Source organism: Taibaiella helva, assembly GCF_003545695.1.
Classification (GTDB): Bacteria; Bacteroidota; Bacteroidia; order Chitinophagales; family Chitinophagaceae; genus Taibaiella; species Taibaiella helva.
This window is the reverse complement of sequence record NZ_QUZZ01000006.1, coordinates 230,687-344,146: the sequence shown is the minus strand read 5'-3', so window position 1 is coordinate 344,146 and position 113,460 is coordinate 230,687. Positions and strand designations below refer to the sequence as shown.

The window sequence follows — 113,460 nt, the reverse complement described above, 5'->3', positions numbered from 1 at the left end:
GCTAAAATTAAATCCTTCCGTTCTTCTTCCAGGGGTGTAAGAGACATCCCTTTCTTCCTCTTCAGGCTCGCAAATATCTATGCTTAATTATCTTCTCCCCCCAACTTTTACGATTGATCCATTGATCCTTCGCTGACGTACGTGCCCTCGATGTGCTACCGATATAAAACAGAAAAGCCCAGCATTGCTGCTGAGCTTTTCTTCGTTCGTCGGGACGACTAGATTCGAACTAGCGACCCCTTGCACCCCATGCAAGTGCGCTACCGGGCTGCGCTACGTCCCGAACTTTATTCCCTTGGGGTTTGTGTTGGGGTGGCAAAGGTAAGTAAATTTTTCTTTTCCCTGCAAAAAAAAAAGAAATAATCTTTGCAGCCCGATGCAACAGATGCCCGACACTCCTTTACCCACTCAAGAAGACCGCTTCCTAAGCCTGGCAGCCTGTGTATTGATCCCTACTTACAACAATGCCCAGACTCTTGAAGCGGTTATCCGCTCGGTGGTCGCCTATACGCACCAGGTTATTGTGGTCAACGATGGCTCCACCGATGAAACGGAGAAAATACTGGAACGCTTTCCTTTTATCCGTAAGCTGAGCTATATGCCCAATAGGGGTAAAGGCAATGCGCTGAAGCGGGGCTTCCGTTATGCACTGGAATTACATTACCGTTACGCCATTACCATCGACAGCGACGGGCAACATTATGCCCAGGACCTGCCTGCTTTTCTCGACGCCATTGAACAGCGTCCGGATTGTCTTATCATCGGTGCGCGCAATATGGACCAGGCGCACATACCCGGCAAGAGCAGCTTCGGCAATCGTTTCTCCAACTTCTGGTTCTGGGTGGAAACAGGTATAAAGCTGCCCGATACCCAATCGGGCTACCGGCTCTATCCCCTGCAGCCGATGCGTAAGATGAAGTTCTTTACCCGCAAATACGAGTTTGAGATCGAAACGCCTGTGCGCATTGCCTGGAAAGGCGTACCGGTGATTAGCGTGCCGGTATCGGTCTATTATCCGCCGGCCGAAGAACGCATCAGTCACTTTAGGCCTTTCAAGGATTTTACCCGCATCAGCATCCTCAATACTTTTCTCACCTTTACGGCATTGCTGTGGATCCATCCGCGCAACCTGGCGCTGAAGCTTACCAGCCGGAAAGGCTGGGCGGAGCTGTGGCAGCAGATCGTCGTGCGCCGGGAAGAAAGCAACCAGCGTAAGGCCTGGAGCATTGCCTTCGGCGTATTCATGGGCATATTCCCGGTATGGGGCTTTCAGCTGGCCATCGGCATCCCGCTGGCCATCTATTTCCGCCTGAATAAAGCTTTATTCCTGCTGGCGGCCAATATCAGCATCTTTCCTTTTACGCCGGTGTTCTGGGCATTAAGCGTGCTTACGGGCAAATGGCTGCTGGGTTACCATGATCTCAGCTTTTATTGGCGGGATATTTCTCTGCAGCAGTTCAAAGAGGCTGGCCTGGCCTTCTTCCTGGGCGGAGCTGTATTGGCCTGTGCTCTCGGTACGCTGACCTACCTGTTGTCCTGGCTCCTGCTATCCCTCTTCCGCAAAGAGCAGCCGGTAAGAGACCTGTAGCTTCAGGCCTGCTTCGCGATAATCCCGCTGATGATCCCGTCCAGGGCTTTGTTCAGGGCTTCAGGGTGCTTAAGCATCGGATAATGGGAAGTACCCTCTATCTCTACCAGCTTGTAACCGTTGACCGTATGTTGTTCCAGGGCAACCTTGCTGGTGGGCATATAGTTGACATTGACGAGGTGCAGCACCGGCGCTAAACGGGGTACTCTTTCCTTTTCGATCTTATCCATGGTGAAAAATTGCGGTAAGGTCTGCTGGCCCATAGGTTCATAAGCGTTGCGGTAAGCCGCCACAATCTTATCGGTGATCCATTGCGGGGTAGCGGGCGTGACCAGCACCATGCGTGCATATTGTTCGTTGGTGCCGGCAAAGTCGCGCTGCGATCGTTCTATAATGCTTTTAACCTGGCTTTCATATTCCTGTGGCAGGGGCGTGGCTACATTCTTGAAATTGTCGACCACGATAAAGCCAATAACCGGCGCGGGATAATCGGTAGCGGCAAGCAGGACGATATCTGCGCCCAGCGAATGACCGATCAGGATCACCTGCTGTAGCTGCAGCGCTTTCATCAGGTTAACCACATCATCAGCCATATCTTTAATGTGCCATTGTTCCCGGTTGCGCCCCGATGCGCCGTGACCGGCGAGGTCCATAGTCACTATGGTATACCGCGATTCGAAGTAAGCGACCTGCTTCGCCCAGTAGCTTTGATCGATAAAAGCGCCATGTACGAAGAGTAAGGTTACCGGGCCGTTACCATATCGGTTATAGCTGATCGGGAGGCCGTTGCTGATGATCTGTTCCATAAGAATCAGTGTTATTGTTCCTGCAAAATAAGGACGGACTGCTGACAACCCTATGGCAGCTTTGCATCAATGAAGATGTTGTACCTGTTAAAAAAGCCTCAAAGGGCAACCTCTGAGCAGTTGAAGCTGTTTTATGTATAAATAATCTACTGTTTATGAAACGCATATTCTTCTGGTTATTCGCCATTGTATGGTGTATGCCCTTTGCCCCTGTGGCGGCGCAAAGCGTGCTGAAGGAAAAAATGCCGCCTACCATTATGAAATACCTGGTTGATATGTCGCCCGAATATGCGACCATGGTAAAGACCATCAACGCGGCCCGGCTGACCGAAACTTTTGAAGGCCCCGGCCCCATGACGGTATTCGCACCCCGTAACCGGGCGTTCGATATCCTGCCTGCAGGCACAGTGGACAACTGGCTGAAGCCGGAAATGATGGATTCATTGCAAAAGGTGCTGACCTACCACACCGTAGCCGGCAACTGGCCGCTGTCCGATCTCCAGCAGAAAATCAAGGAAGCCGGAGGGGAGTTTTTCTTGCCCACGATAGGAGCGCCGGGCAAGCTGTCCTTCGTGATGGAGAACGGAAAAGTGATGGTCAAAGATCAGCGTGGTTTCAAAACTATACTGGAAACGCCTGTGGCCGAGCAAAACGGTTTGGTGTACAGCCTGGACAAGCTGTTGTTGCGCTAAAGCTAAGCTTTGCCGGGCTGCACGATTTCCCGATTTATGACGTAATTTTGAGGAGCGGTACAGCCGCTCTTTTTTTATTTCCTTAAGCCATTTTTGTGCAAAGCAACGAACGCATTTCCGTATTCGATATTTTTAAGATCGGTGTAGGCCCCAGTAGCTCCCATACCCTCGGCCCCTGGAAGGCCGCCCTGCAATTTCTCGACAGCCTGAAGCAGCAGCATAGCCTGGAAGAAGTAAGCCAGGTAAGGGTACTGCTGTATGGCTCGCTGGCCAAAACAGGCCATGGTCATGGAACCGATGTGGCGGTCATGCTCGGTCTTTGCGGGGAAGACCCGGTTACCTTTGACGTCAACAAGATCGACAGCACCATTGCTGCGCTTAACCGCGACCGGGTAATGTTGCTCGGTGGCAGCCGGCATATCCCATTCAACCCGCAGGAGGATATCGAATTCCTGATGAAGGAATCCCTGCCTTATCATCCCAATGCGCTGACTTTCCTGTGCTCGTTTAACGATGGTAATTCCATTGCCGAAACCTATTACTCGATCGGCGGCGGTTTTGTAGAAAAAGAAGGAGAGCTGCACGGCAGCGCTAATACGGCCGATTTGTATTTCCCCATAGATAATGCGCAGGACCTGCTGCACTGGTGCATCAAAACCGGCCTCAGCATTTCGGAAGTGGTGATGGAGAACGAGATCGCATGGCGCCCCGAACAGGAGACCCGCACAGGCCTGATGCGGATATGGCATACGATGAAAGATTGTATTTACAGGGGCTGCCACAGGGAAGGCAAGCTGCCGGGCGGCCTTGACGTTTCCCGCCGGGCGGCGCCGCTCAACAAGCGCCTGATGAAGGGAAAGACCTACAATGATTATGAAGAATGGCTTCAGGCCCTGCGGGAAGGCGGCAGCGACTTCAAATATATCCTGGATTGGGTCAGCTGCTTTGCGTTGGCGGTCAATGAAGAGAATGCTTCTTTCAGCAGGGTGGTGACAGCGCCCACCAATGGTGCGGCTGGCGTTATTCCTGCAGTGCTGCAATATTATGTTGCCTTCTGCGACGGTAATGATGAGAATAAGATCATCCAGTTCCTGCTGTGTGCCTCGGAGATTGGCAGCATCTTTAAAAAAGGCGCTACTATTTCCGCAGCCATGGGGGGCTGCCAGGCCGAGATCGGCGTCTCTTCTGCTATGGCCGCTGCTGCGCTTACCGAATGCATGGGCGGCAGCGTAAGGCAATGCCTGATGGCCTCGGAGATCGCCATGGAGCATCACCTGGGACTGACCTGCGATCCGGTAGCCGGTCTGGTACAGGTGCCCTGCATCGAACGCAATACCATGGGTGCGATCAAGGCTATTACCGCAGCGCAGCTGGCTATGCAAAGCAATCCTTACCAGGCCAGGGTTTCGCTCGATGCCGTGGTAAAGACCATGTGGGAGACGGCGCTGGACATGAATACCAAGTATAAGGAAACTGCCGACGGTGGCCTGGCGATCAATATTCCCCTGGGATTAAGCGAATGCTAGTCTCGTTTGCCGGGCGCAAATGATTGGCGGGAATGCTTTAACCGTTCCGTGGTCAGATGATATTTCACCGTTTCGTGCACAACGAAACGGTTTTTTATTTCCAGGCAAATACAGCGCTACCGGACATCCATACGAATGCGCCAGCTTTTGGGGAAATAATTGTTCATACGGTTGGGGAGCCATTTGCCCCAGCCCAGGCCCAGCCCTTCGAAAGTGGCTACCTGCCAGCCTTTTGCCGGGTTGTCTTTGCGTACTTCTTCTTTTTTGAGAAAGAGCAGGGCTTCTTCCCTGCTCAGCGGGAGGCGTGCCATAGCCTGTGATAAGTGTATGCTTAAGGCCAGCTCATGGTCGGGAAGGGTATCTTTCCCCGCGATCTTGCCGAGAGCGGTACCGGTCTTCTTTATCCGTAAAGCGGACTGAAGCAGAGCCAGGTCGGCGGTATGCGCCGCAGCGATGGCATAATACTCGCCGTTGCGTTCTATAGCGCTGAAATCATTATCCAGGAAGGGTTTCCAGCGGGAAGTCTCGTCTTTGCTTTTTCGGGGGGCTTGTCCTTTGTCTTTATGCTTTTCCCTGCGCGACGGCTGTTCTGCTGCTTCCGGTTTGCGGAAAGCGGCCAGGAAAAAGCCTTCACCTTTCAGCCGCCAGGGATAGAAGCGATAGCCATGGGCCTGGTTGTGGGCAGAACGGGTTGCCGTGATTTGCCAGGAGGGATTCGTCGGTATCGCAAGCGATTCCAGCGAAAGATGATCGCAGAGCCAGTCGCAGATAGCTTCATTTTCCTCGGCAGAATAAGAGCAGGTCGCGTACAGCAGCATGCCGCCTGCTTTCAATGCCGGCAAAGCGTCCGCTACAATGCGCTTCTGTCGCTCGCTGCACAGCTTCACATGATCGGCCGACCATTCGTCAACAGCAGCTTCATCTTTGCGCCACAGGCCAGAGCCGGTGCAGGGCGCGTCTATCAGCATCACATCGAAATAGCCCGGGAGCCGTTCGAAATCTTTGGGATCATTGTTGGATACCCAGGTGTTCATTTGGCCCCAGCGGGTCAGGTTTTCCGCCAGGATGGCTGCGCGCGGCTGTATCACCTCGTTGGCGATCAGCAAATCGTTCTCCTGCAGCAGGGACGCGAGCAATGTGCTTTTGCCCCCAGGCGCCGCACAAAGATCAAGCACCCGTATGGGTCCCTGCCGGTCGACCAGGCTGCGAAACGCGTGGCCCGCGAACATGGACGATGCCTCCTGCACGTAATAAGCGCCGGCGTGGAACAAAGGATCCAGCGTGAATACCGGCCGCTGATCGAGGTACCGGCCGCCCGGGGCAAACCAGGGCACGGCAGCGTTGTCTTCGAACGCGGGCGAAGGCTTGCCCGGATTGAGCCGTATCGAAGTGATGGCAGGTTGCTCATGCGCCTGCAGCAGGGCGTCGCTATCCAGGAGACCGCCGCCGGGCACCGGGCTCAGCTGCGGGACAATCGTTTTTAATTTATCGGTAAGGTTCACAGAAAGCAATACAGTTTGGAATGCAAAAAGTTCCGGCAGATATTAAAGGCCAATACCCAGCCCCATTTCAAATAATTCGGCATTAGCCATATGCGTTTTCAGGATGGCGGAAAGAAAAACCTCTTTCACCGGTCCTCTTTCTCCTTGTACCAGGTAAAGGTTGCCGCCCAGCTTCTGGTAGAACTTTTCGTTCTGCTCATCCATCCGGTGCAGGTAATAGCCGGCCTGGAACAGGATGCCGAGGCGCCCCAGCAGGAATTCATTGCCGATAAAAACAGCTGCCTGTGTCGAATGGCTGTATTCCGAACCCTGGAAATGCTCGATGCTTTTCAGCTTAGCATATTTGGCAGTATTGTAAGCGTAGTCGAAACCGGCATATACTTTATTCTTGCTCCAGTAGCGTTTGCTCAGGTAGAGCGCGCCGAGGTACACGGGGTTAAGCGGTCCGTCGGCCGGCGGCGCTTCAACGAAGGCCAGGCTGGCGCGCGCCTGTATCAGCCAGCGGTTCTTTAAAGGCTGCAGTGCGCGCCGGATTTGTTCCGGGCGGGCCGTTACAGGAAAATAGCGCAGTCCTATATGCGCACCGTACATATTGATCCCCAGGTTGGGTTGCTGGAAAGCCGCATTGGAAACATGCGAAAAATTGGCGCCGGCCTGCAGGTCCCAATGCTCGTCGATACGCCAGCGGAGATCGGTTGAGAAAGGGCTGATATTGTTCCAATGCCCGCCGATGGCCACATTCTCTGTATTGGGCGAGGGCAGGCGCTCGTAGGGCCTGGTATAGTAGCATACACCCATGCCTGCCCGGAAGGTCCATTCGAAATGGCCGCTGCGGATAAGCGGCAGCTGTATATTGGGAAAAACGCCGATGGCCTGTCCGTAGACATCCGGCATATTGTAGTTGTTGTAGTAAAGGCCTACGCCGACCTGCGGGTAGTTACGGCGCTGCTGCCAGTCCTTCTGACCGTAGGTCTGCTTGATGAAGTTCAGCTCTACTGAGTAGGAATGGCTGGGCAGGGGGCCGGTAAAGCGCGCGTTATGCCTTATCATTTTCCCGATCATCACATTGCCTTCGATGCCGAAACCGCTCCAGGGTTTTGCCTCCTGAGCGCTCAGGAGTATAGGTTGACTGCACAACAGCAAAAAAAAGGTGGAGTAGACAAAACGCATCAGGAGCAAACAGGCTTAAGGTCAGCTATTGATAGATCTTATACTTGGCCAGTTTCCACAGCTGCATCCGGTGCTGCAGCGATACCCGCAGTACGCCGCGACCGTATTTCATGCTCCGGCTGAAATTGATGCTCGAAGCTTCTTCAAAATACTTGGTCGGACAGGTGATCTCGGCAATATCATAGCCTTTCATAAAGATCTGGGAAAGCATTTCATTGTCGAAGACGAAATCGTCATTGTTGGCATTGAAATTGATGTTGCGCAGCACTTCGCCCGAAAAAGCGCGGTAGCCGGTATGGTACTCGCTCAGCTTCTGGCCGATCAGTATGTTCTCAAACAGGGTCAGGAAGCGATTGAAGATGTATTTGTACATAGGCATGCCACCTTTGAGGGCGCCCTTGCCCAGGATACGGGAACCCAGCACCACCGGGTAAAGATCGTTGGCGATAATATAGCACATAGAAGGGATCAGCTTGGGCGTGTACTGGTAGTCGGGGTGCAGCATGATCACGATATCGGCGCCCAGCTCCAGCGCTTTATTGTAGCAGGTCTTCTGGTTGCCGCCGTAGCCTTTGTTCTCTTCATGGCGGATGACATGATGGATACCCAGCTTACGGCCTACATCGGCCGTGTCGTCCTTGCTGTGGTCGTCCACAAGCACGACTTCATCTACGATGTCAAAAGGGATTTCATTATAGGTGCGCTCCAGGGTAAGCGCCGCATTGTAGGCAGGAAGCACAACAACAATTTTCTTTCCGTTCAGCATTAATTCTGTAAATCTTCTGGTTTTTAATATTTTCTTATGATTAATAGGTAGCTGCTCTGGTTAAGACTGCGTTTTGACCTTCATACCGGTCACCACGAGATTGCTGCTGGCTTTGCAGAGTAAGATACCATTTTCATTAGTAACCCTTACTGTTGCATGAATAATTTTTTTTCCCTGCCTGATGATCTCCGCCTCTGCCGTGATCCTTTCGCCCTCCGCAGCGGCATAAAGAAAATCAAGGTTCAGCGATACGCTGGTGTAATGCGACGCCGCTTCCAGCGATACAATGGCCCAGCCGATACATTCGTCCACGATCAGCGACATCATACCGCCGTGAATATTGCCGAAGGGATTGCACATCTCTCGACGGATCAGTACCGACAAAGCCACTTTGCCCCTTTCTGCCGACTCCAGCCTGGGGCGGAGCCAGTTACCGGCAGGTGATCGCGACTGGTCTATTTCCATACTGATCATGCTTTGGATCACCTCCAGCGCCTTTGTAATCATCGCAATTAAATAATTTTTAAAACGTGCAAAGCTACAATCTATTATCTTTGTTTCCTCGAAAAAATCACAGATTATATGACAATCACCCAATTAGAATATGTCGTGTCTGTTGCTACCTATAAGAGCTTCGTTGCCGCAGCGGAAAAGAGCTTCGTAACGCAGCCTACCTTAAGCATGCAGATACATAAGCTGGAAGAGGAGCTGAACGTAAAGCTTTTCGACCGTAACAAGCACCCGATCGCCACTACCGAGGTAGGAGAGGAGATCGTAAAGCAGGCCAAGGTGATCCTGGCCGAAGCGGCAAAGATCCAGGAGCTGATACAGCACCGGCAAGGTACCGTGGCCGGTAGCTTCAGGGTAGGCATTATTCCTACGCTGGCGCCTTTTATCCTGCCCCAGCTGCTGGAAAACCACGCTAAGGCGCATCCGGAGCTGCGCCTGGTAGTTACAGAGATGCAGACAAAAGATATCATCCGCAAGCTGAAAGACGATGAGATAGACTGTGGCCTGCTCAGCACACCGCTGGAAGACAATCATATTAAAGAATATCCCCTGTTCTACGAATCCCTGGTCGCCTATTTCGGTAAGGAAGAAAAAGCCTTGAAAAAAAGGACGGTTACCCCCGAGGATATTGATATGAAGCGTATCTGGATGCTCAACGAGGGCAATTGCCTGCGTAACCAGATCATCAACCTTTGCAGCGAGCATGTGGAAAAGCTGCAGGAAAGCCGCCCCTACCAATATGAGTCAGGTAATGTGGAAACTTTACGCAAAATGGTAGATAAAAATGGCGGTATGACGGTACTGCCGGAGCTGGCTACTTTTGAATTTACCGAAGATCAAAGCGAAAACGTACGCTACTTCGAAGGAGAGGAGCCGGTGCGGGAAATATCGCTCGTAACCAACGACCATTTTGTACGGCTTACCGTATTGCAGACGCTGATGGATGAAATACTGAAGCTGGTGCCCGAAAAAATGCGGGTGCAGAAGAAGAACCGCAAAATACTGCGCATACAGACAGCCAAATTATAAGGCGGCATAACTAAGTAACAGCAGCGGATACGGGAAATAACCGTATCCGCTGCTGTTTATTCCGGGTATATATGTCGAAGCCCTAAGGCGGGTAGCTGCTATCAGAAACTGACCCAATTGGGCGCTGCAGTAAATTCATTGTCTTTGAAAATAACAGAAAACAGGTTGGGATCATTGGGGTCGCGGTACATCCTGATACCGAACCGGTATTTACCGCCGAGCTTTAGTATCTGGTTCTTCCCGTTGACGATAATGCACTGCGTATCAGAAGTGAAAAAAGGACCTCCCTTCACTTCATGAGGGATCAGCAGGTGGGTCACTTCCTCAAATTGCGGGGCAATGTCCGGCTCTTCCACGCCTGCCGGCGCACAGGCATATTTGCTGGTCGAGAAATGGATCAGCGCCCGGGTCCTTACCAGGTTAGTATCCGTATTGCGTTCATATATATTGAACGATTCGCCGATGGTGGAATAGTACAGCGTACAATCCATGAGCTGGGTCATAAAAAAAGCAATTGGATCAGTGAACGATTAGGTTAGCGTGGACGGGCTGTATCATTGTACTGGCTCTTGTCCTTCTGGTGGGAAGAGTGGTCCATTTTATCGTGGTCCCTTTCCTTCTTTTCCTTTTTCATTTTCTTCATGCTGTCTTTTTTCTCTTTCTTCATATCATCGTTCTGCATCTCGGTCTTGTTCTGATCCTTCCGGGGTTGCTGCCTGTTTTCCTGGGCTTTCGATGCCGTATGGGCCAATAAGCCGATCGCGGTAATGAGCACTAGCTTTTTCATATGTCTTCGTTTTTTGGTTTTGGCAGAAAGCCTATGCTTCCTTTTCTATAAAACAGCGGCAAAAAACATACCAGGAAAAGCGGTAATTCATTATCAAGGCTTTGGTTCCGGCGCCGGGAAAGCGGCTGTGGAATTTGTTACTAACACTGTTGCTTATAATCCTCGCCGGCTCGGGAGCATCGCGGCCCGGCTTCGGAAAGGAAGAGCGCAGGGTCTTGTTTCGGAATACGGGCAGAATGCCTTATTTTGAATCGTTTAAGCCGCTTGCGGAAGCATCAGGCCGCCGCGAAGTAAAATAATTAGCCTAATTTCGGGACCTGAATGTAGAACATGCGACCTTTTTAGGTCGATTTAATTAAAAATTCAGCATATATTTTGACATTTGAAGATTTTCAGCTAGACGACGATGTACTGGATGGCATACATGCCATGGGTTACCGTACTCCTACTCCCATACAACAGGAAGCCATTCCCCTGATCCTGGATGGCAAAGACCTGATCGCCTGCGCCCAGACCGGTACCGGGAAAACGGCCGCTTTTATGCTGCCCCTGCTGCATAAGATCCTGCAGCTGCCCGCCGACGGGATCAATACCCTGATCCTCGTGCCCACCCGGGAGCTGGCCATACAGATCGACCACCAGGTAGAAGCCATGGGCTATTACCTGAACGTAAAATCCATTGCGGTATATGGCGGTGGCAGCGGCCAAAGCTGGGTACAGCAAAAGCAGGCCCTGACCAAAGGCGCCGATATCATTATCGCTACGCCCGGCCGCCTCATCGCCCAGATGCAGATGGGGGGCATGGACTTTTCCAGGATTGAGCACCTGGTGCTCGACGAGGCCGATCGGATGCTCGATATGGGCTTTTACGAAGACATTATCAAAATCGTAAACGCCTTGCCCAAAGAGCGGCAGACGCTTTGCTTCAGCGCTACCATGCCGCCCCGCATCCGTAAGCTCACCCAACAGATACAGAAAGATCCGCAACAGATCAATATTGCTATTTCCAAGCCGGCTGAAGGCATACGCCAGCTGGCCTATATGGCGCACGATGAGCAGAAGCATAAGCTATTGCTGCAGGTGCTGCTTGAAGGTCAGTATAAGTCGGTGATCATTTTCTCTTCCAGCAAAGAGAAGGTAAAAAGGCTCGAAAGAGAGTTTCGCCAGGCAAAGATCAATGCCAAGGCTTTTCACTCCGACCTGGTGCAGGAAGAACGCGAGAAGCTGATGCTGGCCTTCAAGAACCAGAAAATAGACGTGCTGGTCGGCACCGACGTATTGTCGAGAGGCATTCACGTAGAAGGGATCGACCTGGTGGTGAATTACGATGTGCCACCCGACCCGGAAGACTATGTGCACCGTATCGGGCGTACAGCGCGGGCGGCCAGCACCGGTACGGCCATCACCTTTGTCAATGAAAAAGATCTGCGCCGTTTTCATGCGATTGAGAAGCTGATCGGCAGAGAAGTGGAGCAGGTGCCCCTGCCCGAAAGCCTGGGTAAAGGACCTTCCTATCATGCGCCGCGCCAGCGTCCGCAGGGCGCCGCCGGCCCGAAGCCGGGTGGCGACAAGCCGGGTAATAAAAAGGGTAAAGGCGGAGGCAAGAAGTATTATAAGAAACCCAAGCCGAAAAGCCCGGGTGGTGCACCCGGCAATGCAGGCCCGCAGGCACAGGGCTGATTTTCGCGTTGCAAAATAGGCGTGTCTTATTCGTATAGGAAGAGGCTACCTCAATTAGTGAGGTAGCCCTTATCATTAATCCGGCCTTGATATGCCAGGGTGTGATTAGCTGGACGGAGCGATTGGAATCCTTTATTTCGCATGCTACGCAAGCTGCATCCAGGATGGCGGTGGGATGTTTACAGGTGAAGCGCCGCTGCGCGCCTCCGTGAGCAAATAAAGAAGATGAAATACGGCGCGAGCTATACGCTGCAGGAATTTTTCCCCACGCTCAGCATACAGGTGGAAAGCAAACAGTGCCGCCTATGCTGGGCGGCACTGTTGCCATTTTGTACTGAAGGTAAAAAGTATGCTTAGCGCACAACGATCTTTTGTGCTTTCCCTTGTTGGATGCCTGCCTTTCTTAAAGCGATAAAATAAATTCCTGCAGGGCAGCGGCTGAGGTCGATACGGTTCTCGGCTGCGTTCACCGCTTGTTCACTGAATGACCTTCCCAGCATATCGTTCAGCACGATCCTGTAACCGGCGTAGGAAGTATTGCCTTCGAGACGCAGTATCACCTCGTCTTCTGCAGGATTGGGATAGAGCGCAAAGGGCAGCGCGGCCGCTATATCAGGAATGCCCGTGGTGCAGTCTACCGTAAGCTGCTGGGTTTGTGTAGCGGTATTGCCATGGCCATCATCATAACGCCAGGTAATGGTATAGCTGCCGCCAACGGTGAACACCAGGGAATCGGTAGCGCCGGTAAGGTTACCGGCGCAGTTGTCCGATGCCACAGGTGGTGTAAGGGTATAGGGGCAATTGCCCTGCACGGCAGGCAGGGTAGCGAGGTTGGGTACAGGTGCGGTAGTATCATCGATAATCACCTGCTGGCTGTGTACAGCCGTATCGTAGCCGTTGATAAAGGTCCAGGTAACGGTAAAAGTGCCCTGCTGATTATAGCTCAGCGGATCGGTAGTGGTGCCGGTAATTGTATTGCCGCCGGCATGCGCTATGGGCGGCGTCAGTGTCGTGCCGCATTCGGCATAAACAGCAGGCAAGGGGAGGGTATCAGGCTGTGGCATGCTGTAAGTATGCAGGATCAGCTCATTGGCGATACGGCCGTTCACGCTGCCGCTGTCCAGCCGCTGGAAAGTAGTGCCGTCCACCACTTCATAGATCGAAGGGCTGGCAAAATTAGTGGCGCTGGCCAATGCGAAGTCGCCGGTGGCAGGATCCACGGTAAAGGATTTACCATAGGCAAAAGAGAAGCTGCCACCGCTGAGCAGGCTGGTATACACGGGCGTAGTCGGTATATTGGGTGCAGCAATGTTATAGATGTGCACATTCTTGCCTGAGAGAAAATACAGCTTTTGCTGCGCCAGCCGCAGCTGCGCAGCATTGCTGACCCCGGTGAGCACAACGGGCGGTTGCAGCAAGTCGCTGTTGGCCGGCTCGAGCCTTACCAGCGCCGATGTTCCGGAAACCTTGCCCAGCAGCCATATGCAGTTATTTACGGCATCGTACTCCATGCCGGCGATAGCGCCGATATTGGGCAGCAAGGTAGCGGTCGCCGTGCTGGTCGCCGTGTCTACCTTGACCAGCTTGCTGCCGATGGCCACATACATAAAGCCATTGGCCTGCACCATATAGCTGGCATAGGAGCTGAGCATGGAAGAAGGATCGTTTACAGGATTCAGCGTATTGCTGTTAAGATCGAGCTGCAGCAGGCCGCCGTTGGCCGGGCTCAGGTAACCCTTGGTATTGCTGGCTTTGCCCACACACTGGATGCCGCCGATAGTGGTAAAGGTCCTGACGCTGTCGAAGGAAGGATATCCGGCAATAGCCAGCTTGACCGGCGCGACGCCTTTACCACAAAGCACAGCCTTGTCGCCGAACACTTCAAAGTCCTGCAGCACATCGATCCCCGCGGTGCTGTTGGCCGTCTGGTACAACGGTCCCGAGGTCATCAATGCAGCGGGTGAAATACGAGATACCTTGTAAACGTCGCCATTGGGGGTTCCGAAATTCCCTTCCGCGACCACATACAGGTCAAAATTCTTGGTTTGCGCAACCAGGGTTTGCATGCAGCAAAAGGCCACAATGCTGAGTAAACATTTTTTCATCTCCTTTCCAGGATTTAAACGATAAACAATAACGGAAAATGAATTGCAGGAAACTACCGGGAAGGAAGCAGCTGCATTTACGTTTTTTCTCCGAAAACCAAATACAATATGCTTGCTGGCAGGTCTCCTGGCTCAGCCTATTACATTTCGCCTTCCCATCTTGCAGACAGTGGCTTTTTGAAATGCGTTTACAGGCTTTACAGTTGCGGGAACAGCCCCCGGTTTGCACGGGGTTCCCTTTTAATTCTTCAATCGAAGAAACCAAAAGCGCCGCGAAGGTAAGAAGAAATGGTGAGGCCCATGTAAAAAGGTTATCTTGGGCAAATGAAGGCTTTCTTTTTCACGATAACCGGCATGGCTTTGATCTGTGCGTTCGCCTTACCATACCATGAAGAATACCATATGCGGTGCTGCTCTATCCGTGTTCCCCCGGATCTAGAACGGTCCTTTTACGCTTCCTTTGATTTGATAGCAGCTTGTCAGGATAGTGCCCGCCGCGCCGCAGCCGGACAGAACTGCCCCCGGCTTTTTAACGGCCGATATAATATTTCATACCGATATTGAAAGTAGAATTGGTAATGGGCTTGCCGTCGACCAGGATAAACCGGGTGAGGCCCTGGCGGTATTGCATGTTGAGCGAAAGCTTTTGCCATACGCGGTAATCCACCTGGGCCTTGACGCCCGCATCCCAGTCGCTTACATTTTTATCGGTAGCGACATTGCTGTAGCCGGCCTTGTCCAGCTGGCCAGGGTCCTGCTGCAGGTCCAGGGTGCGGTTCAGGCTTTTGTACAGGTCGCCGCCTACAGAAACCGAAAGGTCGCGGGTCGCTTTTACACCGAAAGCCGGCGCGATACCAACAGCCAGGATGTTGTTCACATAGCGGGCATCCGTGCTGTTTATTTTCCCGATACCGGTAAAGCCGCCATCGCTGCTGCCCAGGCCTCCTCCCGACTTGTCGCTCGATACGATCCGTTCCGAATAATTGACCTGGGTGGAGGCCAGGGCCACCGTGGCTTCGGCAAAGAACCGGTCGCCCAATTGTCTGCGGGCCACCACCCCGACATTATACTGGAAATTGCCGAGGCTGGGTTTGCCTACATTGGCGGCGATACCCAGGTTAAGCTTTCCTTCCCTGGCCCGGTCGGGTTCCATAGCATAAGCCGGGTATAATTGATTTATACCTGCAGCTGTACTCCTGCGATCTGCCTGTTGCTTGTGCGGTGCTGCCGGCGCGGTAGTCTCCATGGGCTGCTCCGGCCGGCCGGAGGGTTGTTGCGCTGCAGGTACCGCTGCAACTGGAGGGTTGGTGGCGGTATGCCCTTCCTGCTTTTGAATAGGACTAGCTGGCGGTGATACCGGCGTAGGTCCGGAAGGTGTTGGTTCCTGTTTAGAGGATACTGTTCCCGGTACTGTTGAAGGAGCCGCGGCAACGTTCCGCGTAGTTGCAGGAGCAGCAGGTACGGCAGCCGGCTTCCCGGCGATCTCCGGCGCTTGTTCCCGGTTCCGGGGCTGCAGGAAGTAAATAGTAAAGGCAGTGCCCAGCACCAGCGCCACCGCTGCGGCGGCTTTCCAGGCCGGGAACAGGAATACAGCTTTAGAAGCAGCTGCCGGCGGATGAAGCTCCTGCTTCAGTTGCTCCCAGGCCACCGCGGGAGGAGCATATTCCTGCTCCGCCATCGCTTCCCTCATCCGCTGTTCCAGTTCACTGGTGTTCATACGCTTGTTTGATTAGATGTTAGGTTGCCGCATTTTTCCCGTAAGGTTTTCCGGGCCTGGTGCAGCAGCCAGTAAGAATGATTTTCCGTAATCTGCAGCAGCGCTGCAATCTCTTTATGGTTGTATCCCTCGAAAACATGGAGGTTGAATACTACCTTTTGCTTTTCCGGTAATATATTGAGCAGGTGGAGTACGTCACGGGCCGAAAATTTCTGTAAAACCTCATTATCGGTGAAGCCTTCGTGTGCAGGATGTTCATAATTGCTGTAGACCGTGTGCTGATCTATCTCAAACTTCAGGGTATTGCTGCTGCGCAGCTGGTCGATGCATACCCTGGTCATGATCTTACGGGTCCATCCCTCGAAAGAGCCCTCGAAGCGGAATTTGCCGAGATGGTCGAAAATCTTCAAAAAGCCGTCGTGCACCCATTGTTCAGCGTCTTCACGGTTGCCGGCATAGCGGATCGCGACTTTCATCAGGTCACTGTAACAGGCATAATAGAGCTCCTTCTGCATCCCGGCATCTCCCCGGACACAGCCCTCAATAACGATATGTAGCCTCTGCTCGTCTAATGCCATTAAGCGTGGAGTCCCGCTTTTGGGTGTTTACGTTCTCTCCTTCAGAGATGCTGTTTACAGTCACTGACGGTACAAAATACATAAATTGCGCCAGCCGCAACTGGTACCGGGCCACCCGGGGAGGCTGAAAAGCCGCTATTTGGTGACAGGCAGTAAAGGCAGGGTCGGCCGGGGCTGTGCTACCACGCTTTCATGGATCTGCCTTTACTCCTACCTATATGACGGCAGGAGCAAGGCAAATCTTAGAGCCCCATAAAATTTTTCTGTTGCTATATGTTGTGACCGGTCGCTGCGGACCGGCATGATTAATCGGGCAGAGCGAGGATGGGAAGATGGTTGATCCGGGTGAGCCTGCGGCTGTGCACCTGGTTAAAGATACTGTACCAGATGCCGTGGCGGTGCGGGATCACGATCAGCAGCTGTATGTCGTGGGCGCGGATGTACCGGATAATGGTGGCCACCACGTCGGTATTCTCAATAGAGGCATAAACAGGCTGGTAATCCTGTAGCATACCTTCCAGCATATTGCGGTGCTCCTGCCTTTTCAGATCGTTCTTTTTATCGGGTACGCTGACATGGATAATATGCAGTTGTGCAGGGCCTGCGTCGAGCACCCGCTTCATAAAGTCCAGCTGCTGCGGCAGCAGGGGCTTGGCGTAGTCGCTGGCGAAGCCGATATGGGCAATCTGCTGGTAACGCACCGAACGGGGAATAATGAGCACCGGTATCGGCAACTGATTAATGGTGTCGACAAACTCATCGTTCCAGCCCCAGAATTCGCCGTTGCTCTGTGGTGCGCCTACGATCAGGAAATCGATGCGGTACTCGCCCAGCAGCTCATTCATGCAATCGGCAGGTTTACCGAAGGTGAGCTTATGAACAAGCTGCAGGTCGGGAAACTGCTCCCTGGCCCAGTCGGCTTCGGCTTGCAGCCTGTCTTCGGTATGCTCCATGCTGGAGTGAATGCTGGAAAAAGCCAGGGCATCGGCGGCATAATTGAGCGGCGGATCATAAGTGTGGGTCAGCACCAGGGAATAATCCCTGTCTTTTGCCATAGCGCAGGCATATTCCAGAGCGTTGCGGGAGGTTTCGGTAAAGGCGGTAAACACCAGTATTTCGGGTTTCATACAACCGGGAATTTGAAAGGTAATCGGAAAATATGATCAAATAGTAAACAGTATAGAGCTAAACTAATAAAGCAAAAAAAATCAGGTGACGTTCAGGTTTTTCCTGATACGCGTCATCACACCGATCAGGTCTTCCAGCTGCTCCACAGCTACATTCTGCTTAGCCGTATGGTTCAGCGCGCGTATCCAGGGCTGTACCTTTTTCTTCATGGCTTTGCCCCCGGGTGTCAGGTAGATGATCTTGTTGCGCCGGTCCACGCCTTCCTGGCGATAGACCAGGTCGCGTTTGACCAGGTTGTCCAGCACATAGGTCACGCTGGCCTTATCCTTGGCCGTGATGTTGGCGATCTCCTGCTGGTTGATGCCGTCCTTGTTCCAGAGGCAATACAGGATCTGCATCATCTCAAACGTAAGATCGATGTTGTTCTCCCTCAGCTTGGCCTGCAGGAATTGCTTGAACGCCAGGTTGACCAGGGTGATTTCCTTCGTGAATTTCGAGATCAGGTCCATACCAGATTACTATACCAAAGTTAAGTATTAAATCGTTTACATCTTTACCTTTTTGTCGACAATTTTCTCAATATCCTGGCATTTTTCGTAAAGAAAAAATAACCGCAAAGCTCGCGGAGGTAACTGCAAAGTTTCGCAAAGTATCAGAGGTGGACGGGTCCCTTAGAGACCAAATGTTTGTAGTAATTCGCAAAGTCTGTTTTATACATGCGCGTTGCGGCGCAGTGTCACATTAATCGTACAATCAGTCGCAATAAAAGAGCCGCCCTCCCGGACGGCTCCCTTTTCACACCTCTATCCCACACGATCAGCCCTGTAATATTCTTTATCTTAACGACGTCCATAATGATTGCCGCGGTTACCCCGGTCGCCCCTGGGACCTGCGTCCACGCGTCCATGATCCTTTTCCCATTGCTGGTGCATCGGGTGACCCTTGCTGGCATAGTAGCGGCTGTCGCGGCTATCGCGGATCACCGGCTGGCTGTGTACGCCCTTATACCGTGCATAGCGGTTGATGTCGTCGCGGTTGTTGCGGAAGGGGCTGGGCCGGTTGATCACTACCTTATAAGTATTGTAAAGGTTGACGTTCCGGTATCTTCCGGGCAGGTTGCGGGCATATACCCAGCGGCTGCCGTTGGGATAGATGAACTGGCCCCTGCCGATATCGTAATAGCAGTTGATATCGGGAAGATAATAGTAACCGGCATAATCGTAGCCGGTAGGGCCCCAGGCCGGCTGGCTGCCTATGTTGATGTTGACGCTGATCTGTGCTGTGGCTTCCCTGGTCATCGCTGTTGCTCCCAGAAGCAGGAGCGCTATCATTACCTTTTTCATAATGTTCCTGTTTTATTTCTTTGATCAGCAGCGAGCATTTTCGTTTAATGCACCGGGTTAATGATTTGCTAAGGATAGTGTCGTCATTGCAGACCAGTAAGACCGGGTTTAGAGACAATGTTTCGCAAAATGGAACATAGATTTTCATCTCTTCAGGTTTTGGCCATAGGTAAGGGTCAAAGCTTTTTTGGTATTTATCTTGATTTAAAGTTTAAAACACTGTAAACATGCAAGCAACGGGCAGAATTGTCAGGCAAAGGGGAGCAGATGCTGAAAAAAAAGCACTCTGGTTCCACAAAAAGTATAGAAAATGTCAATTTGGCAATTGCCCGGCCTTTGGAATAACCTTTGTTCTTGCTACAACGACAATCACTCCTTAAAACATAAGCCTTATGCAGGAAAAAGGAAATATATCCATACACACGGAAAACATTTTTCCGATCATTAAAAAGTTTTTATACTCCGACAACGAGATTTTTCTTCGTGAGCTGGTATCCAACGCCGTCGATGCTACCCAGAAGTTGAAGCGCCTGGCTTCGCTGGGCGAGTTTAAGGGCGAAACCGGTGAGCTGATGGTAGAAGTGAAGCTGGATAAAGACCAGAAGACGATTACGATCAGCGATCGTGGTATCGGTATGACCTCCGAGGAGATCAAGAAATACATCAACCAGGTGGCCTTTTCCGGTGCTACCGAGTTTATGGAAAAGTTCAAGGAAGCCAAAGATGCCAATGAGATCATCGGTAAATTCGGTCTGGGCTTCTATTCCGCTTTCATGGTGTCTCACAAGGTAGAGATCAATACGCTCTCTTATCAGGAAGGGGCGCAGCCGGCCCGCTGGATCTGCGACGGCAGCACCGAATTCGAGATCACCGATGGCGACCGTACCGAAAGGGGAACCGATATCATTCTGCACCTCAACGAAGAGGCGGAAGAATTCCTGGACGAGTACCGCTTGCGGAGCATTCTTGATAAATATTGCCGCTTCCTGCCCGTACCGATCAAGTTCGGCACCCGGACGGAAAGAGAGCCGGATGGCGAAGATGAAGAAGGCAAGCCTAAATTCAAAGAGATCGAGGTCGACGATATTATCAACAACACGGCGCCCATCTGGACCAAGGCCCCTTCCGAGCTGAAAGATGAAGATTACCTGGACTTCTACCGCGAGCTGTATCCCATGTCGGAGGCGCCGCTGTTCTGGATCCACCTCAATGTCGATTATCCCTTCAACCTGACCGGCGTGCTGTACTTCCCCAAAGTGAAGAACGACTTTGAGCTGCAGCGCAACAAGATCAAGCTGTTCAGCCGCCAGGTGTTCATTACCGACGAAGTGAAAGACATTGTTCCCGAATTCCTGATGCTGCTGCATGGTGTGATCGATAGCCCCGATATCCCGCTGAACGTGTCCAGGAGCTTCCTCCAGGCCGACGGCAATGTAAAAAAGATCAACAACTATATCACCAAAAAAGTGGCCGATAAGCTGAACGAGCTGTTCAAGGCGGATCGTAAGGGCTATGAAGAAAAATGGATCGACATCGGCCTGTTCGTGAAATACGGCATGATCACCGAAGAGAAATTCTACGACCGTGCTAAGGACTTCGTGCTGCTGCAGAATGTAAAGAAAGAATTCTTTACGCTTCCTGAATATAAAGAGAAAGTGCAGGGACTGCAGACCGATAAGAACGATACTGTTGTGTACCTGTACAGCAATGATACCGGCAAGCAGCATACCTTTATCCATACGGCAGAAAAGAAAGGCTATGATGTGCTGGAAATGAATTCGCCTATCGATACACACTTCATTGCACAGCTGGAGCAGAAGCTGGAAAAGACCTCGCTGAAGCGTGTCGATGCCGACGTGGTCGATAACCTGATCGCCAAAGACGAAAAGATCGAAAGCGTGCTGAGCGAAGACCAGAGCAAGCTGGTGAAAGAGCTGTTTGAAAAAGCGATCAATAAGACGACCATGAACGTGGAAGTGACCGGTCTGCATCCGGAAGAGCTGCCGGTAACCGTAACCATGGACGAGTTCATGCGCCGGATGAAAGATATGGCCCGTACGGGCGGTGGTGGTATGATGGGCTTTTACGGCAATCTTCCCGATAACTATAAAGTATCGGTGAACGGCAACCATAAGCTGATCCGCCGGATGCTGGAAGAAAAGGACAGCGAAACGCAGAGCCGCCTGGCGCGCCAGGCCTTCGACCTGGCCCTGCTGTCGCAGGGAATGCTTACCGGCGCCGATCTTACCGATTTTGTGAACCGCAGCGTAGCGCTGATCGGCGCTTAAGCCGGTCTCCGCGAAGAAATACAAAGCTGCCCGGATGTTGGTTCCGGGCAGCTTTTTTGTATCCGTGCAGCATATGATGACGTGTGTTTTTGCGCTATTTTTGCAGCCGTTCTATTTCTATTTTCCGCACATGATTGATTACGAAAACGCCGGTATCAAAAGCATTGCCGTGCATAAGGTGGGCAATAAGCTTACCGATGACGGGATGCATCTGTCGAAGGAGCCGGTGCAGTTTGAAGACGAATACACGCCCACTGTCCTGCTGAAGTATTTCATTCACCCCTTCAATACCAGCGAGCTGTACCGTTTCAGCCATCCTACCGATCTTTCGCTGAACGAGGTGTATACCTATGTGACAAAGATCTTCGACCGGCCTGAAACCCTGCACCAGCAATCGATAGAGATCGCCAAGCACTTGTACGAGCAATCGGTACATCCCAAGGTAGGCGCGGGCGAGCTGTGCGTCTGCTATTTTACCGACCTGGTGATGGAAGAGCGTACCGCGCGCGCGATCGGTATCTTCAAGTCGGAGAATAAAGATACTTTTCTCAAGATCGACGCCACCAGCGAAGATTTTAAGATCCGTCACGAAGATGGCATCAATGTGAACAAGCTGGAAAAAGGCTGCCTCATTTTCGACGATGAGCGAGGGGAAGGCTACCGCCTCTGCATGATCGACGCGCAGCGCTCGGGCGATGCGCAATACTGGAAAGATAATTTCCTCAGCATTACGCCCATCAGCAACGACTACCACAATACAAAAGACTTTCTCAGCATCGCCAGGAACTATGTGACCAAGCAGCTGACGGAAGACTTTGAAGTGTCGAAAGCCGACCAGATCGACTTTCTCAACCGCTCCGTTAATTACTTCAAGCATAACGACACTTTCGATAAGGACGAATTTGTGGAGACGGTATTCCAGGATAAAGGCATTATTCAGTCGTTCAATACTTACGATGAGCATTACCGGCAGGACCATGATCTGCAGCTCTCCGATCGCTTTGACATCTCGCCCATGGCAGTTAAGAAGCAGGAGCGGATATTCAAGAGCGTGCTGAAGCTCGATAAGAACTTTCATATCTACATTCATGGCGACCGCGACCTGATCGAGCAGGGTATGGACGATGACGGTCGTAAGTTTTATAAGATCTATTTCGAGGAAGAATCCTGATCCCTTATGGAAGAAGACCTGGTTCGGCTGAAAGCATTTACGGATGCGGTTTTTCCCCTTCCTCCAAAGGACTGGGAAGCCTTCTCCGGCATATGGCAACCCTTTCGCGCCGGTCGTAAAGAGGTGCTGACAAGGATCGGCGGCCCGGAGCCTTACCTGTATTTCGTGACGGAAGGGGTACAGCGCGTCTATTATTTCGACGACGAGGGCAGGGAAGCAACGCTTGTCTTTACCTATGCACCTTCTTTCGGCGGTGTGCTCGATGCCATGATGTTGCAGCGCCCTTCCCGCTATGCTTATGAAACGCTTACCGCTTCTTCCTTTCTCCGGGCTTCGTACAGGGATGTGGCGCAGCTGATGGAATCGAGCATTACGGTAGCTGCTATGGTCCGCACCGGCCTGGTGGGCGCGTTATCGGGCCTGCTGGAGCGGCTGGCAGAAGTGCAATGTTATTCCTCTGCTGATAAGTTCAGGAAGCTGCTGGAACGCAGCCCGCACATTCTTCAGCTGGTACCGCATAAGTACCTTGCCAATTACCTGGGCATCGATCCCTCCAATTTCAGCAAGCTGCTCAACAGCATTCGTATCTGAAAAATCTTGGTTTTTACCAAGAATGTACAAAGCGCGGCGTGCGACTTTTGCCCTGTATTGTACAAAACGCTTATGAAACCGATCCTGAAATCCGATTTGCTGCATAGCCTGGAACAGCGCGTGGAACAACATTTGCAGATTACCACCGCACGGCTGCAGAACCTGAAACCGGAGCAGTTGCTGCAACCTGCCCCCGATGGCGGCTGGAGCATTGCCCAATGCCTCGAGCACCTGAACAGCTACGGCCGCTACTATCTCCCGGAAATTGAAAAAGGATTAAGCCGTGCAAGGCCTGTTACGGCAGATACCTTTACCAGCACCTGGCTTGGCAATTATTTTACCCGTATGATGGAGCCGGGTGCGAAAAAATACAAAGCGCCGAAGGACCATCGCCCGGCGCCTGATTTGGATGCCGTAGCCGTGATCGCCACCTTCATCGAGCAGCAGGAGACCTTGCTGGCTTACCTGCGACAGGCCGGAGCGGCCGATATGGACAAAGTACGTATCCCCATTTCCATCGCCCGCTGGATCAGGCTGAAGCTGGGCGATGTTTTCCGGTTCCTGGTGGCTCACAATGAACGGCATATGCAGCAGGCCTTAAGGCTGCTGAAATAGCTTGTCTCCAAGGTGACAGCGGGAATGCACTATCTTTACAGGGAAGATCAATCTTTCTCTTATGTCTGCTACTGCCGCCGGTATTGTTTTGCGCGAGGTCCATCCCGATGAGCTGGAAGCCCTTTGCGAGATCAGTGTCAGCACCTTTACAGAAACCTTTGCCGCCAGCAATACGCGGGAGAACATGCAGCGTTACCTGGACCAGCATATGACTATGGACCGCCTGCAGCGGGAGCTGTCAACGCCCGGTTCCGTTTTCTTTTTCGCCTTGGTCAATGAGCTGGTAGCCGGTTACCTGAAAGTCAATACCGGTGCGGCGCAAACAGAACCGCTGGGGGAGGACAGCCTCGAAGTGGAGCGTATCTACGTCGACAAAAGCTACAAAGGCCTGGGTATCGGGAGATTGCTGATGGACAAGGCTTTTGCACTGGCTAAAACGCAGGGCTGCAGCGTGGTATGGCTGGGTGTATGGGAACACAACGAGGCGGCGATCGCCTTTTACCGCAAGCTTGGGCTCGAGCCTTTCGATACGCATCTGTTTTACCTGGGCGACGACCGGCAAACCGATATCCTGATGAGAGTCGTTTTAAGCTAACGGGCGGTGGCCGGGAATGTTTTTATTTTTTTTGCAACCGTTGGCGCATCGCTTGTGTTATTCTTAAAAGCAAAGCAATGAGCAATACACGAGATACCCAAACCGTAACGCCCTACCTGATCCTCAATGGGGCGGCCCGTTTTATCGAATTCGCCCGGGAAGTGTTCGGCGCAGAAACGGAGCTTGAAGAACGCCGGCCCGAAGAGAAGGCGCGGGTAATGCACGCCCAGCTCCGGATAGGGAACAGCACGGTCATGTGCGCCGATGCGACGGAACAATGGAAAGCCGAAGCCGCCGGCTTATTCATCAATGTGACCGATGCCGACACCTCTTTTGAAAAAGCGCAGCAGGCCGGCGCCACTGTCATAATGCCGCTTTCCGACCAGTCCTATGGCCGTACCTGCGGTGTGAAAGATCCCGCAGGGGTGACCTGGTGGATCACCAGTCCTATAGCCCCGTAACCAGTAGCCGTGGTAGCCGGTACTGTGGCGGAGAAAGCATTTTAATTGACCGGATCAACGTATCTTTGACGTTCAAATGCGCCGATTGATATGAAGAAAATACTGGTTACCGGAGGTTGCGGCTACATAGGCAGCCACACTATCGTAGACTTAATCGCTAATGGTTACGAGGTCATTTCCATTGATAATCTTTCCCGTGGGTTCCAGCAGACGATGAATGGCGTTGGGGAAATCGTAGGAAAGCCTGTGAAGAACTATATGGTGGATCTCTGCCACCTGGAAGATGTAAGAGCCGTATTCGAGGAAAACCAGGATATTGCCGGTATTATTCATTTTGCTGCGTATAAATCGGTTGGTGAGTCGGTAAACAAGCCCCTGGAATATTTCCGGAACAACCTTACCTCCCTGCTGAATATCCTGCAGTGTGCGCGGGAGTTTGATGTCGATAATTTCGTATTCTCTTCTTCCTGTTCGGTATACGGCAATGCCGAAACCCTGCCGGTTACGGAGCTGGAGCCGATGAAGGAAGCCCAGTCGCCCTATGCCCGTACCAAGCAAATGGGCGAGGAGATCTGTGCCGATTTTGTAAAAGCCAATCCGGGATTCAAGGTGATCCTGCTCCGGTACTTCAACCCGGTTGGGGCGCATCCGACGTCGCTGATCGGCGAGCTGAATGAAACGCCGGAAAACCTGGTGCCCGTAATTACACAAACTGCTATCGGCAAGCGCAACAGCATGACCGTATTCGGCAATAACTATGATACCCGCGATGGTTCCTGTATCCGGGATTATATTCATGTCATGGATGTCGCTCATGCCCATACCCTGGCGATGTCTGCGTCGTTTGCCGATATCCTGGCCTCCGACTGCGAGATCTTTAACCTGGGTACCGGCGCCGGCGTGAGCGTGCTGGAGCTGATCGCCGCTTTCGAGCGGGTTTCGGGCTGCAAGCTCAGCTATAAGATCGGCGCCCGCCGCGAAGGAGATGTTGTGGCTGTATATGCCGACAATGCAAAAGCGCGTGCAGCGTTGGGCTGGGATATCACCTACGATATGGATGCCATGATGGATACCGCCTGGAAATGGGAGCAGCAGCTGGCCAGGACGGCGCAGAAGATCATGTTCAACTAAAAGAAGGCATTCATGCAACAGCCGGGGAAAGCGATCGTGCTCTTTGACGGCGTCTGTAACCTTTGCAGCGCTGCTGTCCAGCTGATTATCCGTCATGACCCCGGCGCCATTTTTCGCTTTACATCTTTGCAATCGGAACAGGGGCAGGCGCTCCTGGAAGCATACGGCATTCCCATAAAGCAATCGCCGGAAAGCCTGGTGCTGATCATGGACGGGAAGGCCTGGCAATATTCATCGGCAGCTCTTCGCATTGCCGGTAAGCTGCGCGGCTGGTACCGCTTGCTTTATCCCCTCATCCTGCTGCCGGCGTGGCTGCGCGATCCTTTATACCGATGGATCGCCCGGAACCGTTACCGCTGGTGGGGGCGCAAGGAGGAATGCTGGTTGCCGGCGCCGGAGCTCAGAGATCGTTTTCTGTAGATTGGCCTCATGTTTTCCGCTTTTTTAAGAAAATGTTTTCTTCTTTTCCCGGCACTGCCATAGGGTTGTCAGTAAGAGATTGTTACTTTGTGGTATCATCAAAAGCCAATGATATGATCCCTGAACAATCCACTGCAGCCCTGCAGGAAAATGCGATCGCTTACGCGATGAAAAATTTTGCCGCCTATAATCTCTGGGCCAATACCACCCTGGTCAACTGGCTGAGAACAAAAGAGGCTTCTTTAATGGAAGCTGAAGTGCCTTCCAGCTTTCCTACCATCAGGCGGACATTAGTGCACATCCTGCAGACACAACAGTACTGGTTTTCGGTAATCAGCAAAACGGAGTTCCAGCCTTTTGCTGATGAATGCACCGCGGAAGAGGCATTCCAGGCCTTGCTGGATCATTCAGAAGCAATGGCCGGTTATGTGCGGGACATGAATGAAGAAGACCTGCAGGATAAGACCCTGGTGACCAGTCCCTGGTTTGAATGCAACTTCAACAACTTCGAGTACCTGATCCAATGCGTGAACCACGGTACTTATCACCGCGGGCAGGTGATCACCATAGGCCGGAACCTGGGCTTTACCGATGCGCCCATGACCGATTATAACTATTACAACATTTACGGAAAGGCCTGATGGCAGGCGGCTGCAGCCGCCAATGCTAAAGCTTTCGTAATGTCGCAAATCACCCCGCGATTTGACTGATACACCCCCTGTCGTTCCTGATAATGTCGGCTAACTTTACACTACCAATAAATGCCGGCATTACCGGCGCCGGTGGGTTCAATGATCATCTGCGTTGACGCCGGCCGATTGTTTAACCGAGCTCAACGACAGACTATGCTACAGAATACCGCTGCATTCAGCAGCTTCTCCACCGATGATATTGCTGCGGCAAAGGCATTTTATGCCGACCGCCTGAAGATTAAAGTAACGGAAGACCATGGGATGCTCCAGCTCCACCTGGACGGCGCCGGCAAAATACTGGTCTACCCTAAGCCCGACCATCAGCCGGCAACCTTTACCATACTCAATTTCGAGGTAAAAGACGTGCAGCAGGCTGTTGCCGGACTAAAGCAGGCCGGCGTCGTATTTGAAAGCTATCCTTACCTGAACACGGACGAGAACAATATTATGCGTTCTGAAGAGATGCAGGTGGCGCAGGCCTGGTTTAAGGATCCTGCAGGCAATATTCTTTCCGTGATTCAGACCTGGTAAATTTTTATTCTCTCACAATAAAACGATCAACAATGTCAATTACAACAGCCGTGAGCGCGGCCGTACAGGCTGCTTTGCTCCTTTACGACGCCCATACCCGCTACTTCCATAATGTGCTTGATGGTATTTCGGATGCCGATGCGCAAAAAAGAATGGATACGCCTGCCAATCACATGGCCTGGCTGGCCGGCAGCCTGGTACAGGAACGTTTCTTCCTGGCCCGGCTTATCGGTAACAGCGAGCTGGTACAAACCTCAGACGCCTTGTTCCGGGACCACCAGGGGATCAAAGACGGCGCAGCTTATCCTTCCCTGGACGAGCTCCGTAAAGATTGGAAGATCATTTCGCCGGTGCTGCGGGATATCCTTGCCGGATTGAGCGAAGAGCAGCTGAACGGACCCGATCCTTTTGAAATGCCGGGCGGACCGTATACCCTGCGGGACACTATGCTGTTCTGCACCGATCGGGAATCCTATTGCATAGGTCAGCTGGGGCTCTGGCGCCGGCTGCTGCATTATCCTCCTATGAAATACGATTAAGACAGCTCCATACAGTAAACGCTGTACAGGAAAGCGGTGAGGCTGTCGTTGCTGCCCTGCAAAGGCTGGTTGACGATACCATGCTGCGCAGGCTGCCGCTGATGCAGCATATTGCGGAAGCCGCGGTGTTCCTGGCTTCCGGCCGAGCTGCGGCATTGACGGGTACTACGGTCAACCTGACCTGCAGTACCACAAGGGATAAATACACTGACCGTTAAACGAAGACTATGGCATTGCCGCGCAATATCCATCTGCAGCGCATGCTTTGCTGAACGCCTTTGTCGGCCGCTGGCGTACCTCCGGCCGGGTGAAAGATTCTCATGGCGAAATGCTGGAACTCTCCGGCAGCGATGTTTATGAATGGCTGCCCGGGCGCCATTTCCTGGAACACAGGGTCAATGTGCGGATAGGAGACGAACCGGTGTATGCGCTCGAGATCATCGGCGTTGACAAAACAAGCGGACTTTACTTCATGCAGGCTTTCGATAACCAGGGCAATGTTGAAGAAATGCAGGCCAGCTGTGAATCAGGCATATGGCGCTTCCGGGGAGCCGCATTGCGCTTCCGCGGCAGCTTCAGCAACGAAGGCCGTACTTTATCCGGGGACTGGGAGCAGCGCACCGGCGACCATTGGCATCACCTGATGAGCATAGTGCTGGAAAAAGAATAACCTATAAACCCGATCTGTTATGAATACGAATGTTTACGATGACGTGCAGGTCCTTTCTGCGCTCAGGGATGCTGCAAGGGAATGGCAGCAGGTATTGCTGGCTTTTAGCGAAAAAGGTTTTAATACAAAGCCTTTCAAAGACAGCTGGACCGCGGGGCAGCTGGCCGATCACATTTTATTGTCGAACCAATCGGTGGCCGCTGCGCTGGAACAGCCGGGAGCGCCCGCCGGTCGCGATGCTGCGGCAAGGGTGCCGGAGCTGGCCGGCATCTTTCTTGATTTTTCCACGCGCTTACCCGCTGCGGAAGCCATACGGCCGCGCAGACAGAAATATGAGCAGGACAGCCTGATCGCAGCACTGGACCTTTCGTTTGCTGACCTGGCGGAAACTATGGCACAGCGCAGCTTTGAGGAAATTGTATCGCATCGTGCCTTTGGCGCGATCACCCGGCTCGAGCTGTTGCATTTTGTCTGCTTTCACTACCGGCGCCATCAACGGCAACTGCTGCATATCTATGGCATTGCCGAGCAGAAGCAATACCGGTTCCTTTCTTTCCTGTTTCACCCGCCGGTACTCTTCTGACAGGCGCCGGCATTCGGGGCGAACCGTTTACCGCAATAAAAAGAGCGTTCACCGTTCCGCCTGCGGTATCTGCCTAAAGAGCCTTTCCGCCGGATGGTAAGCGGGGTATTTTTGTATCGTCAAATCAAATAATTACAAAATGTCCCCCATTATGTCCTCTATATACGATCAGCCAACTATCAGAGGAACCCGGAACACCTTGTCCGGCCTTCCGGCGCCGGTAGCGCCATCCGCCGGCAGCCTGAAGCTGTTCGACAAGAATGCACGCGCTATGGGCGAAGCCTCTGCCAGCACCCCGGTACAGGTATATCAATCCCTGCTGCATCCCGGTGCGCCTGCGCATCCCGACTATACGATGATACAGGCGGTGATCAGGAAAGGCAGCGGCAGGCGGCTGCTCATCAGCGACCTGCTGAAGCAGGATACCGTGGTGGCGCTGGCCAACGAAAAAGGCATTGTTATTAAACGCCATGCCAACGGCGACCTCGTTTTTTATTGCATGATATTGCAGCTGCAGGACCGGATAAGGGTATCGGGCAGCGCGCCCGGCGGCCATGAAGCGATCCGCGGTTTTCTCAGGAGCTGCTTTGCCGGCTGGCATCATATTTACCATGAGCTGTTTGCTATGGCCACCGGATTCAATACCGTTGCGGTCTGCAATACCGCGATCGATGAGCTGTTGCGGCAGATACAGGTTCCCATGCGCTTTCCGGCTTGAGCCGTTCCTATATATGTTTTCATGGTAAAACAGCGTGTGTAGCCGGTGGTCTTTGGGCCGCCGGTTTTTTTAATATACAAAAAATAAGCAGTTGTCGCAAAAGGATAAACCGCCGGCGCGTTCTGGTAAGGCTGAAGCCTTTACCCCGGAGTAGTTTTGCACTGTTAATCATTTTTTTAGATCTTCAAAAACATAACAATGGAAAACGAAACACTTAAAGTAACCGGGGCTTTTCTGAATGCCGTGCAAACGATGAATATGGAACAGCTGGCAGCGCTCCTGCTGCCGGAAATGAAATGGTCGCAGCCGGGCAGTAATGCCGTATCGGGCCGCAGGCAATCGGCCGCTGAAGTATTCCAGATGGTGGGTAAAATGTTTGAGCTGTCGGGGGATACGCTGGCGCTGGCTGAGATAAAAGTGCTGGCCGTTAACGGCAACCAGGCCGCCTGTCATTTGCGCTGGACAGCCAGCAAAGCCAGCGGGGAAACGCTGAACGTGGACAACATCGATGTCTATACCATCGAAGGAGGCAAGATTACGGAAGCGGTGGTGTATACTGCGGATATCGGCCAGGAGAATGCCTTCTGGCGCTAGTATGGCGGAGGGTTAATAAATAAGGGCTGGACGGGAGGACCAGCCCTTATTATGGAATACATCTGCATGTGAAGGCTTATAGCTTTATCCGACTGGACAGGCGTCCGGAGACAGTATCAGCGGGCGTTTCAACGGGTTAAGGACGCTTCTTCTTCATGGATATAAGATCAGGTACCTTACCGATGAGCATCGTTTGCCGGTACCCGGGTTTGTCCCAGCTGAGGCCGATCATCTCTTGTTCCAGAGCTAAAGCTTGGTGCATGGCTGCTACCTGGCTATTCTTACCTGTAGCAGGAACCGGACGGATTCTCAATTCACCAGCTGGTGGGTCTGCTTGATAATGCCCATTACAAAAATGCTTTGCAGCCTGCCCATATTCTCTACCTGGCTCAGCTTGTTCACGTGGAAGTCGTAATAGGCATCCATGCTGCCGGCCACTACCTTCAGCATGAAGTCGAACTCCCCGCTGATGTTGTAGCACTCGATCACCTCGTGCAGGTTCTGGATGGTTTTAATAAAACGTGCGCCCGACTGCTTATTGTGCTCTTTCAGCGATACATAGCAAATCACCATCAATCCCTTGCCCACCTTGGTATGGTCGACCAGGGCAGCGTATTGTCGTATCACACCTTCTTCTTCCATTCTTTTGATCCGCTCGTGGACCGGGGTAGGGCTCAGGTGCACCCTGGCCGCAATTTCCCGAACTGTGCTCCTGGCATTTTGCTGCAGCAGGCGCAGGATGGCCAGGTCCTTGTCATCGAGGGCGGTGGGCATCTGCTCTTTTGATCCCGTCTTTTCCATTATAAAATACAGTTTTGTTCTGTAAAATTATTCATTTCTGTTTGTTTGTTCCAAAAATTTGCCTTTGTGCTGGTATTTTATTCTGATACACTACTTTTGCCGGATCAATTTTTAAAATAATTCATTTTATGTCAACCAGCTTGCAAAATATCGATCTGAGCCTGCCTTACAAAGTGGCAGATATCAGCCTGGCCGAATGGGGCCGCAAAGAGATCCGCCTGGCGGAAGCCGAGATGCCCGGCCTGATGAGTATCCGCGCCGAATATGCTGCCCAGCAGCCCCTTAAAGGCGCCCGTATCGCGGGTTGCCTGCATATGACCATCCAGACTGCCGTGCTGATCGAGACCTTGACCGCCCTGGGCGCTGAAGTACGCTGGAGCTCCTGCAATATCTTCTCTACACAGGACCACGCTGCTGCTGCGATCGCTGCTGCCGGTATTCCTGTATTTGCCTGGAAAGGAGAAACACTTGAAGAGGCCGACTGGTGCATCGAGCAGACCCTGTTCTTCGGTAGCGAAGACCGTCCGCTGAACATGATCCTCGATGATGGCGGCGACCTGACCAATATCGTTTTCGATAAATATCCCGAGCTGATCCAGGGTATCAAAGGCCTGTCTGAAGAAACCACTACCGGCGTACACCGCCTGTACGAGCGCATGGCTAAAGGCACCTTGCCCATGCCTGCGATCAATGTGAACGACAGCGTTACCAAATCCAAATTCGACAACAAATACGGCTGCCGCGAATCGCTGGTAGATGCGATCCGTCGCGCTACTGATGTGATGATGGCAGGTAAAGTGGCTGTGGTAGCTGGTTTCGGCGACGTAGGTAAAGGTTCTGCCGATTCCCTGCGCGGCGCCGGCGCCCGCGTGATCGTGACCGAGATCGATCCGATCTGCGCCCTGCAGGCTGCTATGGAAGGCTTCGAGGTGAAGAAGATGGTGGATGCTGTTAAGGAAGCCGATATCGTAGTCACCACTACGGGCTGCCGCGACATCATCGCCGGCGAGCACTTCAAAGCCATGAAGGATAAAGCGATTGTGTGCAACATCGGCCACTTCGATATCGAGATCGATATGGACTGGCTGAATAAAAATTACGGTCATACCAAAGACACCATCAAACCCCAGGTAGACTTATATAATATAGATGGTAAAGACGTGATCGTGCTGGCAGAAGGCCGCCTGGTGAATCTGGGCTGCGCTACCGGTCATCCCTCTTTCGTGATGTCCAATTCCTTTACCAACCAGGTGCTGGCCCAGCTGGAACTGTGGCTGCACAGCGATAAGTACGAGAACAAAGTATATGTGCTGCCCAAGCACCTGGATGAGAAAGTAGCCCGCCTGCACCTGGCTAAGATCGGTGTGGAGCTGGATGTGCTCACTGATGCACAGGCTGCTTACCTCGGCATTCCCCAGGAAGGTCCGTTCAAGCCGGAGCATTACCGTTATTAATGCTCACCTATATAGAAAAGTGCCGGCCCTTTGCAGGGCCGGCACTTTTTTTGTATAACGGCTTTTCGCAGATGCCGCTCCCGGAAATAACAATGCTGCCAGGCTGGAGCAAGGATCAGCCATTTTAAGATCGTGCGCTAAAATGTGGTTTCCTGCCCGACCGGTATCGGCCGGGCTTTTGCCGGTGGCAATATTCAGGTTTAAATATACATGCCGGTTCATGAAGAAAAACGGGGCTTTTGTGAAGAAGCCGTTTCCTCATTCGGCCAGGGGCAATACTTTTACGATGGCACCAGGTGTTGTTTTTGACCTATAGTTCGAAGCAGCCCTTTTTACATGGTTATCCGGAAGCAGCAGCAGCGCTCCCGGATACCTGGACATCTAACCAAGCTTTTTTTACCACCAAAACACGTTTTATGCTACAAACTTTAAAACAGTTTGCCTTAGCCGCATCTTTGCTTACTGCAAATGCGGCCTGTCTCCATGCGCAGGTTTTTATTGCGCCCAGCGCTGCCGAATATACTTTCGGCGATCCACACGTGGCCCCGGCGCAGAATACCTCCTGCTACGCGCTCAGGGCGGGTTACGCTTATTTTCCTGATATGACGCCTGCTATCGGATCGGCCTATGCCGACCTGTATGTTGCCGGCTGGAACAGCAAGGACATCGGCGGCAGGCATGAGGTGACTGTGCTGCTGACCGAGCCGGATAATCCAACCAATATCCTTTGGAAAACATCTATTCCCTATACCGGCATACAGGACCTGCAAGTCGGCAGCCTGCGGAACCCGGCAAGCAACAACACCGAGATCCAGGTCGCCTATTATGAGGTGGGGATCGGCCATATGCTGGATGTTTATAAGCTGGATCCCTCCGGCGCTTCCCTGGCCAGCCATACTACTTTGTCGCATTCGCCCACCTATGGCCGTATCAGCATGGATTTTCATGCGACCTATGACTGTGCCATTGCCTGGGTGAATACCGAAGCCGGGCCCAACAAAGGCATCCAGGCCAAGGTATATGTCAATAATGCCTGGAGTGGCATAAGCACCCTGAGCGGAACGGCGAATAAAACAGGTGTCGATATTGCGATTACCCAGATTAACGGACCGGGGGGAGGCTATCCATTGCATTTTGTTTACTCAGGCGGTGGATTTATCACGGAATCTTCTGTCGATATGAGCACGTTGGCCCTTACACCAGGAACGGTTACACCAACGGTGAATGATAACCACTATGCCGGCGCCGGCCTGGCCTCCCGGCTGGTGTTGGATTGCGCGGATTTCTCGACCTCGACTGTTGCTGCTAATCCCAGCGCCTGGGCCTATACCTACAGTGACGGCATTAATGTGATCGTACGCAACAGGAATGCAACACTGGGCGCGGTCAATATGGCGATTGTTACCAGCGGCATGCTGGGCAACAGTCCTCTGGACCCCGCGGGTGGCGTATACCAGGTGTTCAGCCCGGCGATCAATTACGGGCAGGGCTATCCCAACGGTTCGCCTGAGGAGATCATGGTGACCTGGTATGCTACAGACGGCGCAGGCGATAATGGTTATATGGCTTTGCGCATGAACGCAAACGGCACTGCAATCACCAGCACCTCCGATTACCTGAGGCTGCCCAATGCCAATACGCCAACGATGGCCCACGACTTCAGCAGCGGTATCGCGCTGAGCAAAACAGGCCCTAAATCGGTGGGTGAGTTCCTGTATGCTACTTACTACGACATTGACCCGGTTACCGGCCTGTATCAATTGCACCATGCTTTCCACAAATGGAGCGATGTTGTATTCAAGCCCGGAAACACAACTGGCGTATCTGCCGGTGCGGCGACGGAAATGACAACGATCACTACCTATCCCAATCCCTTCTCCGATGCGCTCCACACATTCGTTTCCCTGCCGCAGGATGGTATCCTGAGCCTGGAGCTGCATGATATGGCCGGCCGTCTCGCAGGAGAATACAAAGCGCCTTTAACTAAAGGCGGTCACCAGGTAAGCATGGAAAATGTGAAAAAGCTTGCTGCCGGCACCTACATGCTTACTGCTGCTTTGGACGGTAAGCAGATCGCCACGAAGATGGTTGTAAAACAATAACCCGCTGCATATACCTGAATTGATTTTAGACGTTGTAATAGCCCGACCGGGCGCCGGTCTATCCTGAAATGATCATTGCATTTTTCTCACACCAAAATACCTTCTATGCGAAAAACTTTAAAGCAGCTTGCCGTGGCTACGGCTCTATGTACTGCTAATGCAGCGGGCCTGCAGGCACAACCCTTCTTTGCTCCGCCCAATGCCTACGAATTTACCTTTGGCGATCCGAAGATGGAAAAGGCGGAGGTTACCTCTAATTATTCCCTTAGCGGTAGCTATACCCGTTTCGACAACCTGTCGCCTTTTATCGGGACAGGAACAGATCTCTACCTTGCTGCCTGGAACAGCAAGGATGTAGTTAACGGAAAGCATGAGGTGACGGTGCTGCTGACCGAATACAACAACCCGACCAATCTGCTGTGGAAGACCGCCATTCCCTATGACGAAGTACAAGATCTGCAGGTGGGCAGCCTGGTGAATCCGAATACCAACAACACCGATATCCTGGTAGCCTATTATAAACCGGGCACCGGGCACATGCTGGATGCATATGAGCTGACTGCTTCTGCTCCGGGCTACAACCTGGTGTATCATATGCAGCTGTCGAATGCACCTACTTACGGCCGTATTCGTATGGACTTCCAGGAGGTGTATAACGGCGCCATCGCCTGGGTCAATACAGAACCTGGCGCCAACAAAGGGATACAGGCAATGGTATATATGAACAATAGCGGCGCCTGGAGCGGCGTAAGTACCCTGAGCGGTACTGCCAATAAAACAGGTGTCGACATCGCTCTTACCCGGGTAATCGAACCCGTCAACAACAGCGGCATCGCCTATCCCCTGCATTTTGTCTACTCCGGTGGCGGATTTATCACGGAAACTTCCGTTGATATGAGCATACTGGCTGCCTCGTCCGGTATGGTAACACCGGTTGCTCCCGACAACAAGTATGTGGGCCCCGGGTTGAATTCCAGGCTGGTGCTCGATTGCCCCGCCTTTTCGGTATCGACCAATCCTGCCGGCAGCTCCTGGGCTTATACCTATAGCGATGGCATAAACGTGATCGTCCAGCATAAAAATGCCAGTATGGCCGCATCTCATGAAGTGGTAGCTACATCAGGCGTTCAGCTGGGCAACAGTCCCCTGGATCCCCTGGGAGTAGGCTACCAGGTATTCAGCCCCGCTGTCAGCTATGGAACAGACTATCCCAGCACGAATGTGGAGCAGATCATGATCACCTGGTATGCCACCGATGGCGCCGGCGCCAATGAATATATGGGTGTCCAGATGAATGCCAGCGGAACCGCTGTAACCAGCATGGCTGACTACCTGCAGCTGCCTCATGCCCAGACGCCAAGTATGCCCGCCGGTTTTACCAGCGGCATTGCTTTAAGCAAGACCGGTCTCAAAGGTGTAGGCATGTTCCTGTATGCTACTTATTATGATGTAGATCCTTCCAGCGGCGAGTACCAGCTGCACCATGCTTTCCATAAATGGGGTGATCCGCAGTTCAGGCCTGGTAACACAACCGGCATAGCTGTTGAAACAGCAAAAGAAACGACAACCATCACCACTTATCCCAATCCTTTCTCCGATGTGCTGCACACCTTCGTTTCCCTGAAGCAGGACGGTATCCTGAGCCTGGAGCTGCACGACATGGCCGGTCGCCTGGTAGGACAATACAAGGCGCCGCTAACTAAAGGCGGCCACCAGGTGAGCATGGAAAACGTGAAAAAGCTTACTGCTGGTACCTATATGCTTACCGTTTCTTTGAATGGCAAAAAGATCGACACGAAGATGGTTGTAAAAAAATAATGGCTTAAGCAAGCCACCCCCTCTCCTCATGAAGATATAGCCCGGCTGAATGCCGGGCTATTGTTTTGCGGCCTTTGGGAACCTGGAAGCTCAATGGCCGGCCGATATAATAAATGGCTTCGTACCTTCGGCAGAAATAATTGACTCATGTCGCCAGAACTGGAACAGCTGGCCTACCCGATAGGCCGCTTTGAAGCACCATTAACCTACGATGAAACCCTGTTGCAGCAATGGATCACTAAAATAGAGGCTACGCCCAAATGGTACGATTACGTGATCGAGAACCTGGATGAGGCGCAGCTGGAAACACCTTACCGGCCCGGCGGCTGGACCATGAACCAGGTCGTGCACCATATGGCCGACAGCCATATTAACGCCTATGTAAGACTGAAGCTGGCGCTGACCGAGCAAAGTCCCGAAATAAAACCCTACGCGGAAAAGCGCTGGGCGGAATTGCCCGATGTAGCGGCGCTGCCGGTGAATGTATCCATTACCTTGCTGCATGTCCTGCACCGCCGCTGGGTGGCGGTACTGCACCACCTGCAGCCGGAAGACTGGAAGCGAACCTATTTTCATCCCGAAACGCAGCGTAGCGTGCCGCTATGGGAGATGACGGCCATGTATGCCTGGCATGGGCGGCATCATTTCGAGCAACTGTTCCGCCTGCGGGAACGCATGGGCTGGTAGATCCAGCACGTAACAGGGCGTATTCATCACTGCGGGAAAATTATGGGATCGTGGAGTAGCCGCAGAACTTAAAACCTTCTTTGGTCTCGATAAACGCGAAGGCCTGTTGCGCCCCTTCAAAATCGGTGGAAGGATCGATGTAGGTCAGTAATACTTCCTTGCAATGCGGTTGCCACAGGCGAAGGGGCTTGGTCACACAGCTGGTCGCATAAAGTTCTGCATTATGGCCATTGTCGATGAAACGCAGCTTGGTATTGTCTTTCAGCCGTGCAAGGGTAGCGGCGCCGAAAATTTCCGGGACATGATCCCTGAAACGGGCAAAGGGAATGAATGTAGTGTCTCCCGGGCAGTTGTAGCACTGGAGATAAGGTGTGGATAAGGCTCTCAGGCTTGCCGTATCACCAAGGCGCAGGGCATCGGCAAACCGGTTCCATGTCTCCTGTAGCTTATCAGTCGCTGCTTGCTCAGCTACAGCATTGTTTTGTCTCACCTGCATGCCGGTTTGCGCGAGGGTGGGCATTGTACATAGGGCAAGCAGGAGCAAAGCGAGGCTGTTCTTCAGGTATTTCATCATCCGGGTGATTTGAATGAGCGGGGAAATAAGTCCGGCATTTGGGTGTACTGCAAATTAGTAAGAGTTACCGGGATTTCAAGAGAGGCCGGCTATTTTTGCCGGCACAAATTGCTATACAAATTTGATGTGCGGGATCCATCAGCCGCAGCTGAAAGCACCTTGGCGTTCCTGGCTGATATCGAAGCTTTGGTCAGGGGCTGGAAGTTTTGGCTGCAATTCGAAGGATGGCCGGGAGCTTAAGTATAACCGTAATCGAACCGGAAGCGGAATCCAGTATTATCGCAGATGTTGCAGGCGCTCCGGGCCCGCGGTGCCATAACAATGGCTTATACCCGAAGGAAACGGAAAGCGGCTGTATGGGCGCTGCATTATACGAAAGATCAGAAGTGAACAAAAACCGCCTGTTAGGACGGTCTTTCGTTTTTGCTACTCTTTTATGCCAAAGTCTTTATACTTGTCCTTGTTTTTCGATTCTACAATTCTAATCTTCTCAACTTCGGAAGCGTTAGGAGACTTATTCTCTATAACATACTCTTTAATTATATCACCATTCCCTTTCACTTGTTGATATTCTGTCATAGAGATTATCTGGTTGTAGTTGAGAATTATAATATAAGAAGGAACCGTCTGCCGGTACATGCCTTTGTGCTCTTTCATTAAATTATCTTCTGTCAATCGATGATCCGTGACCTGGCTTTTGTTTCTTAAGCTATCAATATTTTGAGCATTGAGTGTATTACCTAGCAGCAAAAAAACGGATAAAAAGACGAGTGATTTCATAGTTTCAAATTTAAACAATCAGGCTGCGTATTGTGCCCAGATTCTAAAATCATGCAATGTACTTTAACAGGATTCTGATAAGTGGAGTGTATGCAAGGTTATCCATGTCTATACCGCTCTCAATCGGCCATTTATCATTTCCTTCCTGTTCAAAACGTTGAAATCTGAAGAACTCCCATTTGCCATCTATTAGCCAAAATTTCCCCGGATACCATAATCCATCCCAACCAAGGGCATAGCCGTAATAAAATAGGTCTCCGGTAGTTGGGTCCGTGTAAATCCCCCAGTCCTGTACCTTGCTGTCGTTGCTATGGTCAGGTTCTAATATTACACCAATGCTTTCCATGCCTATACCCGGAAAAGTTGCATTTACCATAGTCATCTTTAAGTAAGGAGCAAGGGGCTCTGTAGGATTAAATACCTGCTGGAAAGCCACCAGCCGGGCGGGGTTTGTTGTCTTAACTGCGTTTGCTATCCAGTCCTTATAGGGGCCATCGGTAGGCATTTCGTCACTTCCTGATGAAGTTGCTGTCATCGTTTTTTTACCATAATCAATTGCTGACTGTTGTGTCTTGCTGATTTGCTCGTTTTTATGGCAACCTACAGCATAAACGATTACGAGCGCTGCAAAAAGAATTGTTACCTTTTTCATTTTTAATGTTTGGTTTTAAGTAAAAAAATCTTTATGATACTAAATTATGTGAAATTTATGCAAAAAATGGATTTTGCCAGCATTTTGTCGGGGTGGTTTTTATCTCACTTTCTTATAGCTAATCTGTCTCATTTCCTGCGAATACCTAATTCAAGATGACTTGGAGAGAGCAAGTAATAGGCGATTGTGTTTTAAGAAGAAATTGGAATGTTTGTCAAATGCATATTTTAATCAAGTAAGAATGAGCAAAGTAACCTAGGAAATGCTACCCGGAAACCTGTATTTATGCACGCTACCTAAGAGCCGGTTTATCGTACCCGTCTGTTCAGGTATAGGGTAATCAAGCCCTGAAATCGTACAGAACCATAAACCGGGAATATGTATCAAAGAATTTTTTCGATCGGGTTGCTCCTGACAATTTTTTGCCGTGCCGTATCGGCGCAGGTAGGCTGGTATGAGCTGGGCGCCGGCCTCAGTTCCTGGAATGCTGATTATTCGCTAATGGCGGTTACGACCTCTGCAGCGGGCAATGTATATGTTGCCGGCCCTTTGAACAGCAGCGCAAGCAGCTATGTTGCCTGGTGGAACGGCACGCAATGGGCCGAGCTGGGCGCCGGCGTGAATAGTTTAAATACCAACGATGTGGTAAGAGTGCTGGGCACCGATGCTTCCGGCAATGTGTATGCGGCGGGCGATTTTGTCAACGGCAACGGGAAGCCCCGCGTGGCCCGCTGGAATGGCAGCACCTGGACAGACCTGGATCCCAATGGATTGAACGCTGCTTTTGGCGAATCTATTATGGCGCTCCGCGCCAATACGCCGGCCGATGTCTATGCCGCCGGCGATCTGCGCAATAGCGCAGGAAAATATTATGTTGCCCACTGGAACGGAACGGCCTGGACGGAGCTGGGTGCGGATGCAGGTGCGCTGAATGCAGATAGCCCCATTATGGCCCTTGCGGCTGATGCGGCGGGTAATTTCTATGCTGCCGGTTACTTTGCCCATAGTGCGGGCAAGTATGTAGCCAAATGGGACGGGACCGCCTGGACTGCGCTTGGGGCTGGTACTTTGGGCGCCAATGCGGAGATACTTGCGTTGGCCTGTGACGCTGCCGGTAATGTATATGCCGCCGGCAATTTTACCAATAGCGCCTTTCATCCTTATGTGGCAAAATGGAACGGCACGGTATGGGCGGAGCTGGGCGCGCTGAATGCCAATGGCACTATAGAGCAGCTGGCGGTGGATGCAACCGGTAAAATATATGCTGCGGGAAACTTTACCAACACTGCCGGTCAGCCATATGTCGCCCGTTGGAGCGGAGGGACCTGGGAAGAGCTGGGCGCCGGCACCGGCGCGCTGGAAGCAAACGGCAGGATCCGCGCCATGCAGGTAACTCCCCTGGGCAAAGTCTATGCCGGCGGAGATTTTACTTATGCCGACAGAACGTTCGTTGCGGTGTATGATGGCAAGAAAGGGCCAGCGGTGGATAGCATCGATGTGCGTACCATAGGCGGCGTGCCGGCGCAAATTGCCGCTACAGGAAGTGTTCTGGATGTTGAAGCGATTGTCTACCCGCTTTCCATCAACGGCGATGTGACCTGGAGCATTGTGCCGGGCACGGGTAATGCCAGCATCGCCGCAACTGCTGCCGGGGCAAGGGTTACAGGCCTCAGCAACGGGACAGTCTGGGCAAAGGCCGTATCCCTGTTCGATGTGGCCAAAAAAGATTCGCTGCTGATCACGATCAGTGATATTCCGGCCGGCATAGACGATCTCCACATGACGATGGGCCTTATACTTTATCCCAACCCTGTGAAAGATGTGATCCATATCAGCGCGCGCGAAAACCATCCGGAGCTGTCCCTGGTCCTTACCGATGGGCTGGGGCGCCTGATCCGCAGCCGGAAGCTTCAGCCCAACGCTTTGAAACAAGGACTTTCGCTCAACCTGGAGCCACTTGCGCCTGGTGTTTACTACCTGGGCCTCTCCGGTTCCGGAGTGAGCTACACCCATAAAATAACGCGGAACTAGATCGACGCAATGGTTTACCATATACCATAAGCGCCCGGCTTTAGCGGGCGCTTATGGTGTTGTACGCTTTTATAAATAACTATCTGCGGCGGGAGCAGTATCCGAAACCAGTGCCGCTTAGCCTCCCGACCACCAGAGCCGCTCATTTGCAGTTGGCATCATCCCGTAGGAGCCAAACCGGGGAAGCGAAGAAATATCTGTATCCGGCCGCCATTCAGGCCGTTGCTCGTCCCCGACTAGCTTCCCTGGCTTTTCTGATTGATCCATTGATACCTCTCCGATATCTCCAGGGCATTGCAAAAAGAACGCCCGGCTCAGCCGGGCGTTCTTTTTGCAATGTTATCAGATTATATTTTACCCCAGGTAAGATTTCAGGGAGCCGCTGTAGCGTGCTTTCTGCAGGCGCTTGATCGCGCGCTCTTTGATCTGGCGGATACGTTCTTTAGTGAGGTCGTATTTCTGTCCGATCTCTTCAACAGAAGGGCCGCTGTCGCCTTCCAGCCCGAAATAAGCGGAGATGATCTCGGCCTCCCTTACGCTCAGGGATTTGAGGATACGCTGGATCTCGGCTTTCAGGGAGTCCTTCATCACGGTATCGTCGGTATCGTTGCTGCCTTCCAGCAGATCGCCCATCGCTACATCCTCTGCTTCATGCACGGGTGCATCGAGAGAAGTGTGGCGGGTATTGCTGCTGAAAATATTGGCGATCTCGGTCTCGCTCATTTCCAGGATGCTGGCCAGCTCTTCGGTAGAAGGCTCGCGCTCATGTTCCTGTTCAAAAGCAATGTAAGCTTTGTTGGCCTTATTGTAAGTGCCGATCTTGTTCTGGGGCAGACGTACCAGGCGACCCTGCTCGGCCAATGCCTGCAGGATAGACTGACGAATCCACCATACAGCATAAGAAATGAATTTAAAGCCCTTGGTCTCATCGAAACGCTGAGCCGCCTTGATCAGGCCGAGGTTGCCCTCGTTGATCAGGTCGCTCAGGGACAGGCCCTGGTGCTGGTATTGTTTGGCTACAGATACAACGAAACGAAGGTTAGCTTTTACTAATTTCTCCAGCGCACGTTGGTCTCCTACGTGAATCTTCTGCGCCAGCGTAGTTTCTTCTTCGGGAGTGATCATTGAAATACGGCTGATTTCCTGAAGGTACTTTTCTACAGCTTGCGAATCACGATTCGTAATCTGAGTAGCAATTTTTAGCTGCCTCATAATTGTGTGGTATTTATTTGAATGTAAATTTTACGCCTTTCTGATGGAAAAACCCCGCAAGGTAATCAATATATCTCTTTTCCGGAAAGACTAATTAAAAACGTAGCGTCGTTGGGTTTAGTTTAACGGTCCATGTTAAAAAAAACCTTTTACAGGGAAAACGTTTCTACGCTTTGACCGGGCTTTTCCACACCGGAATATGCCGCAAAATTCGTTCCATTTTTGATCTGTCTGCAGGTACTGGCCCTTATCCTGCAGGACCGGATGCAGGAGAAAAAATGAAAAGGCTTGCCAGGGCCGCTTTTGCAAAGATTAAAGTATAGTATATTTATACAGATATAATTATTCTTGATGACCACCGCAGGCCTGTCACTGACGCTATGGTTTTCTTTTCGGGCCGAAAGCTATCCTTTGTGCCAAATTGTTACCTTTGCGCCGGATTTAAATTATCATTTCATTTTATGGCTCAAGACCTATATCAACATCCCGACTACTACCTGCTGGATGAGCTGCTGACCGACGAACACAAGCTGATCCGTGATTCTGTACGGGCATATGTCAAGAAGGAGATTTCTCCCATTATCGAGGATTATGCGCAACGCGCAGAATTTCCCAGGCAGATCATTAAAGGTCTGGGCGAGCAGGGCTGCTTTGGCCCATTCGTACCGCAGAAGTACGGCGGTGCCGGTCTTGACTATATTTCCTATGGCATCATGATGCAGGAGCTGGAGCGCGGCGATTCCGGTATCCGTTCCACCGCATCGGTACAGGGCTCCCTGGTGATGTATCCTATTCTGACCTATGGTAGCGAAGAGCAGAAAATGAAATACCTGCCCAAGCTGGCCGGCGGCGAGCTGATGGGCTGCTTTGGCCTTACCGAACCTGATCATGGTTCCAACCCGGCCGGCATGCTGTCCAACTATACCGACGCAGGCGACCACGTGATCCTGAACGGCTCTAAAATGTGGATCTCCAACGCACCTTTCGCAGATATCGCTGTGGTATGGGCCCGCAACCCCGAAGGCAAGATCAAAGGTCTGATTGTAGAGCGCGGCATGGAAGGTTTTACCACACCCGAAACACATGGTAAATGGAGCTTGCGTGCTTCCGCTACCGGCGAGCTGGTATTTGACAATGTAAAAGTGCCTAAAGAAAATATACTGCCCAATGTTGAGGGACTGAAAGGTCCCCTAGGCTGTCTCAGCAGCGCCCGTTTCGGCATTGCCTGGGGAGCGCTCGGCTGTGCTATGGATTGCTACGACACAGCGCTGCGTTATTCCCAGCAGCGGATACAGTTTGGCAAGCCCATCGGCGCTTTCCAGCTGACCCAGAAGAAGCTGGCTGAAATGATCACCGAAATTACCAAAGGCCAGCTGCTGGTGTGGCGCCTGGGTGTACTGCGCAGCGAAGGCCGCGCCACGCCCGAGCAGATCTCTATGGCCAAGCGCAACAGCTGCCATACAGCGATCACTATTGCCCGCGAAGCCCGCCAGATACTGGGCGGTATGGGCATTACCGGCGAATACAGCATTATGCGCCACATGATGAACCTGGAATCCGTGATCACTTACGAGGGTACGCATGATATCCACCTGCTGATCACCGGCCAGGATGTGACCGGGTTCAATGCATTCAAATAAGCGAATCCGATTTTTAATTATTGAAGAGACCGTTCAACAGCAAGTTTGAACGGTCTCTTGTTTTTTCAGGACAATCCGGAATCTGATCGTTAAAGGAAAAAGCCGGATTTTATACGGGATAATTTATTGCCGCTACCTGCTGTAAATATAGAAGGGGACCGTAGATGTCGTATAATCGAGGGCTGCAGGACCTTTTTATTTTCCCCTTCCCTGGAACAGCACCTTGATGGTATACAGCATGATCTTAATGTCGAGCGCCAGGGAGCAGTTTTCGATATAAAGAAGGTCATATTTCATGCGTTCTGTCATCTGATCCACGTTTTCGGCATAGCCATATTGGACCATACCCCAGGAAGTGAGGCCGGGCTTTACGCGATGCAGGTATTTGTAATGCGGATGGGTAGCAATGATCTTATCGATGAAGAACTTCCGCTCGGGCCTGGGGCCTACCAGCGACATGTGTCCCTGCAGGATATTGACAAATTGCGGCAGCTCGTCGATACGCCATTTGCGCATCACTTTGCCCCAGGGGGTTATACGTTTGTCATCATCGCTGCTCAATGCCGGTCCGTCGGCTTCTGCATTGACGTACATGGAACGGAACTTATAGATATAAAAAGGCCTTCCGAATAAACCGATCCGTTCCTGCTTGTAAATAAGCGGCCCGGGAGACGAAAGCTTTACCTTAATGGCCGCGAGCAGGTAGAGCGGCGAAAGCACTATGAGCGCAAGGAGGGAACTGAAAATGTCGATCGCCCGCTTGCATACCTTCTGCCAGTCGGGCAGCAGCTCGGGGTGAATGCTGATCAGCACCGGCGCGAATACGTTATTGATCCTTACCGAACCGGAAATGATATCGTACAGGTCGGGCAGCACTTTAATGATCGTTGGGGTATAGCTGAGCTGGGTGAGGATATGCTCCAGCTTCTTGTGCTCGTGCGATTCTACGGCGATCACCACTTCTTCGATCCCGTGGGTTTCGATAATATGCTCCAGCTGGTCGATTGTTCCCAGCTCGGGCACGTTGCCGATATTGAGCGGCGCCACATTATGATCTGCGCTCACAAAGCCGATCACTTCGTTGCCCAGCACATGCGAATTGTTCTTGATCTCGTTGTAGACCTTGGTGGCTTTACCATTGCCGCCCACGATAAGGGTGTTGTAGCCGATCTTACCCTTGAGCAGGTCTCTCTTGATCTTATAGAGCCACAGCAGGCGTGCGCTCAGCAGGAAGAGGGTATGGGTAAGGAAATACCAGAGCGTGATCTCGAAAAAGTACTTGAAGCTGTCCGTATCGTTGGAGAAGGCGACCATGCCTACCAGCAGCGAGCCGATAAGGGCTACAATAAGGCTTCTGTAGATCTCTACAAGGCGCGACTTGCGGTACAGGTCGAAGTAAGCCCCCGACAGGAAATGCAGTATGGTCCAGAACGTGGGTACGATAAGGAAGGAAATAATATAGTCTCTCGGGCCCCAGTTGCGTTCGTTGGGGTAAACAGAAGGGAAAGCATTGTGCAGCAGATGCTGCCTGTACAGCCAAAAGACCAGCCAGGCAGCGATCGCTGTGAGGTAATCCAAAATTATCAAAATGACAATCGCACTTCTCTTTGCCGCAGACAAATTCATTCCGGTTCCTACGCTACTGTTTTACTATTCGTTAAAGGACGTTTCAATAAGGCATATATCCGGTTTACTCAGGCATTGTTCTTTTCGTTGGCCTCCGGGTTCATTTGTATAATCATTTTTTGCAGTATCTGGTGCGCGACGTCCATGGCATGCAATCCGTCGTATACCGAAACGCTTACCGGCTTATCCTGCAGCACCGAGAGGGCGAAATCTGCCAGTTCTTCCCTGATGGAGTTGACCGGTTTTATATTGGGCGTATCGATCGATATGATCTTCTGCCTGCCTTCACCGAGCTCGATGGGAAAATCAAAAAAGCCCCGGTCTTCCTCTTCTCCTTTCATCCGGATGATCTCCGTTTTTTTATCCAGGAAATCGATCCCGATATATGCGTCACGCTGGAAAAGCCTCATTTTCCGCATCTTCTTCAGCGATATCCTGCTGGCGGTCAGGTTGGCCACACAACCGTTGTCAAATTCGATCCGCGCATTGGCAATATCAGCCGTATCGCTGATCACTGCTACGCCACTGGCCGATATACGCCTTACCGGCGATTTGACCAGGTGCAGGATGATGTCGATATCGTGGATCATCAGGTCCAGGATCACCGCCACGTCCGTTCCCCTGGGGTTGAACTGCGCCAGGCGGTGGGTTTCGATGAACATGGGTTCCAGCTTCCTGTTCCGTAAGGCCAGCATAGCAGGGTTGTAGCGCTCCACGTGACCCACCTGGCACTTGACATTGGCCTCCGATACCAGCTTGACCAGCTCCCTGGCCTCCGCCATGGTATGGGTCATCGGCTTCTCAATAAATAAATGACGAGATTGCAGCAGGCAAGCTTTGGCTATTTCAAAGTGAGAAGTGGTATTTGTCACAATATCTAAAGCGTCGGCAGCTGCAATAAGGGCTTCTGGGTCGGTATAACGCTTTATCTGGTATTGGGTTATCGCGCTGGCGGCATGGTCATCGTTAGGGTCGTAAAAACCGACCAAAGTAACTCCCGGTATTTCCAGCCATTGCTGGATGTGAATTTTCCCGAGATGTCCTGCACCAAATACGCCAACTTTAAGCATGTGTGTGATCCTCTGAATGTTATTTTTATATTAGGTTTGCAAAATAAGATAATTACCCCAAAGCTCGCTAAGTTTGCAGGTCATTATTTTACCAAATACCAATTTGCGCAAGATGAATCAGGATGAGTACTTTATGGAACAGGCCGTGCTGCTGAGCCAGCGCCATATGGAAGAAGGTCAGGGTGGTCCGTTCGGCTGTGTCGTCGTAAAAGACGGGGTAGTCGTTGGCAGGGGTTGGAACAGTGTCCTGGCGGGCAACGACCCTACAGCACATGCCGAAGTGATGGCCATAAGAGATGCCTGCCGCAACCTGGAAACTTATCAGCTCAGCGGCTGTGCGATCTATACCTCCTGCGAACCCTGCCCCATGTGCATGGGTGCTATCTACTGGTCTCGACCCGAAAAAGTTTTTTATGCCAATACCAGGGAAGATGCTGCCCGTACGGGGTTTGACGATTCTTTTATCTATGACGAGCTGGTATTGCCGCTGGACCAGCGCAAGATCCCTATGATAGCCCTGGACAAAACGAAAGCGCTCGATGTTTTTCAGCAGTGGCTGAAGAAAGAAGACCGGGAACATTATTAAACGCGATCTGTGAACAGGTAAACAAAATGGACTATCTTTCTTTAGATAGTCCATTTTGTTTACCTGACCTATGGTAATGCTTACCACACATATTGTTTTTTGTTCATGAGCATGGCCTCGGCAGCAATAGTTTGATCGCCGCTGGCCACATCATACACCGCACACTCATACAAGACCCGGTTCTTCTCAGGGAAAATCTCTTTTACACGGATCATGGCTTCATATTCCTGGCCGGTAAACATAGGCTTCAGCCATTTGATGGTCTGGTTCAGGTAGACATGTCCGTCAGAATACCAGAGCGAGCCGAAGATTTTGGTAAATACGCTCGCGCCCAGGAAACCGTGGATGATATTGCGTCCAAACATGCTTTCTTTGCCGGCCTGGGGATCAATGTGCAAAGGATTGGTGTCGCCGCTGATACGGGCATAATCGTCTACGTCCTGCTGCTTATAGCTGAACTTGTGGCGGAATTCATCTCCGATTTTTAACATAGGCAAGTTTTTACAGGTAATGATTTAGTACCCCACTAAGTAAAGGAAAATAATCGGCATGAAAAAAAAGAATCAGGTATCAGGAATCAAGTACTAAGATTCCAAATTCCAAAGTCTAACCTCTAATACCTCCCAACGACAAGCGCCGCCGGAAGCATTCCGGCGGCGCTTGTCGTTGGGGCTATACCTTACCAGCGGTAATCGCCGCTGATAGACGGGACGGCAGCGCCACCCAGGGTATCGATAATGGGAGAGGTCGCCATCTGCCCATTGATGTTGAATACGAATTTCTGCGAACCGTCCATCGCATCGAGGCGATAAAGGTTCTTGTCAAAACTGCCGAAATAAACGTCACCGTTATAGATGGTGGGTGAAGATTTGATCAGGCCAAAGGTCTTCATCTGCCATTTCACATTACCATCGATGATGTCTACGCAATACATATTGCCATCAAAGCTGCCGAAATAGACATACTGGTTGAAGACAGAGGGCGATGACTGAACGCCGTCTCCGGTCAGCACCTTCCAGCGCGTCAGACCGGTAGCGGAATCGACCGAATACAGGTATCGGTCGTTGCTGCCCACCAGCACATTACCGCCGATCTGGATCGGGGAGCTGCGTACCTGGCCGCCGGTAGGAAATTTCCATTTATCGGTGCCGTCCTGGATCTTGAATGAATAGACGAAGCCGTTGTCGTTGCCTATATAAATGAAGCTGTCGTTGGCCACACAGGGAGAAGAATAGAACGCGCCGGCCTCGTCGGGAGTACGTTCCCATATAAGCGAAAGGTCGGGCTTAAGTGCAACGATCTTGTTGTTCATGCCCGCCACAAAGATAGCTTTGGGTTCCTGGCCCGGAATGTTGTGTGTAGTGGGTGAGGCCACGATAGTGCCGCCGATATCGTAAGGGGTGATGGTGGGAATATCGCTGAGCGAACCGGGATCGAGCGCGTAGATCTTGCTGCCCGCAGTTACATACAGGATGCCATCCCTTACAATGGGCGTTCCGGCAATAGGCTCGCCTGCACCGAAGGAGCGGTTGGTCTGAAGCTTGCCGTACTGGGCATCGACGCGGTACAAATTGCCGGCTAAGGTAGCGATATAGACGTTCTTGTTATACAGCAGCGGTGTTGCCTGCACTTCACCATCGACAGGGAATTTCCATTTCCATTTGTCGTTGGGATTTATCGGATCGATAGCATATACAATCTGGTTGTTGCTGGCGACAAACAAAGTTCGGGTATAAACATCCGGGAGCGGCTCATCGGGGCTGTAATCTTTGCAGGAACTAAGGCCTGCTACAGTAAAGATTGCTGATGTGGCCAATGCCCAATAACGTCTACGTAGATTCATCCTGTGATATTATATATAATTAGTTTGGCAAAAGAATTGCTCACAATAATAAGCATTCTATTCCTATTATGCAAAGACGGCAGGATTATTTTTTGTGTTGGGTAAGGCAGCCGCAATGCCGCTCCCTGCCTGCCCGCCGGCAGGTATAAAAAAAGCGGCCCGGTGAGGGGCCGCTTGTATCTTGTATCATTGGCAGCATCAGCGCAGAAGGGTCACATTGCCCGTGAACTGTTCGGTGCGGCCGTTTTCCAGCACGACATTGATCTGGTAGATATAAACGCCCGAGGGTTGCTCTTTATCATTGAAGCGGCCATCCCATCCCCTGCCGTTGCGGTTGCTGGTTTCATATACAACCTGTCCCCAGCGGTTGAATACCTTCATAGTAAAGGCTCCCAGGCTCCTGCTCAGCAATTGGCGGGGGAAGAAATAATCGTTCACGCCATCTCCGTTGGGCGTAAAGGAATTGGGAATGTCGATGTAGCAATCTTTTTTCACCACTACAGCATCCGTCGCATTACAATCGTACCTGTTGGTTACGGTGAGGCTGTAAGTGCCGTCGTGCGCTATGCGCAGCACGCTGCTGGTATCGCCGGTGTTCCAGCGATAGCCGTCGCCCGGGTTGGCCAGCGCAAGATTGCTGAGGAAGAAGGGGGCGCCGTCGAGGCATAGCGTTGTATCCGGTCCGAGATTTACCAGGGGCAGAGCGTGCACGTTCACGGAATCCTGCGCGTCCTTGTCTTCACACACACGGTAGCGTGCTTTCAGGTGAATGAAATAGGTGCCGGGCAGCTCATAAGCATGGGTAGCCGGGTTAACATCTGCAGCCGGGTTGCCGTCGCCGAAGGTCCATTCGAGACCTGTATTACCCGAAAGTGTATGCTGGGCCAGGATCGTAACGCTCTGGCCGGTACAGATATCATGATTGTCCAGCAGCAGGCGCAACTGCGGTGTGCTGTCCACCACCACTATCTGGTAAGCCGTATCATAGCAGGGCAGCGCATCTTTCACTGCAAGCATGATCCGGTAGGTCCCGGCAGCGGTATAGGTATGCGCCGGGCTGGTCGCCGTTGCGCTGGCGCCATCGCCGAAATCCCAGAAGTAGCCGGCAGGTTGCAGGCTTACCGTAGAGCTGTTGGTCAGATTAACGACCGATCCCTGGCACAGGGTATCGCGGTCGGCAGCAAAAGCTGCGGACAGGGGATGACGGGTATCGACGATCTTGATCACACTGTCTTTACAGAGGTAGTTGCTGGAGATCAGCTTTACCTGGTAATTGTCCTGGCTGGTATAGATGTGTTGCGGGTGCTGGGCGGTGTCTGTCTGACCATCGCCAAAGCTCCAGAAGCTTTTGGTGCCGCGCAAAGATTGGTTGGTGAAATGCACCGTGTCTTCAGTACAGCCCAGGTTGATGCTGAACTGGTAATCGGGTACCACAGACTCATCCACGACACTGATCCTGACAGAGTCGGAAATGGTGCATCCGCCCTGCTCTGCGCTGGTGGTGATCGTCAGCTTGTAGGTAGTGTCGGATACCGGCGCAATCACGGGATGGGCGGTATTGGCCCCGGAAGTAATCAGCCCTGCAGGTGTCCAGCTATAAGTGTAGTTGATCCAGGAAGTGCCGCCGGTCAGCACACCATTGAGCGTACCGGTGTACCGGGCGCAGCCGTACAGGGTATCATCCGGACCGGCATTGACAGTGGGTGCAGGAACAACCATAATAGTATCAAAAACGACAGGCGAACAGGAGGAGTTGCTGGTTGAGGTCAGCGCTATCGTAACCGGCTGATCGCTGGTCACACCGAAATTGGGGCCGGTGCCGGTAATGGTCCCGGTGCCGCTGATGATGGTGTGGGTAAAGGGCGCCGAGCCGGAAGCCGTAATGGTCTTGGCCGCACCCGGGATACAGCCGTAGACGGTGTCTTTGGTAGAAGGGACACCCGCGCCGCCGACAGGGCAGGAAGCAAAGTCGCCGGGACCGGGAAAGGGGCCGCTTACGGGTGAGCAGGTAACTGTAGTGGCGCCGATAACGCCTTGTTGCAGGCCATTATTGTGGTGGTACATCATGTCGCCGATAATGGCAAAACCGCCGCCGGAGCCGGTATTGGTCGCGCCGACCACTTCCCACTCCTGGAGCAGGGTGCCGGTAGGGCTGTATTTGCGCAGCCAGGCGGGTGCTTCAGTACGAAGGATATAGAAGTTACCGGCGCAGTCGCCAACGACATCGAAGGGGCCGCCGCCGTTGAAGCCGGGCACGGTCAGCACCAGGGTGGCGTTACCGGTGCCGTCGTACCGGTATACATTGCCGCCGCCGCCTTCAAGCGAATATAAATAATCGCCGCCGCCGCCAAGGTTTACCGCGTTAGCGGTATGGCCCGTATTGACCCATCCGCCGGGTCCGTTGTAATAATAGTAGTTGCCGCCAACATTGGTATAAAATGTAGGCGAGGGGCCTGTGGGATCGTTCAGGTTCTTGCTTACCGCAAGGCCCACAGCGCCGGGAGGTAGGGTAATAGTATTGATCGAAGGATTGGTGCCCGTAACCAGCGGCTGGGTAACATCCCAGTTCTCGATATTGGCTGTGTGCACATATACGGTATGGCCGCTGGGCGTACAATCGGGCAGCTGGGCCTGCAGCGACTGGGGAAAAAGGAAAAAACAAAGCAGTGAAAGAACCGTAACAAAAAAACGGGGTAGACGTAGGATCATATGTTCAGAAGTTTGGTTGAGGCCCGCTGCCGGGATCATCGGTTATACCAAAGGGATGGTGTTCCCGTTAGCAGACAGGTTAAATATAATAAGAAGTTTGTAAGGTTTTGAAGAAAAAAAACATTAATATGTGGGTTGTCGGGTAAACCGAAAAGGATTAATAGAGCAATGAGGCGCTGGCTACAGCAGCAAAAAAGCGGCTGCACCTGAAGATGCAGCCGCCTGAAAGCCGTTGTTTTAAGGCCAGCCAACCGATCCCGGCTGGCTTTATTCGTTTACATAGATCCGGTTTACCCTTTGGGAGATGCTTGTCATGATCTCATAGGGAATGGTTTTGGCCCAGGAAGCCAGGAGGCTTATCGGGAGCTCGTCACCGAACACGGTCACCTCGTCGCCTACTTTGGCCTGCTCAATACCCGTAATGTCGAGCATACACATGTCCATGCAAACCGAACCCAGCACTGGCGCCTGCTTGCCGTGCAGCAGCATATAGGCCTGTCCATTGCCGAAGTCGCGAAAATAGCCGTCTGCATAGCCGATGCTTACGGTCGCAATCCTGCTGTTCTTTTTCAGCTTGCCCTTGCGGCTGTAGCCAACTGTCTCGCCCGCCGGCAGGTCTTTGATCTGCGCAATGGTGGTCTTCAGCGTGCCGATATGCCGCAGCTGTGCCTGTATTTTGCCGCTGGCATCGTAGCCGTACATGCCTACGCCGAGCCGTACCATATCGAAGTAAAGCTCGGGATGCCTGGTAATGCCTGTGGAATTGCAAAGGTGCAGCAAAGGCTTATTGGGCAAAGCCGCGATAAGGCGGTTGCTCATCTGGGTAAAAGCAGCAGCCTGCTCTTTCGTGAAACCGTCAAAATCGGCGGCATCGCTGCCTGCCAGGTGGCTGAAGATACTCACTACTTTCGCCGCATCGTTCTCTTTCAGCTCTTCGATAAGGCCGTCCAGCTCCTGCGGCATAAAGCCGAGCCGGTGCATGCCGGTGTCGAGCTTGATATGTACCGGGTAATTGCGGGCGTTGAGCGTATGGGCGATCTCTGTAAACTTCCGGAGAGATTCGATGCTGAAGATCTCGGGTTCCAGCTTCCAGGAGATCATACGGTCAAAGGCGCCCGACTCCGGGCTCATAACCATGATCGGCGCAGTGATCCCCGCTTTTCTCAGCGCCACACCTTCATCGACATAAGCCACGGTGAGATAATCCACGCCTGCAAATTGCAGCAGGTTGGCAATCTCGTAGCTGCCGCTGCCATACGAATAGGCTTTCACCATGGCCATGGTCTTCACTTTGGGCGGCAGCAGGCTGCGGTATACACTCAGGTTGTGCTGTATCGCCGAGAGGTTGATCTCCAGCACTGTTTTGTGTATCTTTTGTTCGAGCAGCTTCTCGATCTTCTCAAAACGGAAGGCCCGTGCGCCTTTCAGCAGGATGGCCTCGTTCTCGAACGTGATCATATGCAGCTTCTTCAGCAGGTCTTCTGTAGACTTGAAAAAAATGCTGCGCAGCTTCTTATGCTGGCGGAATACCGCTTTGTGCTTGGTTAGCGCAGGTCCGATGCAGATGATGCGGGAAATGCTCTTCTGGCTGATCAGCTCGGCTACCTCCGTATATAAGTCGCCATCAGGCTTGCCGATCTGCAGCATGTCTGACAGGATCACGGTGCGCCGCGGATGCTGTTTCTGCTGCTCAAGGAAATCCAGTGCAATATTGAGGGATGTCAGATCCGAATTGTAGGTATCGTTAATAATGGTGCAGTTGTCCATGCCATGCAGCAATTCCAGCCGCATCGCCACCGGGTGCAATTTCTCCATCCGCTCGGCAATCGTTTCCGCGTCGATATGAAGCAGCAGCATCAGGCACCAGCAGTGGATTGCATTTTCGATCGACGCGTTATCGGTGAAGGGAATGCGGATCGACATTTCCTGCTCCCGGTATACGCCGCCGATCTGCGTGGCGCCCGAGCCCTTTTCTACCTGCGTGATCCGTAAAGTAGCTTCCGATTTCTGCGACCAGGTAAACAGCTGCAGGGGATTGTCCGGCGCATTGCGTACTTGGTGGCAGTATTGCACAATACATTCGTTCAGCTCGTGGTGGTCTTTGCAATAGATCAGGTCCTTCGAATGGCGGAAGAGCACCAGCTTTTCATTGATCTTCTGGCGCAGGTTGAGAAAGCCCTCGCTGTGGGCCTCGCCGATATTGGTAAAGATACCGATCTCGGGATGCAGTATTTTTTCCGAATGGCTCATCTCGCCGGGCTGGGAAATGCCCGCCTCGAAAATGCCCAGCGTATGATGCTCCTGCATGCGCCACACCGACAGGGGAACGCCGATCTGCGAATTATAGCTTTTGGGGCTGCGGATGATCTTATAGTTATCCGACAATAGCTGGAACAGCCACTCCTTAACGATGGTCTTGCCGTTGCTGCCGGTAATGCCGATTACGGGAAAATGGAATTGGTTGCGGTGCGCAGCGGCCAGCTGGTGCAATGCCGTGAGGGTATCCTGCACCTGCAGGAAAATAGCATCGGGATACATATCCTGGGTATCGCTGCTCACCAGGAAAGTACGCACGCCCTTTTTGTAGGCATCGGCAATGAACTCATGTCCGTCGCGATGCGACCCTTTAATGGCAATGAACATCGCCCTGGAAGGGTTGATGATCTTTCTGCTGTCGATCAGCAGCTCATTGATGACTCTGTCTTCTACGCCCGGTCTGACTTCCGCTTTAGTGGCCTTCTGTATCTCTGCTAAATTCATTGTTGTTGTTGATTCGGTTTATGGTGGCAGGGGCTGTCCCTGCAGGTATTGCTAAAAGAGAAATAGCTGGAGATGTTCAGATCTGCAGCTATTTTCAGGTTAGTAGGTAAAGGTGCCGAATTCGCTTTCTATCCGCAACCCGTTCGTTTCCGCTGCCTCCACATAGCCGCTGACCTGTGCTTCTATGTTAAAAGTGGCAGCCAGCCTGACGAGCGCTTTTGCCGTGTCCTCATCGGTAAAGATCTCCAGCCGCTGACCCATATTAAACACCTGGTACATTTCTTTCCATTCGGTACCGGCGGCTTCCTGTATCATCCTGAAGATGGGCGGCGCCGGTAGCAGGTTATTTTTGACCACCCGGAGCCCCTGCGGCAGGTAATGCAGGCATTTAGTCTGTCCACCGCCGCTGCAATGGATAATACCGTGCACCTGCTCGAAATGATGTTCCAGGACCTTCAGCACCAGCGGTGCGTAAGTGCGGGTAGGGGAGAGGATCAGCCTGCCGGCATCCAGCGGTGTGCCGGTAGCGTCGGTCACTTTATACTTGCCATTATAGACTACTTCTTTGGGCAGTGCCGGATCGATGCTTTCCGGGTAGCGGGTAGCATAGTCATGATGCAGCAGCTCATGACGTGCGCTGGTAAGGCCATTGCTGCCGATACCGCTGTTGTATTCTGTTTCGTAAACAGCTTGGCCGTAGGACGCGAAAGAAACAATAACGTCGCCGGGGCGGATATTATCTGTGGTAACGATCTTCTTCCTGGGCATACGGGCGGCCATGGTGCCGTCTACGATCACGGTGCGTACCACATCGCCCACATCGGCTGTTTCGCCGCCCATGAAATGGACATCTATGCCGTAGGTTTTCAGCGTATCGAAAAATTCCTGCGAACCGTTAATGATCGCACCGATCACCTCGCCGGGGATCAGGTGCTTGTTGCGGCCTATGGTGGAAGAGTAGGTGAAGGGCCCGGTAGCGCCTACACACAGCATGTCGTCTATATTCATCACTATGGAATCGATCGCAATACCTTTCCATACGCTCATATCGCCGGTCTCTTTCCAGTAGAGGTAAGCCAGAATGGATTTGGTGCCCGCGCCATCGGCATGCATGATGTTGCAATAGTCGTTGTCATTGGCCCAATAGTCAGGATAAATTTTGCAAAAGGCTTTTGGAAACAGTCCTTTGTCTAACTTTGCCACCGCCTGATGTACTTCTTCTTTTTGGGCAGATACCCCTCGCAGGGCGTAACGGTCTTGAGGATTCATGCAGAAAATATATTGGAGGGCAAAGGTACTATATAGTTATGACAATCGGGGCCCTTCCCCGCTGTGTAGCCTGCTGCAATAGAAGAAATGAATAGGCGTATTGCACAGTGCTGCCGCTGCATCCGGCAGAAACGATGCAGGTTAAAGTTTAAGATATGACACAGATATTCCCCCTCTCCGAGGGTACCTTTACGATAGGGCACGACAAGATATTCCAGCCTTTTAACGAGAGCAGCGATGAGCTTAACGACCGGCCCACCGGCTCTCTCCTGGTGGAAGTGCAGCCCTTCGCCGTGGTAAACGATAAAGATGTGATCCTGCTCGATACAGGTCTGGGCTTCAATAATCCCGATGGACAGGCCCACCTGCCCGGCAACCTGGCGCAGCATCATATCCATCCCGACGATGTGACTAAGGTCCTGCTGTCACACCTGCACAAGGACCATGCCGGCGGGCTCGACCTCAGCCTGTTTTCCAATGCGACTTTCTATGTTTATCGGGAAGAAATGGCCTATGCCCAACAGGTAGGTTTCCCTTCCTATTATGTCGACGACCTGCTGCCCCTGCTGGACAGCAACCGCGTCGAATGGCTGGAAGGAGAAAGCGGCCTTATCGACGGCTATATCGAGTATATTCATACCGACGGCCATTGCCCCCAGCATATCGTATTCAAAATACCATCCGAAGAAGGGATCATCTTTTACGGCGGCGATGAAGCGCCACAGTACAAGCAAATGAAGATGAAATATGTGGCCAAGTACGATTATGACGGGAAAAAAGCGATGGAGCTGAGAGCGCGATGGGCCGAACAGGGAGCTGCCGAAGGATGGCGCTTTCTCTTCTACCACGATGTAAAAACACCCATAGCCCGCTTGTAATATGGACGATTATTTATTGGGACGTCTCATAGCCAGCCTGCTGTTCATTGTTGTGGGCAGCGTTGTCCTCTTCTTTTACCTGAAGAATCTCAGCGATTTGCTGAAGGCCGTTAGGGAGCTCAATCGCCGTATGCCGCCGGCGCAGGTATGGCTGCTCCTGGTTGGCCTCCTGAACGTAGCGCTGACCATGATGCTACCCGTGCTTTACAGCAAGGGGATTTTTACTATCGGCTGGGTTTACTGGCTTTTTGTTTATGGTATTACCATCTTTGTGATCCTGTGGCAGTTCCGTATTGTGTACCGCATCGCCGATTCGATCGAAGCCGAGTACGACAGCCGGTCGATCCCCATCGAGCACCGTCCTACCTTTCAGACTGGGATGTTCATGTCGGCGGCCAAAGTGGCAACGCTTATCGGGATCATACCCGGCGCGGCACTATTCAGCTACCTCGCCAATATGGCTTATCTCATCGGCCTGGTCGCTTACTGGGTCAGGACCCATAAGTACAAAAAGGAGTTGCAGGCCATGGGCGCGTTTACCGGCGATACGGAGAGCGCGATCTTTAAAGACCTGTAGCCGCTTGCAGCGGTCTCTACGTGGCAGACACACACACAGCGTAAGTGCCGTTTGGGATTGATCAGCACCACCGGCAGTTTGGTCAGTAAAAACGGGGGCTTGGTCTAAAAGAGCACAGCAATGTCGTTCCTAATGCTCATTTTTGTCTGCCGGATCGTTCCGGGTGGATACTCTTATGTGGAAAAAGACCGGCAATTTTCTCCTGAGGCTGCTGACGCATCGTATTGCGCTGAATCTTTACGTGTGGTACTTCATGATCGATACGGTATGGAACAACAACCGCAGCAATCCTGCTGCGCCGCACAGTACCGGTTACTTTTTCAGCGTGGTATTGATGCACCTCATATGGGCGGTCATGATCTATGCCAATACCATGATCTACATTCCCCGCCTGCTCATCCGGAGGAGATACGGCTGGTACCTGTTGGTATTGCTGTTGCACGCCTGCCTGTTTACGGCGATCATCGGCTGGTATAGTGAATGGTTGATTCACTGCTATCCCGGCACCCGGAAATTCGATTATATCGTTATCAATACCGTACTCCGTTCCGGTGCCATATCTGATGGGTATTATTTTTTGGGCGTATTTACGGGCGCGGTAGGAGATACGCTCATTATCTTTACCATCGGCCGCCTTACCCAGTACTTTTTTATCGAACGCCGGCGCAATGAGCTGCTGGAGAAAAAGCAGCTGGAATCGGAGCTGATGCTGCTGCGCTCGCAGATCAACCCGCATTTTTTATTCAATGTGCTGAACAGCATTTATTCCCTTTCGCTCAAAAAATCGGATGACGCACCAGGTGTTATCCTTAAACTATCCGACATCCTGCGGTACATGCTCTACGAGTCGCGGCAGGACTTTGTTCCGCTGGATAAAGAGCTGCAGATGCTGCGCGATTATATCGCCATCGAGCACATCCGCATTGCGCGGAAAGAGGCGATCAGCCTCGATATAGCAGCGGATGCCAGGCAGGAAAAGATCGCTCCTGTCCTGCTGATCGCCTTTGTAGAGAATGCCGTGAAGCATGGGCTGGACTCCCGTATGGCTGATGCCTTTGTCCGTATCAGCATCAAAACGGAACCTGGCTGGCTGCTGCATTTCGAATGTGTCAACAATTACCTGCCCCGGAATGTCGGTACACATACCAATAAGGCCGGCGGTATAGGCCTGGAAAATGTCAGGAAACGGTTGGAGCTGCTTTATCCCGGTAAGCACCGCCTTACCATTGATAACCATAATGCCGTCTTCCAAGTGAAGCTCACCTTAAAATTAAACACAGAATGACCTGCCTCATCATCGACGACGAAATACTGGCCCAGGATGTGATCGAACATTATATATCGCGCACCGAAGGCCTGCAGCTGGTAGCCAAATGCAACAATGCGCTACAGGCCTTTGCCCTGCTGAGCAAGCAGGAGGTCGATCTTGTTTTCCTCGATATACAAATGCCCGAGATCAACGGGCTGGAGTTTATCAAAATACTGAAGCAACCGCCGAAGATCATCCTGACAACGGCCTACACGGAATACGCGCTGGACGGCTACGAGCTGAATGTAGTCGATTACCTGCTGAAGCCCGTATCCTTCGAACGTTTCCTGAAAGCCGTGGATAAAGCCAGGGCTGTCACCCCTGCCTTACCGGAGAAAATCGTTCCGGTGCAGCAGGATATTTTTGTGAAATGCGACGGGAAGCTGGTCAGGGTGCAGGCCCGGGATATCCGTTATGTGGAAGGCCTGAAGAACTACATGATCCTGCATACCACGGCGAGAAAGATGATTGTACATGGTACGATGAGCAATATGGAAGAGGAGCTGGGCGTTTTTGGCCATTTTGTACGGATACACAAATCCTACCTGGTCAACAAACAGTTCATTACAGAAATATCGGGCAACATGATCCGGCTGGACCAGGCCGAGCTGCCCATCGGTGGTGTGTACAAGCCGGAGCTGCTGAAATGGCTTAAAGTGATCTGAATCCTTTGTCTTCCGGCTTGTACGGCCGGAAAGGCCATTCCCGGCGCATCCTGGCCTGGATAAGGTAGACCGCTGTGCCCAGTGCGGCCACCCCGATGCCCGCCAGCATCAGCCGGGTACCGGTAGCGCAGTACAGCGCTGCCCACATTACAATTGCCAGGAAGGCGGGTAGGGGAAAGAAAGGCATTTTGTAAGGAAAGTCGGCGGCCCGGCGCTTGCGGCGCAGCAGCAGCAGCCCTATGGCCTGGCTGATGAACTGGATCAGGATGCGCATTGCGAGTATGGCACTGATCACCTCTTTCAGCTTGAACAACAGGCTGAAGACAAAGGCGACGCTGCCCAGCACCAGCAGCGATACGTAAGGGAATTTGCGGGTCGGGTGCAGGCGGGCAAATACTTTAAAGAAAGCCCCGTCTGCTGCAGCAGCATAGGGAATGCGGCTGTAGCCCAGTGTGGCGGAGAATACGGAAGCAAAAGCCACCCAAAGGATCAATACAGTGATCACCTTTGCCGCTGTGCTGCCCATCAGCCGCTGCATGAACAGGCTGAGCACAAAATCGTGCTCCCTTATCTCATGCCAGGGGATCACGCTCGTGACGCTGATGTTCATCAGCAGGTAAAGCACAGCGATACCGGCGATGGATAGAAACATACTCCGTGGTATGTTTTTGGCAGGGTTAATGATCTCTCCGCCGAGATGGCATACATTGTAGTAGCCCAGGTAGCTGTACACGGTTTTCACGCTGGAATAGCCGATAGCAGCGATAAAAGCATAGTTAAGCTTCAGCCCGTCGTTGATATGTTTTAACGGCTCCAGGAAACGGCCATGCGCCAACCCTCCGCCAATGATCCAGAGCAACGTTACCAGCACGCCGCCCCACAGCAGTACGCTGATCCTGCCTATGGTCTCTATGCGGCGGTACAGCAATATAATGATAAGGACAACGACAGTGCCGCTGGCAGCCTTGAACCACAATCCTGGCAAGGGTACCAGGTAAGACAGATAGGTGGCGAAGCCGATGGCCGCCGAGGCAATCACCAGCGGCGCCTGTATCATGGTCTGCCATACGAAGAGAAAGCTCATGAAACGTCCCATTCCTTTTTCCCCGTAAGCTTCTTTCAAAAAATTATAGGATCCGCCTGCTTTGGGAAAAGCAGCGCCCAACTCGCTCCATACCATGGCATCGACGAAGGACAGGATGGCGCCGGCTACCCAGGCGTAAAGAAAATAAGGCCCGTTCATCATCCCGATCACCATCGGCAGGGTAATAAAGGGTCCGATGCCCACCATATCGATCATATTGATCGCGGTGGCCTGGCGGAGGCTAAGCCTTCTTTCCAGATCATGTTCAGCCATGTAATGTGTGTAGATATCGATTCAGGCCCTAAAGATTGCCTTTAGTTTTTACAAAACCCATTGAAAAATCTTATCCGGCCTTTACGGTGCTTCAGGCGATCAGGTCTTCGATCTTTTCGAGTAGGTCGGTCATCTGGAAAGGCTTGGACAGGAAGTCGTCGGCGCCGGCCCGCCGGGCAGAATCTTCAATACCGCGGCTCGCAGAGAACAGGATCACGGGTATGTCGCGGGTGTACTCCTGCTTCTTCAGCTGCCGGCAAACCTCCCTTCCGTCCGTGCCGGCAATCCATACATCAAGCAGGAACAGATCGGGCAATTGCTGCGGGGTCAGCGCCATGGCGGCAGTAGGGCTATGGATTACTCTGTACCCGGCAAATTCCAGCATACTGCCCACTACTTCCAGTATGCTGGAATCATCGTCGGCAACCATGATCTGTTTAGGAGCGTTCATTATCCTAAAATACAAAATAAGCTGCGGATTTGTTGGGCATTTCCAGGTGTTCTTTCTGTTATTTTTCAGTGTATTTCCTCCTTGTTCAGCTTGCGGCACTCACCCCGGACTTTGGCTGAAAAAGTTCCCGGTTTCCTTGATTTTTGTAAAGAAAATGAAAATAGGAGGCTATTTGATGTAGAAATGAATTATTGTATGTACATTTGTGTTTTCATGGTGATAGGGTTTATAGGGGCTGACTCATTCTTGGGTCGGCTTTCTTTTTTTTAGTACGCTCCGTTTTGCCCCTTTCTTAACCGGTTTTCTTTCTTTTAACGTTATTTTTTATTCATCTAAATGAATAATTTTCAATTATTTGAATCCCGTATTTTCTTTATTTTATTTTAATTGGGAATCATGCTGGCGCAGATATAGCATTGTTTACTAACTTTGTGTCTTTCATGGTGATAGGATTTCTTGCCGGCCCAGTCTTGGGCTGGCATTTCTTTTTTGTCCTCCTTTTTCTGTTTATCTTTTTCCTCCTGTAATATTTTCGCTACAACACGACCTGGCAACAGGCGTGAAAAAGCCCGGTTGTCGCAGACAACCGGGCTTTCTTTTTTACCAGGATACGTTTAGCGGTTGATCTTGCTGATCTTTTCGAAACGGTCGCCTGACGCGCTGTGATAACGGATAATGTAGTTGCCGGCCGGCAGCTGCTGCAGGTCGATCATGGTTTGCGCGCCGGTGGCCTCCCTGGTCAGGCAGGCTTTGCCTGTTGCATCGAGCACCGTTACACTGGCGCCGGCATCGGCGCCAGGTGTGGCTATAGTAAGCTTGTTGATCACAGGGTTGGGGAACAGCTTCAGCTGCGATACCGCCTGCTGGTCGGCAAATACGGCAGCAACAGCTGAATACCTGCCCTGCGCCAGCTTCAGGCGATAGTAGTTGACGCCCCGGGCGGGCGCGAAGTCCCGGAATTCATTTTGAAAAGGACTGCCCTTCTGGTGTACATTGGCCAGGGACTGGAAATGCTGCCCGTCAACGCTGCGTTCAAGCCCGATCAGGCCATTGTCTTCGGCCGAACCCGCTGTCCAGGAAACGACATTACCCTGCTGGTCGCGGCGGGCTTCGATTACATTGGGCGTAGCAGGAGCCAGGTTATACTCTGCGTCAAAGTTCACATCATTGCTGATACCGGTATTCCATATAAAGGCAGCCTGGCCGTATTGTGGGTCGACAGCAATGCCTGCTGCCGGGTTATCCTGTACAGCAAAGTCGGCGTAATTGCTGCTGATCTCCTTCCAGGTACCGGCATGCTTGTAGCCTGCTCTCAGCAGGTGCAGGGCCTGCTTGTCCTTTTGATAATAGCTGACAGCGAATTGCTGGTGGACCGGATCGAAGGCGATCACGGGCTGTGCGCCCGCATCGGCTACTGTAGCGGTTTTCCAGAAAGCCGTAAAGTGGGCACGTGCATTGGTGAAGCCTGCAATGGCTGTAGCGCCGTTGCCGCGGTCATATTCGGCCAGGCATACAGCGGTACAGGAAGCGGAATCGTTGTCACGGGTGGTCGATACCGCGATCACGGGGCGGCGGACCTTGCCGGCCATTTGCGGGTCGGCAGCATCCAGCTGTACAGGGGCGGTGGTGCCTGAAGCAACACCGGAAGTATTGCGGGCGGTATATACCTTGCCCCATGCCGCTTTAGGATGGATGTATTCGTCCCAGGCCATAAAGTAGCGTCCGGCAGAAGCTCTGTCGCTGCGACCATAGCTGATCGCTATATTACGAAAATAGCCTTTGCTCAGGGTTACGGTATGCGGTGCGCTGAAGCTCATGCCGCCATCGGCGGAGCTTTGCTGCAGCAACTGGCGGCTGTCACCGGAAGAAAGGGCATAAAGCAAGGAAATGCTTTCCTGCAGGCCGGTCTCGCCAGGGATCTGTCCGCCTGCAAGGTCGCAGGCTATCAGCTCGCCGTTTACCGTGCGGTGCAGCGATTCGCCCAACAGGTCGCCGGTAGCAGCTTGATAGCGGCGTACAAATATGGTTTGCGTTTTGTCTTTATGATTACGGGCAATGCCGGCGACGAATATTCCGAGCGATTGCTCATCATGGCCGCTGGCGACGATAGCGGGCGAATCGAAGCTCAGGCCAGGCGTCGAAAGCTTGGCAAAGGGCTGCCAGCTCAGGCCGCGGTCTTTCGATACTTTAATGATAACAGCCTCGCCCGAACGGCAGGCGCTATAGATCCAGCCATTGAAGGCGATAGCCATATCGGTTGCGCTGCAGGTCTGCTGGCTTGCTATCCCTATTGGCCTGTCCAGTCCCAGGCTTTGGCCGGAGGCCGTACCGGTCACCAGGCAGGATAATACAATGCTGCTGAGAAGTACATTTTTCTTTGTCATCACTAAACGGTTTAAAAGTTACTTAATGATTTACCGGTCAAATTAGGATTTGTCCCGGCTTCATTGTTTATTCTGCGAAATAAGTAATTATTATTTTAATGGAAACAGGGAAAAGCCTGCATTTCTGAAAGAAAAGGGTATTAATAAAGAAAATTTATCTGTCTAAGTAAAACCATAAATAAATAATATTGTTCGTTTTGATCTGTCGAAACACCATTCCACACTACCTTTGGCATCAAATAATATCTGCTGTGAATATTTCACCGGTACCTTCGTTTCTGACTGCCTTTATTCTTTCCCGGTTCAACACTTCACCTCCCTGTCTTTAGGGCTCCGGTACCGGAACTTGTTACCCGGAACCTCCGCCGGCCAGGCGGCAGGGTCTCTTTAATTTTTTTACTGCATTCTGTTGAACGGCTATGGCCGCGGGCTGCATCCCTGGCGGGGCGGCAAGGCCATGTCTTATCTTTCATCTAATCTATCACTATCATGTCACAGTTTATCAATGAGCACCGTTTGCTCGTAATCCTCATTGTGCTTTTTGCCTTCTGCCTGCTTCTGTACAAAGTCATTTTGCGCGTATTGCTCGGAATGGTCATTGTGCCGGAAGACCGGCTGGGTCTTGTTACCAAGAAATTTGTGCTCTTCGGACCACACCGCGCACTGCCCGATGGTAAGATCATTGCTACCCGCGGCGAATCCGGCTTCCAGGCCCGTACCCTGGCTCCCGGCCTCTACTGGGGTATGTGGATATGGCAATACCGTATCGAAATGCATCCTTTTACGATCATTCCCGAAGGCAGGATAGGCCTGCTGCTGGCCAACGACGGCCTGGAGATACCGACTGGATCGATCCTGGCCCGGAAGGTAGACAGCGATAATTTCCAGGATGCCGAAAAATTCCTCAACAACGGCGGCCAGAAAGGCCGGCAGACGGCCTATATCACTGCCGGTACGTACCGTATCAATACCATGGCCTTTACGGTTACGATAGCCGATATGGTCATCATTCATGAGAACAGGGTAGGGGTAGTGACCACATTGGATGGCCTGCCCATTGGTAAAGACCAGATCGCCGGCATACATATAGAAGGGCACAATAACTTCCAGGATATTGATGCCTTCCTGCAGCAGGGCGGTAACCGCGGCCTGCAGCCGCAGATCATCCTGGCAGGTTCTTACAACATCAATCCCTGGGCCGTCCAGATCGAAGAGAGCCTGATGACCGATGTGCCTATCGGCTATGTCGGTGTAGTGATCTCCTATATAGGCGACGACGGGCAGGACGTGACCGGCGAATCCTTTAAGCATGGCAATATTGTTGCCAAAGGCTTCAGGGGCGTATGGCAGGAACCGCTGGGCCCGGGCAAGTATCCGCTGAACAAGTATACCATGAAAATGGAGCTGGTGCCTACCACCAACCTGGTGCTCAACTGGGCCAATGCCCGCAGCGAGGCGCATGCCCTGGACAAAAACCTGTCTACCATTACCGTGCGTTCCAAGGACGGCTTTCCCTTTAACCTCGACGTGTCGCAGATCATTCATATCCCTGCCAATGAAGCCCCCAAAGTGATCGCCCGCTTCGGCAGCATGACTAACCTGGTCAGCCAGGTGCTGGAGCCGACAATAGGAAACTACTTTCGTAATTCGGCCCAGGACAGCGATGTGATCAGCTTCCTCAGCACCCGCAAAGAGCGCCAGGAGAGCGCCAGGGAGCATATACGCACCGTGCTTGAAGAATACAATGTCAATGCTGTAGATACCCTTATCGGCGACATCACACCGCCCGAAGCCCTGATGAAGACATTGACCGACCGTAAGATCGCAGAGGAAGAGCAGAAGACCTACCAGACCCAGCGCATGGCGCAGGAACAGCGGCAGGGCATGGAAAAGGAAACGGCCATTGCCGATATGCAGAAAGAGATTGTAAAGGCCCAGCAAAGCGTCGAAATTTCGCAGCGCACTGCCGATGCCACCGTCAAGAAGGCAGAGGGTGATGCTGCAAGCCTCAAGCTCCAGGTAGAAGCGGAAGCCCAGGCTACCAGGATGCGTGCTGTGGCCGAGGCGGAAGCGACCAAGGCTCGTGCCGGCGCACAGGCTGAGGCCACCAAGCTCAATGCTGCAGCCGATGCCGAACGTATATCCCGCACCGGTCTGGCCGAAGCGGAAAAGATTATGGCCATTGGTAAAAGTACCGCCGAAGCTTATGAGCTGCAGGTAAAAGCCATGGGCGACGACAACTTCACCCGCTATAAGGTAACGGAAGAGATTGGTAAGAGTGGCATTAAGGTGATCCCCGATATGCTGATCGCCGGTAACGGCGGCAGCGAAGGCAGCCTGAGCGGCTTGCTGGGCCTGCAGTTGATGAAGATGATGGGTGCCGGAACGAAAGAGCAGGAAGGGAACAGCACCGCCAGCTAGCAGGAAAATACGTTCACAATCGGAACTGTCCAAAAGGGATGATTTTTGTCCTCTCAAGCCTGTTTGCATTTCGAATCGCTCAATGTGACAGACTTGAGCCCTTTTGGGACAATCTCGTTTGCATGCCGGCGCAAATACCGGATATTAAGTGGTTGCCGTGCCTGCAGCCTGCTGCTGCCGGTACAATGTCGGTGTAAGGCCGGTCCAGCGGCGGAAGGCTCTCACAAAGGCGCTCTGTTCGTTATAGCCCAGGATAGCGGCTACCTCCCTGACCTGGTAGGTCTCTTGCCTCAGGTAATGCATGGCCAGCGTTTTGCGCACTGACTCTACGATCTGCAGGTAGGTAATACCCTCCTCTTTCAGCCTGCGTTGCAGGTTGCGGGGACTGATGTTGAAGTTGGCAGCCACTGCCTCCTGCGACAGCGCGTACAGGTAAGAATTGGTGAGGAGGTAATTGTAGATGCGGGTGTGCAGCTGCTGTTGTCCATCTCCGGGACGGACAAACAGCTGGACCTGCTGCAGCAGGTAACGTTGCAGCTCCCGGTTGGCCGTGAGCACGGGCTCGTCCTTTACGCTGCGGGGCAGGCTGATGGTGAACACATTTTCACGGCGTCTTACCGGGCAACGGAACACGCGGCTGTATTCCGGCATCGAAAAGCCGGTATGCGGAAGGGTGATCTCAAGAGGAGCGATACGATGAAGCGTAAGGCCGTTCAGCTCGTGCAGGGTGAATACCAGCAAATAGTCCGACAATTGGCGAAAGGTATGCGGATAAGCCGCGGCCTGCGCCGGATCGTACAGCAGGTGGATGTCCATCTGCTGCGCTTCGTGGCTGATCTGCATGCTGAACAGATCTGTAATGAGGTGCAGCAGCGCCCCGGCATGGCTCAACGCTTCCCCGGCAGTACCGCTGCTGTGCAGGATCTGGCCGATGACGCCCAAGGCGGCCAGCTGCATCGATTCGCCGAAATGCAGGCCGAAAAAAGGATCATTCGCTTCAAGCGCGGCACAGTGCCATAGCCGTTCGGTCCGCAGCGCATCCGGGGCCGGAGTACCTGTTTGCTGCAGCGCAGCATAAGCAATCCCTGCCTGGCGGCAAAGCATCTGCGGCGAAAGCCCGCGCTGTACAGCATAGGCCAGCAGTGACAAGGTAAACTGTTTACGGAAGTCTTCCATAGGTTATTGGCAGGCATAAAGATAGGGCAGCAGGTGCAACCACGATGTGTTTTGTCGTTAAAAGGGAACTAAATGGCGTAAAATGCCAGGCCTGAAGATCCTTTTACTGCTTTTGACCTATAAAATACCGCTGCTCGCCGAACTGTACCCGTTTTTCTTGTTTGCAATGCAAACTATATTTAGGTTTGCATCATAAACGAAACAGTTATGAATACGACAGAGCATTGCCTGGAACCGGAAGAAGGCCTTCAGCTGATCGCCGACGTGATCTCCCGTACCCGGGAAGATATGAAGGGATACAGCTTTCTTTACCTGGTATGGGGCTGGATCATTAGCCTGTCCAGCCTGCTTTTCTTTGTATTACATACCTATACCACATCCCCGCTTTATTTCCTGCCTTTCCCGGCGCTGGTATCGGTGGGCATTGTCATCACGGTCGCCCGGCATGCGGCGCAGCGAAGGGCTACGCAAACCTATCTTGCTTTCTTCCTGAAAAACCTTTGGATCGTGCTGGGTATTGGATTTATAGCCACCGTATTCGTAAGTTCGTCGCTGCGATCCCAGCCCTTCAGCTATACCCTGCTGATCGGCGGTATCGGTACCTTGGTTTCGGGCCTCAGTCTGCGCTTCAGGCCGCTGGTCGCAGGTGGGTTGCTGTTCTTCGCTTTCGCGCTGGCCAGCGTCTTCGTTTCCCCGGACTACCGGGCCTTATTACAGGCAGTCGCAGTAATCACCGGCTACCTGGTACCCGGATACTTATTGAAACATGCAAAAGCAAAAAGAGCAACCGACTTATAGCGACCTGGACCCGGTCCTGGGCACGCCTGTCCGGCTGGCGATCGTGTCTGTGCTGATCAAAATGAAACAAGCCGATTTCGGCTACCTGATGGAAGTTACCCGTACCACGCAGGGCAACCTGAGCCACCAGATCAAAAAGCTCCATGAGGCGGAATATATAGAGGTGATCAAGACCTTCAAAGGCAATTATCCGAAGACCCTTTGCAAGCTTACCGCCAGGGGACGGAAAGCTTTTGAGCAATATGTAAAGCATATTAAGCAGTACCTTCACCTGTAACGAAATAGCGTATCTGCCGTTGGACCTTATTGTACAACGGCTTTTCAAAACAAAATATAGTTTGTAGTGCAGACTAAATTTATTAGTTAAAGTATATTCTTCCACGTAAAAGCTCATTTTATTCACTACAATTCAATTAAAATGGAAACAACACATCAGTCCCGTTTTACGGCAGGTCGTCACAGGGGGCCGCATCCCGGCATTATTGCCGTCGTTTACACCTGTTTGTTCATCGCCAGCATACTGGTATATTTTGTCCTGGCGCGGGGTAACGCATTTCCCCGTCCTTATGCGCCGGCCGCGGAGCTGCAGCATCTCTACCTTGAATTCGCGGCTGCAGTGAGGGCCAATGCCCTGTTGCAGTTCGGCGCCGCCATCCCGCTGGGTATTTTCACAGCAGCAGTCACCAGCCGGCTGCATTTTCTGGGCTTGCGGGTAACCGGCGTCCATATTGCCTTGTTCGGCGGCATTGCGGCTTCCCTGTTGGTCACGCTCTCTGCACTGTGCAACTGGGTGCTGTCGCAGCCGGGTATCGTGGAAGACCTGCCGCTGATGCAGGCGCTCCGGTTGCTGAGCTTTGTTACCGGCGGTGTTGGGCATACGGTAGCATTGGGTTTGCTGATGGCCGGTATTTCCGTACCCTGCCTATTGGGCGGCTTTGCTCCCCGCTGGATAGCCTGGCTCGGCCTTGTCCTGGCTGCCCTGGCTGTATTGTCTACGCTCAGCCTGGTACTGCCTTTACTGAATGTGCTGCTGCCTGTAGTCCGTTTTGGCTCCTATGTGTGGATGATCGGAACCGGTTTTACTTTAAGCAAAGGGTTGGCTGCAGAGCGTTCCTGAGCCATTCTTGTGCCTGTTCGGTGCGACGGTGTCCGATATTTTTTTTAAAGGAAGCAAGCCTTAGCTTTGTCATCCAAACCAATAGATATGAGTGAGGAAAAGCAAGCGCGGGGTGAACATGATTTTATCCGCTATAAAGGCTACACCTTTACGCAGGCGCAATATAAACGCTACCGGGCGGCCGGGGACGTGGACGAGTCCCAGGTACAGTACTTTGATCCTCATGAGGCGATAGAAAAAGCCCGTACAATTGTGCAGGAGCGGGTAAAGCAGGATGCGGAGTTGAGTGACCTGCTGAAGCGTCTCTTTGCCTTCGAAGATAAAGTGATCGATTATTATCGCCTCCTGCACCTGAAATAACGCTGTTTTAATATTGAAGCGAAACAAAACCGGTACAATCATTGTTATCCAGGTCTAAAAAACTGAAGATGAAGTACAAATTATTGTTCCTTTTCATGATGGCCTTCTCCGGGCAAGCGCTCGCCCAGTTGCAGCCCCTGAGCTACGTGGATGGCACGCAGCAGCTGAAAGGGCTGCTGGCGCGGCCTGTGCAGCCGCAGTCCGGCAAGGCGGGGATACTGATCCTGCCTGCCTGGATGGGCATCGACCAGCACAGCCGGGAAGTAGCGGAGCAATTGGCAGGTATGGGTTATTATGCTTTTGTAGCGGATATTTATGGTGAAGGACATTATCCCAAAAGTCCGCAGGAGGCCGGCGAACGTTCTTCTTATTATAAAAAGCATGTCGGCGAATATCAGAAGCGTATCCGGCTGGCCCTGGCGCAATTGCAGCAGGCCGGTGCAAAAGAAGTGGTGGTGATCGGCTATTGCTTCGGCGGAGCAGGTGCGCTGGAGGCCGCCAGGGCCAATCTTCCGGTGAAGGGTGTGGTGTCTTTCCACGGCGCTTATGGCCGGGACCCGGCGCGTAAGATCGAACCGATCGTGCCCAAAGTGCTGATCCTGCACGGCGCCGATGATCCTTACAGCTCCGCAGAAGAGATCAGCAACCTGCAAAAGGAATTGCGGACGGCAAAGGCCGACTGGCAAATGGTCTATTATTCCGGTGCAGTGCATGCGTTTACCGATCGGGATGCGGGCAACGACAATAGCAAAGGCGTAGCCTACAACCAGCAGGCTGACCGGCGTTCCTGGCAGGCCATGCTCCAGTTTCTGAAAGAGCTGTTGTAGCGTACACCAAAAAATTCGGAAGCGAAAAGGAGGCGTTTGTGCCTCCTTTCGTATAGTTGGTCGAAAAGAGTTGCAGCAGAAGGATAAAGCGCTTTCTTTTGTGCTACAATATGACCGCTATGAAAAAAAACCGCTCTACATTCCTTTCGTCCCGCCGGGGAGCGCTTTCCCTGTTTATGGGCCTGCTTATGGCCGGCTCTTCCGTTCTGGCGCAAAATGCCCTGCTGCCCCAGATCGACAGCATGTTCACCTCCCTGCAGGAGAAGAACCGCTTTAACGGCAATGTGCTGATCGCCGAGAACGGTAAACCGATTTTTGAAAAATGCTACGGCTTCGGGAATTTTGCTACGAAAGAATTGCTGACTCCCGAATCGGTATTCGAGCTGGCTTCCTGCTCCAAGCAGTTCACTGCCTTTGCCATCGCCCTTTTACAGCATCAGAAAAAATTATCGTATAACGACGACATTACACGCTTTATTCCTGAACTGAGCGCCTATAAGGGCGTGACTATAGACAACCTGGTACACCATACTTCAGGGCTGCCCGACTATATGGTGCTGTTCGATTCGCTTTGGGATAAAAGCAAGATCGCCAGCAATGCCGACCTGGTAAAGCTACTGGTAAAATATCATCCCAAACAGGAATTTGCACCGGGCGCCAAATACGAGTACAGCAATACCGGCTATGCCCTGCTGGCTACCATAATTGAGAAAGCATCCGGTAAGCGTTATGCGGATTACCTGCAGCAATCGATCTTCAAGCCTCTTAAAATGGAGCATTCCCTGGTCTACAACCGGCGCTACCGTCCGAAAAAGGTAAACCACTATGCTTACGATTTTGTCTACGATCCCGGCAAAGCAGATTATGTACAGATCGACAGCATTCCCGAAGCCAATATGGTCTATTGGCTGGATGGGATTTCGGGCGACGGGACCGTCAATACCACCGCACGCGACCTGCTGCTCTGGGACCAGGCCTTATACACCGACAAGCTGCTGCCGGCTGCAGAGCGGGCCGTGCTGTTCACACCCGGAAAGCTGAAGGACGGTACCGCTACAGACTATGCTTTCGGGTGGATGGTCGAGAACAATCCTGAAATAGGTAAGATGGCCCTGCATACCGGCGGCTGGGGCGCTTACCGGACCTTTATCGAAAGGGATATGGATAAGAACAAAACGGTTATTATCCTTCAGAATGCCGACCCGGCAACCATGCCGGGAAAGGCTGTCCGCAGCTTGCTTTATGGCAAGCCCCTGCCACCCCCGGTAGTGCGTAAAGAGATGGCGCTCGATAACCAGGTGCTGGATCAATACATCGGTGAATATGAGCTGGAGCCGGGTTTCAGCATTGTCGTTACCCGAGAGGGTAATCAACTGTACACCCAGGCGACAGGGCAGAGCAAGTTCCCTGTCTTCGCTGAAACGGAGCGGAAGTTCTTCCTGAAAGTGGCCGAGGCACAGCTGGAATTTATGAAGGACGATGCCGGTAAAGTAACTCATGCGCTCCTGTACCAGGGCGGAGCGACGATGAACGCTAAGAAGATAAAATAGCTGATAAGAGAAGTCTATTAAAACTTGACTTCTCTTATCCCATTCTTTCGTTCCTTTGCCGTTCGTTTGGTAACAATGCACCGGCTCCCCTTTAAAATAGTGATATGGATTGTCCTGATGTATACGGGCGCCGCTTCCGCACAGGTAGCCGGCGATGCTTTATCCGGAGAAATACCTTCCGCTACCGACACCTTTGCCTATGTACGCTACCTCAACAGGTTGAGCGCAGGCCTGATACAGCAGGGAGAAGCTGAACAAGCCGCGCAGTATGCGACGCAGGCCCTGTCGATGGCCAGGGCCACGGGTGATGGGGAAGGGGCATCGCTGTCCCTTCAGACCATAGGCGACAGCTATGCTTATAAAGGAAAACCGGAAAAAGCTTTATCCAGCTTTATCCGTTCCCTGAAGATCAGGAACAGTCAACGGAACCACAAGCTTACGGAAAAGCTGTACCGGAGCATGGCGGTCGCTTTTGCACGGCTGAAGCAATATCCCCTGGCCCTGAAATACTTTCATAAGTCGGCGCAGCAGCAGGAACGCCTGAAGCAGCGGCAACAGACCCTTGCGGGCTTGTCGCCGGACGAGCATATGCCGGAGGCGGACACTCTACCGGATACCGATATGACAGAAGACTTTGAGCTGTACGATAACCTGCTGGAGGTAACGGCCGATGACAGGCTGGTGGTCGACAGGGATACCATTATGATCCTCGCGGGGGACCGGCATGCCGGCGCTATGACGCTGAGCGAGATCACCGCGCCTTTCGATGATAATAAGAAAGCAATCGCTTATGGCGTATTGCTGCATTTCAAGCAACCGGTTGCCGGTATGCGCAAAGCATTCACCGGTGTCAATACAGTGGGGCATATGTTCATTACCCTCACCAAGTTCAATGCCGATTCCGGCTATGTATCCAGGACTTTCGGCTTCTATCCCGATAAGGATTACCTGTTGTCGGCCACACCTTTGCTCCCTTCTTCTTCATCGGTATTTAAGGACGATGCCGGTCGCGACTGGGATGAGCTGATGGCCACCTTTGTCAGCAAACGGAAATTCAACCGTATCCTGCGTATGGTCATGCGCTACAGCCGCCGGAAATATCACCTCAACAAGAACAACTGCACCGACTTCGGCCTGGTGATCGCCGGTATTGCTGGTATACAGATCAGGGATACTAAAGGCAGCTGGCCATTGGGCAGCGGCAACAACCCCGGCGATGCCGGCCAGAGCGTGCGGGAAGGAAAAATAGAGCAGCTGGATCAGGGCGCTTTGTTTGTCTATCCTGGACAGGAGGATATCAGGTGAACCCTGGGCGCCCCTCTGCTGTTATCTTCCTGTACTTTCTAAACCGGCTCGCTATGAAAAGGATCATTTTATTATGCGCGGGGGTAAGCATTGGTTTCGCTGCTTTTTCGCGGCAGGTAAAGGATACTGCAAAAATTCTGAAATATGCGCCGGTAGCACCTTTACATGGGGCAGATTCGGGGGCATACAACAACCGGATCTACCGGAACAGTCTCAAAAAGGCAGAATACCAGAACCGGGGCGCGGAGGATCGCAGGAACCCGAATTCCGCCGATCCCAATGCCATTCCCGATAGAAGAATGCCTTATAAGTCCCTGGATACGAATAGCGGGAAATAACTATTCTCCCCGAAATTTTTTAAAACGCACCAGGGAACATATCTTTGCAAATCAAAATCTGATCTTATGAATATATTGAGTAATATGCCAGTGCTGCTGTCTTTGCCCGGGGGCGGCGAATGGGTAGTGATCATCCTGGTAGTGATCCTCTTGTTCGGCGGAAGGAAGATCCCCGAGCTGGCCCGGGGCCTGGGTAAGGGTTTGCGCGACTTCAAGGAAGCAAAAGATGGTGTGAAGCAGGATGCGGAATCCGGCATTAAAAAAGATCCCGGCCAGGCTTAGAACGATATGGAATCCGGAAGATAAACAAACGGCGCTGCTCTCAGAACAGCGCTTTTTTGAGGCCCTTAGGGAAGCGGGCAAATCAGTCCGAAGCGATTTTCCGGAAGAAAAAGCGTATTTTAGGAAAGACAGGATACACAACGTTTGGCGGTTAGCTTAATGAACTGGTAATGTTGCCGCCGATGAAACTATTGTTATTCTTGTTGTTCCGTTGCCGCCGTTACTGACCGGCACTATACTGGTGATATTTAACAGATACCTATGAAAACCCTGAAAGGATTACTGATCGCTGGAAGCTGCGGCCTGCTGCTGCATACAGGCTGTGGCATGAATGAACAGAAAGAACGAACGGAAAGAACGGAACCGGTGACGGCAGACACGAAGAAGGACAGTACGAAGGAGAAAGAGCCGGCTCCGGCACCCCTGACGATCCGCTACCATGCATATCCTATCAAGGGTGTGGACAGCGCCGTAAAAACATTCCGCAAAAATTATACGGCAGAGCAACGCTGGATGATCCTTGCGCTGAACCGTGCGGATAACGGTACTTTCGGCCGCATCGATACCCTGATCATACCCGATACCATATTGCCCGACCTGAACGCCTACAGCCCTTTCCCGGCAGAAATACCAATGCTGAGGGATGTGAATAAGATCGCCATCTTTTCTTACCCGATACAAGCCTTTGCTGCCTACGAAAAAGGCAAGCGGGTATATTGGGGACCCACCAGCATGGGCAGTAAGATCCATCCTACGCCCACGGGCCTTCACTTTGCCAACTGGAAGGCGAAGGAGACGATCAGCACCGTCAATGATGAGTGGAAGCTGAAGTGGAACTTCAATATCGAAAATAAGGAGGGCGTAGGCTGGCATCAGTATTCTATGCCGGGCTATCCCGCATCTCATTCCTGTCTCCGTATGCTGGCCGAGCAGGCGCAATGGATGTACAGCTGGGCCGAGCAATGGATCTTACAGGACAATAATACCTTGTTGGCGCAAGGCACGCCTGTGATCGTGTACGGCGCTTATCCTTTTGGAAGCCGCCGCCCCTGGCGCAATATGCTGGAAGATCCCAAGGCCAACGAGATCAGCGTACAGGGCCTGGAGAAAGAGATAGAACCGCATCTGCAGCGCATTATGGAGCAGCAGCAACGCAGGGAAGGGGTGATCAGCCGCCGCCAGCAGCCCGATACAATGGCAAAGCCCGCCAGTTGAGCAACAAACTTCTTTACAAACAAAAGCCACGGCGGATATTGCCGTGGCTTTTGTTTTGTACGCGCATTTCTTTTTCTCTCAGCGACACAGCGGCGCTGCGATATACTTTTAGGTCTTTATGCCCTGGTGAGCATTAAGAAATCACTTCTTCTTTTTTCTTTTGGCCGCCTGCTCCGCCTTTTCCGCTTCTTCCAATAACAGCTGCCAGTTATCGTTAGGCGTATCTTCTGAAAAATTCAGCGTTTCGCTGTAGTCAGTTTTGTCGATCTTCATCACCCGTATCTCTTTGCCCATCCAGGCTTCGATCGCTTTAAGCAGGGGCTGCTCTTCAGGGCTGCAGAAAGATACTGCCTGTCCTTTCTTAACACCGCGGCCGGTACGACCCACGCGGTGCACATAATTTTCCGGTACATCGGGCAGGTCGTAGTTCACCACGAAATCAACATCGGGAATATCTATACCCCGGGCGCTGACGTCGGTAGCGATCAGCATCTTTATGGTTCCTTTCTTAAACTCGGCCATCACTTTCAGCCGGTCTTCCTGCTCTTTATCTCCATGCATCGTAATGCTGTCGATGCCTACTCGCTTCATGGCATTGTGCACTCTTTCGGCACGTACTTTGGTACGGACAAAGACCAGGATCTTATTGCCGGGCAGCTCGCGCACCAGGCGTTCCAGGAAGAAACGCTTATCGTCCATAGCCACAAAAGCCACGGAATGGCTTACATTTTTGGAAACGGGATCTTTGGGTGAGATCTGGATGCGTATCGGGTTACGCACAACCGAATAGGCCAGGTCCTTGATCTCTTTGTCAATAGTAGCGGAAAAAAACAGGGTCTGGTGCTTCTTCGGCAGGTGCCGCAGCACATCCTGGATGTCTTTAAGAAACCCCTTGGCCAGCATATGATCCGCTTCGTCCAGGACGAGTGTATGTACCCGGCTGAGGTCGATATAGCCCTGGCTCACCAGGTCGAACATACGGCCGGGCGTAGCCACCAGTATATCCACCCCCTTTTCCAGCTTGCGTATCTGATCGTCCTGCTCTACACCGCCATAAAGGCCCATGATGACCAGGCGCGTGTACTTGCCGATCTGGATGAAAGCTTCCGCGATCTGCGCCGCCAGCTCCCGCGTAGGCACCATCACCAGGCATTTGACTTCTTTCCTTTTTTTGATATCGTAACGTTGCTGCAGCAAATGCAGCAGGGGAATAGCGAAAGCCGCCGTCTTGCCGGTGCCGGTCTGTGCAATAGCCAGCACATCGTCGCCTTTTAAGATGGATGGGATCGCCTTGAATTGAATATCGGTAGGACGCCTGAAGTCAAGCTCTTCCAGGCTGCGCTTGATCTCCGGGGCAATATTGTATTGTTCAAATTTCATTGGTAGCGGTACGCTTAAGCTGCAAAGGTACTACATCGCGGGAAGATGGCGGCTGCTGGCTGCCTGCATTCGTTTGCCGGCCGGCAGACGTTGCATTGCAACGTCAAAGAGGCAAATGTAGGGCCTGCGTAAGAAAGGCCATTGCAATGTCTGTACAGCAGCTTATGCTGCAAGAAAGGAGAAGTCAAGTTTTTAAACTTGACTTCTCTTGTGTATCTTACCGTACGATCCGCTCCCACTCGGGATGGCGCTTAATATAGCTGAGCACGAAGGGGCAGAGCGGGATGATCTTTTGCTGGGCGGCTTCGATATAGCTCAGTGTTTTCTGTACCAGGGCCGATCCAACACCTTTTCCTTCCAGCGCCTCGGGCACCTCGGTGTGGGTAAGCGCCAGCGCATCGCGGTGCGGCTCATAGGCGATAAAGGCAATATGCCCGTCGACGTTCAGCTCGAATTGCTGTGCCTCCTTGTTGTCTTTCAAAGGAAGGTCTTTGATCTCTGTTGGCATGATCAATATTGTGCTTTTTTGTTCAGACAGTGAAGCTACGAAATATCGGCATTAAGCCAGGGTGCCGAATTTGCCGGACTGGAAATCCTGGATCGCCTCGACGATCTCCTGCTGGGTATTCATCACGAAGGGACCATAGCTGGCGATCGGCTCGTCGATGGGCATGCCGCTCATAAGCAGCACAACGCTGTTCTTTGCCGCTTCAATGGCGATATCTTCGCCTTCGTTCCTGAATAAAGTAAAGCTATGCTCGGCAGCAGTGGTACCATTGATGTTCACCTCCCCTTCGATCACAAGGGCAGCCGTATTGTGGGCCGCCGGTAGTGCGGTGCTCAGCTTGCCCCCGGCATTCAGCTTGATGTCGAACAGGTTTACGTCGGTGAAGGTACGGGCAGGCCCTTTGGCACCGTTAAAGCTGCCGGCGATCACATTCACGATCCCGGCCTCATCGGGCAGCTGCACTTTTGCAATATCGGCTGCAGTGAGCGATTGATAACCGGGCTGCGCTCCTTTGTCTTTGGCCGGCAGGTTTACCCACAGCTGCACCATTTCGAAAGGTCCGCCGTTACAGGCAAACTCCTGCTCATGGTATTCCTTGTGCAGGATACCAGACCCGGCTGTCATCCATTGTACATCGCCGGGATAGATAACACCGCTGTTGCCGGCACTGTCGTGGTGGGCCACGCTGCCTTTGTAGGCAATGGTTACCGTTTCGAAACCTTTATGCGGGTGAACATCTACGCCCCGCTGATGCTCCGATTTGCCAAAGTCATAAGCCGGGTTGAAGTCCAGCATCAGGAAAGGGCTGAGCCGCCGCTGCAGGTTATATTGGCCGGGAATGTAGTTGTACACCCGGAAGCCATCGCCGACCATGCCGAATTGCGGCGGGCGGCTGAATACTTTTTCTATGGACTTGTTCATGAAGAATCTCCTTTGTCTTTTAATAAAGCAAAGGTACGGCTGCCCTTATCCCTTGGGAAATGATCTAGGTTAAGTCCGGGCGCTAATAGCGTATAACCATAATCTATCCTTTAGCGGTGGCCGGCTGGTTAAGCATACGGCTCAGGAACTCGGGGGTAACGCCGATATAAGCCGCGACTTGCTTTTGCGGCAGCTCGCGGATCAGGCTGGGGTAGGCTTTGCAGAAGTTCTCATAACGCTCGCGCGCCGAAAGGCTGAGGTTGTCCAGCAAGCGATTCTGGTAGGTAACCACTGAACGCTCGAGCAGCAGCCGGAAGTGCCGCTCCAACCCCGGGAGCTCATCATAAAGCCGGTCCAGGTCGCTGCGGCTGATCTGCAGGAAGGTGCTGGCCTGTATGGCGTCGATAATGAGCTTGCCCGGCGCCTGGTCGAGCAGGCTTTGCATATCGGCGATCCACCAGCCAGCAGGCGCAAACTGAAGAATATGCTCAAAGCCATTATGGTCGATCGCATAGCTGCGCAGGCAACCCGAAGTCACAAAGACCTGGCTCTTCTGTACCTCCCCTTCATGATGCAGGAATTGCTTCGGCTTCAGCGAACGTTCCTGGAGCAGGCTGAGCAGCCGCTTTTCTTCCGCAGCGCTGAAGCTGAGATGACGGCCGATATGTTCCAGCAGCAAGTTATGAGCGGTAGACATAGTGCAGCGAAGATAGCAATTTCTATAGAGCCCAAATTGCCGGGCCGTGGTCGCCACGAATGAAAAAGGCGCTGCAAGCAGCGCCCGGTGATAGGACCTGGGGTTTTTATTGTTGCGGGCCGGGATTGTTATACCGCTTGTTCATTTCATATCCCAGCCGTTTTTGTTTGGCTACTCTTTTGCCGCGGAAGAACAGGTACAGGTTCAGGAACAGCATGATGCCCAGGTAGATGCTGAAACCGCCCACCTTGAAGCTGAGGGCTTCAATGGTCGTTTGGGTACTGCTCAGGGGTTCCCTGATCTTGAGGATATAGAGGGCGAAGCCGATATTGAGCAGGTAAAAGCCGATGCGGAACAGGGTGTTGGTGGCCAGCGCGATCTCTTCCCGGCCGTTGAAGATGTCTTTCATGAAGACGATGCTGTTGCGGAAGAGGCTGTGCGCTACGTACCAGGTAAGCCCCAACGCTATGGGCAGATAACAGAAATAGGCGATGACGATATACGCGATGTGCTCTGTGTTCATGACATGAAGAATTAAGAAGTGAAATGATGATGTCTTTTAGAAAGAAAATAGATCAGCCCTATATTAAAATAATGCGTTACGGCCAGTATCAGGATCAGCAAGCCGAGGTGATGGCTGAGCGAAGCGACCAGTTGTGCTACCGAAAGCACGTGTTCCCAATTCTTTAGCCGCAGCAGGGCATAGCCGGTATTGAACAGGTAATAGGCCAGCAGCAGGATGTTGTTGATGGTATCGGTCGATTCCGCATCGCCACGGTATAGCTTCAGGATAAAAATCCTTCCGTTGCGGTGGCACATCCGCCCTATCCAATAAATCAGGTAGAGGGTGATGGCGATGTAAATCGTATAGGCAAGCACATTGTTCATGATAGCCGTTTGAGTATGCTGTATCGTTTACTGGCTGCTGCGATACAAAGTTAATATTAATTTTTGGATTTTCAATAATTATTGAAAATAATGGAAAATAATATTTGCCGTTATGTCTCAAAAGCAATGGAAGGTACAACCATATAAATGCGATAACTTTGCTGGTTCATATCAATCGTGCGCAGGCCTTGGACCAGAAAGTTTTGCTGATTACACCACCGTTTACCCAACTCAATACGCCTTACCCGGCTACGGCTTACCTGAAAGGTTTCCTGAACACACAGGGCATACCCGCCTGTCAGGCAGACTTGGGTATGGAGGTGATCCTGGCCCTGTTTTCACCGGCCGGGCTGGAACGCCTGTTCGCTGCCGTAGCGAAAAGCCCGGTCCGGCTTTCGGCCAATGCCCGGCGTATGGTGCAGCTGAAGGAAGCTTACTGCAGTACAATAGGACCGGTGATCGGCTTTTTGCAGGATAAAAATCCAACGCTGGCGCATTCGATCTGTACGGGCAATTATCTTCCCGAGGCCTCTCGCTTCAACCAGCTGGCCGACCTGGAATGGGCTTTCGGTACCATGGGTATTCGAGACAAGGCCCGGCATCTTGCGACTTTATACCTGGAAGATCTTTCCGATCTTATTGTCGAAGCCGTGGACCCGCATTTCGGCTTCAGCCGTTATGCCGAAAGGCTGGGGCGCTCTGCCGCTTCCTTCGACGAGCTGAACGAAGCCCTGCAGGGGCCCGATTCTTTTATCGATATCTTATTGCTGGAGCGCCTTTCGGAACGTATCGCTATCGAAAGCCCTACATTGGTCGCCCTGTCGGTACCCTTCCCGGGCAACCTGTATAGCGCTTTTAAATGTGGCCAGTGGATCAAAAAGCATCGTCCCGGGATCAAAGTATGCCTGGGCGGCGGCTATGCCAATACCGAGCTGCGCAGCCTCAGCGATCCCAGGGTGTTTGATTATATCGATTACATTACCCTTGATGACGGCGAAACGCCTATACTGAACCTGATGGAGCACCTGGAAGGCAAGCGGCCCGTGGATTTCCTCAAGCGAACCTTTCTACGGCTGGATCATGAAGTGGTATATTGCAATGCTTCGCTTCAGGCCGACTATAAGCAGAAAGATGTAGGCACGCCCGATTATTCCGATCTGCGGCTGGACGAATACCTCTCGGTGATCGAGATAGCCAACCCCATGCACCGTCTCTGGAGCGACGGGCGCTGGAATAAGCTAACGCTTGCTCATGGCTGCTACTGGGGCAAGTGTACCTTCTGCGACATCTCGCTCGACTATATCCGCACCTATGAAGCCACCACGGCTAAAGTGCTGGTCGATCGTATCGAAACTATTATGCAGCAAACGGGGCAGAACGGTTTCCACTTTGTAGATGAAGCTGCACCGCCTGCACTAATGCGCGAGGTAGCCCTGGAGCTGCTGCGCCGTAAGCTGACGGTAACCTGGTGGACCAATATCCGTTTTGAAAAAAGCTTTACGGCCGACCTGTGCCGGCTCCTGGCCGCCTCGGGTTGTATCGCCGTTTCCGGCGGGCTGGAAGTTGCTTCCGACCGCCTGCTCGGGCTGATCAGAAAGGGGGTTACCGTAGCGCAGGTAGCTAAGGTGGCCGCCAGCTTTACCGATGCCGGCATTATGGTGCACGCTTATCTCATGTATGGCTTCCCCACGCAAACGGCCCAGGAAACGATCGATGCGCTGGAAGTGGTAAGGCAGCTGTTTGCGCTGGGCATTGTACAATCGGGCTTCTGGCATCAGTTTGCTATGACCGCCCACAGCCCTGTAGGTATGGACCCTGCCTTGTTCAAAGTAAAGAAGGTAACCGAAGCTATAGGCGCATTTGCGCATAACGATATTGAGCATACCGATCCCACTGGCGCCGATCACGAACGGTTCAGCGCGGGACTGCGCAAATCCCTGTTCAACTATATGCATGGGATCTGCTTCGATTTCCCCCTGCAGGAATGGTTCGATTTCAAAGTACCGCAAACGCGTATACCGGCCGATCATATCGAGCATGCGCTGCTGCATTACCCCGAAAGGGAGCTGAAGCCGGAAGCCAAGATCGTATGGCTCGGCGATAAGCCTGTATTGGAGCAGCAGCAACGGAAGAAAAAAGGGCGGAGCTTTACGGTAACGCAGCTGATCGTCTATACCCGGCGCGAGGAGCTGAAGATCGCAGTAAGTGAGCAGGACGGCGCCTGGCTGGAAAGCCGGTTGCCCTTATTGCAGCCGGCGTCGGATAAAGTGTGGACTTATGCGGCGCTCGCAGAAGACTATGCCACTGCTACAGGACAGGATTTTGAAGCACTGTGGCAGGGACCGGCCATGGACGAGCTGCGCGAGCTGGGACTGCTCGTTTTATAACCGGCTGTAAAAGCCATTGGCCTTCGCTGAACGAAGGCCAATGCCGGCTGGGAGCCCGGAAAGCAATTAAGCTTCTTTCTCGCTGTTCTTGAGTTCGGTCACCTGGTTGCGGATTTCCTGGGCCAGGGCTTTTATCTGCTGCATGCCGCCGCGCAGACGGGTACCGGCAACTTTGCTCCCTTTGTTATAGAATTTGTCGGCGTCGGCTTCGATGGTAGCGAGCAGCTCCTTCAATTGATTGAATTTCTCCATTTTTTATCGATTTAGTGCTGCAAATATAGAATTCTGCACGAAATGGCCCCGGAATTTAATTTTCCCTTAAGTCCGCTCCGGCTGAAGGCGGGACCGAAGCGTTAAAAGTAGGCGGCGCAGGCAACCTTTGAAGTTGCATTTTTGTTACCCTGCAAACACAATCGAACGCCACATGCTTTCCCTCAAAGAAATAGAGCACCTGATCTACAAAGATGCCGCGCACACCATCGAAAACCCCGGATGGGTGGAGCAGTTCTACGAGCTGTGGCTGGAGCGTTACCATGCGCTCAATATCGTCAAATCGCCGCAGCAGGTGATCCGGCCGGGCAGGGAGCTGCTGCTGGCGCTGCTGCGTGATTACCGTTTCGACGAGATACACCTGTTCAAGATCCACGACGGGGCCAATGTTTATGCACTGCTGCAGGATAAGGGAGAGGGTTATTGGGCTTACCAGTTTGTGATCATCTACCAGGACCAGCCCGATAAGGTGGTACAATGCTGCCAGACCGTCGAAGAGCTCAAAGCATTTTTTCATCATAAGGAGCCTATACTGGAAATACCCCTGCCGCATGACCGGAAATATGTAGAAGATTAAAAGGGTATCTTTGAGCGATGAAAGATATTTTCTCTTCAACGGCACCCGTTTACGCTTTAAACCGGCCCGGTTACCCTAAAGCTTTGTTTGATTACCTCGAATCGGCATGTTCCCGGCGGGAATGTGCCTGGGACTGTGCTACAGGCAACGGACAGATTGCAGGCGGTTTGTCCGCTTTTTTTAAGGAGGTAAGGGCTACGGATATCAGCGAGCAGCAGATGGCCCATGCATATAAAGCACCCAATATTATCTATAGTAAAGAGGCAGCGGAACAATCATCATTTGCCGATCATATTTTCGACCTGGTCATCGTTGCCCAGGCAATCCATTGGTTTCAATTCGATGCTTTTTATAAGGAGGTCAGGCGTACCTTGAGACCCGACGGACTTTTCGTGGTTGCCGGTTACAATATGGCCGTGATCACACCCGCAGTCGATAAAATACTCGCAGATTTCCAGGACCAGGTAGTAGGTCCTTACTGGGATCCGGAGCGTGTATATATTGATGAGCACTACCAGACCATTCCTTTTCCTTTCCGGGAGCAGGAAACGCCTTCGCTGGTCTATGAAGATCGCTGGAGCCTGGAGCGGCTGTGTGGCTATATTGAAAGCTGGTCGGCCACACAGCATTATATCAAGGCTATGGGAACCGATCCTGTGCCGCAACTGATGGAGACCCTGCGGCCGGTCTGGGGTGAAGCCCCGCTACCCTTGTTTTTCCCGGTGCTGCTACGGGCCGGCCGTAAATGATCCTTTTATTAAAAAAGGCCGAACCCCTTTCCCGGTACGTCCCGGGCAGATTATCTTTACTTGTCTCAATTTATTGTTCATTAAAAAAATAACGCCAAATGAAACGCAAAGCATCAGCGGTATGGAATGGCTCCGGTAAGGAAGGCCAGGGAGCGCTCACCACGCAAAGCACTGTATTGAATAATACACAATATTCTTTTAAGACCAGGTTTGAAGATGGTGTAGGCACCAACCCTGAGGAGCTGGTGGCAGCTGCGCATGCCGGTTGCTTCACCATGCAGCTGACCTTCAATATCGATGGAGCAGGCTTTACTGCCACTGATATCCATACCGACTGCGAGATCACTTTTGAAAACGGTACGATCACGCGCTCGCACCTGACAGTTCAGGCTCGTGTGGACGGGATCAGCCAGGAAAAATTTGATGAGCTGGTCGCTCATGCCGAGAAGAACTGTCCCATTTCCAAGCTGCTGAATACAGAAATATCCGTAACAGCGACCTTGAACTGATCTGACCATTTATTAGGAAAAGCCGGCTTATGCAGCCGGCTTTTTTATTTGCAAAATGAGAGAATTAAAAATGATTGTTTATTGCATTTTTTATGTTCTATTTCTAGAATTAGTTCTGTTTATTCCATTTTTGAACTTATTTTTGGCTTAATAGTCGCATTTTTTATGCTTTGGCATGCTTTTTGTTTTGATTTAATCGGTGCATCATTAGTTTGGTGTTGGTTTATTGGTTTGAGCCCTCTTGTTTAAGAGGGCTTTACCTTTAGCCTTGCTCTGGTGGTTTAGAGACTGTCCCGGAATTTGTTTCAGGTGGCGTCATATTATTATACTGGGGCGGAAGCACGGTCACCTCTTTTTCAATCTCTTTCTGCTCTATATGAACAGCATAGGACGCCGGTTCGATATGTCGTCCCTTATACTCGGCAAATACCCGGGTAAACTCGGCGCCGATATACAGAATGGCTGCTGTATAATACACCCATACCAGGATGACAATAAGCGAGCCGGCAGCGCCGAAAGTGGAACCGGTGCCGGTAGTAGCAATGTAAAGCCCGATAAGAAAGCGTCCCAGCATAAAGAGGCAGGCCGTGAAAAAGGCGCCGGTGCGTACATCACGCCATCGGATATGCACATCGGGGAGTACTTTAAAGATAGCGCCGAAGAGGATGGTGATCACCAGGAAGCTGACCAGGGTGTTGATCACATCGGCCAGGAACAGCGTGATCTGGGGCAGCACGCGGGCCAGCCGGTCGGTAAGGGCTACCAACGCGCCATTGATGATGAGCGAAACTGCCAGCAGGAAGCCCAGGCTCACAATAAGCGAAGAGGAAAGCAGGCGGTCTTTCAGTATCTTAAGCCAGCCCCTCTTTGGTTTGGCTTTAACCTTCCATATGATATTGATCGAATCCTGCACCTCGCCGAAAACACTGGTGGCGCCGATGAGCAGGGTGATCACACCGATGACAAAAGCCGGTTTGCTTTTACCCGAAAGCTCGATCGCTTTGATCATATCCTGGATCTGCCTGGCGGCATCGCTGCCGATGAGGCCGTGAAGCTCCTGGAATACGCGGCCCTGTATGGCATCCCTGCCGAGGAAAATGCCGGCCAGGGAGATAAGCAGCAACAGCAACGGCGCCAGTGCAAACACGGTATAATAAGCAAGGGCTGCACTTAGCTTTAATCCTTTATCGTTCAGGAAACCGTTAAAGGTGTTTTGTGCAATGAGAATAAAGGGCCGTTTCAGTAGTTTTTCCAGGAATGGCTTCATAGGCTGTTTGTCCTGTACAAAGGCTTTGTCTGACCGATACAACAACATGCCTCCCGATTTTGTTCTTTACAGCGGGCGGGATTGCCTTTTCAATGATCTCAAATCCATATTCAATGAATCACTTACGTACGTTGATAGCAGGACAGGTCCTGTTGTTCCTTACTGGCTGTTCCGGCGGTTCTTCCTCCGGGGGCGCCGGCGTCTCTTCCGCAGATTCGGCACAGGGCCGGGATAGCCTGCCCCAACCTTTTGCCACGGAGTCGGCCGTCAACCTGTCGAAGGTGATAGGCTGGCCCGACAGCCTGGCGCCCAAGGCTCCGGAAGGATTTACGGTAACGCGTTTTGCCAGCGGACTCAACAGCCCGCGCTGGATCTATGTTGCGCCCAACGGCGATATCCTGGTATCGGAAGCCCGCACCGGACGCCACCGCGGCATCGGCAGCAAAATGGTGTCTTCATCCCGGAATGTGAATGACGAAGATGGCGCCAACCGTATCCTGCTGTTCCGCGATACCGACAACGACGGCGTGCCCGATGTGACCAGCCATTTCCTTACGGAACTCAATCAGCCTTTCGGTATGCTCATCCTAGGCTCTTCTTTCTACGTGGCCAATACCGACGGTATATGGCAATACCCCTACAAAGAAGGCGATACGCGTATCAGCGGGCAGGGCAAAAAGATCGTCAGCCTGCCTGCAGGCGGCTATAACAACCACTGGACACGCAACATCATTACCAATGAAGCGAAAGACAGGCTTTATATATCGGTAGGGTCGGGCAGCAATGTGGCCGAACATGGCATGGATAACGAAGTGCGGCGTGCCAATATCCTGGTCACAGATCCCGATGGCGGCAATGAACGGATCTACGCTTCGGGGCTGCGCAACCCTGTGGGCATGGATTGGGCGCCGGGCACGCAAACCCTGTGGACAGCAGTGAATGAACGGGATGAGCTGGGCGATGAGCTGGTGCCCGATTACCTGACCAGCGTGAAGCCGGACGGCTTTTATGGATGGCCTTACGCTTACTGGGGCCAGCATCCCGACCCCCGTTTAAAGGGCGAGCATATGGAGCTGGTGCGCCGGACCTTAACACCTGATGTGAACCTGGGCGCACATACCGCATCGTTGGGCCTGGCATTCAATAAAGGAAAATCGTTCCCCGAAGCCTATACCGGCGGCGCCTTCATAGGGCAGCATGGCTCCTGGAACCGCTCCGAGCTGTCTGGCTATAAAGTAGTGTATGTGCCTTTTAAGAATGGTAAGCCCAACGGTAAGCCGCAGGATTTTCTCACCGGTTTTATTGTAAAGCCCGGGGAAAGTGAGGTATATGGCCGTCCTGTAGGCGTGGCCTTTACCCGGAACGGCTATATGCTGGTTGCCGACGATGGCGCCAACATCATCTGGTGTGTACGCGCTAATCCTGTACGTAAATGATCTTTTCCCGACTTGCATTCCTGTTGCCGGCTTGTATGCTGTATCTGTTGCCGGCATTGGCGCAGGACACGACGAAAGCGCTGGATGAAGTGACCATACAGGCTTACGGCCTTGCGACCCCGGGTCTGCGCGTAGCCGCACCCATTGAACGCATCCCTGCGGGGAGCGGAGGGCAGTTTGCTCCAGCCTCTGCAGTGCCGGTGGTGAACAGCCTGGCCGGGATACGCCTGGAAGAGCGATCGCCGGGGAGCTACCGGCTGAGCATAAGAGGCAGTTCCCTGCGTTCGCCTTTTGGTGTACGCAATGTAAAAGTATACCTGGGTGGCATTCCCTTCACCGACCCTGGCGGCGTAAGCTATCTTAACCAGCTGGGGCCGCTGCAATTTTCCGGCGCTACTTTTATCAAGGGGCCGGGAAGCAGCATGTATGGCGCCGGCACCGGCGGTGTGCTGCTGCTGGAGCCGCCTGCAGCCGACACTACGGGCATTGCGGCAGGCTATAGCTACGGTAGCTACCGGCAACATACACTGCTGGCCGACTTGCGCTGGCATAGCCGGCAGGCAGATCAGGCGCTCTCTTACCAGCAAATGACAGGACGGGGTTACCGAGAGCAGTCGGCGCTGGACCGCAAGCTCCTTCAATGGAACGGCAGGTACCGCATCGGCGGGCGACAGGAACTGTTTGCTATACTGTTGCTGGGAAAGCTGCATTATGAAACGCCGGGCGGATTGACGAAGGAAGAATATGATCGTGATCCTGCCGCTGCAAGGCCTGCAGGTAACGGCTTTCCCTCGGCGGTTGCCGCAGGGGCGGCCATCCGCCAGCAGATGGCCTGGTTGGGTGTCGGCTTGAAAACGGCTATGGGAAAGGGTTTCCGGAACCAGACCGGTGCGGGGCTGGCGTATACCGGCTTAACCAATCCTGCCATACGCAACTACGCGGTTACCACCCAGCCTCAGGCCGGTATCCGTTCGGTGCTCAGCTATGAGCGGGAAGCAGGCGCATGGCTGCTGAGGGCCAATGCCGGTGTTGAAGGGCAGAGCGGCTGGTCGGAGGTGCAGGTCTATGCCAACAAAGAAGGACAAAAAGGGCTGCAGCAGCGCCGGGAGCAGATCCGCGCGATGCAGGGCGCCGCCTTCATACAGTCGGCGCTGACTTCTGGCGATTGGGAGCTGGTGCTGGGACTGAGCCTGAATGCGGTGAAGATCCGCTATGCGCAATCACTCCCGCTGGCGACAGGCACTCTGGACCGTAGCTTTAAGCCGCAGCTGATACCAAGAGCCGTTCTTTCCAGGGCATTGGGCAAACGGGCCTTTTTATATGCTTCATTTTCCAGGGGCTTTTCACCACCCGTCACCGAGGAGCTGCTGCCCAGCGGTACAACCTTCAACAGCTTGCTGCAGCCCGAAACCGGGCAGAACTATGAGCTAGGCTTCCGGTACCGGCCTTTGCCGCGGCTTATGGCCGTACTCAATGCCTATTACTTCCGGTTGCAACATACTATTGTCCAGAGAAGGGATGCCGGCGGTGGCGATTACTATATCAACGCCGGGGGAACCCGTCAACCCGGTATAGAGGCCACACTAAGCTATGAAGCTGGCCGGCCTGAAGATTGCGCCTGGTCTTTGCGCGGCAGCTATGCTTTCCAGCCCTATCGCTATGCCGGTTTTGTGAGAGGGCAGGAGGATTATTCCGGGAAAGCCTTGCCCGGCCTGGCTAAGCACAATCTCTACACCGGAGCGGAGCTTAACTTTTTGCGGCACTTTGTGGTGGCCGCTCACTATTATTACAGCAGCGCCCTGCCACTGGATGATGCCAATACCGTTTATGGTGATCCGGTGCACCTGGTTTCGGCCAGGGCCGGCTATCGGCTGTCGAAGGGGCGCTTCCTCATCAGCGTTTTTACCGGCGCCGATAACCTGCTGGACCGCAGGTACAGCCTGGGCTATGATATCAATGCTGCGGGCGGACGCTATTATAATGCAGCACCCCGCCGTAATTATTACCTGCAGCTGCTGCTGTCGCGATAGTGCAGAAAAGACCGGCAATTACCGGTCTTTTTCAGAATGGGTGGCATCATTTCCGGCGCCGTTGGTCATCTCGTTCAAATGAAATATAGACCCACAATCAGGATCAGACCTGTAAAAGATAAAAGCAAGGTAGTGTACTTTAACGGGAACAACGCCATCAGCGTAATGCCCAGGGTAAGATCCAGCGTTTCGTGGATCTTACGGCCTATATAGCGGAGCAAGCCATGACGGTAGTCGGTAAAAATAGAATACAGTACAAGACCGGACCCTGCAACCATAATGACAGCAAGCATCCTTATATTGGCATCGCTGACAAAGAACCAGGGAAGCGTCACCAGCAGGAAGCCGGCAAAAAAATCAACTAAGCCATTCATTTGGTTTTCCCCGAAACCCAGGGGGGCAAGCAATTTAGTCACAATCGTTTTCATATGATGCATTGATTAAGGGGCTGGTTACGCGAATCCCTTTTAAAATTATCTAATGAAAATATTGTGCCAAAACCTTTTCACGATAGCAGCCGTCGCGGGGCGATCGTGGCTAATCCTTTGCTGTATTGGTTTTCGGGCTTTTGTAAACTTAATATTAATCATTTCTATGCAGCGGTGACGTCTTAAAGGATATGTTCATCTGGGGAAGGACAAAGAAAGCGGGGAGAGATTTCCCCGCTTTGTTACTGCTATATCCGAGGGAATATGGTTTATACTCCCGCGCTGCTGTGAATGCCTTCGGCAATTTCTTCGATCATTTTCCGGTTGAAGGCCGGCAAGTCGTCGGGTTTGCGGCTGGTGACCAAACCCCGGTCAACAACAACCTCGCGATCGGTCCAGTGCACACCGGCATTTTCCAGGTCGGTCTTTAACGAAGGGTAGGAGGTCATCTCCCTGCCTTTAAGCATGCCGGTCTCGATCAGGGTTTGCGGGCCGTGACAGATGGCGGCAATCGGCTTGCCCTGTTCAAAGAACCTGGCGGCAAAGTTTACTGCGTCCTTGTTCAGGCGCAGCTTGTCGGGATTCATTACGCCGCCGGGCAGCATCAGGGCATCGTAATCGTCTGCATTCACCTCTTTCAGCGTGCGGTCTACCGCAACATTGGTACCCCAGTCTTTTTCTTTCCAGGCGCGGATCTTGCCTGCTTCAGGAGCAATCACTTCTACTTTCGCGCCTGCTTCTTCGAGCGCCTTTTTCGGTTCGGTCAGCTCTACTTCCTCAAAGCCGTGGGTAGAGAGGATCGCCACTTTCTTATTGCTTAGCTTAGCCATGATTGTTTCGTTTTTGTACGGTTAAAAGAATGGATGGTTTAAGTCAACAAAAAGCCGCGGATGTAGTTTGTAAGAAAATGTTGAATTGGCCGTGCCCCTGAAGGGGAACAGCTGCAAAGGCTTCAGGCCCATACTTTAACCACAAACAGCTGCCGCGCCGGCATAAACATTATCTTAGCATCCTTATACACATTGACATGGCAAAGGAACACGCGACAGACTATATGCGATTGATGCAGAAGATGACGGATGTCATTGCGCACGATATCCGCAATCCCCTGAACAATATCCTGCTGTCGACGGCCCAGTTCAAGCTGGAACAGCTGCCTGATAAAGAGGACACGGCTTTTTATGTCGATATTATCGAACGCAATTGTGACCGTATCCATGCGCTGCTGGCCGAAATCGCCGGGGTGATCCACCAGCAGGGGCTTACACCGGACACTTTCGATATTACGGAAATGATCAAAGAGTTGATCGAAGAGCAGGCGGAACGCCTGTCGCTGAAGCAGGTGGTTTGCGAAACAGCAATCAATGAAGTGATCATATGCCGGTTTGACCGTGAAAAGATGAAGTCGGCGCTGGCCGGCCTGGTAGACAATGCGCTGGACGCCATGAGCAGCGGTGGCACCTTGCAGATCGAGGCGCGCGAGAAAGGCGAAGAGATCAGTATACTCGTAGGCGATTCCGGCGAAGGGATCAGTCCGGAAGTTTTACCGCATATCTTCGCGCCCTTTTTTACAACGCGTCAGCGACACCGGGGCCTGGGATTGAGCTGGGTGAAAAACGTAATGGATGCGCACCAGGGAAGGGTGGCAGTCGAAACGGGTAAAACAGGCTCGCGCTTCACTTTGCACTTTCCGCAGGCGCTGCCGGAATAGGCGCTTGCGGAAAATGCAGGCCTATGTAAGGACGGTCTTTATTTCTTGCTGGGCTGCTGCATCGAACGCAGCTTGTTGTACAGGGTCTTGCGGTCGATATTGAGGATCTCCGCTGCTTTGGTCTTATTGAATTTGACCTGCTGCAGCACTTCCATGATGCGCTTCTGCTCTCCCTGTATCGCTGCACTTTTCAGGCTGGACCCGTTCTCGGAAAGCTCATCCATGCCGTTGTCCGGATTGTGCTGTGGTGCGAACTGGCTCATGTTTTTGGAATTAAGCAGCTCCAGGGGCAGGGCCTTTTGTGAAATCTCCTTGCCTTCGGGTGTTAGCAGGCAAGCCCTGCGGATCACATTTTTCAGCTCCCGTATATTTCCCGGCCATTTATAGGCCAGCAATAATTCCCATACCGGCGATGAAATGCCTGCGATCGGCTTGTTCAGCTCTTTGCTGGCAGTAGCCAGGAAGGTATTGACAAACAGTGGAAGATCGGCTTCCCGGTCGCGCAGGGCGGGCACTTTCAAGGTAAATTCATTCAGCCGGTGGTAGAGGTCTTCGCGGAAAGTCTTGTTCAGCACGCTTTCATAAAGATTCTCATTGGAGGCAACGATAATGCGGATGTCGACCTTAATGGTCTTTACGCCGCCGACCTTGCGCACTGATTTTTCCTGCAGCGCACGCAGCAGGTACACCTGCACTTCGTAAGAAAGATTTCCAATTTCATCAAGGAAGATCGTACCGCCTTCGGCCTGTTCAAAAGCGCCTTCCTTGGTGTGCAGCGCGCCGGTAAAGGCGCCCTTCTCATGGCCGAAAAGCTCGCTGGCGGCCAGCTCTTTGGACAAGCTGCCGCAGTCGATGGCAATAAAAGGTCCGTTCCTGCGATTGCTTTTCTGGTGGATCAGGTGCGCGAGGGCTTCTTTTCCTGTTCCCGTTTCTCCGTGCAGGATCACGCTGTAATCGGTAAGCGCTACCAGGTTGACGTGCTCAAACAAATGGCGGGAGGCTTCGCTTTCACCGATCACATAACCATCCTCTGAGGCGGCAGGCAATGTTCCGGCGCCATTCTCCAGCGTTTTAACCTCTGCTGAATTGCGTGCAGAGGCCGGCGTATTACCATCTTCGATTGCATTGTGAATGATCTTGAGGATCTCGTCGGGATATAAAGGTTTGGATAAGTAGTGATAAGCGCCATTCTTGATCAGGTCTACCGCAACCCGTACATCGGCATAACCGGTAATAAAGATGACGATGATGCCCGGGTACAAAGGTTGTATCTTCTCAAAAAGTTCTTTCCCGGTAATATCCTGCAGGTGATAGTCGCAAAGCATGATGTCGTACGACTCGTTCTTAAGCATGCGCAACGCTTCAGCGCCCGAAGTGCTGCTTTGGGCGTGGTAGCCGTTTTTGCTCAGGAAGCGGGTCAGCAGTGTGCAAACAGACAGCTCATCATCTACAATCAGGATTTTCTTCATACAGGGCCGGGAGTTGTGTTTGTTGATTGGGATTTCAAATATACTGTAAAATTATGGAATTGCCTTCGTGAACTAATTATAAATGAAAGGGTTGCTTCGTTTGAATGCCCTTGCTGTAAAGGGTTTTAGCGGTTTGCCTCTAACTACTCTTCCGGCATTTTAACTCGGGAATGACATTTGTGCAACATTTATTTCTGAAGTGGTTGAGCAGCGCTTTGTCCGGCCCGGTTGTCCACCGCAAAATTGTAGATCATCATTTTCGCTTTTGGGTACACCGCCATAAGAGGAGACTTTGCCCGGCTCATTTAAACAAGCTTGCATCTGAATTTAAATTGAATCGGGGAAAAGAGGGAAAAGAAGGTGGCCTCTGTGCTTTGGCCCGGGCCACAGTCAGGATAAGGGTTCCAGTATCGCTGCGGTGGTACCGGCGATTTCTTCTGATTCCGGCATCAGCTTTTCTGCCAGGATACGGATCAGGCGCTGGGCGTATTCTACCGGTACTGCACTGGGCGCTTTGGCCCTGGGTAGCAGCTTTTCGGTATAGATCACCTTATTGAAACGGACGATCGCGGCATAGGAAGGCTCATAGAGATGCCCGGCATTGGCGGCGCAGCCGTTGATGGCCAGGCCGATATCGCTATTGAATTTCAAGGCCGCCTTCCTGGCCATTTCTATTGTGCGCGACAGGTTGATTTCATTCCTGCCGGCAGGATCGATAGGTGCCACACCAAGCTGTTCGCTTAGCTGCTCGTTGCCGAAAGTGGTTATGCCACCCTGGAAATATTCGCCGGCTTGTTCTATACTGCCCAGGAGCATCTGCAGGCAGCCGGAAGTAATGTTCTCGGCCACGGCAATACTTTCATAATGGTAAACGCAATAGTCTTTAATGGAGCGGATCAGCTGTTTCATGTCGGTCGTAATTGATTTGCGAGGTGCTTACAGGTATAATCCAAAAATGATTCCTAAATCGCTCGCTGGCGGCGTCGGTCGGCGGATATTTTTATGTTGTTGCCTATTGTGCTGACAAGCATTGTCTTACATGCCGCCGATATCCCTGTTTAATAATGGCGCAGTAAAGTATTGCCCCTGCTGGAATTTTGCGGCTTTCCCCGATCCGGGCAATTTATTGCCCATTTGTTACCGGCTTTCCCATCCGGGCATTTCTTGCCGGAGTCAATTGTTCAGATAAGTCGCGGGATACCGGTGCTGTTGAAGCAATGTAGCGCTGTTCCACAGACTGTGGCATCGTATAGTTTGTCGTGAGTAGCTTATAATCAAGGGCAAGCTGTTCCGGCATGATTTTCGGAACGCAATAAAAGTAGGGAAAGGCTTTTCAGAACGACCCTGGAGTCATGGCAATGTCTGATGCTGGCTTTGATCACCTTGAGCTATTGGGTGGAAATGGCGGAGGAATTAGAAACGGCAATAGCGTAGCCCGACTGGGTAGAAGCCTGCTGGTGCTGCTTAAGTTGCCGATGTATCCGAAATAAGCCCGCTTGCGCGGCTTTGTTCAGGAACCGCCATAGCCCGTAACGACCTGCTCAAATTCTTTAAGGTCAAATGGCTTTTTGATATAAGTATCGGCGCCGGCTTCCCTGGCCAAAGATTCCACATCCCTGTTTGCCGAAAAGTAAATGACTGGTATATGCCTGAGGTCGTCGGTAGCTTTAAGCTGCCGCGTAGCGATAATGCCGCCGTCTTCCGGTATCCAGTTGTCCATCAGGATCACATTGGGCTGCTCCTGGCGTACCCGGGCGACGATATTGTTACAGTGCGATGAGGAGCTGACTTCCCATCCCAGCCTTTTAAAGATAAAAGTGCAGATGGACAGGATATCCTTGTCATCGTCGAAGATCATCAGTTTATTGGGCATTGTTTGTCTTTTTCGTCTGATCAGGAAAGAGCGGAAGCGTAAACCGGAAGGTGCTGCCTTTAGTCAGCCCGCTTTCTGATGGGGTATCATGCGGCAGGCGTTTTCGATACATCGTATAAACCTGCCAGTATATCTGAGGCGGAAAACTGTCAGCCCGTGTAGCTGCTCATTTCTGCTTTCCTGTTTTCAGCAGCCGCTTTCCGTTCCCGTACTTGCCGGACGTGTATAGCTGTATCATCCTGTCGAAGCCCGATATGCTCTTTCATTGCTGATGACCCAAAGGATCTCCGGCGGCCAATAGCGGGCAAGATAGCATATTAATCTCAGCGGCAAAGTCTTCGTTGTTAAAATTGTGTGTGTCAATTTAAGAGCCTGGGCGTGTCATGGCCCGCCGATTTATTGTACCTTGCGTGTAAATATTCCATTAACCATATAAAGAGCGCTGTATTTCAGGTATAAAAGATAACCCGCTTGCTGCGCCTGCGTTCATCCGATGAAAAAAATACTGGTGGCGGACGATCATTCGGTTGTCCGGTTTGGATTGAAGATCATTATCAGGGAAAATTTCCCCGACAGGGAAGTGCTGGAGGCCTTTAGCGGGAAAACAGTAATGGAGCAGATGCAAAAGGAGAAATTTGAGCTCATCCTGCTGGACCTCGTGATGCCGGATACCGACTCCGGCGCCTTGATGCAATGGATCACCACCCGTTATCCTGAAACCAAGATCCTTATCGTTTCCATGAATCCCGAGAACCTGTATGGCAAACGCTACCTGCAGCTGGGCGCCCAGGGCTACCTGAAGAAAGTGGCGGAGCAGGAAGAAATGATCAGGGCAATAGGCACTGTGCTCAGCGGTAAAAAATATGTAAGCGAAGAGCTTACCGGCCTTATTCTTGAAGAAGCGTCGCAGGGAAAAAAGCTCAACCCCTTTGACGGGCTGACTTCAAGGGAATTCCAGGTAGCCATTCTGTTAAGTAAAAACCAGACCCTGACGCAGATCAGCGAGGGACTCAAAATACACTACACTACAGCCAGTACGCATAAACAACGGATCTACGAGAAGCTAAACATCGAGCATGCCTCGCAGCTGATCGAGCTGGCCGATATCTACCGCATTGCCGATTAAGTATCGCAGGTAAATCCCGAGATCGTTATCGTGGTGCCTTGTCCGAATATGCTGCTCACCGAGAGGCGCGCACCCAGGCGTGCGGCAAAATCGATAATCAGCTGAAAGCCCAGGCGGCCGTCTTTTTCTATGGCCGGTATCGACGGCGATTGTCGTATGCGGTAATTGATCTTCTCCAGCTGCTGCTCGGTCATGCCATTGCCGGTATCGGCGACCGAGAGCTCCATCGCATTTGCCTCGTCGCATTGTACGCTGATCAGTATCTTCCCGTTCTGCGTGTACTTGTTGGCATTGTCGATGATATTGCGCAGTATCGCTTTCAGCACATCCCTGTCTGTGTTCACCGAAGCTTCCCGTGTGTAACGGATCTCGATCTGGTTGTTCTTCAGCCTTAGCATTTCCTCGAAGAATTGTTTCAACTCTTCCAGCAGCGCTTTCACCGGGAAGCTGGTTTTGTTCAGCCGGTAATTTTCGTTCAGCGACATATTCCACAGGCTGAATTCTTTTACGAAAGAGTAGATCTTGGCCGTGGTATTCTTGATCTCTTCGCTTCCTTCCAGCACACTGTCGATATCATTGTTTTGTGCGGCACGGTGTACATGCCGGGCCAGTATGGTGAGGAAGTGCAGGGGCGATTGCAGGTCGTGTGCGATCAGCAGGGTCAGCTTTTCCTTCAGGCGGTTGTTGTATACGAGCTCGCGGGTGCGTTGCTGTACCTTGTGTTCGAGCCTACGCTGTTTTTTGATCAGGTAGAAGTACCGGAACCGGAAGAACAGCAGGATCATCAGGAGGATAAAGAGCGCGGCAAAAGCTTTGAAATACCATTCCTGGTAGAGAAAAGGCCTTACGGTAAGCTGCAGCTCGGCGGTAATATAATAGTCCGTAGCAAAGCCTGCTTTTTTACGGAGCTGCAGGGTATAGCTGCCATAAGGAAGCCGGTTGTAGCTAATGGCGTTATTGCTGCCCAGGGGATACCACCTATCCTCAAAATCCCGGAGTTTGTATTCGATCTGTTGGTTGGCCGGATTGTCGTAATAGGGTGAAGAGACCTGGATCTCCAGCCGGTTGAAAGAGGGAGGAAGCGAAAGCGCGCGTTTCAGCTGTACGGCCTTTCCGTCTACCAGCACTTCGTCGATCAGTATTTTGGAGGTAGGGTATGCCTCCTGCAGGCTGTCGGGATAGAACTGTACAAGGCCGTCCATCGATGGAAAGGATAGCTTGCCATCCTTCAGCTCCAGCGCGGCAGGCGTGCATCCGCCGTTGAACTCGTTTGTATTGAAGCCCTGCTCTTTGGTGTAATACTGGTAATATACCGCCCGGTCGGGGTTCCGGACATAGGCTTCCAGGTCGCTTTTCCGCGTACGTATAATGCCGTTGTTGGTCGTCATCCATACATTGCCGTTACGGTCCTCAAGAACGGTGTGTACAAAGGAAAGATAGCCCTTGTTGTCGACAGGCATTTTGATCAGCTTCCTGCCTGTGAGCATGAAGTAGCCCTTGCCATAGGTGCCGATCCAGAGCTGGTTGTGCCTGTCGAGGTACAGGCAGCGCACATCGCAATCTTTGAAATAGTTGTAATGGACCACCTGTCGCGTGCGGATGTTGATGGTAAACAGGTGCTGATTGCCGCCCACCCAGAAATATTCGTTGTCGACAGGCAACAACGTTCTCATGGCATCGGGATTCAGCTTCAGCGCCAGCCATTCTATTTTATCACCGGCAATGCGGCCAAACTTGTTCTTATTGGTCGAGAGCCAGATGCTGCCGTCAGGTGTCATTGCAAAACAATTGACATAAATATCCCGCTGACGGATTTCCTTCAGTACCCTGAAATCCGGCGCGATCCTGATCACGGCATCGGCGCCCCGGTTCATCCAGTAATTGCCTTCACGGTCCTTTATGATGGCCTGGCGCTTGATCTTATCTATGGGAAGCTTTTGGATATTACCGGGCGTCACCAGTCCGAAGTGTGTCAGGATCCCCGAGTCGCCGTAAGTGGCCTGTGCGTAAAAGATATTATCCGTTTCAGGAAAGGAAATCGTGGTGAACTGCTTTTTCTTCAACAGGAACAAGCCTTTGGTGCCCGATCCGATGATGATGGTATTGAGGTCGGCATAATGACCGAAACTGGTAATATTGGGTATATCACAGGCGTCTATGATAAAAGTAGCGCGCAATGTTCCGCTGTCGAGGAAGCTTAGCCGATAAATACGGTTGTCGTACAGGAGATAAAGCCGCTCCTCCTGCTGAAGCAGCGAATAGCGGCTGGGTCTGCTTGTCGTGACCAGAGACCGGGGCATCAGCCCCTGAACATGGACACTACGTGTGCGACCAGTGCTGTCCATCATGTTGATCCGGTAGTCCAGGTCCAGGAAATAGAAGCGTTGCTGCAAGGTTCCTGCGCTATGAAGCACATGCCGGTTCATTGTGCTTATGGAGTCTATCCAGCGTACATTTTTCCGGGAAACGAATGCAATTGTGCTTTTGTTGATTGCTATAAAGCCCGAGCAGGAATCGGTAGTGCTGTAGAAGGCAATAGTGTTGGTCCAGTCGCTGATGAGCTGGGAGTTGAGATAGTTATAACCCGCGATACCCAGATGACGCGAAGGATTGTAGAATCCTTCCGATGCATTGATGAGCAGTTCGCTGTTTACTTTCTGCTTCAGGCGTTCAAACCGGCCGGCCTTGTCCTGTGTGTATATGAATGAATTTTCATCAGTGAAATAAATGCGCTTGTCCGGCATAAGGCCAACATAACTTATGCGACTTGAATGAAGGGTATTCAGGTTCTCCCTGTTATAAACTCTGAAGTTTTTACCATCATAACGGGCCAGTCCCGATTCCGTCGCAATCCATAAATATTTGTCTTTATCCAATGCCAATGCCTTCACGCTGTTCTGCGGCAGACCATTGTCGTTTGTGAAATTGTAGACATTAAAATCCTTTACAGACTGGGCATTCAGGGCACTTGTATAAGATATAATGAAGAGTAAAAAAAGTCTTCGGAAGCAGTTCATTTATTGGCTCGATTAATGAGATCGGTATTCTTCGGCCGGTTTTTGGTTTAGCCGGGACGTGCAATCCCGGCACAGTAAAGATAATAGTACTATATTTTTCTATCATACTTGATTTATGCTTAATTATGTTCTTTTCTGGATTCTTTTATTTGGTGTTTTTCCTAAATAGGTTATAGTATATTATCGGAGCTGTTTAAGAAAGGGCTTCATTATAGGCTTAATAAAGATGTTTTTATCAATCAACTAAGCCATGCCGGGGCTATGCATGTCGTATGCTTCCGGAGAGAATAAAGCGCAGCGCTTTCTGTCGTTTCAGCCCCCGGGAGGGACCTTATATTCCCTCCCGGGAATGTTCAGGTGTGAATTTCCCCGGGAAGGCTCCCAGGCGGACGATGGCGTTCCAGGTTGGCTTCGTAAGTGAGGTCGAGCCGCAACGGTGTGATGGAGGTGTATTGGTTTTCGACTGCCCAGCGGTCTGTTCCCTCATCCGCCGGCTCAAGAGGAGCGACCGTGATCCAATAGTGCTTTCTTCCCATAGGATCGGTACCCGGTACCACATGACCGTCGTATAGTCTTACAGACTGGCTGGTCCACATGGCGCCAATGGGGTCGGGTGGAAAATTGACATTATACAGGCCGGTGCCTTCTTCCTGCAGCAGCAGGTCCAATACTTGCTCCACATGTGGCTTCAGCCGGTCGAAGTCCGGTTCGTTCTTGCCCACGGGGGTGCTGAGGGCGATCCCTTTTACGCCCAGCAGAACGGCCTGGCGGGCTGCGGCCAATGTTCCGGAATGCCACATCGAGTTGCCCAGGTTGGGACCCATATTGATCCCGGAAAGCACCACATCTGTCTTCGACCAAAGGTGGGTGCCCAGGGCAACACAGTCGGCCGGTGTGCCGTTGACGCGATAAGCATCGGCGTCTTCGAAGGTGATCGGCGAATTTTTGTATGAAAGCGGGCGGGAGTGGGTAATGGCATGCCCCATCGAAGACTGCTCTACGTCCGGCGCAACAATTCTTACCGAGCCGAAACGGCGTGCAATGCTCGCCAGAGCGGCTATCCCCGGACTGTAAATGCCATCGTCATTGGTGATCAATATATTCATAGCTGCCGATTTACGGGACAAGAACTTTTTACTTGTTGTAAATGTAATAACGTAACGACCGTAACAACGTTCATCTCTTGCGGCAAATATTATGAAATCTGTAAAGCTCTATTATAACCCTACTGCCGGTGAAGGCGAGAACTCGAAAGCTGAGCTGATACAGCATATCAGGAATGCCGGCTACACCTTTATCCATACATCCGGTAAAAAGGGTGGGATGGGCAAAGATGGGAAGGAAGCGGATATCCTGGCGGTTGCCGGTGGCGATGGCACGGTAAGAAAGGCCTGCCTTGACCTGCTGCGCATGCCGCTGATGCATAGCCGGCCCATAGGGTTGCTGGCGTTGGGGACAGCCAACAATATTGCGATGACGCTGAAGATAGGAAAAGATGTGCGGGAGGTGATCCGGTCCTGGGACCGGCATAAGCTGAAACGTTTTGATGTAGGGCGTATCGATGGACTGCCCTCGACGGCCTTCTTCGTGGAAGCTTTCGGGTTTGGCTTGTTTCCCCGGCTGATGCAGCAAATGGAACGCCTGCCGGAACAGGGGCCGCAGGATACGGAGCAGGAGCTGCAGCAGGCATTAAAACTGCTGGTCCCCATAGCTCAAAACTATGAAGCGGTTTCCTGCACGATCAGCCTCGATGATAAGACCTTTTCGGGCAGGTATATCCTGGCCGAAGTGATGAATATCCGGTCGCTGGGACCCAGGCTGGTACTGGCCCCCGACGCCGATCCCGGCGATGGCCGGTTTGATGTGCTGCTGATATCCGGGCGGCAGCGGAATAAGCTGGTGGCTTATATTGAGAAGATCGGGAAGGGGATCAAGGCCCGTTTCCCCTTCCGCCCTGTGAAAGCAAAGCATATTGTTATCCGGTGGGAAGGAAAGGACATGCATGTCGACGACAAGCTGATCCGGAAATATAAAGCGGGCCGGCTGCAGGTAAAGCTGCTCGACGGCATGCTGGATTTTCTGACGGCGGAATAAAAGAGCCGGCGCCGGTTGCTTATTCCTTTTGCTTCATGGCCCACATAAGCAGGGCATTCTTGCCGGGTGGGATATTCAGCTTCTTGATGATATGGCTGCGGTGTGTTTCCACGGTTTTCTCCGAAATGAACAGGATCGCGGCAATCTCCCTGGTAGACTTCTGCTGGCTCACCAGCTCCAGTATCTTTTTCTCTGCAAAAGTAAGCTGATCCAGCCCGGCCTGCGTATGGCCGGTTTGCCCGAAGGTCAGCCGCTGCGCCAGGTGCTTGCTGAAATAAGTATTGCCCGCCTGTATCTCCTGTAAACATTTCTCCAGCTCATCCATGGCAAAATCCTTCAGCAGGTAGCCTTTTACGTTGAGCTCTTTCGCACGGTTGAATAAAGACAGCTCGTTGTGCATGGTGAGCAGGATGATCTTTATCTTGCCGGTAAGGTGCTCCTGGTTGAGCTTTTGCAGGATATCCATACCGCTTAGCCCGGGCATATTCATATCCAGCAAGGCAATGTCGGGACGTAGGGTTACGATCTGGTTATAGGCCTCAAGGCCGTTGCCACACATGCCGACAACCTGGTAGCCTCTGGCGGTAAGGTAGGTCTGGGTACCCAGCAGCACTACAGGGTGGTCGTCGGCGATCAGTACTTTACACATAGGATCGGGGTATTTCAATTTTAATCAAAGTGCCGGCAGGAGAGGAGTTGATCTCGGTCCTGCCTTGCATGCTTTTGCTGCGTTCGGTCAGGCTCAGCAATCCGAAGGCTTTGCCGTTGCTGAGCGCAGCCGTTACATCAAAGCCTTTGCCATTGTCGATGATCTCGGTACAGGTGAAGCCGGGGCGCTCGCTTATGGTCACTTTGGCCGCCTGGGCTTCGGCGTACTTGATAATATTGTTCAGCGCTTCCTGTATCATGCGGAACAGCTGGAGCTCATGGCTGCTGCTCAGGCTGTTGGTATAGCTGATGTCGGTGGTAATGAACAGCAGGTTGCGTTCCATCATCTGGCTGCAGACATGCTCCACGCTTGGCTTCAGCCCGATCTTTTCCAGCATTACCGGGTGCAGGTCGCGCGAGATCATCCTGATCTCGGCGATGATCATATCGATCTTTTCCCTGCAGTCGGCCTGGCTTATGCCATGCTTAAGCAACATCAGCTCCTGGCTGATGCCATCGTGCAGGTCTCTTGCGATACGACCTCTTTCTTCTTCCGTATTGTGGAGCAGCTGCCGGGTAAACTGCTGCTGCAGGTCGGCATCTTTCTTTTTACGCTTCAGCTTGATCCGGGTTACCACGAAGGCCACACCCATGCCTCCGGCGAGCAATAAGGCCACCAGCAGGCCGTTGAGCACATTGCTCCTGTAGATTTCCTTCTGCTGCACCTGTATTCTCAGCTCCTTTTTCTGCGTCTCATATTTGGTCTCCATCTCTGCTACGTACTGTTTGTTCTCTTCACGGGCGATCAGGCTTTTAAGGGAGTCATATACCTGGTAGTTCTCCAGTGCCAAAGCGCTTTTCCCTTCAAGATAATAGGTGTGGAACAAGGTATAGTAGGCATCTTTGGCATTGGTGAGGTCGCTCTCTGCGCAGAAGCGCGGGATATAGCTTTTGATCAGCTCCAGCTCCTTGTCAACATTCCTCACAGCAGCAAAAGCCGGGGTGGAAGCCATGACATAGACCCTTTGCCTTTCCGTATCCCTGGCCAGGTCGATGGTCTCCGTGATCTTGCCATAATAGTATCTCGCCGTATCGTATTGGCTCGCTGCAAGACTGATCCCTGCTATGCTTATGTAGAGGTCAAATTCCGCATTGGGATTGCGGAAGCCCTGGTTGATAAGATCAAGCGCAAGGTTATAATAATGTTGTGCCGAATCGTACCGGCGGAGGCGGGCATATTCCACGCCGATGCCGATATAGCCGATGAGCAGGTGCGGATATTGCTTTTTGGCTTTGAAGAATACTGCCGCCTTTTCCTTCATGTCAATGGATTTCTGATATTCACCCATGCTGGAAAATACGGTGCCGTAATTGGCATAATTGGCGGCAAGGCTGGAGCTGTCTTTCAGCTTTTCACAAAGCGCGATCGTCTTCAGGTAATGATCCGCAGCCGCTTTGGGATTGGAGGTCTGTACCATGTACTGCCCCATCATGGAATGATAAGACTTAGCGAGAGTATCGTTCAAAGCAGGATAGCCCTTGCGTACAGTTTCCAGTACCTTGAAAGCCGAGTCGGTCTCCCGGCGGGCATAAATATAATACCCGGCAATGGCCAGAAGGGCCTTGCCTCTTTGGGTTGGGCTGATCTGCGCTGCAGCGGCGAGCTCGCGGAAAAAAGGAAGGATCAGCGGCTCGGTCTGATGATTGGCATAAGCAATGTTGAACAGGTCTTCGATAAGGGGAGTGGCAATCTGCTTCCGGCAGGCCTCCGGGCAGCTATTGTAAAAATCTTTGAGCTGCTGTGCCAATTGTTGCGGGTCCGTAATTTTTTGTTTCAGCTGCCGGTAAGCGTCCTGCAGGGTACTGTCGCAGGCTTGAGCAGCCTCCCGTGCACCTTCCCGCCGGCTTCCCCCGGGCTGGCATGCCGACAGCATCAGGATGCACAGCAGGCTGTACAGGCAGTATCTCCCCGGCTTCATATGGATTTTGCTTATTGGTTTAATGGTGCGCAAACATATTGCCAATTCCTGACAAAATCAAGGTTAACCCTTACTTTCTGTTAAAATTTTGTTCTTGGTTTGGAAATGCGTAGGGGACTATTTTATGAATACCGGCTTATACATTAAAATAGCCGTAATTGCTCTGTCGCCGTTATCGTTGCGGGCTGCGGCGGGTTGCCGGCTGCGATAGCATACAGCGGAAGCTCCTGGTAGCGGGAGGCGACTTCGATATGAGTATGGCCGCTCTGGCTGCGGAAAAGCGAGCGCACCAGGTCAGGGTCGTTGTTGTCGGCCGAAAGGTGGGAGAGGAACAGGTGGCTCAGGTAATCCGAACGGTGCGTAAGGAAGAGATCCAGAGCCTGTGTGTTGGACAGGTGGCCTTTGCCACCGCGTATCCTGTTTTTCAGGTGCCAGGGATAGCGGCCCTTTTGCAGCATATCCTCATCGTAATTGGCTTCCAGGAAAGCAGCATGGCATTGTCCGAAGAAGAAACGCAGCTGGTCGCATACCTGGCCGATATCGGTGAATACACCGACACGTATCTCTTTGCTTTCGATCAGGAAGCTATAGGGTTCGGCAGCATCGTGATGCTTGATGAATGGCGTGATAACGAAATTGCCCAGGCTTAGGGGCTGCCTGTCGGTGAAAGCGCAGATTAGCTGCTCGTCGAGGCGTAGCCGGGAATGGCGGAGTGTGTCGGGTGTAATGTATACCGGCAGGCGATAACGCGAAGACAATGTCTCCAGGCCCCTGATATGGTCGCCATGCTCATGCGAAATGAATATGGCCTTTACCTGGCCTATGTCCAGGCCCAGCCGCTGCATCCGCTTCACCGTTTCCCTGCAGGAAAGGCCTGCGTCGACCAATACAGCTTCCTTGCCGTCGCCGATATAATAACAGTTCCCGTTGCTGCCCGAATTCAATGAAGTAACCCACAAGCTCATCCGCTGCAAAATAACAAAATAATCCAGCGCCCTGCGAGAGGAATATCAGGGACGGCCGTGGTCGATGCGGTGTTCCTTATCCTGCTCATCGCGCAAGGTAACCTTTAGCGGGAATACGCCGGCTTCAACGGCTGTTGGGAACCAATGACGGTGACGGGCTACGAGGATCAGCAAACCATGATCATCTCCCATAACGGTAAAGTTGTCTTGCGGAGGCTGTTTGGTAAAAAGGGGAAGCCCATAGTCTCGGTTCAATTGCCCCGCCAGTGCAGGCACATCGTCGGTTACCAGGCCGGCTTCGCTGATGCAGCAGATACGGCTGCTGTCGAAAGGGAGAGCTTCCGCGTTGTCCAGGCTATGCCGTACGATGTATTCCAGTATATTGCCGTTGTTGTCATAAAAATAAAAGGCGCCGGCATTCCAATGTGCGAAATCGGCTATGGGATTACCATCAGGCAGGGTCAATATTTCTGTTTTTTCTTTAAGGCTGTCCAGTGCCTCGTAGAGCTTATTGGCCGGTATGGTAAAAGCAAAATGGTAGATAGGTCGCGTTATTGTTGTGTGTTTAAACGTAAGCAGCGTGCTGCCGGCTGCAAAAGTGACGAAGTCGTCGCCGCGGTCCTGTACGTCCAGGCCCGGTATGCTTTTGTAAAAAGCGTGGGTGGCCTCCAGGTCGTTCGTCAGCAATTCGAGGTGTGTTATGTGCATCATTCCCGGTTTTATGGTCCCTGCAAATGTGCACACTTTGATCTGCTGGCCGATTTTTTTTTATTGATAACAGTATCTTATTTCTTTTTTGTTTTATTTTGCAGCCGTATGTCAGCACGACAATCCATATCATTTACGTCTGAAGCGATGGCAACCGCTGCCGCATATTATTATACTTATTTCGCCCCTTACGGTTCGGAATAAGGAAGCTTTGTATATACCTCTGCGAAGCCCGGTTCCGGAAAGGAGCCGGGCTTTTTTTATTGCCTTTTTTCAACCTTCTTAAAGCAAAATAAACATGAGAAACAAACCCACCGTACAGGTGTACAGCCATTACACCGATGAAGATTTCGAAGTATGGGGCCTGCTGTTCAACCGGCAAATGAAACATCTGAAGCAGCACGCCGGCAGGCTGTATCTCGAGGCTGTAGACAACATTGGCTTCCGCGCGGATAAGATCCCCGACTTCGGAGCAACCAACCAGATGCTGCAGGCAGCAACAGGCTGGCAGCTGTGTGTGGCAAAGGAGCTGGTGCCCCAGGATGAATTTTTCCGGCTGCTGTCGCAAAAGATCTTTCCGGCAACCTGCTGGCTGAGAACTATGGCCGAGCTGGATTACCTCGAAGAGCCCGATATGTTCCATGATGTATTTGGCCATGCGCCCCTGCTGATGGAACCGGCTTATGCCGCATTTATGGAGGCCTTCGGAAAGTTGTCCCTGCAGTGGCTGGAGCATCCGGAAGCATTGAAGCAGCTTTCGGCCGTTTATTGGTTTACCATCGAGTTCGGATTGCTGCGCGAAAACGATGCACCGAAAGTGTTCGGTGCTGGCATACTCTCTTCAGTAGGAGAAACGCGGCATGCCCTTAGCGATGTGCCGGCCCGGTTGCCTTTCGATATAGAGCGCATGATGCAAACGGCTTACCGTACCGACATCCTGCAGGACAAATATTTTGTGATCGACTCCTTCCGGCAGCTGTGCGATGCTTTGCCCTTGCTGGAAGCAGCGCTTGCCCGCTTGCCCGAAAGCGCGGAGACATTTGCCGTATCCTGAGCTAGTTTTGCACATACACCGAAGTACCGGCTCTTGCAAGGAGGATTTGACGCATCTTTGCAGCTGAGGAAATTTCTGGAAGCATGATGAAAGTGTGCATTGCTGAAAAGCCCAGCGTAGCCCGTGATATCGCGGAAGTGCTGGGTGCAAGGCAACGTAAGGATGGCTATTATGAAGGTAACGGTTACCAGGTAACCTGGACCTTCGGCCATTTCTGTACCCTAAAGGAACCGCATGACTATTACGAGCAATGGCGCTACTGGCGGCTTGAAGACCTGCCGATGATCCCCTCCGGCTTCGGCATTAAGCTGATCGATAATTCCGGCGTAAAGAAGCAGTTTGCCGTTATCGAGCGATTGGTGCAGCAATGCGGGGAAGTGATCAATTGCGGGGATGCGGGGCAGGAAGGAGAGCTGATCCAGCGTTGGGTATTGCTGAAGGCAAAGTGCACGGCGCCGGTAAAGCGGCTGTGGATCTCCTCGCTTACTGAAGAGGCTATCCGGCAAGGTTTTCAGCAGCTGAAGGCAAGCGAGCAGTACAATAACCTGTACGCAGCAGGCAGCGCCAGGGCCATTGGCGACTGGCTGCTGGGGATGAATGCTACCCGGTTGTTTACGAAGAAATTTGCCCGTGATAAGACCGTGCTGTCCATCGGCCGTGTGCAGACGCCGACCTTAGCCATGATCGTGCAGCGGCAGAAGGAGATCAATGCCTTCGTTGCAGAGGAATACTGGGAGCTGAAAACAAGCTACCGTACGGTTGAATTCACGGCAACAATCGACCGGCTGCGCAGCGAAGAGAAAGCGGCCAAAGGATTGGCCTACCTGCAGCAGCACCTGTTTGAAATTACTTCATTCGAGATCAAGGAAGGAAAGGAGGGCAATCCGCGCCTGTTCGACCTGACCTCGCTGCAGGTGGAAGCCAATAAGAAATATGGCTATGCAGCTGAAGACACGCTGAAGTATATACAGAGCCTGTACGAGAAGAAGCTGGTGACCTATCCCAGGGTGGATACCACTTATCTCTCCGAAGACCTGCACCCCAAAATACCCGGCATCCTGCAAAGCATGATTCCCTATGCGCCGCTTACCGCGCCGCTGCTGGCCAAGCCTATTCTCAAGCTGAAATCGGTATTCGACGATAAGAAAGTAACGGACCACCACGCGATCATTCCGACAGAGATACCGCCTTCCGGCCTGAGCCTGATCGAGGAGAAAAGGGTATACGACCTGGTGGCCCGTCGCTTTATTGCAGCCTTTTATCCGGAATGTAAAGTGTCGAATACAACAGTGCTGGGAAAAGTAGGGCAGGTGCCCTTTAAGGCCACAGGCAAGCAGATACTCGAGCCGGGCTGGAAAGAAGTCTATGCTCACGATAAACAGAAGGAGGAAGGAGAAGAGGAAGAAAAAGTGATGCCGGTATTCACCGAAGGAGAGTCAGGACCACATGAGCCGCGTATCCATAAGGGAAAGACCACGGCGCCCAAACCCTATACGGAAGCGACTTTGCTCAGGGCAATGGAAACCGCCGGCAAGCAGGTGGAGGAAGAAGAAGTGCGCGAGTTGCTTAAGGATAATGGTATCGGGCGTCCTTCTACCAGGGCGAATATCATCGAGACTTTATTCCGCCGGAAATATATCGAGAAGAAAAAAAAGAACCTATATGCCACACAAACCGGCATCGACCTGATCGATACCATTCAGAACGAGCTGCTGAAAAGTCCTGAGCTGACCGGGGTATGGGAGCGTAAGCTGCGGCAGATAGAAAAAGGCGCTTACGACGCGGCGCTGTTCAAGCAGGAGCTGATAGAGATGGTTACCGGGCTCACGCAGGAAGTGAAGGCCAGCGGCGACCGGCTGATCACAACGGCAGAGCCGCAGCCGGCGCTTAAGGAGAAGAATGAGAAAGAAGCCAAACCCCGTGAGCCCAAACCGCCGAAAGAAGCGATTCCGCTTACAGAGCTGCCTTGTCCTAAATGTGGGCAGCATAAGATCGTTAAGGGGAAAACTGCCTATGGATGTCCCGATTTTAACGGCTGCGGCTTCAGGCTGCCGTTTGAAGTCTTCGGCAAAAAACTAAGCGGGAAGCAGATGACAGATTTGCTGACCAAGGGAAAGACGGCTAAAATCAAAGGGTTGAAGCCATCGCCGGAAATGCCGGAGCAGGAAGGAAGGCTTGGATTTGAAGAAGGGAACATTGTTTTCATTGTTTAAAAATAAATAATATTATAGCTGCAATAAGAAAATACTTGTTGCGTTTAAATAAGGTAGGCGAAATCGCCTGCCTTATTTGCGCTTATGCGTTGATACTTCTACAGAAGATCAATTCGGGAGCACTATACCTGAGGTCCTTCCTGATTTTTTTGAACATAGCTGATGAGCGCCGCAAATTGGCGTTCTTCCCGTCTACTTTTGCCTTTCAGTAATCATAGCAGTCACCCTTAAAACCCTATTCCATGAATCCCATACGATCTATTCCCACCTGGCCATTGACAACGTAGCCTAGTGGTACTGTTTCAGGAGTGATTGCGTTAAATGTTAGTATAAAATCAAGCAAAGCTTTTATTAACTCACTGACAAATGAAGCAAAAGATTTTGTTTATGATCCAACTACAGAGAAATTTGCTATGGCTGGTAAAAACGTAGAGGGAATTAACACTATGGGCTTCGTAAAGTAATTGGTGCAACTGAAGAAAATGTAGTTGGCGGAAGGATAAAGATGGTTAATGGTGAAATAAAGCATCTCAATGGAGTGGAACATATGGACAAAACTGGACGGCTAAAATTGCTGATCAATTTGAAGAATTTATGTGACTGGAAAAACGGCTGGTACCCATGGTGAGCCGGGACCATCGTTTTCTCGGTGCTGCTTGCCACGGATCGCTGTATTGGATCAAAGGGCTATATTTTCAGATCGATATTTTGTACAACGATGAGTACAATAGCCTGGAGGAGCGTCAGTTTCCGGATGGATTTCTTTTCTTCCGTTACTTGATAGAAGTTCATAGCAAGGAAGCGACAGCGGCATACTGTGTCGATATTGTCAGCAGAATATTGACCTGGCTTTGGCTGGAGCAGAAAATGCCCGCTGTTGCTGCTTGCGACTATGAAGAACAATTGCCTTTCAGCGGCGGCTACAAAAGTTCCGGATTGCCCTGGCCTGCAGCAGAAAGTGTGGGTCGGTAGCATTAAGGACTATGCCTTTCTGGTACCCCGCCAATAATAGTTATCTTTATAACGCAGACGCTTTGCTTCGCTTCACCAAACATCATTCACCTGTTAAAAAAACGAACAATGAAAATCAAGAAAATCCTGGGCTTGGCGCTGGCCCTCACCGCCTTACTCACCTTTACGGGCATCATCAAAGCGAAAGCGCAGTTCGGCGCTACCATTACCGTTACCTGGGATATCAATACCGCCGGCAGCGTATGCATGGGCGCGACGGGTAATTGCTGGCATTTCCCTATGATGGGCTCCATGCATACCTTCACCAATGTCGCTCCCGGCGCCAACTTTACCATTTCCGGCACACGCCTGGGCACACCTTTTAATGTTGTCATCTCCAAAGCCACAGTGGACGCCAATACGGTCGACGGCGTGCTGATCGCATCAGGAGTAGCGGTAGTAGTGCGTAAAACTGCCGAAGGACAATACCGCATTTATTACGAGTATTCCTGAGTACATACAAACTTAGCTTTCAGCGAAGCATAGCGTGCTGCAATTATCGCAACAGCCGGAACTTTTAAGTTCCGGCTGTTGGTTTATTAGGTTTATTTAATCCGCTTTACGGCTCAGAGTCTCGTCTCTCAGCGCCTTCACCCGGTCGTGGCTGTCGCTTTGTTCCCGGGCCTGCATCGCAATGATCTCCCTTTGTGCATCCGTAAGGCCGTTGTCTTCGTGCAGGGCCTCGCTATAAGCCTCTTTGCTGGCGTCTTCGCCCCGCTCACATTCGATCAGCAGGTGCTTGCGGTTGTGCCCGGTAAAGGTGGTTTTAAAGTCCATCCAGGCGCGGTGCAGCTTGCCCGACAAAGAGCCTTCTGTCTCGGGTTGAGAGCCGCTTTGCTGTACCAGGCTGGCCAATGCGGTATTAAACCCCTGGCTCTGCGCGATCATTTCCCTAAACAGGACATCCAGGTCGGCTTCCCGCGAACGATTGTCTTTCAGGGCCCTTTCATAGCCTTTTATGCGGTCGTTATTGATCAGGATCAGGTCGTTCAGTGTTTCTATCGCAGTTTGTTGCATGTGTCCGGATTTTTTGCAAGGTAGATCTGCTGCTTGTACCGCAACAGTTGCCCGGCCGCGTTATCTACCAGCCAAATTACAACAATTGTGTTGCCCTCCGGTTGACTGCTGCAGCAAATAATTTAAGTTGGCCCCCAAGCCCAGCCAGGTAAGCGCGAAAGCGGGAAGAATTGCAGACCTTTGCCTTATGGCTTACCCGATGATCGTTACCCTTGCGCTGGAAGAAACGGCCAGGAGCTATTTCAACAACCTGCGCCGGGTACACTTTCCTGCACACAGCAATTACCTGGAGGCTCACCTGACTTTATTTTACAGGCTGCCTTCTGATGAGCCCGCCATCGGGGATATCCTGCAAAGCCTGTGGCCCTCCGTACCGCTATGGCTCGATGTGACCGATGTGGTCTGCTTCGGTACCGGGGTTGCCTTTTCGCTGGCCTGCGAGCCGCTCCTGGCGTTGCACCGGCAGCTGCAGCAAGCCTTCGATCCCTGGCTCATCCGGCAGGACCGGCAACCGCTCAGACCGCACATTACTATACAAAATAAGGTAACGGCCTTTAAAGCACAGCGCCTGCAGCAGGAGCTGAAAGCCGCTTTTGTTCCTTTCCCGGTCAGGGCTGCCGGCTGGGCCACCTGGCTGTACTTGGGCGGGCCCTGGAAGCCGCTGGCTTCCTATCCCTTCCCCGGTGCTGCCGGAACAGAACCTGAGGCATTGCTTGTATGATGGCCGTTCCCTGAACTTAAAAAAAGCGTTGCCTTCCAATGAAGACAACGCTTTGCTATCGTTGTTTGCGCTTAAATGAGGTTCATCCTGGTACGCAGCGCCTGCGGTATCGCTTTCTTGTTGAGCAGGAAGGCGGTGGTCTTTAAGCGGACATAGGCCTTGGTCACGTAGAGGTAGCCTTTGTAATCGTTGGTAGTGCCCCAGGAATTCTTAACGATGTAGTATTCGCGGCCGTTCTGGTCTTTGGCAAGGCCTACGATATGCATACCATGATCGTCGGTGGTGCTGTAATTGTCAAAAGCCTGCTGGCGCATTTCAGCAGTAACCACACGTTCCGGCTTAGGTCCGTTGAACATTTCCTTTTTCTCCTCGTCGGTCATGTCGTCATATTCTTTTTCGGGAACATAAGCTACACCGTTCTTCCAGCTGAAGGATTTCTCGCTCACGTCGGTAGCCCAGGCTACGGTATAGCCTTTGTTCAGCGCATTATCGATAATGTCGGTAATGTCGTTGAAGGGCACATTGTATACCATATCCATGCTCCAGTTGTCGGGCACCATCAATATGGTCTTCTTGTAATAAGGTTTGTCGGTAAGAGAAGACAGCTCGACATAATCTTTAGGGTCGAGGCCTACCACTTGCTCGGCAAAGCTTTTGGGCGTATAGGTCCTGCCTTGCCAGGTAAAGGTTTCAGGTACCTTACCCAGGTAAGAATCCAGCACTGCATTAAAAGCCTCTTTCCAGTTGGGCGACAGCTTACCGTTGGGATTTTTGACCCAGGCATCGAGCATGGCTTTCAGCACCGATTGCATTTCTGCGAATTTATTCTTGCTGGTACCATAGTGCAGGCCGGTGTACAGCGACTGCGGCATGGCTCCGTATTTGGCGTACATATTGATCACATCGTGGCAGGCGCCGCCGTCGCCCCATTCCAGCGAGCCGTGCATGCGGATATAGCTTTCTGCTTTGTCGGCATAGACATTGCGGGCCGAGAAGAGCTGCGCCAGCTCTACCGGCTCTTTGCCGGCCTTATACATTTCGCTTTCGAGGAAGGAGTTGGTAGAATAGCTCCAGCAGGTGCCCGAGCTGGCCTGGTTCTTCACCGAAGTGTTCGCCAGCGCAATCACTTCTGTAAAACGGAATTTGGACCTGGAGCTATCGCTGCTGTTCTTATCCAGCGACTTTACCAGGTTGTCCTGTGCAGCTGCAAGCAGGGGGGCGCACAGGCATACGGTGGTCATGATCTTTTTCATAAAAAAACTTGAAAACTGAAGCGGCTAAAGTACAGCGAAAGCGCGGTTTTTGCCAGTAAAGACCGGGGGATAAAAAGGGGGAAATTCTATAAAGTGCGAATGCATGATATTCCGGCGATAGCAGATATTATAAAGACAACATAGAGACGGGCAGTCTGCTTATAATCAAAAACAATAATCTTTTGCAGCCGTGCTCAGGATATTTGCAGCCGCAATCCTCAATGCACAAGCCAATGAACCCTCCGGCGATCAGCAAACGCCAGTATGTTACCCTTATCCTGATCCTGGGCACGCTTACAGCCCTGGTACCTTTTTCTGTAGATATGTACCTGCCGGGTTTTCCCGCCATTGCCAGAGACCTGGATACCAACGATGCCCGTGTATCGCTGACGCTTACCGGTTTCTTCCTCGGCATTTCGGCAGGGCAGTTGCTCTACGGGCCGCTGCTGGACCGCTTCGGCCGCAAGCCGCCGCTTTACCTGGGCCTGCTGCTGTATGTGCTGGCTTCTATAGGCTGCTCGTTTGCCCGCAACATCGACACGCTCATCCTGCTGCGCCTCGTACAGGCTGTGGGTGGCTGCGCAGCCATGGTAACCTCCATGTCGCTGGTGCGCGACCTGTTCCCGGTAAAAGACAGCGCTAAAGTATTTTCCTTGCTGATCCTCATTCTGGGCGCTTCGCCTATGATCGCACCTACAGCCGGCGGCTACATCACCAGTGCCTGGGGCTGGCCTGTGGTTTTTGTTGTGCTGGCCCTTATCGGCGTATTGGTATTGCTGGCCTGCCTGCTGTGGCTGCCTAGTCCTTACCGGCCAGATACCACCATGTCGCTGAAGCCTGGCCCTATCCTGAAAGGCTTTTACCAGGTAGCCACTACACCGCAGTTCTATACCTATGCATTGACCGGCGCGCTGGCCTTCGCCGGTTTGTTTGCTTATGTCTCCGGCTCGCCCCTATTGTTTATGAAAGTATTCGGTCTCAGCGGTAAGGTCTATGGCTGGATATTTGCCGCTTTGTCGATAGGCTTTATCGGTATGAGCCAGATGAACAATGTGCTGCTGCGCTATTTCAGCAGTGAGCAGATCATTCGCGTGGCGCTCATTTGTTATGCGGTTACGGCTGTATCGCTTTTCGCGCTGGCAGCGCTGCATGCGCTCAGCCTGCCATTGATCATTACAGGCCTGTTTCTGATGCTGGGCTGCGTAGGCATTACCAATCCCAATGCTTCGGCCATGTGCCTGGCGCCTTTCAGCAGGAATGCGGGCAGCGCCTCAGCGCTGATGGGCGCGCTGCAAATGGGATTGGGCGCGCTGGCATCGGTGGTGATCAGTATGTTTGACAAACCTTCGGTATTACCGGTGGTCGTTTCGATACTAGTGTCGGCCTTGCTGTCGCTGTCCGCTT

Annotated in this window: 109 protein-coding genes, 1 tRNA gene and 1 riboswitch (1 of these 111 running past the window's edge); of the genes, 57 read left to right on the top strand and 53 right to left on the bottom strand. The window is 52.1% G+C overall.

Annotated elements, in window-relative coordinates:
• Positions 1-209 precede the first annotated feature (209 nt).
• Positions 210-283: transfer RNA gene (locus tag DZC79_RS11950), tRNA-Pro, on the bottom strand.
• A gap of 93 nt (positions 284-376) precedes the next feature.
• On the opposite strand from DZC79_RS11950, the gene DZC79_RS11945 reads away from it, so the two are divergent.
• Positions 377-1,588 carry a DUF2062 domain-containing protein gene (locus DZC79_RS11945; RefSeq protein ID WP_232831821.1) on the top strand — a complete coding sequence of 404 codons (1,212 nt, stop codon included), beginning with the start codon at positions 377-379 and terminating at the stop codon, positions 1,586-1,588.
• 2 nt (positions 1,589-1,590) lie between these two features.
• Here DZC79_RS11945 and DZC79_RS11940 read toward each other — a convergent pair whose 3' ends face one another.
• Positions 1,591-2,394 carry an alpha/beta fold hydrolase gene (locus tag DZC79_RS11940; protein ID WP_118951812.1) on the bottom strand — a complete coding sequence of 268 codons (804 nt, stop codon included), beginning with the start codon at positions 2,392-2,394 and terminating at the stop codon, positions 1,591-1,593.
• A gap of 155 nt (positions 2,395-2,549) precedes the next feature.
• On the opposite strand from DZC79_RS11940, the gene DZC79_RS11935 reads away from it, so the two are divergent.
• Both DZC79_RS11935 and DZC79_RS11930 read left to right on the top strand, forming a co-directional pair.
• Complete coding sequence (locus DZC79_RS11935) at positions 2,550-3,086, top strand: fasciclin domain-containing protein (RefSeq protein ID WP_118951811.1); 537 nt, start codon at positions 2,550-2,552, stop codon at positions 3,084-3,086.
• A gap of 95 nt (positions 3,087-3,181) precedes the next feature.
• Positions 3,182-4,612, top strand: a complete 1,431-nt coding sequence (locus DZC79_RS11930) for an L-serine ammonia-lyase (protein WP_118951810.1) — start codon at positions 3,182-3,184, stop codon at positions 4,610-4,612.
• A 116-nt stretch (positions 4,613-4,728) separates the two neighbouring features.
• On the opposite strand, the gene DZC79_RS11925 is transcribed toward DZC79_RS11930, so the two are convergent.
• The 4 genes from DZC79_RS11925 to DZC79_RS11910 are packed head-to-tail and all read right to left on the bottom strand — an operon-like array spanning position 4,729 to position 8,557.
• On the bottom strand, positions 4,729-6,114 hold the full coding sequence (locus tag DZC79_RS11925; RefSeq protein WP_157977094.1) for a methyltransferase RsmF C-terminal domain-like protein: 1,386 nt from the start codon (positions 6,112-6,114) through the stop codon (positions 4,729-4,731).
• Between the two features lie 42 nt (positions 6,115-6,156).
• A complete protein-coding gene (locus DZC79_RS11920) occupies positions 6,157-7,284 on the bottom strand; it encodes an acyloxyacyl hydrolase (protein ID WP_118951808.1) in 1,128 nt (375 codons plus the stop codon).
• A 25-nt stretch (positions 7,285-7,309) separates the two neighbouring features.
• Positions 7,310-8,050, bottom strand: coding sequence for a glycosyltransferase family 2 protein (locus tag DZC79_RS11915; RefSeq protein WP_118951807.1), 741 nt, complete (start codon positions 8,048-8,050; stop codon positions 7,310-7,312).
• A 60-nt stretch (positions 8,051-8,110) separates the two neighbouring features.
• Complete coding sequence (locus DZC79_RS11910) at positions 8,111-8,557, bottom strand: PaaI family thioesterase (RefSeq protein ID WP_118951806.1); 447 nt, start codon at positions 8,555-8,557, stop codon at positions 8,111-8,113.
• 75 nt (positions 8,558-8,632) lie between these two features.
• On the opposite strand from DZC79_RS11910, the gene DZC79_RS11905 reads away from it, so the two are divergent.
• The gene (locus DZC79_RS11905; protein ID WP_118951805.1) at positions 8,633-9,589 is read left to right on the top strand and encodes a hydrogen peroxide-inducible genes activator; all 957 of its coding nucleotides are present in this window, start codon (positions 8,633-8,635) and stop codon (positions 9,587-9,589) included.
• Positions 9,590-9,690: 101 nt separating this feature from the next.
• On the opposite strand, the gene DZC79_RS11900 is transcribed toward DZC79_RS11905, so the two are convergent.
• Together DZC79_RS11900 and DZC79_RS11895 are read right to left on the bottom strand one after the other, a co-directional pair.
• Positions 9,691-10,092 carry a hypothetical protein gene (locus DZC79_RS11900; protein ID WP_118951804.1) on the bottom strand — a complete coding sequence of 134 codons (402 nt, stop codon included), beginning with the start codon at positions 10,090-10,092 and terminating at the stop codon, positions 9,691-9,693.
• 32 nt (positions 10,093-10,124) lie between these two features.
• Positions 10,125-10,376 carry a hypothetical protein gene (locus DZC79_RS11895; RefSeq protein ID WP_118951803.1) on the bottom strand — a complete coding sequence of 84 codons (252 nt, stop codon included), beginning with the start codon at positions 10,374-10,376 and terminating at the stop codon, positions 10,125-10,127.
• A gap of 375 nt (positions 10,377-10,751) precedes the next feature.
• Between DZC79_RS11895 and DZC79_RS11885 the strand changes: the two genes are divergently transcribed.
• On the top strand, positions 10,752-12,056 hold the full coding sequence (locus tag DZC79_RS11885; protein WP_198666864.1) for a DEAD/DEAH box helicase: 1,305 nt from the start codon (positions 10,752-10,754) through the stop codon (positions 12,054-12,056).
• 353 nt (positions 12,057-12,409) lie between these two features.
• Here the strand turns inward: DZC79_RS11885 and DZC79_RS11880 are convergent, their stop codons facing one another.
• From DZC79_RS11880 to DZC79_RS11855, 6 genes are all read right to left on the bottom strand, one after another.
• The gene (locus DZC79_RS11880; protein ID WP_118951801.1) at positions 12,410-14,161 is read right to left on the bottom strand and encodes a T9SS type A sorting domain-containing protein; all 1,752 of its coding nucleotides are present in this window, start codon (positions 14,159-14,161) and stop codon (positions 12,410-12,412) included.
• A gap of 100 nt (positions 14,162-14,261) precedes the next feature.
• Positions 14,262-14,442, bottom strand: a riboswitch (cobalamin riboswitch).
• A gap of 248 nt (positions 14,443-14,690) precedes the next feature.
• Entirely contained in the window at positions 14,691-15,878 is a 1,188-nt protein-coding gene (locus DZC79_RS11875) for a hypothetical protein (RefSeq protein ID WP_118951800.1), read from the bottom strand.
• Positions 15,875-16,456, bottom strand: coding sequence for an RNA polymerase sigma factor (locus DZC79_RS11870; RefSeq protein ID WP_118951799.1), 582 nt, complete (start codon positions 16,454-16,456; stop codon positions 15,875-15,877). Before DZC79_RS11870 ends, DZC79_RS11875 begins: the two co-directional genes overlap by 4 nt.
• A gap of 305 nt (positions 16,457-16,761) precedes the next feature.
• On the bottom strand, positions 16,762-17,583 hold the full coding sequence (locus DZC79_RS11865) for a universal stress protein (protein WP_118951798.1): 822 nt from the start codon (positions 17,581-17,583) through the stop codon (positions 16,762-16,764).
• A gap of 81 nt (positions 17,584-17,664) precedes the next feature.
• Entirely contained in the window at positions 17,665-18,093 is a 429-nt protein-coding gene (locus tag DZC79_RS11860) for a MarR family winged helix-turn-helix transcriptional regulator (RefSeq protein ID WP_118951797.1), read from the bottom strand.
• A 330-nt stretch (positions 18,094-18,423) separates the two neighbouring features.
• Positions 18,424-18,927, bottom strand: a complete 504-nt coding sequence (locus DZC79_RS11855; protein ID WP_157977093.1) for a hypothetical protein — start codon at positions 18,925-18,927, stop codon at positions 18,424-18,426.
• Positions 18,928-19,319: 392 nt separating this feature from the next.
• On the opposite strand from DZC79_RS11855, the gene htpG reads away from it, so the two are divergent.
• The 11 genes from htpG (at position 19,320) to DZC79_RS11800 (ending at position 27,961) form a co-directional block, all read left to right on the top strand.
• Positions 19,320-21,215 (top strand): molecular chaperone HtpG, encoded by a 1,896-nt coding sequence (htpG, locus tag DZC79_RS11850; RefSeq protein WP_118951795.1) that lies wholly within the window; start codon positions 19,320-19,322, stop codon positions 21,213-21,215.
• Positions 21,216-21,345: 130 nt separating this feature from the next.
• On the top strand, positions 21,346-22,386 hold the full coding sequence (locus tag DZC79_RS11845; RefSeq protein WP_118951824.1) for a nucleoid-associated protein: 1,041 nt from the start codon (positions 21,346-21,348) through the stop codon (positions 22,384-22,386).
• A gap of 6 nt (positions 22,387-22,392) precedes the next feature.
• Positions 22,393-22,977, top strand: coding sequence for a Crp/Fnr family transcriptional regulator (locus DZC79_RS11840; protein WP_118951794.1), 585 nt, complete (start codon positions 22,393-22,395; stop codon positions 22,975-22,977).
• 72 nt (positions 22,978-23,049) lie between these two features.
• Positions 23,050-23,592, top strand: a complete 543-nt coding sequence (locus DZC79_RS11835) for a DinB family protein (protein ID WP_118951793.1) — start codon at positions 23,050-23,052, stop codon at positions 23,590-23,592.
• Positions 23,593-23,653: 61 nt separating this feature from the next.
• Positions 23,654-24,187, top strand: a complete 534-nt coding sequence (locus tag DZC79_RS11830) for a GNAT family N-acetyltransferase (RefSeq protein ID WP_118951792.1) — start codon at positions 23,654-23,656, stop codon at positions 24,185-24,187.
• Between the two features lie 77 nt (positions 24,188-24,264).
• The gene (locus tag DZC79_RS11825) at positions 24,265-24,648 is read left to right on the top strand and encodes a VOC family protein (RefSeq protein ID WP_118951791.1); all 384 of its coding nucleotides are present in this window, start codon (positions 24,265-24,267) and stop codon (positions 24,646-24,648) included.
• A gap of 90 nt (positions 24,649-24,738) precedes the next feature.
• Positions 24,739-25,779, top strand: coding sequence for a UDP-glucose 4-epimerase GalE (galE, locus tag DZC79_RS11820; protein ID WP_118951790.1), 1,041 nt, complete (start codon positions 24,739-24,741; stop codon positions 25,777-25,779).
• Between the two features lie 12 nt (positions 25,780-25,791).
• Positions 25,792-26,199 (top strand): thiol-disulfide oxidoreductase DCC family protein, encoded by a 408-nt coding sequence (locus DZC79_RS11815; RefSeq protein ID WP_118951789.1) that lies wholly within the window; start codon positions 25,792-25,794, stop codon positions 26,197-26,199.
• A 113-nt stretch (positions 26,200-26,312) separates the two neighbouring features.
• Positions 26,313-26,840, top strand: coding sequence for a DinB family protein (locus tag DZC79_RS11810; protein ID WP_118951788.1), 528 nt, complete (start codon positions 26,313-26,315; stop codon positions 26,838-26,840).
• Between the two features lie 204 nt (positions 26,841-27,044).
• On the top strand, positions 27,045-27,422 hold the full coding sequence (locus DZC79_RS11805) for a VOC family protein (RefSeq protein WP_118951787.1): 378 nt from the start codon (positions 27,045-27,047) through the stop codon (positions 27,420-27,422).
• A 32-nt stretch (positions 27,423-27,454) separates the two neighbouring features.
• Positions 27,455-27,961 (top strand): DinB family protein, encoded by a 507-nt coding sequence (locus DZC79_RS11800; RefSeq protein WP_118951786.1) that lies wholly within the window; start codon positions 27,455-27,457, stop codon positions 27,959-27,961.
• Here the strand turns inward: DZC79_RS11800 and DZC79_RS21225 are convergent.
• Positions 27,958-28,212, bottom strand: coding sequence for a hypothetical protein (locus DZC79_RS21225; protein ID WP_157977092.1), 255 nt, complete (start codon positions 28,210-28,212; stop codon positions 27,958-27,960). The genes DZC79_RS11800 and DZC79_RS21225 overlap by 4 nt on opposite strands.
• A gap of 14 nt (positions 28,213-28,226) precedes the next feature.
• Here DZC79_RS21225 and DZC79_RS11795 point away from each other — a divergent pair, with 14 nt between their 5' ends.
• The 4 genes from DZC79_RS11795 (at position 28,227) to DZC79_RS11780 (ending at position 30,526) form a co-directional block, all read left to right on the top strand.
• Positions 28,227-28,631 carry a hypothetical protein gene (locus DZC79_RS11795; RefSeq protein WP_157977091.1) on the top strand — a complete coding sequence of 135 codons (405 nt, stop codon included), beginning with the start codon at positions 28,227-28,229 and terminating at the stop codon, positions 28,629-28,631.
• A 19-nt stretch (positions 28,632-28,650) separates the two neighbouring features.
• The gene (locus tag DZC79_RS11790; RefSeq protein ID WP_118951784.1) at positions 28,651-29,214 is read left to right on the top strand and encodes a DinB family protein; all 564 of its coding nucleotides are present in this window, start codon (positions 28,651-28,653) and stop codon (positions 29,212-29,214) included.
• Between the two features lie 151 nt (positions 29,215-29,365).
• The gene (locus DZC79_RS11785; protein ID WP_157977090.1) at positions 29,366-29,932 is read left to right on the top strand and encodes a hypothetical protein; all 567 of its coding nucleotides are present in this window, start codon (positions 29,366-29,368) and stop codon (positions 29,930-29,932) included.
• Positions 29,933-30,130: 198 nt separating this feature from the next.
• Positions 30,131-30,526 (top strand): nuclear transport factor 2 family protein, encoded by a 396-nt coding sequence (locus DZC79_RS11780; protein ID WP_118951782.1) that lies wholly within the window; start codon positions 30,131-30,133, stop codon positions 30,524-30,526.
• Positions 30,527-30,662: 136 nt separating this feature from the next.
• Here DZC79_RS11780 and DZC79_RS21730 read toward each other — a convergent pair whose 3' ends face one another.
• Together DZC79_RS21730 and DZC79_RS11775 are read right to left on the bottom strand one after the other, a co-directional pair.
• Positions 30,663-30,788, bottom strand: coding sequence for a hypothetical protein (locus DZC79_RS21730; RefSeq protein WP_262607305.1), 126 nt, complete (start codon positions 30,786-30,788; stop codon positions 30,663-30,665).
• Between the two features lie 47 nt (positions 30,789-30,835).
• Positions 30,836-31,327: an Lrp/AsnC family transcriptional regulator gene (locus DZC79_RS11775; protein WP_118951781.1), complete on the bottom strand. Its 492-nt coding sequence runs from the start codon at positions 31,325-31,327 to the stop codon at positions 30,836-30,838.
• A 128-nt stretch (positions 31,328-31,455) separates the two neighbouring features.
• On the opposite strand from DZC79_RS11775, the gene ahcY reads away from it, so the two are divergent.
• From ahcY to DZC79_RS11750, 4 genes are all read left to right on the top strand, one after another.
• Positions 31,456-32,781: an adenosylhomocysteinase gene (gene ahcY, locus DZC79_RS11770; RefSeq protein WP_118951780.1), complete on the top strand. Its 1,326-nt coding sequence runs from the start codon at positions 31,456-31,458 to the stop codon at positions 32,779-32,781.
• A gap of 416 nt (positions 32,782-33,197) precedes the next feature.
• Positions 33,198-34,883 carry a T9SS type A sorting domain-containing protein gene (locus tag DZC79_RS11760; protein WP_157977089.1) on the top strand — a complete coding sequence of 562 codons (1,686 nt, stop codon included), beginning with the start codon at positions 33,198-33,200 and terminating at the stop codon, positions 34,881-34,883.
• Between the two features lie 105 nt (positions 34,884-34,988).
• Positions 34,989-36,701 carry a T9SS type A sorting domain-containing protein gene (locus tag DZC79_RS11755; RefSeq protein ID WP_118951777.1) on the top strand — a complete coding sequence of 571 codons (1,713 nt, stop codon included), beginning with the start codon at positions 34,989-34,991 and terminating at the stop codon, positions 36,699-36,701.
• Between the two features lie 147 nt (positions 36,702-36,848).
• On the top strand, positions 36,849-37,388 hold the full coding sequence (locus DZC79_RS11750; RefSeq protein WP_118951776.1) for a YfiT family bacillithiol transferase: 540 nt from the start codon (positions 36,849-36,851) through the stop codon (positions 37,386-37,388).
• Between the two features lie 40 nt (positions 37,389-37,428).
• On the opposite strand, the gene DZC79_RS11745 is transcribed toward DZC79_RS11750, so the two are convergent.
• The 3 genes from DZC79_RS11745 to DZC79_RS11735 all read right to left on the bottom strand — a co-directional run bounded on the left by DZC79_RS11745 (position 37,429) and on the right by DZC79_RS11735 (position 39,394).
• A complete protein-coding gene (locus tag DZC79_RS11745) occupies positions 37,429-37,962 on the bottom strand; it encodes a hypothetical protein (RefSeq protein WP_118951775.1) in 534 nt (177 codons plus the stop codon).
• Between the two features lie 426 nt (positions 37,963-38,388).
• A complete protein-coding gene (locus DZC79_RS11740; protein ID WP_118951774.1) occupies positions 38,389-38,742 on the bottom strand; it encodes a hypothetical protein in 354 nt (117 codons plus the stop codon).
• Between the two features lie 49 nt (positions 38,743-38,791).
• The gene (locus DZC79_RS11735) at positions 38,792-39,394 is read right to left on the bottom strand and encodes a hypothetical protein (protein WP_118951773.1); all 603 of its coding nucleotides are present in this window, start codon (positions 39,392-39,394) and stop codon (positions 38,792-38,794) included.
• A 378-nt stretch (positions 39,395-39,772) separates the two neighbouring features.
• On the opposite strand from DZC79_RS11735, the gene DZC79_RS11730 reads away from it, so the two are divergent.
• The gene (locus tag DZC79_RS11730; RefSeq protein ID WP_118951772.1) at positions 39,773-41,425 is read left to right on the top strand and encodes a T9SS type A sorting domain-containing protein; all 1,653 of its coding nucleotides are present in this window, start codon (positions 39,773-39,775) and stop codon (positions 41,423-41,425) included.
• Between the two features lie 354 nt (positions 41,426-41,779).
• Here DZC79_RS11730 and DZC79_RS11725 read toward each other — a convergent pair whose 3' ends face one another.
• Positions 41,780-42,637: a sigma-70 family RNA polymerase sigma factor gene (locus tag DZC79_RS11725; protein ID WP_106522960.1), complete on the bottom strand. Its 858-nt coding sequence runs from the start codon at positions 42,635-42,637 to the stop codon at positions 41,780-41,782.
• Between the two features lie 461 nt (positions 42,638-43,098).
• Here DZC79_RS11725 and DZC79_RS11720 point away from each other — a divergent pair, with 461 nt between their 5' ends.
• Complete coding sequence (locus tag DZC79_RS11720) at positions 43,099-44,277, top strand: acyl-CoA dehydrogenase family protein (RefSeq protein ID WP_118951771.1); 1,179 nt, start codon at positions 43,099-43,101, stop codon at positions 44,275-44,277.
• Between the two features lie 195 nt (positions 44,278-44,472).
• Here DZC79_RS11720 and DZC79_RS11715 read toward each other — a convergent pair whose 3' ends face one another.
• Entirely contained in the window at positions 44,473-45,855 is a 1,383-nt protein-coding gene (locus DZC79_RS11715) for a sugar transferase (protein WP_157977088.1), read from the bottom strand.
• A gap of 116 nt (positions 45,856-45,971) precedes the next feature.
• Positions 45,972-46,973, bottom strand: coding sequence for a Gfo/Idh/MocA family protein (locus tag DZC79_RS11710; RefSeq protein WP_118951769.1), 1,002 nt, complete (start codon positions 46,971-46,973; stop codon positions 45,972-45,974).
• Between the two features lie 112 nt (positions 46,974-47,085).
• Between DZC79_RS11710 and DZC79_RS11705 the strand changes: the two genes are divergently transcribed.
• Positions 47,086-47,559, top strand: a complete 474-nt coding sequence (locus DZC79_RS11705; protein WP_118951768.1) for a nucleoside deaminase — start codon at positions 47,086-47,088, stop codon at positions 47,557-47,559.
• Between the two features lie 80 nt (positions 47,560-47,639).
• Here the strand turns inward: DZC79_RS11705 and DZC79_RS11700 are convergent, their stop codons facing one another.
• The 5 genes from DZC79_RS11700 to DZC79_RS11680 form a co-directional block, all read right to left on the bottom strand.
• Complete coding sequence (locus DZC79_RS11700; RefSeq protein WP_118951767.1) at positions 47,640-48,050, bottom strand: MaoC family dehydratase; 411 nt, start codon at positions 48,048-48,050, stop codon at positions 47,640-47,642.
• Positions 48,051-48,238: 188 nt separating this feature from the next.
• Entirely contained in the window at positions 48,239-49,402 is a 1,164-nt protein-coding gene (locus DZC79_RS11695) for an outer membrane protein assembly factor BamB family protein (protein ID WP_118951766.1), read from the bottom strand.
• A gap of 198 nt (positions 49,403-49,600) precedes the next feature.
• Positions 49,601-52,111: a PKD domain-containing protein gene (locus DZC79_RS11690; RefSeq protein WP_198666863.1), complete on the bottom strand. Its 2,511-nt coding sequence runs from the start codon at positions 52,109-52,111 to the stop codon at positions 49,601-49,603.
• Between the two features lie 267 nt (positions 52,112-52,378).
• Entirely contained in the window at positions 52,379-54,871 is a 2,493-nt protein-coding gene (locus DZC79_RS11685; protein WP_118951764.1) for a bifunctional UDP-N-acetylmuramoyl-tripeptide:D-alanyl-D-alanine ligase/alanine racemase, read from the bottom strand.
• Between the two features lie 99 nt (positions 54,872-54,970).
• Positions 54,971-56,074 carry an AIR synthase-related protein gene (locus tag DZC79_RS11680; protein WP_232831819.1) on the bottom strand — a complete coding sequence of 368 codons (1,104 nt, stop codon included), beginning with the start codon at positions 56,072-56,074 and terminating at the stop codon, positions 54,971-54,973.
• Between the two features lie 221 nt (positions 56,075-56,295).
• Between DZC79_RS11680 and DZC79_RS11675 the strand changes: the two genes are divergently transcribed.
• The 4 genes from DZC79_RS11675 (at position 56,296) to DZC79_RS11660 (ending at position 59,569) form a co-directional block, all read left to right on the top strand.
• Positions 56,296-57,018: an MBL fold metallo-hydrolase gene (locus tag DZC79_RS11675; protein ID WP_118951762.1), complete on the top strand. Its 723-nt coding sequence runs from the start codon at positions 56,296-56,298 to the stop codon at positions 57,016-57,018.
• Position 57,019: 1 nt separating this feature from the next.
• Positions 57,020-57,595 carry a hypothetical protein gene (locus DZC79_RS11670; protein WP_118951761.1) on the top strand — a complete coding sequence of 192 codons (576 nt, stop codon included), beginning with the start codon at positions 57,020-57,022 and terminating at the stop codon, positions 57,593-57,595.
• A gap of 175 nt (positions 57,596-57,770) precedes the next feature.
• A complete protein-coding gene (locus tag DZC79_RS11665) occupies positions 57,771-58,880 on the top strand; it encodes a sensor histidine kinase (RefSeq protein ID WP_118951760.1) in 1,110 nt (369 codons plus the stop codon).
• Positions 58,877-59,569 (top strand): LytR/AlgR family response regulator transcription factor, encoded by a 693-nt coding sequence (locus DZC79_RS11660; protein ID WP_118951759.1) that lies wholly within the window; start codon positions 58,877-58,879, stop codon positions 59,567-59,569. Before DZC79_RS11665 ends, DZC79_RS11660 begins: the two co-directional genes overlap by 4 nt.
• Here the strand turns inward: DZC79_RS11660 and DZC79_RS11655 are convergent.
• The 3 genes from DZC79_RS11655 to DZC79_RS11645 form a co-directional block, all read right to left on the bottom strand.
• Positions 59,556-60,926, bottom strand: coding sequence for an APC family permease (locus tag DZC79_RS11655; RefSeq protein ID WP_118951758.1), 1,371 nt, complete (start codon positions 60,924-60,926; stop codon positions 59,556-59,558). The genes DZC79_RS11660 and DZC79_RS11655 overlap by 14 nt on opposite strands.
• A gap of 91 nt (positions 60,927-61,017) precedes the next feature.
• On the bottom strand, positions 61,018-61,377 hold the full coding sequence (locus DZC79_RS11650; RefSeq protein ID WP_118951757.1) for a response regulator: 360 nt from the start codon (positions 61,375-61,377) through the stop codon (positions 61,018-61,020).
• Between the two features lie 614 nt (positions 61,378-61,991).
• Positions 61,992-63,761, bottom strand: a complete 1,770-nt coding sequence (locus tag DZC79_RS11645; protein ID WP_118951756.1) for a T9SS type A sorting domain-containing protein — start codon at positions 63,759-63,761, stop codon at positions 61,992-61,994.
• 489 nt (positions 63,762-64,250) lie between these two features.
• On the opposite strand from DZC79_RS11645, the gene DZC79_RS11640 reads away from it, so the two are divergent.
• Positions 64,251-66,182 (top strand): SPFH domain-containing protein, encoded by a 1,932-nt coding sequence (locus tag DZC79_RS11640; RefSeq protein WP_118951755.1) that lies wholly within the window; start codon positions 64,251-64,253, stop codon positions 66,180-66,182.
• A 144-nt stretch (positions 66,183-66,326) separates the two neighbouring features.
• On the opposite strand, the gene DZC79_RS11635 is transcribed toward DZC79_RS11640, so the two are convergent.
• Entirely contained in the window at positions 66,327-67,358 is a 1,032-nt protein-coding gene (locus DZC79_RS11635) for an AraC family transcriptional regulator (RefSeq protein WP_118951754.1), read from the bottom strand.
• Positions 67,359-67,565: 207 nt separating this feature from the next.
• Here DZC79_RS11635 and DZC79_RS11630 point away from each other — a divergent pair, with 207 nt between their 5' ends.
• From DZC79_RS11630 to DZC79_RS11585, 10 genes are all read left to right on the top strand, one after another.
• Positions 67,566-68,156, top strand: coding sequence for a hypothetical protein (locus tag DZC79_RS11630; protein WP_118951753.1), 591 nt, complete (start codon positions 67,566-67,568; stop codon positions 68,154-68,156).
• Positions 68,125-68,433, top strand: a complete 309-nt coding sequence (locus tag DZC79_RS11625; RefSeq protein ID WP_118951752.1) for a winged helix-turn-helix domain-containing protein — start codon at positions 68,125-68,127, stop codon at positions 68,431-68,433. The genes DZC79_RS11630 and DZC79_RS11625 overlap by 32 nt, the downstream gene beginning before the upstream one ends.
• Before the next feature lie 141 nt (positions 68,434-68,574).
• Entirely contained in the window at positions 68,575-69,273 is a 699-nt protein-coding gene (locus tag DZC79_RS11620; RefSeq protein ID WP_157977087.1) for a hypothetical protein, read from the top strand.
• Between the two features lie 87 nt (positions 69,274-69,360).
• Positions 69,361-69,633 carry a hypothetical protein gene (locus DZC79_RS11615; protein ID WP_118951750.1) on the top strand — a complete coding sequence of 91 codons (273 nt, stop codon included), beginning with the start codon at positions 69,361-69,363 and terminating at the stop codon, positions 69,631-69,633.
• 68 nt (positions 69,634-69,701) lie between these two features.
• Positions 69,702-70,460 (top strand): dienelactone hydrolase family protein, encoded by a 759-nt coding sequence (locus tag DZC79_RS11610; protein ID WP_118951749.1) that lies wholly within the window; start codon positions 69,702-69,704, stop codon positions 70,458-70,460.
• 119 nt (positions 70,461-70,579) lie between these two features.
• Positions 70,580-72,010, top strand: a complete 1,431-nt coding sequence (locus DZC79_RS11605) for a serine hydrolase (protein WP_198666862.1) — start codon at positions 70,580-70,582, stop codon at positions 72,008-72,010.
• 99 nt (positions 72,011-72,109) lie between these two features.
• Entirely contained in the window at positions 72,110-73,315 is a 1,206-nt protein-coding gene (locus tag DZC79_RS11600) for a tetratricopeptide repeat protein (protein WP_157977086.1), read from the top strand.
• Positions 73,316-73,368: 53 nt separating this feature from the next.
• Complete coding sequence (locus DZC79_RS11595) at positions 73,369-73,653, top strand: hypothetical protein (RefSeq protein ID WP_118951746.1); 285 nt, start codon at positions 73,369-73,371, stop codon at positions 73,651-73,653.
• A gap of 66 nt (positions 73,654-73,719) precedes the next feature.
• On the top strand, positions 73,720-73,935 hold the full coding sequence (locus DZC79_RS11590; protein WP_232831818.1) for a Sec-independent protein translocase subunit TatA/TatB: 216 nt from the start codon (positions 73,720-73,722) through the stop codon (positions 73,933-73,935).
• Between the two features lie 261 nt (positions 73,936-74,196).
• A complete protein-coding gene (locus DZC79_RS11585) occupies positions 74,197-75,150 on the top strand; it encodes a L,D-transpeptidase (RefSeq protein WP_118951745.1) in 954 nt (317 codons plus the stop codon).
• A 141-nt stretch (positions 75,151-75,291) separates the two neighbouring features.
• Here the strand turns inward: DZC79_RS11585 and DZC79_RS11580 are convergent, their stop codons facing one another.
• The 6 genes from DZC79_RS11580 to DZC79_RS11555 all read right to left on the bottom strand — a co-directional run bounded on the left by DZC79_RS11580 (position 75,292) and on the right by DZC79_RS11555 (position 79,544).
• Positions 75,292-76,530, bottom strand: a complete 1,239-nt coding sequence (locus DZC79_RS11580; protein WP_118951744.1) for a DEAD/DEAH box helicase — start codon at positions 76,528-76,530, stop codon at positions 75,292-75,294.
• A 217-nt stretch (positions 76,531-76,747) separates the two neighbouring features.
• The gene (locus DZC79_RS11575) at positions 76,748-77,038 is read right to left on the bottom strand and encodes a GNAT family N-acetyltransferase (protein ID WP_118951822.1); all 291 of its coding nucleotides are present in this window, start codon (positions 77,036-77,038) and stop codon (positions 76,748-76,750) included.
• A gap of 51 nt (positions 77,039-77,089) precedes the next feature.
• Entirely contained in the window at positions 77,090-77,959 is an 870-nt protein-coding gene (locus DZC79_RS11570; RefSeq protein WP_118951743.1) for a pirin family protein, read from the bottom strand.
• A 103-nt stretch (positions 77,960-78,062) separates the two neighbouring features.
• On the bottom strand, positions 78,063-78,656 hold the full coding sequence (locus tag DZC79_RS11565) for a Crp/Fnr family transcriptional regulator (RefSeq protein ID WP_118951742.1): 594 nt from the start codon (positions 78,654-78,656) through the stop codon (positions 78,063-78,065).
• A gap of 106 nt (positions 78,657-78,762) precedes the next feature.
• A complete protein-coding gene (locus DZC79_RS11560) occupies positions 78,763-79,179 on the bottom strand; it encodes a hypothetical protein (RefSeq protein WP_118951741.1) in 417 nt (138 codons plus the stop codon).
• A gap of 11 nt (positions 79,180-79,190) precedes the next feature.
• Entirely contained in the window at positions 79,191-79,544 is a 354-nt protein-coding gene (locus DZC79_RS11555) for a hypothetical protein (protein ID WP_118951740.1), read from the bottom strand.
• 158 nt (positions 79,545-79,702) lie between these two features.
• Between DZC79_RS11555 and DZC79_RS11550 the strand changes: the two genes are divergently transcribed.
• Positions 79,703-81,931: a B12-binding domain-containing radical SAM protein gene (locus DZC79_RS11550; RefSeq protein ID WP_198666861.1), complete on the top strand. Its 2,229-nt coding sequence runs from the start codon at positions 79,703-79,705 to the stop codon at positions 81,929-81,931.
• 66 nt (positions 81,932-81,997) lie between these two features.
• Here DZC79_RS11550 and DZC79_RS11545 read toward each other — a convergent pair whose 3' ends face one another.
• Positions 81,998-82,183, bottom strand: coding sequence for a histone H1 (locus DZC79_RS11545; protein WP_118951738.1), 186 nt, complete (start codon positions 82,181-82,183; stop codon positions 81,998-82,000).
• Positions 82,184-82,355: 172 nt separating this feature from the next.
• Here DZC79_RS11545 and DZC79_RS11540 point away from each other — a divergent pair, with 172 nt between their 5' ends.
• The 3 genes from DZC79_RS11540 to DZC79_RS11530 all read left to right on the top strand — a co-directional run bounded on the left by DZC79_RS11540 (position 82,356) and on the right by DZC79_RS11530 (position 84,036).
• On the top strand, positions 82,356-82,778 hold the full coding sequence (locus DZC79_RS11540) for a hypothetical protein (RefSeq protein WP_118951737.1): 423 nt from the start codon (positions 82,356-82,358) through the stop codon (positions 82,776-82,778).
• A 17-nt stretch (positions 82,779-82,795) separates the two neighbouring features.
• A complete protein-coding gene (locus DZC79_RS11535) occupies positions 82,796-83,527 on the top strand; it encodes a class I SAM-dependent methyltransferase (RefSeq protein ID WP_118951736.1) in 732 nt (243 codons plus the stop codon).
• 98 nt (positions 83,528-83,625) lie between these two features.
• Positions 83,626-84,036, top strand: a complete 411-nt coding sequence (locus DZC79_RS11530) for an OsmC family protein (RefSeq protein ID WP_118951735.1) — start codon at positions 83,626-83,628, stop codon at positions 84,034-84,036.
• A 262-nt stretch (positions 84,037-84,298) separates the two neighbouring features.
• Here the strand turns inward: DZC79_RS11530 and DZC79_RS11525 are convergent, their stop codons facing one another.
• Positions 84,299-85,303 (bottom strand): YihY/virulence factor BrkB family protein, encoded by a 1,005-nt coding sequence (locus tag DZC79_RS11525; protein ID WP_118951734.1) that lies wholly within the window; start codon positions 85,301-85,303, stop codon positions 84,299-84,301.
• 113 nt (positions 85,304-85,416) lie between these two features.
• Here DZC79_RS11525 and DZC79_RS11520 point away from each other — a divergent pair, with 113 nt between their 5' ends.
• Positions 85,417-86,739, top strand: coding sequence for a PQQ-dependent sugar dehydrogenase (locus tag DZC79_RS11520; protein WP_118951733.1), 1,323 nt, complete (start codon positions 85,417-85,419; stop codon positions 86,737-86,739).
• Between the two features lie 35 nt (positions 86,740-86,774).
• Entirely contained in the window at positions 86,775-88,769 is a 1,995-nt protein-coding gene (locus DZC79_RS11515) for a TonB-dependent receptor (RefSeq protein ID WP_198666860.1), read from the top strand.
• 74 nt (positions 88,770-88,843) lie between these two features.
• Here the strand turns inward: DZC79_RS11515 and DZC79_RS11510 are convergent, their stop codons facing one another.
• Both DZC79_RS11510 and DZC79_RS11505 read right to left on the bottom strand, forming a co-directional pair.
• A complete protein-coding gene (locus DZC79_RS11510) occupies positions 88,844-89,197 on the bottom strand; it encodes a hypothetical protein (protein WP_157977085.1) in 354 nt (117 codons plus the stop codon).
• 269 nt (positions 89,198-89,466) lie between these two features.
• The gene (locus DZC79_RS11505; RefSeq protein ID WP_118951730.1) at positions 89,467-90,027 is read right to left on the bottom strand and encodes a type 1 glutamine amidotransferase domain-containing protein; all 561 of its coding nucleotides are present in this window, start codon (positions 90,025-90,027) and stop codon (positions 89,467-89,469) included.
• A gap of 197 nt (positions 90,028-90,224) precedes the next feature.
• Between DZC79_RS11505 and DZC79_RS11500 the strand changes: the two genes are divergently transcribed.
• Positions 90,225-90,908 (top strand): sensor histidine kinase, encoded by a 684-nt coding sequence (locus DZC79_RS11500; RefSeq protein WP_118951729.1) that lies wholly within the window; start codon positions 90,225-90,227, stop codon positions 90,906-90,908.
• Between the two features lie 38 nt (positions 90,909-90,946).
• Here DZC79_RS11500 and DZC79_RS11495 read toward each other — a convergent pair whose 3' ends face one another.
• The 3 genes from DZC79_RS11495 to DZC79_RS11485 form a co-directional block, all read right to left on the bottom strand.
• The gene (locus tag DZC79_RS11495) at positions 90,947-92,377 is read right to left on the bottom strand and encodes a sigma-54-dependent transcriptional regulator (RefSeq protein WP_118951728.1); all 1,431 of its coding nucleotides are present in this window, start codon (positions 92,375-92,377) and stop codon (positions 90,947-90,949) included.
• Positions 92,378-92,767: 390 nt separating this feature from the next.
• Positions 92,768-93,286, bottom strand: a complete 519-nt coding sequence (locus tag DZC79_RS11490; protein ID WP_118951727.1) for a CinA family protein — start codon at positions 93,284-93,286, stop codon at positions 92,768-92,770.
• Positions 93,287-93,887: 601 nt separating this feature from the next.
• A complete protein-coding gene (locus DZC79_RS11485) occupies positions 93,888-94,250 on the bottom strand; it encodes a response regulator (protein WP_118951726.1) in 363 nt (120 codons plus the stop codon).
• 493 nt (positions 94,251-94,743) lie between these two features.
• On the opposite strand from DZC79_RS11485, the gene DZC79_RS11480 reads away from it, so the two are divergent.
• Positions 94,744-95,376 (top strand): response regulator, encoded by a 633-nt coding sequence (locus DZC79_RS11480; protein WP_118951725.1) that lies wholly within the window; start codon positions 94,744-94,746, stop codon positions 95,374-95,376.
• On the opposite strand, the gene DZC79_RS11475 is transcribed toward DZC79_RS11480, so the two are convergent.
• Together DZC79_RS11475 and surE are read right to left on the bottom strand one after the other, a co-directional pair.
• Positions 95,373-98,393: a ligand-binding sensor domain-containing protein gene (locus tag DZC79_RS11475; RefSeq protein ID WP_118951724.1), complete on the bottom strand. Its 3,021-nt coding sequence runs from the start codon at positions 98,391-98,393 to the stop codon at positions 95,373-95,375. The two genes, DZC79_RS11480 and DZC79_RS11475, sit on opposite strands and share 4 nt — an antisense overlap.
• 353 nt (positions 98,394-98,746) lie before the next feature.
• A complete protein-coding gene (gene surE / locus DZC79_RS11470) occupies positions 98,747-99,499 on the bottom strand; it encodes a 5'/3'-nucleotidase SurE (RefSeq protein ID WP_118951821.1) in 753 nt (250 codons plus the stop codon).
• Between the two features lie 91 nt (positions 99,500-99,590).
• On the opposite strand from surE, the gene DZC79_RS11465 reads away from it, so the two are divergent.
• Positions 99,591-100,487, top strand: a complete 897-nt coding sequence (locus DZC79_RS11465; RefSeq protein ID WP_118951723.1) for a diacylglycerol/lipid kinase family protein — start codon at positions 99,591-99,593, stop codon at positions 100,485-100,487.
• Between the two features lie 19 nt (positions 100,488-100,506).
• Here the strand turns inward: DZC79_RS11465 and DZC79_RS11460 are convergent, their stop codons facing one another.
• The 4 genes from DZC79_RS11460 to DZC79_RS11445 all read right to left on the bottom strand — a co-directional run bounded on the left by DZC79_RS11460 (position 100,507) and on the right by DZC79_RS11445 (position 104,790).
• Positions 100,507-101,136: a response regulator transcription factor gene (locus DZC79_RS11460; RefSeq protein WP_118951722.1), complete on the bottom strand. Its 630-nt coding sequence runs from the start codon at positions 101,134-101,136 to the stop codon at positions 100,507-100,509.
• Positions 101,129-103,114, bottom strand: coding sequence for a tetratricopeptide repeat-containing sensor histidine kinase (locus DZC79_RS11455; protein WP_118951721.1), 1,986 nt, complete (start codon positions 103,112-103,114; stop codon positions 101,129-101,131). Before DZC79_RS11455 ends, DZC79_RS11460 begins: the two co-directional genes overlap by 8 nt.
• A 143-nt stretch (positions 103,115-103,257) precedes the next feature.
• A complete protein-coding gene (locus tag DZC79_RS11450; RefSeq protein WP_118951720.1) occupies positions 103,258-104,079 on the bottom strand; it encodes an MBL fold metallo-hydrolase in 822 nt (273 codons plus the stop codon).
• A 45-nt stretch (positions 104,080-104,124) separates the two neighbouring features.
• Positions 104,125-104,790, bottom strand: a complete 666-nt coding sequence (locus DZC79_RS11445; RefSeq protein ID WP_118951719.1) for a VOC family protein — start codon at positions 104,788-104,790, stop codon at positions 104,125-104,127.
• A gap of 295 nt (positions 104,791-105,085) precedes the next feature.
• On the opposite strand from DZC79_RS11445, the gene DZC79_RS11440 reads away from it, so the two are divergent.
• The 4 genes from DZC79_RS11440 (at position 105,086) to DZC79_RS11425 (ending at position 109,518) form a co-directional block, all read left to right on the top strand.
• Positions 105,086-105,841: a phenylalanine 4-monooxygenase gene (locus DZC79_RS11440; protein ID WP_118951718.1), complete on the top strand. Its 756-nt coding sequence runs from the start codon at positions 105,086-105,088 to the stop codon at positions 105,839-105,841.
• 83 nt (positions 105,842-105,924) lie between these two features.
• Positions 105,925-108,054 (top strand): type IA DNA topoisomerase, encoded by a 2,130-nt coding sequence (locus DZC79_RS11435; RefSeq protein ID WP_232831817.1) that lies wholly within the window; start codon positions 105,925-105,927, stop codon positions 108,052-108,054.
• A gap of 621 nt (positions 108,055-108,675) precedes the next feature.
• Positions 108,676-109,026: a hypothetical protein gene (locus DZC79_RS11430; RefSeq protein ID WP_118951717.1), complete on the top strand. Its 351-nt coding sequence runs from the start codon at positions 108,676-108,678 to the stop codon at positions 109,024-109,026.
• A gap of 108 nt (positions 109,027-109,134) precedes the next feature.
• Positions 109,135-109,518, top strand: coding sequence for a hypothetical protein (locus DZC79_RS11425; protein ID WP_118951716.1), 384 nt, complete (start codon positions 109,135-109,137; stop codon positions 109,516-109,518).
• Between the two features lie 96 nt (positions 109,519-109,614).
• Here the strand turns inward: DZC79_RS11425 and DZC79_RS11420 are convergent, their stop codons facing one another.
• On the bottom strand, positions 109,615-110,082 hold the full coding sequence (locus DZC79_RS11420) for a ferritin-like domain-containing protein (RefSeq protein ID WP_118951715.1): 468 nt from the start codon (positions 110,080-110,082) through the stop codon (positions 109,615-109,617).
• 127 nt (positions 110,083-110,209) lie between these two features.
• Here DZC79_RS11420 and DZC79_RS11415 point away from each other — a divergent pair, with 127 nt between their 5' ends.
• Positions 110,210-110,803 (top strand): 2'-5' RNA ligase family protein, encoded by a 594-nt coding sequence (locus DZC79_RS11415; RefSeq protein WP_157977084.1) that lies wholly within the window; start codon positions 110,210-110,212, stop codon positions 110,801-110,803.
• 71 nt (positions 110,804-110,874) lie between these two features.
• On the opposite strand, the gene DZC79_RS11410 is transcribed toward DZC79_RS11415, so the two are convergent.
• Positions 110,875-112,056, bottom strand: coding sequence for a C1 family peptidase (locus DZC79_RS11410; protein ID WP_118951713.1), 1,182 nt, complete (start codon positions 112,054-112,056; stop codon positions 110,875-110,877).
• Positions 112,057-112,277: 221 nt separating this feature from the next.
• On the opposite strand from DZC79_RS11410, the gene DZC79_RS11405 reads away from it, so the two are divergent.
• Positions 112,278-113,460 carry the 5' portion of a multidrug effflux MFS transporter gene (locus DZC79_RS11405; protein WP_232831816.1) on the top strand. The gene runs 71 nt beyond the window's last position, so 1,183 of the gene's 1,254 nt are visible here — the first part of the coding sequence; the start codon lies at positions 112,278-112,280; its stop codon lies beyond the right edge, outside the window.

Bases quoted from the DNA above. Each gene is read 5' to 3' on its own strand.
- DZC79_RS11945 (WP_232831821.1), top strand. From the start codon at position 377: ATGCAACAGATGCCCGACACTCCTTTACCCACTCAAGAAGACCGCTTC.
- DZC79_RS11940 (WP_118951812.1), bottom strand. From the start codon at position 2,394: ATGGAACAGATCATCAGCAACGGCCTCCCGATCAGCTATAACCGATAT.
- DZC79_RS11935 (WP_118951811.1), top strand. From the start codon at position 2,550: ATGAAACGCATATTCTTCTGGTTATTCGCCATTGTATGGTGTATGCCC.
- DZC79_RS11920 (WP_118951808.1), bottom strand. From the start codon at position 7,284: ATGCGTTTTGTCTACTCCACCTTTTTTTTGCTGTTGTGCAGTCAACCT.
- DZC79_RS11915 (WP_118951807.1), bottom strand. From the start codon at position 8,050: ATGCTGAACGGAAAGAAAATTGTTGTTGTGCTTCCTGCCTACAATGCG.
- DZC79_RS11910 (WP_118951806.1), bottom strand. From the start codon at position 8,557: ATGATTACAAAGGCGCTGGAGGTGATCCAAAGCATGATCAGTATGGAA.
- DZC79_RS11905 (WP_118951805.1), top strand. From the start codon at position 8,633: ATGACAATCACCCAATTAGAATATGTCGTGTCTGTTGCTACCTATAAG.
- DZC79_RS11900 (WP_118951804.1), bottom strand. From the start codon at position 10,092: ATGACCCAGCTCATGGATTGTACGCTGTACTATTCCACCATCGGCGAA.
- DZC79_RS11895 (WP_118951803.1), bottom strand. From the start codon at position 10,376: ATGAAAAAGCTAGTGCTCATTACCGCGATCGGCTTATTGGCCCATACG.
- DZC79_RS11880 (WP_118951801.1), bottom strand. From the start codon at position 14,161: ATGAAAAAATGTTTACTCAGCATTGTGGCCTTTTGCTGCATGCAAACC.
- DZC79_RS11875 (WP_118951800.1), bottom strand. From the start codon at position 15,878: ATGAACACCAGTGAACTGGAACAGCGGATGAGGGAAGCGATGGCGGAG.
- DZC79_RS11870 (WP_118951799.1), bottom strand. From the start codon at position 16,456: ATGGCATTAGACGAGCAGAGGCTACATATCGTTATTGAGGGCTGTGTC.
- DZC79_RS11865 (WP_118951798.1), bottom strand. From the start codon at position 17,583: ATGAAACCCGAAATACTGGTGTTTACCGCCTTTACCGAAACCTCCCGC.
- DZC79_RS11860 (WP_118951797.1), bottom strand. From the start codon at position 18,093: ATGGACCTGATCTCGAAATTCACGAAGGAAATCACCCTGGTCAACCTG.
- DZC79_RS11855 (WP_157977093.1), bottom strand. From the start codon at position 18,927: ATGAAAAAGGTAATGATAGCGCTCCTGCTTCTGGGAGCAACAGCGATG.
- htpG (WP_118951795.1), top strand. From the start codon at position 19,320: ATGCAGGAAAAAGGAAATATATCCATACACACGGAAAACATTTTTCCG.
- DZC79_RS11845 (WP_118951824.1), top strand. From the start codon at position 21,346: ATGATTGATTACGAAAACGCCGGTATCAAAAGCATTGCCGTGCATAAG.
- DZC79_RS11840 (WP_118951794.1), top strand. From the start codon at position 22,393: ATGGAAGAAGACCTGGTTCGGCTGAAAGCATTTACGGATGCGGTTTTT.
- DZC79_RS11835 (WP_118951793.1), top strand. From the start codon at position 23,050: ATGAAACCGATCCTGAAATCCGATTTGCTGCATAGCCTGGAACAGCGC.
- DZC79_RS11830 (WP_118951792.1), top strand. From the start codon at position 23,654: ATGTCTGCTACTGCCGCCGGTATTGTTTTGCGCGAGGTCCATCCCGAT.
- DZC79_RS11825 (WP_118951791.1), top strand. From the start codon at position 24,265: ATGAGCAATACACGAGATACCCAAACCGTAACGCCCTACCTGATCCTC.
- galE (WP_118951790.1), top strand. From the start codon at position 24,739: ATGAAGAAAATACTGGTTACCGGAGGTTGCGGCTACATAGGCAGCCAC.
- DZC79_RS11815 (WP_118951789.1), top strand. From the start codon at position 25,792: ATGCAACAGCCGGGGAAAGCGATCGTGCTCTTTGACGGCGTCTGTAAC.
- DZC79_RS11810 (WP_118951788.1), top strand. From the start codon at position 26,313: ATGATCCCTGAACAATCCACTGCAGCCCTGCAGGAAAATGCGATCGCT.
- DZC79_RS11805 (WP_118951787.1), top strand. From the start codon at position 27,045: ATGCTACAGAATACCGCTGCATTCAGCAGCTTCTCCACCGATGATATT.
- DZC79_RS11800 (WP_118951786.1), top strand. From the start codon at position 27,455: ATGTCAATTACAACAGCCGTGAGCGCGGCCGTACAGGCTGCTTTGCTC.
- DZC79_RS21225 (WP_157977092.1), bottom strand. From the start codon at position 28,212: ATGGATATTGCGCGGCAATGCCATAGTCTTCGTTTAACGGTCAGTGTA.
- DZC79_RS11790 (WP_118951784.1), top strand. From the start codon at position 28,651: ATGAATACGAATGTTTACGATGACGTGCAGGTCCTTTCTGCGCTCAGG.
- DZC79_RS11785 (WP_157977090.1), top strand. From the start codon at position 29,366: ATGTCCTCTATATACGATCAGCCAACTATCAGAGGAACCCGGAACACC.
- DZC79_RS11780 (WP_118951782.1), top strand. From the start codon at position 30,131: ATGGAAAACGAAACACTTAAAGTAACCGGGGCTTTTCTGAATGCCGTG.
- DZC79_RS21730 (WP_262607305.1), bottom strand. From the start codon at position 30,788: ATGCACCAAGCTTTAGCTCTGGAACAAGAGATGATCGGCCTCAGCTGG.
- DZC79_RS11775 (WP_118951781.1), bottom strand. From the start codon at position 31,327: ATGGAAAAGACGGGATCAAAAGAGCAGATGCCCACCGCCCTCGATGAC.
- ahcY (WP_118951780.1), top strand. From the start codon at position 31,456: ATGTCAACCAGCTTGCAAAATATCGATCTGAGCCTGCCTTACAAAGTG.
- DZC79_RS11760 (WP_157977089.1), top strand. From the start codon at position 33,198: ATGCTACAAACTTTAAAACAGTTTGCCTTAGCCGCATCTTTGCTTACT.
- DZC79_RS11755 (WP_118951777.1), top strand. From the start codon at position 34,989: ATGCGAAAAACTTTAAAGCAGCTTGCCGTGGCTACGGCTCTATGTACT.
- DZC79_RS11750 (WP_118951776.1), top strand. From the start codon at position 36,849: ATGTCGCCAGAACTGGAACAGCTGGCCTACCCGATAGGCCGCTTTGAA.
- DZC79_RS11745 (WP_118951775.1), bottom strand. From the start codon at position 37,962: ATGATGAAATACCTGAAGAACAGCCTCGCTTTGCTCCTGCTTGCCCTA.
- DZC79_RS11740 (WP_118951774.1), bottom strand. From the start codon at position 38,742: ATGAAATCACTCGTCTTTTTATCCGTTTTTTTGCTGCTAGGTAATACA.
- DZC79_RS11735 (WP_118951773.1), bottom strand. From the start codon at position 39,394: ATGAAAAAGGTAACAATTCTTTTTGCAGCGCTCGTAATCGTTTATGCT.
- DZC79_RS11730 (WP_118951772.1), top strand. From the start codon at position 39,773: ATGTATCAAAGAATTTTTTCGATCGGGTTGCTCCTGACAATTTTTTGC.
- DZC79_RS11725 (WP_106522960.1), bottom strand. From the start codon at position 42,637: ATGAGGCAGCTAAAAATTGCTACTCAGATTACGAATCGTGATTCGCAA.
- DZC79_RS11720 (WP_118951771.1), top strand. From the start codon at position 43,099: ATGGCTCAAGACCTATATCAACATCCCGACTACTACCTGCTGGATGAG.
- DZC79_RS11710 (WP_118951769.1), bottom strand. From the start codon at position 46,973: ATGCTTAAAGTTGGCGTATTTGGTGCAGGACATCTCGGGAAAATTCAC.
- DZC79_RS11705 (WP_118951768.1), top strand. From the start codon at position 47,086: ATGAATCAGGATGAGTACTTTATGGAACAGGCCGTGCTGCTGAGCCAG.
- DZC79_RS11700 (WP_118951767.1), bottom strand. From the start codon at position 48,050: ATGTTAAAAATCGGAGATGAATTCCGCCACAAGTTCAGCTATAAGCAG.
- DZC79_RS11695 (WP_118951766.1), bottom strand. From the start codon at position 49,402: ATGAATCTACGTAGACGTTATTGGGCATTGGCCACATCAGCAATCTTT.
- DZC79_RS11690 (WP_198666863.1), bottom strand. From the start codon at position 52,111: ATGATCCTACGTCTACCCCGTTTTTTTGTTACGGTTCTTTCACTGCTT.
- DZC79_RS11685 (WP_118951764.1), bottom strand. From the start codon at position 54,871: ATGAATTTAGCAGAGATACAGAAGGCCACTAAAGCGGAAGTCAGACCG.
- DZC79_RS11675 (WP_118951762.1), top strand. From the start codon at position 56,296: ATGACACAGATATTCCCCCTCTCCGAGGGTACCTTTACGATAGGGCAC.
- DZC79_RS11670 (WP_118951761.1), top strand. From the start codon at position 57,020: ATGGACGATTATTTATTGGGACGTCTCATAGCCAGCCTGCTGTTCATT.
- DZC79_RS11665 (WP_118951760.1), top strand. From the start codon at position 57,771: ATGTGGAAAAAGACCGGCAATTTTCTCCTGAGGCTGCTGACGCATCGT.
- DZC79_RS11660 (WP_118951759.1), top strand. From the start codon at position 58,877: ATGACCTGCCTCATCATCGACGACGAAATACTGGCCCAGGATGTGATC.
- DZC79_RS11655 (WP_118951758.1), bottom strand. From the start codon at position 60,926: ATGGCTGAACATGATCTGGAAAGAAGGCTTAGCCTCCGCCAGGCCACC.
- DZC79_RS11650 (WP_118951757.1), bottom strand. From the start codon at position 61,377: ATGAACGCTCCTAAACAGATCATGGTTGCCGACGATGATTCCAGCATA.
- DZC79_RS11645 (WP_118951756.1), bottom strand. From the start codon at position 63,761: ATGACAAAGAAAAATGTACTTCTCAGCAGCATTGTATTATCCTGCCTG.
- DZC79_RS11640 (WP_118951755.1), top strand. From the start codon at position 64,251: ATGTCACAGTTTATCAATGAGCACCGTTTGCTCGTAATCCTCATTGTG.
- DZC79_RS11635 (WP_118951754.1), bottom strand. From the start codon at position 67,358: ATGGAAGACTTCCGTAAACAGTTTACCTTGTCACTGCTGGCCTATGCT.
- DZC79_RS11630 (WP_118951753.1), top strand. From the start codon at position 67,566: ATGAATACGACAGAGCATTGCCTGGAACCGGAAGAAGGCCTTCAGCTG.
- DZC79_RS11625 (WP_118951752.1), top strand. From the start codon at position 68,125: ATGCAAAAGCAAAAAGAGCAACCGACTTATAGCGACCTGGACCCGGTC.
- DZC79_RS11620 (WP_157977087.1), top strand. From the start codon at position 68,575: ATGGAAACAACACATCAGTCCCGTTTTACGGCAGGTCGTCACAGGGGG.
- DZC79_RS11615 (WP_118951750.1), top strand. From the start codon at position 69,361: ATGAGTGAGGAAAAGCAAGCGCGGGGTGAACATGATTTTATCCGCTAT.
- DZC79_RS11610 (WP_118951749.1), top strand. From the start codon at position 69,702: ATGAAGTACAAATTATTGTTCCTTTTCATGATGGCCTTCTCCGGGCAA.
- DZC79_RS11605 (WP_198666862.1), top strand. From the start codon at position 70,580: ATGAAAAAAAACCGCTCTACATTCCTTTCGTCCCGCCGGGGAGCGCTT.
- DZC79_RS11595 (WP_118951746.1), top strand. From the start codon at position 73,369: ATGAAAAGGATCATTTTATTATGCGCGGGGGTAAGCATTGGTTTCGCT.
- DZC79_RS11590 (WP_232831818.1), top strand. From the start codon at position 73,720: ATGAATATATTGAGTAATATGCCAGTGCTGCTGTCTTTGCCCGGGGGC.
- DZC79_RS11585 (WP_118951745.1), top strand. From the start codon at position 74,197: ATGAAAACCCTGAAAGGATTACTGATCGCTGGAAGCTGCGGCCTGCTG.
- DZC79_RS11580 (WP_118951744.1), bottom strand. From the start codon at position 76,530: ATGAAATTTGAACAATACAATATTGCCCCGGAGATCAAGCGCAGCCTG.
- DZC79_RS11575 (WP_118951822.1), bottom strand. From the start codon at position 77,038: ATGCCAACAGAGATCAAAGACCTTCCTTTGAAAGACAACAAGGAGGCA.
- DZC79_RS11570 (WP_118951743.1), bottom strand. From the start codon at position 77,959: ATGAACAAGTCCATAGAAAAAGTATTCAGCCGCCCGCCGCAATTCGGC.
- DZC79_RS11565 (WP_118951742.1), bottom strand. From the start codon at position 78,656: ATGTCTACCGCTCATAACTTGCTGCTGGAACATATCGGCCGTCATCTC.
- DZC79_RS11560 (WP_118951741.1), bottom strand. From the start codon at position 79,179: ATGAACACAGAGCACATCGCGTATATCGTCATCGCCTATTTCTGTTAT.
- DZC79_RS11555 (WP_118951740.1), bottom strand. From the start codon at position 79,544: ATGAACAATGTGCTTGCCTATACGATTTACATCGCCATCACCCTCTAC.
- DZC79_RS11545 (WP_118951738.1), bottom strand. From the start codon at position 82,183: ATGGAGAAATTCAATCAATTGAAGGAGCTGCTCGCTACCATCGAAGCC.
- DZC79_RS11540 (WP_118951737.1), top strand. From the start codon at position 82,356: ATGCTTTCCCTCAAAGAAATAGAGCACCTGATCTACAAAGATGCCGCG.
- DZC79_RS11535 (WP_118951736.1), top strand. From the start codon at position 82,796: ATGAAAGATATTTTCTCTTCAACGGCACCCGTTTACGCTTTAAACCGG.
- DZC79_RS11530 (WP_118951735.1), top strand. From the start codon at position 83,626: ATGAAACGCAAAGCATCAGCGGTATGGAATGGCTCCGGTAAGGAAGGC.
- DZC79_RS11525 (WP_118951734.1), bottom strand. From the start codon at position 85,303: ATGAAGCCATTCCTGGAAAAACTACTGAAACGGCCCTTTATTCTCATT.
- DZC79_RS11520 (WP_118951733.1), top strand. From the start codon at position 85,417: ATGAATCACTTACGTACGTTGATAGCAGGACAGGTCCTGTTGTTCCTT.
- DZC79_RS11515 (WP_198666860.1), top strand. From the start codon at position 86,775: ATGCTGTATCTGTTGCCGGCATTGGCGCAGGACACGACGAAAGCGCTG.
- DZC79_RS11510 (WP_157977085.1), bottom strand. From the start codon at position 89,197: ATGAAAACGATTGTGACTAAATTGCTTGCCCCCCTGGGTTTCGGGGAA.
- DZC79_RS11505 (WP_118951730.1), bottom strand. From the start codon at position 90,027: ATGGCTAAGCTAAGCAATAAGAAAGTGGCGATCCTCTCTACCCACGGC.
- DZC79_RS11500 (WP_118951729.1), top strand. From the start codon at position 90,225: ATGGCAAAGGAACACGCGACAGACTATATGCGATTGATGCAGAAGATG.
- DZC79_RS11495 (WP_118951728.1), bottom strand. From the start codon at position 92,377: ATGAAGAAAATCCTGATTGTAGATGATGAGCTGTCTGTTTGCACACTG.
- DZC79_RS11490 (WP_118951727.1), bottom strand. From the start codon at position 93,286: ATGAAACAGCTGATCCGCTCCATTAAAGACTATTGCGTTTACCATTAT.
- DZC79_RS11485 (WP_118951726.1), bottom strand. From the start codon at position 94,250: ATGCCCAATAAACTGATGATCTTCGACGATGACAAGGATATCCTGTCC.
- DZC79_RS11480 (WP_118951725.1), top strand. From the start codon at position 94,744: ATGAAAAAAATACTGGTGGCGGACGATCATTCGGTTGTCCGGTTTGGA.
- DZC79_RS11475 (WP_118951724.1), bottom strand. From the start codon at position 98,393: ATGAACTGCTTCCGAAGACTTTTTTTACTCTTCATTATATCTTATACA.
- surE (WP_118951821.1), bottom strand. From the start codon at position 99,499: ATGAATATATTGATCACCAATGACGATGGCATTTACAGTCCGGGGATA.
- DZC79_RS11465 (WP_118951723.1), top strand. From the start codon at position 99,591: ATGAAATCTGTAAAGCTCTATTATAACCCTACTGCCGGTGAAGGCGAG.
- DZC79_RS11460 (WP_118951722.1), bottom strand. From the start codon at position 101,136: ATGTGTAAAGTACTGATCGCCGACGACCACCCTGTAGTGCTGCTGGGT.
- DZC79_RS11455 (WP_118951721.1), bottom strand. From the start codon at position 103,114: ATGAAGCCGGGGAGATACTGCCTGTACAGCCTGCTGTGCATCCTGATG.
- DZC79_RS11450 (WP_118951720.1), bottom strand. From the start codon at position 104,079: ATGAGCTTGTGGGTTACTTCATTGAATTCGGGCAGCAACGGGAACTGT.
- DZC79_RS11445 (WP_118951719.1), bottom strand. From the start codon at position 104,790: ATGATGCACATAACACACCTCGAATTGCTGACGAACGACCTGGAGGCC.
- DZC79_RS11440 (WP_118951718.1), top strand. From the start codon at position 105,086: ATGAGAAACAAACCCACCGTACAGGTGTACAGCCATTACACCGATGAA.
- DZC79_RS11435 (WP_232831817.1), top strand. From the start codon at position 105,925: ATGATGAAAGTGTGCATTGCTGAAAAGCCCAGCGTAGCCCGTGATATC.
- DZC79_RS11430 (WP_118951717.1), top strand. From the start codon at position 108,676: ATGGTGAGCCGGGACCATCGTTTTCTCGGTGCTGCTTGCCACGGATCG.
- DZC79_RS11425 (WP_118951716.1), top strand. From the start codon at position 109,135: ATGAAAATCAAGAAAATCCTGGGCTTGGCGCTGGCCCTCACCGCCTTA.
- DZC79_RS11420 (WP_118951715.1), bottom strand. From the start codon at position 110,082: ATGCAACAAACTGCGATAGAAACACTGAACGACCTGATCCTGATCAAT.
- DZC79_RS11410 (WP_118951713.1), bottom strand. From the start codon at position 112,056: ATGAAAAAGATCATGACCACCGTATGCCTGTGCGCCCCCCTGCTTGCA.